The 115,343-nt window shown below is 40.5% G+C and carries 100 protein-coding genes (2 of these 100 only partly in view); 50 read left to right on the forward strand and 50 right to left on the reverse strand.

Annotated features, from left to right (window positions below; translation table 11 throughout):
• A protein-coding gene (locus R2Q66_RS06550) for a hypothetical protein (RefSeq protein ID WP_316747207.1) crosses the window boundary here: on the reverse strand, positions 1 to 485 show its 5' portion. Its footprint begins 124 nt before the window's first position; only the first 485 of its 609 coding nucleotides appear in the window; its start codon is at positions 483 to 485; the stop codon falls past the left edge of the window.
• Positions 486 to 641: 156 nt separating this feature from the next.
• Between R2Q66_RS06550 and R2Q66_RS06555 the strand changes: the two genes are divergently transcribed.
• The 23 genes from R2Q66_RS06555 (at position 642) to R2Q66_RS06665 (ending at position 24,003) form a co-directional block, all read left to right on the forward strand.
• A complete protein-coding gene (locus R2Q66_RS06555) occupies positions 642 to 899 on the forward strand; it encodes a hypothetical protein (protein ID WP_316747208.1) in 258 nt (85 codons plus the stop codon).
• Positions 900 to 953: 54 nt separating this feature from the next.
• Entirely contained in the window at positions 954 to 1,595 is a 642-nt protein-coding gene (locus R2Q66_RS06560) for a glycosyltransferase family A protein (RefSeq protein ID WP_316747209.1), read from the forward strand.
• A gap of 28 nt (positions 1,596 to 1,623) precedes the next feature.
• Complete coding sequence (locus R2Q66_RS06565) at positions 1,624 to 2,286, forward strand: glycosyltransferase family A protein (RefSeq protein ID WP_316747211.1); 663 nt, start codon at positions 1,624 to 1,626, stop codon at positions 2,284 to 2,286.
• On the forward strand, positions 2,283 to 2,975 hold the full coding sequence (locus R2Q66_RS06570) for a glycosyltransferase family A protein (protein WP_316747212.1): 693 nt from the start codon (positions 2,283 to 2,285) through the stop codon (positions 2,973 to 2,975). Before R2Q66_RS06565 ends, R2Q66_RS06570 begins: the two co-directional genes overlap by 4 nt.
• 10 nt (positions 2,976 to 2,985) lie before the next feature.
• A complete protein-coding gene (locus R2Q66_RS06575; RefSeq protein WP_316747213.1) occupies positions 2,986 to 3,279 on the forward strand; it encodes a hypothetical protein in 294 nt (97 codons plus the stop codon).
• A 1,577-nt stretch (positions 3,280 to 4,856) separates the two neighbouring features.
• Positions 4,857 to 5,108 (forward strand): hypothetical protein, encoded by a 252-nt coding sequence (locus R2Q66_RS06580; protein ID WP_316747214.1) that lies wholly within the window; start codon positions 4,857 to 4,859, stop codon positions 5,106 to 5,108.
• 91 nt (positions 5,109 to 5,199) lie between these two features.
• The gene (locus R2Q66_RS06585) at positions 5,200 to 5,778 is read left to right on the forward strand and encodes an RNA polymerase sigma-70 factor (protein WP_316747215.1); all 579 of its coding nucleotides are present in this window, start codon (positions 5,200 to 5,202) and stop codon (positions 5,776 to 5,778) included.
• A 66-nt stretch (positions 5,779 to 5,844) separates the two neighbouring features.
• On the forward strand, positions 5,845 to 6,975 hold the full coding sequence (locus tag R2Q66_RS06590; protein WP_316747216.1) for a FecR family protein: 1,131 nt from the start codon (positions 5,845 to 5,847) through the stop codon (positions 6,973 to 6,975).
• Between the two features lie 219 nt (positions 6,976 to 7,194).
• Positions 7,195 to 10,785, forward strand: coding sequence for a SusC/RagA family TonB-linked outer membrane protein (locus R2Q66_RS06595; RefSeq protein WP_316747217.1), 3,591 nt, complete (start codon positions 7,195 to 7,197; stop codon positions 10,783 to 10,785).
• A gap of 65 nt (positions 10,786 to 10,850) precedes the next feature.
• Complete coding sequence (locus tag R2Q66_RS06600; protein ID WP_316747528.1) at positions 10,851 to 12,314, forward strand: RagB/SusD family nutrient uptake outer membrane protein; 1,464 nt, start codon at positions 10,851 to 10,853, stop codon at positions 12,312 to 12,314.
• Positions 12,315 to 12,321: 7 nt separating this feature from the next.
• Positions 12,322 to 12,900, forward strand: a complete 579-nt coding sequence (locus R2Q66_RS06605; protein ID WP_316747218.1) for a hypothetical protein — start codon at positions 12,322 to 12,324, stop codon at positions 12,898 to 12,900.
• 3 nt (positions 12,901 to 12,903) lie between these two features.
• A complete protein-coding gene (locus tag R2Q66_RS06610; RefSeq protein WP_316747219.1) occupies positions 12,904 to 14,259 on the forward strand; it encodes a DUF3738 domain-containing protein in 1,356 nt (451 codons plus the stop codon).
• Positions 14,260 to 14,284: 25 nt separating this feature from the next.
• Positions 14,285 to 15,460, forward strand: a complete 1,176-nt coding sequence (locus R2Q66_RS06615; protein ID WP_316747220.1) for a hypothetical protein — start codon at positions 14,285 to 14,287, stop codon at positions 15,458 to 15,460.
• A gap of 39 nt (positions 15,461 to 15,499) precedes the next feature.
• Positions 15,500 to 16,060: a hypothetical protein gene (locus R2Q66_RS06620; RefSeq protein WP_316747221.1), complete on the forward strand. Its 561-nt coding sequence runs from the start codon at positions 15,500 to 15,502 to the stop codon at positions 16,058 to 16,060.
• 582 nt (positions 16,061 to 16,642) lie between these two features.
• The gene (locus R2Q66_RS06625; protein WP_316747222.1) at positions 16,643 to 17,923 is read left to right on the forward strand and encodes an alpha-L-rhamnosidase C-terminal domain-containing protein; all 1,281 of its coding nucleotides are present in this window, start codon (positions 16,643 to 16,645) and stop codon (positions 17,921 to 17,923) included.
• On the forward strand, positions 17,920 to 19,176 hold the full coding sequence (locus tag R2Q66_RS06630; protein WP_316747223.1) for a glycosyltransferase family 2 protein: 1,257 nt from the start codon (positions 17,920 to 17,922) through the stop codon (positions 19,174 to 19,176). Before R2Q66_RS06625 ends, R2Q66_RS06630 begins: the two co-directional genes overlap by 4 nt.
• Positions 19,177 to 19,421: 245 nt before the next feature.
• Complete coding sequence (locus tag R2Q66_RS06635) at positions 19,422 to 19,991, forward strand: Crp/Fnr family transcriptional regulator (RefSeq protein WP_316747224.1); 570 nt, start codon at positions 19,422 to 19,424, stop codon at positions 19,989 to 19,991.
• Positions 19,992 to 20,082: 91 nt separating this feature from the next.
• Entirely contained in the window at positions 20,083 to 20,499 is a 417-nt protein-coding gene (locus R2Q66_RS06640; protein WP_316747225.1) for a MauE/DoxX family redox-associated membrane protein, read from the forward strand.
• A gap of 128 nt (positions 20,500 to 20,627) precedes the next feature.
• Positions 20,628 to 21,026 (forward strand): MerC domain-containing protein, encoded by a 399-nt coding sequence (locus tag R2Q66_RS06645; RefSeq protein ID WP_316747226.1) that lies wholly within the window; start codon positions 20,628 to 20,630, stop codon positions 21,024 to 21,026.
• 242 nt (positions 21,027 to 21,268) lie between these two features.
• A complete protein-coding gene (locus tag R2Q66_RS06650; RefSeq protein WP_316747227.1) occupies positions 21,269 to 21,898 on the forward strand; it encodes an ABC transporter ATP-binding protein in 630 nt (209 codons plus the stop codon).
• Entirely contained in the window at positions 21,895 to 23,118 is a 1,224-nt protein-coding gene (locus tag R2Q66_RS06655) for an ABC transporter permease (RefSeq protein ID WP_316747228.1), read from the forward strand. Before R2Q66_RS06650 ends, R2Q66_RS06655 begins: the two co-directional genes overlap by 4 nt.
• Positions 23,119 to 23,128: 10 nt before the next feature.
• Positions 23,129 to 23,566 (forward strand): hypothetical protein, encoded by a 438-nt coding sequence (locus R2Q66_RS06660; RefSeq protein WP_316747229.1) that lies wholly within the window; start codon positions 23,129 to 23,131, stop codon positions 23,564 to 23,566.
• 2 nt (positions 23,567 to 23,568) lie between these two features.
• Complete coding sequence (locus R2Q66_RS06665; protein ID WP_316747230.1) at positions 23,569 to 24,003, forward strand: Fur family transcriptional regulator; 435 nt, start codon at positions 23,569 to 23,571, stop codon at positions 24,001 to 24,003.
• 90 nt (positions 24,004 to 24,093) lie between these two features.
• On the opposite strand, the gene R2Q66_RS06670 is transcribed toward R2Q66_RS06665, so the two are convergent.
• The 5 genes from R2Q66_RS06670 to R2Q66_RS06690 all read right to left on the reverse strand — a co-directional run bounded on the left by R2Q66_RS06670 (position 24,094) and on the right by R2Q66_RS06690 (position 31,660).
• The gene (locus R2Q66_RS06670; RefSeq protein ID WP_316747231.1) at positions 24,094 to 25,164 is read right to left on the reverse strand and encodes a dipeptidase; all 1,071 of its coding nucleotides are present in this window, start codon (positions 25,162 to 25,164) and stop codon (positions 24,094 to 24,096) included.
• Positions 25,165 to 25,176: 12 nt separating this feature from the next.
• Positions 25,177 to 25,644, reverse strand: a complete 468-nt coding sequence (locus tag R2Q66_RS06675) for a RidA family protein (protein ID WP_316747232.1) — start codon at positions 25,642 to 25,644, stop codon at positions 25,177 to 25,179.
• Positions 25,645 to 25,678: 34 nt separating this feature from the next.
• Positions 25,679 to 27,211 carry a SusD/RagB family nutrient-binding outer membrane lipoprotein gene (locus R2Q66_RS06680; protein WP_316747233.1) on the reverse strand — a complete coding sequence of 511 codons (1,533 nt, stop codon included), beginning with the start codon at positions 27,209 to 27,211 and terminating at the stop codon, positions 25,679 to 25,681.
• 11 nt (positions 27,212 to 27,222) lie between these two features.
• Positions 27,223 to 30,393, reverse strand: coding sequence for a SusC/RagA family TonB-linked outer membrane protein (locus tag R2Q66_RS06685; RefSeq protein ID WP_316747234.1), 3,171 nt, complete (start codon positions 30,391 to 30,393; stop codon positions 27,223 to 27,225).
• 766 nt (positions 30,394 to 31,159) lie between these two features.
• Positions 31,160 to 31,660, reverse strand: coding sequence for a peptidylprolyl isomerase (locus tag R2Q66_RS06690; RefSeq protein ID WP_316747235.1), 501 nt, complete (start codon positions 31,658 to 31,660; stop codon positions 31,160 to 31,162).
• A 373-nt stretch (positions 31,661 to 32,033) separates the two neighbouring features.
• Here R2Q66_RS06690 and R2Q66_RS06695 point away from each other — a divergent pair, with 373 nt between their 5' ends.
• Complete coding sequence (locus tag R2Q66_RS06695; protein ID WP_316747236.1) at positions 32,034 to 32,216, forward strand: hypothetical protein; 183 nt, start codon at positions 32,034 to 32,036, stop codon at positions 32,214 to 32,216.
• Positions 32,217 to 32,258: 42 nt separating this feature from the next.
• On the opposite strand, the gene R2Q66_RS06700 is transcribed toward R2Q66_RS06695, so the two are convergent.
• Positions 32,259 to 33,623, reverse strand: a complete 1,365-nt coding sequence (locus tag R2Q66_RS06700) for a glycosyltransferase family A protein (protein ID WP_316747237.1) — start codon at positions 33,621 to 33,623, stop codon at positions 32,259 to 32,261.
• 88 nt (positions 33,624 to 33,711) lie between these two features.
• Here R2Q66_RS06700 and R2Q66_RS06705 point away from each other — a divergent pair, with 88 nt between their 5' ends.
• Positions 33,712 to 34,806, forward strand: coding sequence for a dipeptide epimerase (locus tag R2Q66_RS06705; protein WP_316747238.1), 1,095 nt, complete (start codon positions 33,712 to 33,714; stop codon positions 34,804 to 34,806).
• A gap of 183 nt (positions 34,807 to 34,989) precedes the next feature.
• Entirely contained in the window at positions 34,990 to 35,463 is a 474-nt protein-coding gene (locus tag R2Q66_RS06710) for a MarR family winged helix-turn-helix transcriptional regulator (RefSeq protein ID WP_316747239.1), read from the forward strand.
• A gap of 18 nt (positions 35,464 to 35,481) precedes the next feature.
• Here R2Q66_RS06710 and R2Q66_RS06715 read toward each other — a convergent pair whose 3' ends face one another.
• The 3 genes from R2Q66_RS06715 to R2Q66_RS06725 form a co-directional block, all read right to left on the reverse strand.
• Positions 35,482 to 36,402: a glycoside hydrolase family 25 protein gene (locus R2Q66_RS06715; RefSeq protein WP_316747240.1), complete on the reverse strand. Its 921-nt coding sequence runs from the start codon at positions 36,400 to 36,402 to the stop codon at positions 35,482 to 35,484.
• Between the two features lie 77 nt (positions 36,403 to 36,479).
• Positions 36,480 to 37,850, reverse strand: a complete 1,371-nt coding sequence (locus R2Q66_RS06720) for a dipeptidase (protein ID WP_316747241.1) — start codon at positions 37,848 to 37,850, stop codon at positions 36,480 to 36,482.
• A 121-nt stretch (positions 37,851 to 37,971) separates the two neighbouring features.
• Entirely contained in the window at positions 37,972 to 38,517 is a 546-nt protein-coding gene (locus R2Q66_RS06725; RefSeq protein ID WP_316747242.1) for a hypothetical protein, read from the reverse strand.
• Positions 38,518 to 38,619: 102 nt separating this feature from the next.
• Here R2Q66_RS06725 and R2Q66_RS06730 point away from each other — a divergent pair, with 102 nt between their 5' ends.
• From R2Q66_RS06730 to murA, 5 genes are all read left to right on the forward strand, one after another.
• Positions 38,620 to 39,204 carry a PH domain-containing protein gene (locus R2Q66_RS06730; RefSeq protein WP_316747243.1) on the forward strand — a complete coding sequence of 195 codons (585 nt, stop codon included), beginning with the start codon at positions 38,620 to 38,622 and terminating at the stop codon, positions 39,202 to 39,204.
• Positions 39,194 to 40,738 (forward strand): PH domain-containing protein, encoded by a 1,545-nt coding sequence (locus tag R2Q66_RS06735; protein ID WP_316747244.1) that lies wholly within the window; start codon positions 39,194 to 39,196, stop codon positions 40,736 to 40,738. The genes R2Q66_RS06730 and R2Q66_RS06735 overlap by 11 nt, the downstream gene beginning before the upstream one ends.
• 121 nt (positions 40,739 to 40,859) lie before the next feature.
• Positions 40,860 to 43,166 carry an ATP-dependent helicase gene (locus tag R2Q66_RS06740; protein WP_316747245.1) on the forward strand — a complete coding sequence of 769 codons (2,307 nt, stop codon included), beginning with the start codon at positions 40,860 to 40,862 and terminating at the stop codon, positions 43,164 to 43,166.
• 212 nt (positions 43,167 to 43,378) lie between these two features.
• Positions 43,379 to 44,083 carry a DUF4290 domain-containing protein gene (locus R2Q66_RS06745; protein WP_316747246.1) on the forward strand — a complete coding sequence of 235 codons (705 nt, stop codon included), beginning with the start codon at positions 43,379 to 43,381 and terminating at the stop codon, positions 44,081 to 44,083.
• A 39-nt stretch (positions 44,084 to 44,122) separates the two neighbouring features.
• Complete coding sequence (gene murA, locus R2Q66_RS06750) at positions 44,123 to 45,448, forward strand: UDP-N-acetylglucosamine 1-carboxyvinyltransferase (protein WP_316747247.1); 1,326 nt, start codon at positions 44,123 to 44,125, stop codon at positions 45,446 to 45,448.
• A gap of 102 nt (positions 45,449 to 45,550) precedes the next feature.
• On the opposite strand, the gene R2Q66_RS06755 is transcribed toward murA, so the two are convergent.
• From R2Q66_RS06755 to R2Q66_RS06770, 4 genes are all read right to left on the reverse strand, one after another.
• Positions 45,551 to 46,912 (reverse strand): pyridoxal-phosphate dependent enzyme, encoded by a 1,362-nt coding sequence (locus R2Q66_RS06755; protein ID WP_316747248.1) that lies wholly within the window; start codon positions 46,910 to 46,912, stop codon positions 45,551 to 45,553.
• 152 nt (positions 46,913 to 47,064) lie between these two features.
• Entirely contained in the window at positions 47,065 to 48,156 is a 1,092-nt protein-coding gene (gene dprA / locus R2Q66_RS06760) for a DNA-processing protein DprA (RefSeq protein ID WP_316747249.1), read from the reverse strand.
• A gap of 553 nt (positions 48,157 to 48,709) precedes the next feature.
• Positions 48,710 to 49,342: a 16S rRNA (guanine(527)-N(7))-methyltransferase RsmG gene (gene rsmG / locus R2Q66_RS06765; RefSeq protein WP_316747250.1), complete on the reverse strand. Its 633-nt coding sequence runs from the start codon at positions 49,340 to 49,342 to the stop codon at positions 48,710 to 48,712.
• Positions 49,333 to 50,454 carry a glycosyltransferase gene (locus tag R2Q66_RS06770; RefSeq protein WP_316747251.1) on the reverse strand — a complete coding sequence of 374 codons (1,122 nt, stop codon included), beginning with the start codon at positions 50,452 to 50,454 and terminating at the stop codon, positions 49,333 to 49,335. The genes rsmG and R2Q66_RS06770 overlap by 10 nt, the downstream gene beginning before the upstream one ends.
• 129 nt (positions 50,455 to 50,583) lie before the next feature.
• Here R2Q66_RS06770 and tgt point away from each other — a divergent pair, with 129 nt between their 5' ends.
• The 5 genes from tgt to R2Q66_RS06795 all read left to right on the forward strand — a co-directional run bounded on the left by tgt (position 50,584) and on the right by R2Q66_RS06795 (position 57,006).
• Positions 50,584 to 51,714, forward strand: coding sequence for a tRNA guanosine(34) transglycosylase Tgt (tgt, locus tag R2Q66_RS06775; protein ID WP_316747252.1), 1,131 nt, complete (start codon positions 50,584 to 50,586; stop codon positions 51,712 to 51,714).
• Complete coding sequence (locus R2Q66_RS06780) at positions 51,715 to 52,818, forward strand: LptF/LptG family permease (RefSeq protein ID WP_316747253.1); 1,104 nt, start codon at positions 51,715 to 51,717, stop codon at positions 52,816 to 52,818.
• Positions 52,819 to 53,712: a DMT family transporter gene (locus R2Q66_RS06785; RefSeq protein ID WP_316747254.1), complete on the forward strand. Its 894-nt coding sequence runs from the start codon at positions 52,819 to 52,821 to the stop codon at positions 53,710 to 53,712.
• Between the two features lie 201 nt (positions 53,713 to 53,913).
• Positions 53,914 to 56,724, forward strand: a complete 2,811-nt coding sequence (locus tag R2Q66_RS06790; RefSeq protein WP_316747255.1) for a hypothetical protein — start codon at positions 53,914 to 53,916, stop codon at positions 56,722 to 56,724.
• A 3-nt stretch (positions 56,725 to 56,727) separates the two neighbouring features.
• A complete protein-coding gene (locus tag R2Q66_RS06795) occupies positions 56,728 to 57,006 on the forward strand; it encodes a hypothetical protein (RefSeq protein WP_316747256.1) in 279 nt (92 codons plus the stop codon).
• Here R2Q66_RS06795 and R2Q66_RS06800 read toward each other — a convergent pair whose 3' ends face one another.
• The 3 genes from R2Q66_RS06800 to ispE are packed head-to-tail and all read right to left on the reverse strand — an operon-like array spanning position 57,007 to position 59,419.
• A complete protein-coding gene (locus tag R2Q66_RS06800) occupies positions 57,007 to 58,188 on the reverse strand; it encodes a trans-sulfuration enzyme family protein (RefSeq protein WP_316747257.1) in 1,182 nt (393 codons plus the stop codon).
• A 4-nt stretch (positions 58,189 to 58,192) separates the two neighbouring features.
• On the reverse strand, positions 58,193 to 58,609 hold the full coding sequence (locus R2Q66_RS06805; RefSeq protein WP_316747258.1) for an OsmC family protein: 417 nt from the start codon (positions 58,607 to 58,609) through the stop codon (positions 58,193 to 58,195).
• Positions 58,610 to 58,615: 6 nt separating this feature from the next.
• Positions 58,616 to 59,419: a 4-(cytidine 5'-diphospho)-2-C-methyl-D-erythritol kinase gene (ispE, locus tag R2Q66_RS06810; protein ID WP_316747259.1), complete on the reverse strand. Its 804-nt coding sequence runs from the start codon at positions 59,417 to 59,419 to the stop codon at positions 58,616 to 58,618.
• 223 nt (positions 59,420 to 59,642) lie between these two features.
• Here ispE and R2Q66_RS06815 point away from each other — a divergent pair, with 223 nt between their 5' ends.
• The 5 genes from R2Q66_RS06815 to R2Q66_RS06835 all read left to right on the forward strand — a co-directional run bounded on the left by R2Q66_RS06815 (position 59,643) and on the right by R2Q66_RS06835 (position 66,217).
• Complete coding sequence (locus R2Q66_RS06815; RefSeq protein ID WP_316747260.1) at positions 59,643 to 60,437, forward strand: thymidylate synthase; 795 nt, start codon at positions 59,643 to 59,645, stop codon at positions 60,435 to 60,437.
• A complete protein-coding gene (locus tag R2Q66_RS06820; protein WP_316747261.1) occupies positions 60,434 to 60,919 on the forward strand; it encodes a dihydrofolate reductase in 486 nt (161 codons plus the stop codon). Before R2Q66_RS06815 ends, R2Q66_RS06820 begins: the two co-directional genes overlap by 4 nt.
• A 113-nt stretch (positions 60,920 to 61,032) precedes the next feature.
• Positions 61,033 to 63,987: a protein translocase subunit SecDF gene (gene secDF, locus R2Q66_RS06825; RefSeq protein ID WP_316747262.1), complete on the forward strand. Its 2,955-nt coding sequence runs from the start codon at positions 61,033 to 61,035 to the stop codon at positions 63,985 to 63,987.
• An 81-nt stretch (positions 63,988 to 64,068) separates the two neighbouring features.
• Positions 64,069 to 65,373, forward strand: a complete 1,305-nt coding sequence (locus R2Q66_RS06830) for an NAD(P)/FAD-dependent oxidoreductase (protein WP_316747263.1) — start codon at positions 64,069 to 64,071, stop codon at positions 65,371 to 65,373.
• Positions 65,351 to 66,217 carry a hydroxymethylglutaryl-CoA lyase gene (locus R2Q66_RS06835; protein ID WP_316747264.1) on the forward strand — a complete coding sequence of 289 codons (867 nt, stop codon included), beginning with the start codon at positions 65,351 to 65,353 and terminating at the stop codon, positions 66,215 to 66,217. The genes R2Q66_RS06830 and R2Q66_RS06835 overlap by 23 nt, the downstream gene beginning before the upstream one ends.
• Positions 66,218 to 66,221: 4 nt before the next feature.
• On the opposite strand, the gene R2Q66_RS06840 is transcribed toward R2Q66_RS06835, so the two are convergent.
• The gene (locus R2Q66_RS06840) at positions 66,222 to 66,647 is read right to left on the reverse strand and encodes a GNAT family N-acetyltransferase (protein ID WP_316747265.1); all 426 of its coding nucleotides are present in this window, start codon (positions 66,645 to 66,647) and stop codon (positions 66,222 to 66,224) included.
• A 165-nt stretch (positions 66,648 to 66,812) separates the two neighbouring features.
• Between R2Q66_RS06840 and R2Q66_RS06845 the strand changes: the two genes are divergently transcribed.
• Positions 66,813 to 68,777 carry a gliding motility-associated C-terminal domain-containing protein gene (locus tag R2Q66_RS06845; RefSeq protein WP_316747266.1) on the forward strand — a complete coding sequence of 655 codons (1,965 nt, stop codon included), beginning with the start codon at positions 66,813 to 66,815 and terminating at the stop codon, positions 68,775 to 68,777.
• A gap of 78 nt (positions 68,778 to 68,855) precedes the next feature.
• On the opposite strand, the gene fbaA is transcribed toward R2Q66_RS06845, so the two are convergent.
• The gene (gene fbaA / locus R2Q66_RS06850; protein WP_316747267.1) at positions 68,856 to 69,935 is read right to left on the reverse strand and encodes a class II fructose-bisphosphate aldolase; all 1,080 of its coding nucleotides are present in this window, start codon (positions 69,933 to 69,935) and stop codon (positions 68,856 to 68,858) included.
• Positions 69,936 to 70,076: 141 nt separating this feature from the next.
• Between fbaA and accD the strand changes: the two genes are divergently transcribed.
• The gene (accD, locus tag R2Q66_RS06855; protein WP_316747268.1) at positions 70,077 to 70,922 is read left to right on the forward strand and encodes an acetyl-CoA carboxylase, carboxyltransferase subunit beta; all 846 of its coding nucleotides are present in this window, start codon (positions 70,077 to 70,079) and stop codon (positions 70,920 to 70,922) included.
• Between the two features lie 96 nt (positions 70,923 to 71,018).
• Here accD and R2Q66_RS06860 read toward each other — a convergent pair whose 3' ends face one another.
• From R2Q66_RS06860 to glmM, 5 genes are all read right to left on the reverse strand, one after another.
• Positions 71,019 to 73,313 (reverse strand): GH92 family glycosyl hydrolase, encoded by a 2,295-nt coding sequence (locus tag R2Q66_RS06860; RefSeq protein WP_316747530.1) that lies wholly within the window; start codon positions 73,311 to 73,313, stop codon positions 71,019 to 71,021.
• Positions 73,314 to 73,542: 229 nt separating this feature from the next.
• Complete coding sequence (locus R2Q66_RS06865; RefSeq protein ID WP_316747269.1) at positions 73,543 to 73,749, reverse strand: hypothetical protein; 207 nt, start codon at positions 73,747 to 73,749, stop codon at positions 73,543 to 73,545.
• Positions 73,750 to 73,844: 95 nt separating this feature from the next.
• Positions 73,845 to 74,378, reverse strand: a complete 534-nt coding sequence (locus tag R2Q66_RS06870) for a GNAT family N-acetyltransferase (protein WP_316747270.1) — start codon at positions 74,376 to 74,378, stop codon at positions 73,845 to 73,847.
• An 11-nt stretch (positions 74,379 to 74,389) separates the two neighbouring features.
• Positions 74,390 to 75,544 (reverse strand): cysteine desulfurase family protein, encoded by a 1,155-nt coding sequence (locus tag R2Q66_RS06875; RefSeq protein ID WP_316747271.1) that lies wholly within the window; start codon positions 75,542 to 75,544, stop codon positions 74,390 to 74,392.
• Positions 75,544 to 76,932, reverse strand: coding sequence for a phosphoglucosamine mutase (gene glmM / locus R2Q66_RS06880; protein WP_316747272.1), 1,389 nt, complete (start codon positions 76,930 to 76,932; stop codon positions 75,544 to 75,546). Before glmM ends, R2Q66_RS06875 begins: the two co-directional genes overlap by 1 nt.
• A 176-nt stretch (positions 76,933 to 77,108) precedes the next feature.
• Here glmM and R2Q66_RS06885 point away from each other — a divergent pair, with 176 nt between their 5' ends.
• The 3 genes from R2Q66_RS06885 to R2Q66_RS06895 are packed head-to-tail and all read left to right on the forward strand — an operon-like array spanning position 77,109 to position 79,131.
• Positions 77,109 to 77,843, forward strand: coding sequence for a class I SAM-dependent methyltransferase (locus tag R2Q66_RS06885; protein ID WP_316747273.1), 735 nt, complete (start codon positions 77,109 to 77,111; stop codon positions 77,841 to 77,843).
• Positions 77,837 to 78,400: a phosphatase PAP2 family protein gene (locus R2Q66_RS06890; protein WP_316747274.1), complete on the forward strand. Its 564-nt coding sequence runs from the start codon at positions 77,837 to 77,839 to the stop codon at positions 78,398 to 78,400. Before R2Q66_RS06885 ends, R2Q66_RS06890 begins: the two co-directional genes overlap by 7 nt.
• Positions 78,400 to 79,131 carry a ZIP family metal transporter gene (locus R2Q66_RS06895; protein WP_316747275.1) on the forward strand — a complete coding sequence of 244 codons (732 nt, stop codon included), beginning with the start codon at positions 78,400 to 78,402 and terminating at the stop codon, positions 79,129 to 79,131. Before R2Q66_RS06890 ends, R2Q66_RS06895 begins: the two co-directional genes overlap by 1 nt.
• A gap of 99 nt (positions 79,132 to 79,230) precedes the next feature.
• On the opposite strand, the gene R2Q66_RS06900 is transcribed toward R2Q66_RS06895, so the two are convergent.
• From R2Q66_RS06900 to R2Q66_RS06940, 9 genes are all read right to left on the reverse strand, one after another.
• Positions 79,231 to 79,710 carry a MarR family winged helix-turn-helix transcriptional regulator gene (locus tag R2Q66_RS06900; protein ID WP_316747276.1) on the reverse strand — a complete coding sequence of 160 codons (480 nt, stop codon included), beginning with the start codon at positions 79,708 to 79,710 and terminating at the stop codon, positions 79,231 to 79,233.
• Entirely contained in the window at positions 79,694 to 79,855 is a 162-nt protein-coding gene (locus R2Q66_RS06905) for a DUF5522 domain-containing protein (protein ID WP_316747277.1), read from the reverse strand. The genes R2Q66_RS06900 and R2Q66_RS06905 overlap by 17 nt, the downstream gene beginning before the upstream one ends.
• Positions 79,856 to 80,797, reverse strand: a complete 942-nt coding sequence (locus R2Q66_RS06910) for an MBL fold metallo-hydrolase RNA specificity domain-containing protein (RefSeq protein ID WP_316747279.1) — start codon at positions 80,795 to 80,797, stop codon at positions 79,856 to 79,858.
• Positions 80,797 to 81,393, reverse strand: coding sequence for a dephospho-CoA kinase (coaE, locus tag R2Q66_RS06915; RefSeq protein ID WP_316747280.1), 597 nt, complete (start codon positions 81,391 to 81,393; stop codon positions 80,797 to 80,799). The genes R2Q66_RS06910 and coaE overlap by 1 nt, the downstream gene beginning before the upstream one ends.
• Positions 81,393 to 82,340 carry a YbbR-like domain-containing protein gene (locus R2Q66_RS06920; protein ID WP_316747281.1) on the reverse strand — a complete coding sequence of 316 codons (948 nt, stop codon included), beginning with the start codon at positions 82,338 to 82,340 and terminating at the stop codon, positions 81,393 to 81,395. The genes coaE and R2Q66_RS06920 overlap by 1 nt, the downstream gene beginning before the upstream one ends.
• 81 nt (positions 82,341 to 82,421) lie before the next feature.
• Positions 82,422 to 82,766, reverse strand: coding sequence for a preprotein translocase subunit YajC (gene yajC / locus R2Q66_RS06925; RefSeq protein ID WP_265841822.1), 345 nt, complete (start codon positions 82,764 to 82,766; stop codon positions 82,422 to 82,424).
• 29 nt (positions 82,767 to 82,795) lie between these two features.
• Positions 82,796 to 83,248, reverse strand: coding sequence for a DUF1573 domain-containing protein (locus tag R2Q66_RS06930; protein WP_316747282.1), 453 nt, complete (start codon positions 83,246 to 83,248; stop codon positions 82,796 to 82,798).
• A gap of 8 nt (positions 83,249 to 83,256) precedes the next feature.
• On the reverse strand, positions 83,257 to 84,204 hold the full coding sequence (gene nusB, locus R2Q66_RS06935) for a transcription antitermination factor NusB (RefSeq protein WP_316747283.1): 948 nt from the start codon (positions 84,202 to 84,204) through the stop codon (positions 83,257 to 83,259).
• A 55-nt stretch (positions 84,205 to 84,259) separates the two neighbouring features.
• Positions 84,260 to 85,348, reverse strand: coding sequence for a Glu/Leu/Phe/Val dehydrogenase (locus tag R2Q66_RS06940; protein WP_316747284.1), 1,089 nt, complete (start codon positions 85,346 to 85,348; stop codon positions 84,260 to 84,262).
• A 113-nt stretch (positions 85,349 to 85,461) separates the two neighbouring features.
• On the opposite strand from R2Q66_RS06940, the gene R2Q66_RS06945 reads away from it, so the two are divergent.
• Both R2Q66_RS06945 and R2Q66_RS06950 read left to right on the forward strand, forming a co-directional pair.
• Positions 85,462 to 87,261: an ABC transporter ATP-binding protein gene (locus R2Q66_RS06945; protein ID WP_316747285.1), complete on the forward strand. Its 1,800-nt coding sequence runs from the start codon at positions 85,462 to 85,464 to the stop codon at positions 87,259 to 87,261.
• Positions 87,262 to 87,389: 128 nt separating this feature from the next.
• Positions 87,390 to 87,716, forward strand: coding sequence for a DUF3276 family protein (locus R2Q66_RS06950; RefSeq protein WP_316747286.1), 327 nt, complete (start codon positions 87,390 to 87,392; stop codon positions 87,714 to 87,716).
• Between the two features lie 390 nt (positions 87,717 to 88,106).
• Here the strand turns inward: R2Q66_RS06950 and R2Q66_RS06955 are convergent, their stop codons facing one another.
• The 12 genes from R2Q66_RS06955 to R2Q66_RS07010 form a co-directional block, all read right to left on the reverse strand.
• Entirely contained in the window at positions 88,107 to 89,234 is a 1,128-nt protein-coding gene (locus tag R2Q66_RS06955; protein ID WP_316747287.1) for a TlpA disulfide reductase family protein, read from the reverse strand.
• Between the two features lie 31 nt (positions 89,235 to 89,265).
• Positions 89,266 to 90,486 (reverse strand): thioredoxin family protein, encoded by a 1,221-nt coding sequence (locus R2Q66_RS06960; protein ID WP_316747288.1) that lies wholly within the window; start codon positions 90,484 to 90,486, stop codon positions 89,266 to 89,268.
• A 37-nt stretch (positions 90,487 to 90,523) separates the two neighbouring features.
• Positions 90,524 to 91,969, reverse strand: coding sequence for a RagB/SusD family nutrient uptake outer membrane protein (locus tag R2Q66_RS06965; protein ID WP_316747289.1), 1,446 nt, complete (start codon positions 91,967 to 91,969; stop codon positions 90,524 to 90,526).
• 18 nt (positions 91,970 to 91,987) lie between these two features.
• Positions 91,988 to 95,638, reverse strand: coding sequence for a SusC/RagA family TonB-linked outer membrane protein (locus R2Q66_RS06970; RefSeq protein WP_316747290.1), 3,651 nt, complete (start codon positions 95,636 to 95,638; stop codon positions 91,988 to 91,990).
• 247 nt (positions 95,639 to 95,885) lie between these two features.
• Positions 95,886 to 97,085 (reverse strand): FecR family protein, encoded by a 1,200-nt coding sequence (locus R2Q66_RS06975; protein WP_316747291.1) that lies wholly within the window; start codon positions 97,083 to 97,085, stop codon positions 95,886 to 95,888.
• Between the two features lie 87 nt (positions 97,086 to 97,172).
• Positions 97,173 to 97,748: an RNA polymerase sigma-70 factor gene (locus tag R2Q66_RS06980; protein WP_316747292.1), complete on the reverse strand. Its 576-nt coding sequence runs from the start codon at positions 97,746 to 97,748 to the stop codon at positions 97,173 to 97,175.
• A gap of 37 nt (positions 97,749 to 97,785) precedes the next feature.
• Positions 97,786 to 98,040: a hypothetical protein gene (locus tag R2Q66_RS06985; RefSeq protein ID WP_316747293.1), complete on the reverse strand. Its 255-nt coding sequence runs from the start codon at positions 98,038 to 98,040 to the stop codon at positions 97,786 to 97,788.
• Between the two features lie 89 nt (positions 98,041 to 98,129).
• The gene (locus R2Q66_RS06990) at positions 98,130 to 101,051 is read right to left on the reverse strand and encodes a beta-sandwich domain-containing protein (protein ID WP_316747294.1); all 2,922 of its coding nucleotides are present in this window, start codon (positions 101,049 to 101,051) and stop codon (positions 98,130 to 98,132) included.
• 72 nt (positions 101,052 to 101,123) lie between these two features.
• Positions 101,124 to 102,014: a hypothetical protein gene (locus R2Q66_RS06995; protein WP_316747295.1), complete on the reverse strand. Its 891-nt coding sequence runs from the start codon at positions 102,012 to 102,014 to the stop codon at positions 101,124 to 101,126.
• A 311-nt stretch (positions 102,015 to 102,325) separates the two neighbouring features.
• Positions 102,326 to 102,730, reverse strand: coding sequence for a hypothetical protein (locus tag R2Q66_RS07000; RefSeq protein WP_316747296.1), 405 nt, complete (start codon positions 102,728 to 102,730; stop codon positions 102,326 to 102,328).
• A 250-nt stretch (positions 102,731 to 102,980) separates the two neighbouring features.
• Positions 102,981 to 104,000 (reverse strand): cytochrome d ubiquinol oxidase subunit II, encoded by a 1,020-nt coding sequence (locus tag R2Q66_RS07005; protein ID WP_316747297.1) that lies wholly within the window; start codon positions 103,998 to 104,000, stop codon positions 102,981 to 102,983.
• A gap of 4 nt (positions 104,001 to 104,004) precedes the next feature.
• Complete coding sequence (locus R2Q66_RS07010; RefSeq protein WP_316747298.1) at positions 104,005 to 105,333, reverse strand: cytochrome ubiquinol oxidase subunit I; 1,329 nt, start codon at positions 105,331 to 105,333, stop codon at positions 104,005 to 104,007.
• Between the two features lie 320 nt (positions 105,334 to 105,653).
• On the opposite strand from R2Q66_RS07010, the gene R2Q66_RS07015 reads away from it, so the two are divergent.
• The gene (locus R2Q66_RS07015) at positions 105,654 to 106,511 is read left to right on the forward strand and encodes a hypothetical protein (protein ID WP_316747299.1); all 858 of its coding nucleotides are present in this window, start codon (positions 105,654 to 105,656) and stop codon (positions 106,509 to 106,511) included.
• Positions 106,512 to 106,514: 3 nt separating this feature from the next.
• Here the strand turns inward: R2Q66_RS07015 and R2Q66_RS07020 are convergent, their stop codons facing one another.
• Entirely contained in the window at positions 106,515 to 109,196 is a 2,682-nt protein-coding gene (locus R2Q66_RS07020) for a M1 family aminopeptidase (RefSeq protein ID WP_316747300.1), read from the reverse strand.
• A gap of 124 nt (positions 109,197 to 109,320) precedes the next feature.
• Here R2Q66_RS07020 and R2Q66_RS07025 point away from each other — a divergent pair, with 124 nt between their 5' ends.
• Positions 109,321 to 110,169 carry a DUF2911 domain-containing protein gene (locus R2Q66_RS07025; protein WP_316747301.1) on the forward strand — a complete coding sequence of 283 codons (849 nt, stop codon included), beginning with the start codon at positions 109,321 to 109,323 and terminating at the stop codon, positions 110,167 to 110,169.
• Between the two features lie 133 nt (positions 110,170 to 110,302).
• Here the strand turns inward: R2Q66_RS07025 and R2Q66_RS07030 are convergent, their stop codons facing one another.
• The 4 genes from R2Q66_RS07030 to R2Q66_RS07045 all read right to left on the reverse strand — a co-directional run.
• Complete coding sequence (locus R2Q66_RS07030; protein ID WP_316747302.1) at positions 110,303 to 112,012, reverse strand: sodium:solute symporter; 1,710 nt, start codon at positions 112,010 to 112,012, stop codon at positions 110,303 to 110,305.
• A gap of 88 nt (positions 112,013 to 112,100) precedes the next feature.
• Complete coding sequence (locus tag R2Q66_RS07035) at positions 112,101 to 114,539, reverse strand: PIG-L family deacetylase (protein ID WP_316747303.1); 2,439 nt, start codon at positions 114,537 to 114,539, stop codon at positions 112,101 to 112,103.
• A gap of 95 nt (positions 114,540 to 114,634) precedes the next feature.
• Entirely contained in the window at positions 114,635 to 115,228 is a 594-nt protein-coding gene (locus R2Q66_RS07040) for a hypothetical protein (protein ID WP_316747304.1), read from the reverse strand.
• Between the two features lie 88 nt (positions 115,229 to 115,316).
• A protein-coding gene (locus R2Q66_RS07045; protein WP_316747305.1) for a DoxX family protein crosses the window boundary here: on the reverse strand, positions 115,317 to 115,343 show its 3' end. It continues 405 nt past the right edge of the window; 27 of the gene's 432 nt are visible here — the last part of the coding sequence; its start codon lies beyond the right edge, outside the window; the stop codon is at positions 115,317 to 115,319.

Raw genomic sequence — 115,343 nt, forward strand, 5'->3', positions numbered from 1 at the left:
CTTCCGTTCCCATCTACAATAGTAAAAGGTCCCTCAATACCAGAGGCCAAAAGAGTTATCCCCAACCATTGTATTTTATTGCTTCCTGCTTTCAAAGCTTGTTTAATGCCATCAATACGAAGATCCATGCCTCGATTCCTTTGAAGCGTTTTTGCAGCATCAGCAACGAGATAACTGTCATTTGTCATTCTGGCAAAGCCTTCTACCCCTATCGTTTGTAGCTTATTAAACTCTTCCAATTTAACTTCTAAATCTGCCATGTACCAGGAAACGTCTGTTGGCAAACAATCCATTAATGATAGATGATGTGGTTTCAAGGATCTGATGATTCCTTCTTTTTCCAAATCAGTATCATTTGAATGCAGTAATTGTAACATATCCTGAGGAATGGTTTCATCTATGGAGTCTAAATGCTCCACATAAACTTCCGCAATCGCCCAGCGGCGCAACATTTCATGATGATTGATTTTTTTGATTAATCTCATAGGCCATTATTTTGAGTCAGGTTGAATTTTCAATTCCATAGCCTCAATTTATCAAAAAGCAGAATGACTGTAATAAATAACAGAATTTTGGGTCATTTGACCCTATTTCGAAATAGATGTTTACCTAATTTTAGTCTACACAAAATCTAAAATACAATGGCAAAATCATGGTATGTTTTTATGGGCTTTGGAGATCCTTGCCTTTTTTCCAATTATAGAAGATTGACCGTTCAACATTCTTGTCTATGTGGAAATCAAATCTGTGCGATATATGCAGAGGGGGAAGAAACTCATCCAGAAGCACCACTTTCGCCCCATATTCAGAACTATATAAAAAAAGCAATGGTTACTGGTCAACTACAGCCAGACTACCCATTTGATGCTAAAAAGTATGTGTATTTAAAATATAAATAACCTTAACTGTATTTGATTATGATACCATCGTATCCATTAATTTCCTGTATTTGTATGACAGATGATAGGCCCGAACTACTTCAGAAAGCAATTAACTGTTTCAAGTCACAAAACTATTTAAATATAGAGCTTGTGATTTCTTTTCCTAAAAAAGACCGTTCCAGTAGAAAAATTATTGCGGACAGGCAAAATTCCATGCTCAACATCTTAGCTGTGGAAAGAGAAAAAGATAGTTCCTTAGTAGATGCAAAAAATCAAGCGATAAAAAAATCAAACGGGGAATATATTTGTACCTGGGATGATAGTGATTGGCATCATCCAAGCAGAATTTCCTATCAATACAACAGCATTCAAAATAAAGGTGAAGGATATCAAGCTAGTATTTTAAGCCATATCCTACTATATGATGTAATTAAAAACAAAGCTTATTCTTCTTTCAACAATACATGGGAGGGTACTGTATTGTGTAGTAAAGATATTCTTACACAAAAGAATAATAACATAAAGAGCTCTCCTATAATCGAGTTATTGCAATCCAGAAAACAATTATTGTTGTTGGATCAAGCTCCCTTTCTATATGTCTATATACATCATGGAGAAGAGACATGGAACGATCAAGATCTTGAATTCCTGATGTCCCACAGCCAACATTTAGAGGAGAAAGAAAAAGAAAACCTTCTCCAACACATGAATTAACCACTTAAAACAACCTAAAGAAAATATTATGATTTTACCATTAGTCAGCTGCATCATGCCAACGGCCAACAGGCAAAAATTCATTCCACTAGCCATTAGTTATTTTAAAGCCCAGAATTATGCTAATTCAGAGCTCGTAATTATTGATGATGGAAAAGAACCCGCTTCACAATTAATCCCTGATGATCCCAGAATAAGGTATTTCTATACTGAGCCCTTAGGTACTATAGGAGTAAAACGAAATTATGCGTGTGAAAAAGCAAATGGCGAAATCATCATGCACTGGGACGACGATGACTGGTATGCCCCTGACTGGATCACCAGGCAAGTTATTGCATTAAACACCTCTGCAGCGGACATAACCGGATTAAATCAGGTCATCTTCTATTCTCCATCTGTAGATAAACGATGGATCTACGAAGATAAGGATTTAGAAAAACCCTGGATCTGTGGTGCAACCATGGCTTATCATAAATCTTTTTGGCAAGAACACCCCTTTATAGACATCCAGGTGGGAGAAGACTATGATTTCGTTTGGAATACAGGAGCAAGAACTTATGCATTGGAATATACTCAAGGTTTCGTTGCAATTCTTCATGCACACAATACGAGTATTAAGCCGGTAGAAGAGATTCGACATAAGAAAAATGGAACAACATGGAAAGATCCAAATAAAACGAATCTACCATGAGCACGCCTTATGTTTCCTGTATCATGCCAACGGCAAATAGAGCAAAGTTTATTCCTTTGGCTATTGATAATTTTCTAAATCAGGATTATCGTAATGCGGAGCTGATTATCATTGATGATGGGAAAGAATCTGTCTGGGACATCATTCCAAAACACCGTCGGATCAGATACTTTTATAAAGAAACAGTCAGTACCATTGGCATGAAGCGCAATTTTGCTTGTGAAGAAGCAAAAGGAGAAATTATCATGCACTGGGATGACGACGATTGGTATGCGGGAGACTGGATCAGCAGACAACTAACAGCAATTGAATCCTCTGGAGCAGACATTTGTGGATTGAATGATATTCTATTCTTTTCTCCGGTGGTTGGGAAATTCTGGAAAGTCGTTGATAAACAAACAGAACATCCCTGGCTAGCTGGTGCTACAATGGTATACAAAAAAAAATTCTGGCAACAGCATCCTTTTAAGGATATACAAATTGGAGAAGATTATGATTATATCTGGAATACAGGAGCAACAATATTTGCCCATGATTATGTAGATGGATTTGTTGCTACACTCCATGCTCACAATACGACTTTAAAACCGTTTGAAGATTCAAGGCATAAAAAACATGCTATAAGATCAATGAATGTTAAATATGAGGGGAAAGCTGAAAACCCTGGAGAGAGTAAGCCTTATCACTAAAAAAGAAATTATGCCTTGGTATCAACTGATAAACAACGACATGGACATTTGTAATCCAGAGAGCTACAAAATATTAACAGCGGCACCTGAAACTGTTGACGGCCCTTATTTATCGGCAATTTTCGCCGATGAAATCCCTAATGACCCGGATAGAAAACCTGATCTGGAAGGTACTCCCGGCTTATTATTTTATATCATCAGGGCCCTAGCTAAAGGAAAAGGACAACCTGTTTCCCTATTCCCACCCGTTCCTTTAGAAGTACGCATGTCTATGCAACCCGCATCCGGAACAATTGAGGAATAACTATTTCATCTTTGGGTCATTTGACCCTATTAGTGAAAGAAACAACTCGTAAATTAGTATAAGAGAAAGGGAAATCCGAAAACCCTAAACAGAATAGGATAAAATAAAGTTTTTATTGCTTTTTGATTTACAAAAGCATTCTAAATTATGGCTAATTGGTATGCGTATAATGGTTTTGGAGATCCACTTCTAGCTAGTAGTTACAGGCTAATGCCTGTAAAACCTTTATGTGTTAATGGATGTCATATGTGTGCTATTTTACTAGATGAAAGCGCGCCTATCCCCTCAGACCTTTCTAGTGTTCTAGGTTACATCTATAATGCACTGGCTACATGCATGGCACAACCTGCCCCCCCTTCTAAAGCTTATGTCTATATGATCGAACTTTAAGGCTGATCTAATTCTAAACAACTTTATCTTAAAAAGAACAGAGATAGTCTGTTAATTAACGAACAAAAAGGAAGATCCGAAAATCCTGAATAGAGTAGGACAAAATAAAGTTTTTATTGCTTTTTGATTTATAAAAGCATTCTATATTATGGCCTATCATTGGTTTGGATATAATCGAACTGGAGATCCAACTCTTCCTTCAAGCTATTACAGAGTGTATGCTACACCCACCTGTACTAGTGGCTGCGAGATTTGTGCTATTTATCTAGATGATGACAGCGTGGGTAACCCTGGTCCTATTCCGGCAGAAGTGAAAAATTATATTAATGATTCACTCGTAACACAAGTACCTCAACCATCAGGAGGATCTAATAAACGGTTTGTCTATCTCAAAAGCTGTTGACAACTATTCACATTGATTCCTTAGATCCTATATAAATTATAAATCGATGTGAATTATACACTCAAAGATATTTACTATAAGATCCGGAACATAGTAAATCATCAATGCCCATTTTAAATATTTCTATTTGACTGTAGCAAATCGATTTAGATTTAAAGAGCAAAGATTACTTGCAAAATAACCGGAAAAAACTGGGAGATCCGAAAACCCTGAACAGAGTAGGCAAAATAAAAGTTTTTATTGCTTTTTGATTTATAAAAGCATTCTATAATATGGCTAAAAATTGGTTTGCATATGATGGAAGGGGAAATCCAAACCTTCCTGCAAGTTATGCCAGAGCAAATGTTGAACCCAACTGTACAGGTGGCTGCAACATTTGTGCTATTTATCTAAATGACGAAAGCCTCGGGAACCCTGGTAGCCTTGCGGAGGTACAAGACTACATTAGTAATGCTTTGATAACTCAAGTACCTCAACCGACAGGAGGACAACCATTTGTCACATTAAGAAACTGCTGATAATTATTCACATCGATTTCTAAGATCTTACATAAATCGATGTGAATTATACCCTCAAAGACATTTACTATAAAATCCGGATTATAGTAAATCATCAATGTTCATTTTAAATATTTCTCTTTGTCTGCAGCAAATTGATTTATATTTAAAGAGCAGAGATAGCTTGTAAAATACCAGGCGAAAAAGGAAGAAGCCGAAAATCCTGAACAGAGTAGGTAAAAATGAAAGTTTTTATTGCTTTTTGATTTATAAAAGCATTCTATGTTATGGCTAAGAATTGGTTTGCGTATGATGGCGTTGGAAATCCAAACCTTCCTGCAAGTTACACCCGTATGACTTTAGCACCGAATTGTACTTCTGGAGTTAATATCTGTGCAATTTATCTAAATGATGAAAGCCTAGGTAACCCTGGTAGCCTTGCGGATGTGCAAGACTACATTAGTAATGCATTGGCTACTTTGATTCCACAACCTCAAGATGGTGCAACTAAGCGTTTTGTTTACCTTAAAAGTGTATAACAAATAGCTAAGTATCTTTGTTAAATCGAACTCCCGGGAAATTACCTTTCCCGGGTTTATTGTTTTTGCGAAAAAATATATAATTTTACTCATGACCTCATATCATTCATTTACAGATTTTGAGTTAACTACCTTATTAAAAAAGGGGGATCTTGCGGCTTACAGTGAAATTTACACGCGATTTCAAGGTGTATTATATGTCTATGCCTGCAAAATTACTAAAGACGAAGATGATGCAGAAGACATTGTACAGGAAGTCTTTGTGTATCTCTGGGAAAAACGATTCAGTATTACCATTAATAGTTCTATTTCCGTATATCTGTATCAAGCAGTCAAATACAAATTTATGAACCTGCTCGATCATAAAAAAGTAAGAGCCGATTATATCGATTCCTTCAATCAATTTCTAGACCAGAGCAATTACATTACAGATCACTTTATCAGGCACAAAGAGTTCAATAAAATAATTGAACAGGAGATCGCAGCTTTACCCGATAAAATGAGGGAAGTATTTGAGCTGAGCCGAAAAACTGACTTATCAAGAAAAGAGATTGCAGAAAAACTTGGTTTATCCGAAAAAACAGTCAAGAACCAAATCAGCAATGCCTTAAAAATACTGAGAAGCAGATTAACTCTTTTCGCTTTCTTAATGTTATTATTAAATAAATAATTTTTTTCATTCCCATCTAGGCCTTTATCCCTCTTTAACTTACTTAATGGTATAAAAGAGATTTTAATGAAAAAATATAAGCCAGAAGACCTTATCCATAACTATGCAAATGATACCGCTTCGGAAGAAGAAAGGATCATCGTGGAAAGCTGGCACATATACGAGCTAAAGGAAAGCAAGTATAGACCCTCTCAGGAGCACATTACTATTGTCCACAATAGAACTTGGGAGAAGTTAAGCCTCCATATGCACCATCGGGAAAACACTTTAGTTAATAAAAAGTTATGGGTAGGAGTTGCAGCTGCCGCAGCAATATTACTAATCAGCTCTATAATTACTTATAGCTACCTCAAACCTGCGTCTCTATCTTCTCCAGTCCTCATGACTCAAAATGATGTAATGGCAGCTGAAAACAAAGCAACGCTTACCTTAAATAATGGTGAAAGAATTTCGCTCAACCAAAGCAATAAAGATTTGGTCGCCATTCAAGGTGGTATAAACATCCGGAAATCAAATGGCTTACTCATTTACGAGCAACAAAAGAGCACTACAGCAACTATAGCCCTAAATAAGTTGGAAACACCTAGAGGAGGAAAGTATCAAGTCCTTTTACCAGATGGAACCAAAGTATGGTTGAACTCCGCTTCCATTTTAACCTATCCAAATACATTCATAGGCAAAGATCGTATAGTAAGTCTTCTTGGGGAGGCTTATTTTGAAGTGGCAAAACATAAAGAGAAGGTATTTAAAGTAGTAAGTGGAACACAAACTATCGAAGTACTCGGTACCCACTTCAATGTCAAATCTTATACAGACGAGAATGAAACCCAAACTACTTTAGCAGAGGGCAAAGTTAAAATTTCAAAAGGCTTAAAACATATAATTTTAAAACCTGGTCAGGCTGCATTTACATCAGAAAATTCCAAAAGCATTAAAATTAAAAAAACTGATCTGGAAAAAGACCTCGCTTGGAAAAACAATGAATTCATTTTCAGAGGTGATGATATTATGAGCATCATGCGGGAGGTTGCCAGATGGTATAATGTGGAAGTAACTTATGAAGGTAACTTTAATAAAGATGGTTATATGGGTACAATATCCCGTTCAAAAAACATATCTGAAGTATTAAAAATGTTGCAATTAACAGGAAAGATCAATTATAAAATAGAAGGAAGGAGAATTACGCTTATGAAATAACTTATACCTCATCATAAAGCACAAAAAAGCCGGAGGCCTTTAGAACCCCCGGCAAAGTCTGGCTTTAATCAAGAAAATCAACTTAACAACCTGCCTGGTACCCGTCGGTTCATGGACAATAACTGTACCTGGCATAAAACCAAACATACCAAATGTATGAATTTTAATTCAAAAATATCATACAGGCAATCTGCCTGTGCGACTAAATTTCTGTTCGTTATGAAACTGATTATTGTTTTAATGACCACAGTTTTTCTTCAGATCGGCCTTGCATCAGAAGCTCAGAGAGTGACCCTATCTGAAAAAAATGCACCTCTGGAAAGTATTCTCAAAAAAATCAGGATACAAACCGGATACGATTTTTTTGGCGATGTTAATTTACTAAAAACAGCCGAAAAAGTTAACATCAAGGTGACCAATTTGCCCCTTGAGGAGGTTTTAGCCCTATGTCTTAAAAATCAAGACTTAACTTATGTGATCAGTAATAAGATTATTGTAATTAGAAGGCCGGTACAAAGCCTGAGCAATCAAAAAATAGAATTGGCACAAGAGATTATCATACATGGAAAGGTTTTAGATGAAGAGAACCAGCCTTTAGCTGGAGCCACATTGACGGTAAAAAGGACAAAGAAATCTACTAAAACCGATAAAGATGGTGAATTTAACCTAAGTGTTGCCCCAGAAGACATCATCATAGTTTCTTATATTGGCTATGTAACGAGAGAAATTAAAGCTAGTTATGCAAAACCAAAAGATCCATTATCAATTGTACTCCAGTTGAGTAATTCAAATCTCAAACAGGTAGAAGTGGTAAATACAGGTTATCAATCCTTACCAAAAGAACGTGCAACAGGATCTTTCCAAATCATTACCGCTAAACAACTGGAGCATAGTACCAGTCCTGATCTCCTAAAGAGATTAGAAGGCATCACCACTGGTTTGGATTTTAATAATCAATTGATACAAAACCCCACCAATTCGGCTAAGTTCCAGAGTAAAACCCCTATTTTAAATACATTAACCATCCGCGGAAAGAACAGTTTAACGACCTCAGCAAGTCCTGACCCAAACTTTACCAGTGGACAGCCTTTAGTCGTGATTGATGGAATAGCCAGTCCGTATTCAATAGAAAAGTTAAATCCAAATGACGTAGAAAGCATTAATATCCTCCAGGATGCTGCTTCAGCCTCCATCTGGGGGTCAAAGGCTGCAAACGGAGTAATTGTCATCACCACAAAAAAGGGGAAATTTGACACACCAACGTCTATTTCCTTCGATGGAAATCTGAATGTATCAGATAAAATGGATTTATTTTACCGAAAAGTGATGAGCACCTCCGATTATATTGATGCACAACTCGCACAACTTAATTATAAAGGACAAACGGTTGGTGATCCGGTAATTCCAGACCCACCAAGCTTCATTATTGGTCAGGCCAAAATTTCCCCAGTAGCTGAAATATGGAATTTGTGGAAAAAAAGTAGAATTACTGATGTAGAATATAAAAATCGGATCGATGCCTTACGTAAAAACGATATCAGAAAGGACTACACAAAGTATCTTTTACAAAATTCCGTTAACCAAAATTATAACCTAAGTGCTTCCGGAGGGATAAAAAACTATGCTTATCGTTTATCTGGAAGCTATAGTAAAACCTTAAACAATACAAAAGAATCTGATGCGAATCGAATGTCAATCGCGTATAATGCTAGCGTTAAACCCGTGAAAAATTTGAATTTAAGTACAAATATCACTTATAATCAACAAAATCGTCATGAGCAGGGAGGTACAACAATCACAGGAGAGGAATTCTACCCTTATACAAGATTAGTAGATGATGCTGGTGACCCAACTGTGGTACCAACAACATATCGCCAAGCATTTCTGGAAGCTTTATCCAGTAAATACGGAGACAAGCTTTTAGATATGTCCTTTAAACCATTGGATGAAATTAAGCACAGTTATCTGAAATCTAAAAATCAACTCTTAAACTTGAATTTAACTGCGGCTTATACATTTAGCCCACTATTTTCTGCTTCCATCATTTACAACAATGCTTGGGGACTTAATGAGCAAACCCAACTAAGAGGTCAAAATTCTTTTTTCATGAGGGATTTGATTAATAAGCTCACGAATAGAACCAGTTTTGCGAGAGTAGTTCCCCTTGGAGGTTTACTCATTCCCACAAACGGAAAATCCAACAACCAAACGGTACGGGCTCAGGTAAGCGCCAATAAAAACTGGGGGGAGAAACATGAACTAAATGCTATTGCTGGAATCGAAGGCGGACAAGATTATAACAATACTACCATCAACTATTTATACGGATACAATGAACAAAATAAAACGGTGAACAATGCACTTCCTTTTGGAGTATTAACACCCGTATTTTTCGTTGACCCAAGTGTTGGAGTAGCATCTATGGCAATACCATATCAATCATCATACACGGATTATAGGGTAAGAACATTTAGCCTATATTCTAATGCGGCTTATACTTACGACAAACGCTATACACTATCAGCTAGCATCAGGGATGATTACTCCAGTGTTTTTGGTGAGGGGACAAACGACCATGGCGCAATCTACTTTTCAACAGGTGGAAAATGGAACATCAACAAGGAAAAATTCTATCATATAACCTGGCTGCCCACTTTGGGACTGAAGGCTACCTTTGGTTTTAACGGGAATGTGAATGCCAGTGTAAGTCCCCAACCATTGATTAGTTATGCCCCAAGCTCAGGCGTAGGGTATTTCTTACCATTTGCCAATACGGCAGCTGGATCCAATAGAGATTTACGGCCGGAAAAAGCAGCAATGTTTAACCTTGCACTTAATTTTGGAACCAAAAACAACCGAATAACCGGTAACATTGAGTATTATATCCGAAAAACAAAAGACCTCATTGCTAATGCTTCATTAGATCCAACAACGGGCTTTTCAATTTTACCATACAATGCAGCGAATTTAAGAGGCAGTGGAGTAGATTTCAGCCTAAATTCACTAAATCTCGAGCTTCATAAATTTAGCTGGAGCACTACTTTCCTTTTCAGCTATAACCGCGTAAAAGTAACTGAGTTATTTAGTACAAAAGCAAATACCATAGGACAGCAAATCAATAATAATCCTCCCTATAATAAAGGAGCGGATCTTTCGAGACTTTATGCTTATCGTTGGGCAGGATTAGATCCAGCTACAGGAGATCCAATGGGCTATGTAGATAGTAAACCAGTAAGAGTTACTGGTGATTTGGCTGTTTATAACCAAATTACCAATGCACCATTAGAAACCGGCCGCTATTTTGGTTCTGCAGTACCAGTTTATTATGGCTCTTTCCGCAATACCTTTAAATACGGAAATTTTGCAGCATCCCTAAATTTCCTGTACAAACTAGGCTACTATTTCAGGAGGTCACCATATAGTGTGGTAAGGTATGCTCAACTTTTTTCTAATAACCAGATGACACAAGGCGAGGAATACGCTAACCGTTGGCAAAAACCTGGAGATGAGGCATTCACAAATGTTCCTTCAGTTGTTTTCCCTATTGTAGATGGAGCTACAGATAATCGTGATAATTTCTATTACAATTCCGAGATCAATGTACAGAAAGCAGATCATGTCAGGCTTCAGGAAATTAATTTCTCCTATACTTTAGCAAAGGGTATATGGGCTATAAAGAGTGCCCGTATATATGCCAATGTAAATAACCTTGGTATTGTATGGCGGGCCAACAAACTAGGAATCGATCCGGATATTTATGATTTTCCCAATCCCCGTACTTATAGCATTGGTTTAAGCGCAAGTTTCTAAACAAAACACCTAAAAAAATGAAAGCCTTTAAAATATCATTGCCCCTATTGTTACTCAGCCTGGGCATGGCCTCCTGTCAAAAATTTTTAGACATAAAAAAGAGTAATACTCAGTTCTTCCTTACAACGGCTAATGATTGTCAGCTATTGCTAGATAATTACGCAAACATGAATACTGGATACCCTGTCGACGCAGAGATCTCTGCGGATGATTATTTCCTGAGTTCCGCAAGTAGTTTGTCGCCAAATATTACTCAAGAAGAAAGAGATTTATATTCATGGAATCCCAATGCACAGCGAATTTCCGCTGCGCCCAACTGGATTAATCCTTATAATATCGTATACAATTCGAATCTTGTGTTGCAGACTTTGGATAAACTAAAGGGAGGGAACGACAACCCCGCGGTATTAAACACATTAAGAGGTAGCGCCTTATTCTATCGGGCTTATTGTTTTTGGACTATTGCTCAAATGTATGCAAAACCATATGTAGCAGGTACTACAAATCAAGATCCCGGAATCCCAATAAAACTTGATCCAGATATCAATATTAAATCTACTAGAGGCACGATTCAAGATACCTATAACCGCATCGTACAGGACCTACAGGAAGCACTTAGCTTACTCCCAAGAACTTCGGATTATACAACCCGACCGAATAAAATTGCTGCGTATGCCATGCTGGCCAGAACTTATTTATCTATGTCAGATTATTCAAATGCATTAATTAATGCCAATGCAGCATTAGAAATAAAAAAAGATCTAATGGATTTTAACACCATCAGTCAGACTTCCTCAATTCCTTTTAGTCCTCGTTTTAACAAAGAAGTTATTTTTTATTCCCTCAGCAGGTATAGCGCTAGTAATCCTTTGGTAGCCACAATTTTAGTTCCAGGGTCTAGTTCAGACAATAGCTGTGTAGCAAGAATAAATCCTGATTTAGCGGCTTCTTATGCTACAGATGATTTGAGAAGATCCATATTTCTAAAAGCCAATACAATCAGTGTGAATTTACCAAATCCAAATCCTCCTGGAGGAACATCAGCGACCTCCTCTCTTCAGGATGGCACCTTTCGTTTCTCAGGCAACTATGAACCTGCCGCTTTTCCTACTTTCTTTACCGGTCTGGCAGTGGATGAAATCCTTTTGATTCGCGCAGAATGTTATGCAAGAGCCGGAAACATCGGATTAGCTGCACAGGATTTGAATTTCTTATTAAAAACACGATGGAAAATCAATTCCTATACTGACATGAGTGCTCAGACAGCCCCGGACGTAGCATTAAACACGATACTCAACGAAAGAAGAAAAGAGCTACTGATGAGGGGATTAAGGTGGACTGACTTGCGGAGACTTCAAAAACCAGCAGTCAGAACTATTAAGGATGTCACCTTTACCGGAACCAAAGATAACCCAGTAAAAGTGGAGAACATAAGCATCGTAACTCTACCTGCAAATGACCCAAGGTTCACTTTATTGCTTCCTAAAGAAGTAATAGACAATAGTAGTTTAGCACAGAATACCAGATAAAAATACTATGACAAATTACAAATGGTCGATACTTAACGGTTTAATCTTATTAGCATTATCAGGCTATGCACAAGATAAGAAGACAGTACCCTTTGAGAAACCTTTAACTCAATTTAATGATCAAAACCCGGTTTTTAAATTAAAAGCTGAGCAAGTAGAGAATAAACACCGACATCTTCATTTTTATGCTCTCACAGGATATCGTGAAGGTGTTAAACCGATTGTTTCACAATTCAACGTGAATTTTTTAGCACAAAAAGATGAGGAACATGGAACCCATCGTATAAAAATGTATAACCTTTCCATTACAGATATGCTGACTTACGGCTTAATAAAATCAAATGAGGTCATATTAGAGGTAAGAGACTCTTCGAAATACCGATATAACCCCAGATATGGCTCGAAACAAAGGTGGCTCCGCAAAAATGCCTATTGCTACGAACTTTTACTACCAGAAAACACCCTCAAAAGTGCAAATGTAGTAAGAAACCATCTATGTAGTTTATTCAAGGTAAAATGCGGATATCAAAAACGCCTGATCAAAAATGTGGAGAAAAATATTTTTGTCATAACAGAAATCAACTAAAACATGAAAAGATATTTTATATTAATCATTCCATCCCTAATTGCTCTAAAACTAGACGCACAATCAAGCTTGAAGATTGGAGATTCCTTACCTACATTTTCCATTCGAAAATTGATAAATCCGGATAGGAAGAACATCAGCACAGCCGATTATAAAAATCAATTGCTCCTTGTTGATTTTTGGTCTATTTACTGTAGTGGTTGCGTTGCTGGTTTACCAAAAATGGAACAGCTACAACAAGAATTTGGTGATAAAATAGCCATCCTACCTGTTACAAACGAAGCGGAAAAATTAGTGAAACCTTTTTGGGAAAAGAACAAAAATACTAAAAATCTAAAACTACCTTCAGTAATTGAGGATACTTTATTTCATCAATATTTTAAACATATAGCAGTACCCCATGAAGTTTGGATCTATAAAAATAGGGTAATCGCAATTACTGATCCGGAGTATGTAGATGCAGCCAATATAAGAAAAGTGTTAGATGGAGAAGAAATCAATTGGCCTGTAAAATTTGATTTCGATCAATTTGATGGAACAAAAAATCAACTGTTTGAAGTTGATGAAAATCAAATTAATATAAAAACAACTGTAATGCAGTACGCTGCCATTAGTGATTACAATGACCGTATAAACAGTATGAATACATTGGGTGGCGGATCAGGAATAATAAGAGACCCGAAAAAAGGAAATGTAAGAGCCTTCTATTTAAATTATCCAATATACTCCTTGTACATCTTAAATCTGAGCAAAGTAGGTATTCAAGGGGCATTAAACAAACCCAGCGAATTCGGAATTGGTCCCAATGAAATACATTGGGAGGTAAAAGATCCAGATAAATACAAATATGAACCTGGTGTAATTTACAAAGCAGATTGGATAAGAAAAAATGGGATCTGCTTCGAATCTAGTTATCCAAATACCAATCAAACCGATAAAGACATCGCCAAATCCATTCTTAATGATTTAGATCATTTACTAGGATTACAGGTCAGATGGGAAAAAAGAAAAGAAAGCGTATATGTCCTCCGTCGGACTGACAACAGCAAAATGATCAAAACTAAAACTCCCATAACAGCATCTAATCCTCAGGAGAATACTACAGGAGATCTCCATGAATTTCGTAACACACCATTGTCAACCTTAATTTACAGACTAAATCAAGAGGTGAAAAATCCATATATATTTGATCAATCTGGATACAAAGAAAAAATAGACATGATACTTCGATTTTCCTCCTGGACAGATATACCAAGCATTAGAAAATCACTTCAGGCCTATGGGCTCGATTTACAAGAAGAAAGTCAAATGGTAGACAAACTTGTTTTCAGAGAAATCAACGGAGGTCTGCTCTATTAAAAATCAACCATAAAACCATAAAACCATGAAAAAAAACAAATTAGTCTACGCATTCGCGATAATTTTGGCATTCGGTAGTTGTAAAAAGACTATGAATGTAGCTCCTCTAGTAGAACAAGAAATGTATGCTAGTCCTTTTGCGGGATCAAATGTAGCCGCATTTATTGAGGGAACAGGTACTAAAGCTGCATTCGACAGACCTTATTCAATGGTAGTTGATGATTCAGGGAATCTCTTTGTTGCAGACGGAAATACTAATGGGGGAAATTCAAGGATCAGAAAAGTGACTCCAGAAGGCGTGACCACTACATTTGCAGGGGGAGTAATTGGTTCACTTGATGGGACAGGAACATCAGCGCAGTTTGGCGATGGAGGGAATGTTCTCACTATTGATGCACAAAACAACCTTTACCTCGCAGATCAACAAAATTCGTGTATTAGGAAAATCACCCCTAGCGGAGTGGTCAGCACAGTAGCGGGGGCTCCGGGTAGAGCAAACATTGACGGCCCGGTTGCAACAGCAGGTATCAAATTTTTATCTCCAGCTGACATTACAATTGACCCTGCTAATAACATTTACTTTTTAGACATAAAAGGCATCAGAAAAGTGAGCTCAACTGGAATTGTAAGTACTCCTTTTCCTATAGCCTCATCGAATACTTTTGGTCCAATTGCAACCGCAACTATTGCTAATCCAACTGGTATCACATCTGATAAAGCAGGAAACATCTACGTAGCAACAAGACCTGTAAATCAAAGTGTCGTGGTTAAAATAGGTATTGATGGTATAGTCAGCCTATATGCCGGTGGCCCCATGGATTACAATGTTAATGTTCAAGGCCCTGCGGCGAGGTTCGGACAACTAAGAACCTTGAGCACAGACAAGTCAGGAAACATTTACCTCGTGGACGCGGTTTATCGCACTTATTTAAAAATTGCAGCAGATAGATTTCTTTCTCCTCTAGCCGGAGTTCCAAGTAAACCTCTTCCTTCAGTACTTTTTGGCCAGGGAGGACCAGCTTTTGATGTATATTTTCTTGACGTACAAGATATAGCTATTGCTCCAGATGGTACTATTTATGTAATGGAAAACATACCTAGCTCAATCCGAAAAATCAAACTAGTTGATAAAGCAACCACCCCTCCTACTCAAGCCGAAATAGACAAAGCCACCTGGAACAAGCCTGGCACCTGGAAATAACGAAACTCAAACCAACCACCATTACATAAACTCAACAAAATGAAAAAAACACTACTCACCATATTTGCTTGCGCTGTCTTCGCTATATCAACAAGCGCGCAAACCAATACCAATGCAACAAAAACCGCTCCGGCCAAAAAAGATACCATTGCCTACCAAAAGAAAAACGAATTCAGAATCAGTGTAGGTATTGATGAAGGAATACCAACAGCTTTTGTTTCCAAAGTATCCTCCTTTGTTATGGGAGCATCCCTACAAGGAGAATACATGGTACTCAAAGAGCTTGGTGTAACCCTAAGTGCCAACTACCTCTACTACTTACCGAAAGATGGAGAAGATGGTTTATCCATGCTCCCTGCCCTTGCAGGTGTAAACTACTACATCACGCCAAAAATCTTTCTTTCCGGACAACTAGGTGCATCCTGGTATCTAGGTAAAAATGGCGACAACAGCACTTATTTCACCTATGCACAGGGCATTGGTTTCCAACCTTCCAGACGCGTCAGTATTCTGGCTAAGTACGAAGGCATTAATGTAGGTCCATCAAAGACCTACTCTTTTGCCGGACTACGTGTAGCCTATAAATTTTATAAAAGATAGTAAGATAAAAGCATGAGTACATTTTTGATTTTTTATTGGAAAGTGCTTTATACCGGGGCAAAGCTATATCCTACGTACCGAGCTCCGGTATTTTAAAAAATTGGTTCTGTAATTGGCAATTTTTAAAGGGGAAGTACTTAAAAACTGGTACAAAATGGAGTTGCCACTACATGAACCATAATGAATATAAAAGATCGTTTTCCTAGAGTCAAACCGGGGCGGAGCCTCCCTCAGGGTCGAGCCCCGGTAACTCTAAAAAAGCACTAAAATTACTTAACAACAAAACTGATGGTAATAACTAAACAATTGATAGTAACAGCAAAACAACTGATGGTAATAACAAATACCACTTAAACAAGAACTTGGTTCTGCAGTATGCGGCGATATTCCCCTGGACTCCGCGTGAAGAATAAATTCTTTACACCAGGTCAGAATACGTTGTCAAATGAACCAAATCCAGAAGAGATTAAGGTATCTTCTAGAGTAAAACCGGGGCGGAGTTGCGTGTGGGAAGGGCCGAGCTCCGGTAACTCTAAAACACCTTAAATAATTAAACAGGAATAAACAGCCATACGAAAGAAAATGAATCATCAACCCTTAATAGTCAACGCAACGTTCAAATGCGATGACCCCAGCCTAAAACGGATCTGGATTAGCGGATACAAGCGCATTCAGGAATTAGCTTCTAAAATCTGCTACGACACCGCCTACTACGACCAATTCAATTATAGCGGAGATACCAGAGTGCAGGCACTTCAAGCCCTATATCTATCCGGCGACGATAAGCTGCTAAAAAAGTCCATCATGGACTTCTTCAATTCAAAAACACCGGAATACATGCCAAATTCCCGCGTATTAGGTGCCCGGTTAAAAATCATCCCTGGCTTTTCTCTTTACTGGATTCACATGATCTACGATTATTGGATGCACAGAAAAGACGATGGATTTATCAAACCATTGCTACCTACTGTTCAGGGAATATTAGACTGGTACGACCGACAACTCACCGGAGACCAGGAAATGCGGGGCGCCATCACCTGGTGGAGCTTTCTCGACTGGGATAAATTTAACGGCTGGGGAGTTGCACCGGATCCGCTAAATGAACAATCCTCCATCATGTCTTTCCAATATGCTTACACTTTAAAACTAGCGGCGAAATTATTTAAGGCCTATGGCGATCCGGATTGCGCTAAAAACTACACTGAGCTTGCCGAACAAATCGGCAGTAGCACCCTCGAATCATGCTACAATTATGAAAAAGGCTTGGTTGCCGACAATCCTTCCCAAACTTCTTTCAGTCAATACGCAAACATATGGGCCATATTAAGTGGTGCAGTAGAAGATAAAAAAGCGGATGAAATTATGTTTCGCCTCCTATTCGACCGGCGAATCACTCAAATGTCCACTTTCTACAAGTTTTACCTCAGCCTCGCTTTAAAAATGGTGAACAAGACGGATAAATACCTGGATCAGGTAGCCATATGGCATCGAATTCGAAATGCGGAAATAAGCAATGGCAACTCTCAGGCGAACGCGCTTCCGGAAGAACGGAACAGCTGGAGTCAGTTTCCGAATTACGATTTGCTGGCTACCATTTGTGGCATCACCTCAGATTCACCGGGCTTCAAAAAAGTCATCATCAGACCTGCTATTGGTCATTTAAAAGAGTTAGACGCCACGATGCCCCATCCAAATGGCACCATTAGCTTCCACTTTAGACGATTGGATAAAGAAAGCATGAGTGTATGTATCGAACTTCCTCCAAAAACCGAAGGACTATTTATATGGAACAACAATGTACACCCGCTGAAAAGTGGGAAACATAGTATTGAAACAGTGATTTTTAATAACATCTGGCTATGATAGACGGCTTTCGGCCAATGGTCTCCTGTATCATGATCGCAGGAAATAACCTGCAAATGATCAGGAATAGCATTAGCTATTTTATGGATCAAAATTACCCCTATAAACAATTGATCATCATTGATGATGGCGATAAAAGTTTAAAAGACCAGATCCAGACCGCTCCAAACCTATGCTATTTCCACCTTGATGATCCGGTTTCTAATGCCTCAAAAAGAAATTTCGGCATAGCGCAATCCAGGGGGGAGATCATCATGCACTGGGACGACCAGGATTGGTACGCCCCTGACTGGCTAAGTCGCCAAACCTATACCCTACTCTTCTCTCAAATTCATATTATCGGATTACAAATCAGAACCAACAGACAGGCTGAAACACAGATTTATGCCATGGCCCCTGCTACCTTATGCTACCTCAGGTCATTTTGGGATAAATATCCGATCAAAGATATTGAGACTATGGAAGATGCCCATTTCGTCAAAAATTCAGGAGGCCTCATCTATTGCCACACTTATTCCGCAGGATACCTGGAAGGATTTCATGAAGCCGACAAAAACATTTCCTTCGAAAACCGGGAAGAAAGAATAAAAATGATCAACCGGAGAAGAGAAACCCCACAACCTTATCAAAAAACAGCAATCAAAGTTCGCAATGAATATGCATGGGTGATCCCTGTCACCTGCATCTTATGTACCCAGGACGGACAAACACATCTGCCCCTGGCCATGGAAAATCTATTGCGCCAGGATTATCCGGATATGGAGCTGCTCATCCTACAAACCGGTCCGAATTGCGGTACCAACCCAATTCCCTACCACAAGAAATTTGGCTATGTCCACTACATCCCTTCAATTACCATTGGAGAATTAAAAAACAGGGCCTGCGAAAAGGCTAACGGAGAAATTATCCTGCATTGGGACGAGCAGAACACCTATGCGCAGGATTGGATTACCCAGCAGGTTTCCTCCCTGGTTAGCCGCGGGGCTGATGCTTCAGGACTCGATAAATATACCGTTCAAAATAGGAACGGTAAAAAAACATTAATGGTCAAAGACCCGATCAATAACAAAGGCTGGGCCTACGGTGCAACACTCGTCTACTGGAAACGACTCTGGAAAAGATACAAATTCCGCGCTTTGGATATGGGTGAGGATGACGATTTCCTCCACAGATCCAAAGCTTTTGTCGCGCCACACGACTATACCGAAGGCTTCATCGCAAATATAGGCCAGAGCAGCCAAACTCATTTGTAACGCTCAATTTTCTCTCTCTAAAGCTGCAGCTTCTGCAGCTTTTCTTTTTCCCCGCTATCCCTCCTGTTAACATTGAACAATAAACTGTCAAACGAAAGGCAACAATCCTGTAACCTCAGTACAATCGACCTTCAGCACCTGTTTAGCCGTATTTGTTTTACTAATTTAGTGTTGTAATCCATTGCGGATTTCGAGTTTTTAATTTTTCTGAAGCCGTATTTTTAATCAGCCCCAATGATAATCACATGGAAAATGAACGTTTTTTCAAAGCGCTGTCCCGCCAGCGAAACCCCACACATGAACTCAAAACACAATTCAACAGAATGGTCAAAAGAGAGGTTTACCGTAGCCATGCAATGCTCATGGATGAAGAAGCGGTCTGTAATAAGATGTGGTTCATCGTAAAGGGTTCCGCCATGGCTTATGTTGTCAACAATGGCAAAAAAGTACCTTACTGGTTCTGGAATGAAGGTGAAATCATGGTCCCGATTCATAGTTTTTTTAAACAGGTTCCCCTCGGTGGCTATATACAAGTAATGGAGAGATGTACCATGCTCAGTATCACTTACCAGGCCGTTAGAACCCTCATTGAAAAGTTCCCTGATTTCAATTTTCTCCTCATGGACCTGATGGAAGATTCCCACCATTCTGCGGAGCAACGGATCTGCAGTTTAACGGCTCATGAACCCTGCGAACGCTACGAATTGCTCCTGAAAGAATCTACGTTTATCGCCAGAAAAGCACCCGTAGAAGCCATTGCTTTCTACATTGGAGTGTCCAGAAAAACGTTAAACAGGATCAGGATGAAAAGATAAGGAGTTGATTTTGGGTCATTTGACCCACCTTCCTAAGCCTTAGCCCGGGTAACTTTAATACAGCTTTTAATTATAAAAACAAAGGAACTATATGAACACTTATCCATTTATCATCATCATCAGCATTATACTCATCATCATGTGGGCCTATGCTGCCATTTCCAAACTCATAGAACTGGAAAAATTTAAGCAGGCACTGGCTACACAGGTCTTTCCGGTATGGATGGGAAAGATTTTAGTCTGGTTATTGCCGGTTATAGAACTGGGAATCGTGGCGCTGTTGCTATTTAAAAACACCCAAATTATGGGCATGTATGCTTCATTTGTCATGATGCTGCTCTTTACCTTATATGTAGGTGGTGCAGTTTACAATATTTACGAACGTCATCCTTGTGCTTGTGGCGGACTATTCGCCAAACTGGGATGGAAAAAACACTTCCAGGTAAACGTATTTTTCACCCTATTATCCATGGTTGGACTGGTTCTGCTGGAGAATATTGTCATGTAACCTGCTGCCCTATCCCAGGCCTAAACCAGGTATAATTAGATATTATTGCAATACAGTTGCAATAATATCTAATTATACTACAAATGCAACCAAATTGCTTTTATATTTGTAAGCTCAATACTTACATCATGATAAAAGCCAGTAACAAAAAAACACTATTAAAATCAGGTCGCTTAGACCAGTTTGGAATCAGCGCTTCTGTAGCCTGTGCCATTCATTGTGCCGCACTACCCTTCCTCATCACTTTATTACCGCTATGGGGATTAGGTTTCCTCGCTAAACCCTGGGTAGAATTCAGTATGATCGGCTTATCCTTACTCATCGGAACCTGGTCTTTAGCCCGTTCCTATCCAAAACACAAAAGAATCATCCCTATTTTAGTATTGATTACCGGATTTCTGCTGATCGGTACCGGCCATTACGGCTTTCATTTTTTAGAAGCGGTTTTGATCCCTTTAGGTGGATTCACCATCGCCTTCGCACACCTGATCAATTGGAAATATGCCCGAAATTGCGCCCATCATTAGACCCAAATTAACGCAGTAGCAAATACTTTACAACGAAAGCACTTGCAATCTTATGGCATTCAATACCTTTGTAATCTCAATAAAATGAACAACAAACTGATATTCGGTGTATTTTTACTTTTTGTAAGCATGGTTAAACCGGGTTGCACACACCAGCACCAGCAAAAGCAACAACAGCATCCGGATGGAAAACAGCTTTACCTGAAATATTTAAAAAGCCGCGTAATAAATACCAAACTGATATGATCTCTTTAAAATCTGTAGCTCATCGATATGACCAGCAGCAAAACATCCGTTTTGAGGACTGGCAAATTGATGCCGGATCACAATGGCTACTACTTGGCGCCTCAGGAAGTGGAAAATCAACTTTACTCCACATCCTCACAGGCATACTAAAACCCGCAGAAGGAGCGGTTACCATCAAAGGAACAGCTATTTACGACCTATCTTCCAAAGAACTGGATCAGTTTAGAGGCCGCAACATCGGAATCGTTTTCCAACGCCCACACCTGATTAAAAGCCTGAGTATTTCAGAAAACTTAGTTATTGCACAAAGTTTTGCCAAATTACCCACAGATCTGAAACGAGTGAAGGAGGTATTGGACGCTTTAGGCATTGCCGATAAACAACATGCCTATCCGGATCAATTGAGCCAGGGACAATTGCAACGCGTATCCATCGCCCGCGCGGTGATCAATAAACCAGCCTTACTGATTGCTGATGAACCAACGTCCAGTCTGGACGATAACAATGCAGCCATTGTACTGGATTTATTGATGCAACAATCGGGTGCCAACCAGGCCACATTAGTGGTAGCTACCCACGATAAAAGAGTAAAAGACGCCTTTAAACATACTTACGAACTATCATGAGCCCTATAAAGATCAGCTGGAAGAGCTTATGGTCTAAGCCCCTTTCTTCCGCATTAAACATGATGCTCATCGCCTTTGGCACCGGCATATTGACGATACTAATATTAGCTTCCAACCAGATTTCTCAAAAACTAGACAATAACTCCAAAGATATTGACCTGGTGGTTGGCGCGAAAGGCAGTCCGCTGCAACTGATTCTGAGCAGCATTTATTATATAGATTTTCCTACCGGAAACATCCCTTTAAAAGCCGCTAAAGAATTATCCCGCAGCCCATTGGTAAAAAGAGCAGTCCCACTCGCTTTAGGCGACAATTACAATGGAACCCGCATTGTTGGAACAGACAGTAATTTTGTAGCCTTGTATCAATTGAAACTAGAAAACGGAAAGTTCTGGTCCAAAGATTTTGAAGCTACGATTGGGGCCGGCGTGGCACAGAGTCAAAAGCTAAAAGTTGGCGATACCTTTTATGGCGCCCATGGATTGAGCAGCAGCAGCGATGTACATAAAAGTCACCCCTATACCGTATCCGGGATTTTGGAATCGCAGGGAAATGTGACCGACAACCTGATTTTAACGAATATCGCCAGTGTATGGAAAATGCATGATGATCATGAAGATGATCATCAACATGATAAAAATGAAAAGCACAACGATCATCATCAAGAAAGCGATGAGGGTAAAGAACTGACTTCTTTACTGATTCAATACCGTTCTCCGATGTCCGTTGCGATATTCCCTAGAATGGTCAATGAGACTACAAACATGCAAGCTGCTTCTCCTGCACAGGAAAGCACCAGACTGTTCTCTTTAATCGGTGTAGGGGTAGAAACCCTGCAATGGTTTGCGGTATTAATTATGCTGATCGCAGCAATCAGCGTATTTGTAAACCTTTACAATTCCTTAAAAGAACGTAAATACGACCTGGCCATCATGCGTACATTGGGTGCTTCACGGACTAAACTCTTCGGGATTGTCATCATTGAAGGCATCATCCTTACCTTTGCAGGAACCATTATTGGCGTAGCATTAGGCCATTTTGCCTTGCAATTTATTGGCCATTATCAGGAAAGTAATCAGGCACGTCTTACCGGAATGATCTTCCTGCAAGAGGAAATATATTTATTTGTTGCTGGCCTGGCTATTGGTATATTTGCGGCTATCATTCCTGCAATACAGGCTTACAGGTCCAATATTTCTAAAATATTGTCAAAAAACTAATTCAAAAGATATGAAACGATTCCTCCTTGCTATTTTACTCTTTACCGGATTCGCGGTAAAAGCCCAGCACAATCCTGATGATCAGATCCTATCCGACAACTGGGACGTGGTAGGTGGTGTTGACTTTAAAATTGTTAAAGACTCAGAAATGTATGCCGTTTATACGCCTGAAATTAAGAAACATGCCAACAAATCATTTGAACTGGAAGGATACATCGTTCCAATCAAAGATGGTATGAAACAAACCAAGTTTATGCTGTCTACTTTACCTATCAACCAATGTTTTTACTGCGGAAAAAATGGCGTTCCCATCATGGTATTGGTAGAAATGACAGAACCGATTAAATTCACTTACAAAACAATTGTCGTAAAAGGCACGTTGAAATTAAACACTGGAAATGCCATGGATAACCCACCAATTTCCATCGTCAACGCAAAATCAATATAATTATGAAACTAGATCCTGTAACTATTTTAAAAGAACACGACCTTAAACACACCAAACAAAGGGTCCGCGTACTGGAAGAAATTGCTTTGGATACGGTAGCGATCTCACAACCGGAGCTGGAAAAAAAGCTGGGTAAAGAGATCGATCGCGTCACACTATACAGAATCCTGAATACTTACGAAGAAAAAGGAATTGTTCACCGAATTATGGACCTGAATGGCACGGCAAACTACGCATTATGCTCGGCTGCCTGCTCTGAAGACCACCACCATGATGAACACGTACATTTTAACTGCACCACCTGTGGTAAAATCTACTGCCTGGAAGTAACCGTACCAAAAATTAAAATGCCGGCCGGATTTACCGCTAAAACCGTCAATACAACGGCTTATGGTACTTGCGAAAAATGTAACGCATCGCTACCGCTTTCCGTATAGTTACTTATTTACATAAAAAACCGGCTCACTATTTAACAATAGCGAGCCGTTTTTTTATGTATTATATGTTTGTCCTCTATAAGGACAATATTAAGCCCAGGCCTTATATAAGAAGTTAAGCCAGTTCTTATGAAAAATAAGCTCAAGCTCTGCTGCTGTATACCCTTTCGCAGTAAACATGCCCAGCATCTTTTGCAAATCAGAAATCGTATCTAAATCAAATGGCGACTGCTCTGTTCCAAAAGCACCATCCAAATCGGAGCCTATCCCAATATGTCTTGCATTACCTGCCAACTGGCAGATATGATCTGCATGATCTACTACCTTTTGTAATCCGCAGCCCTTTCCTTGTGGGGTAGACACCCCTCTTTGCCAGTCGGGAACCAACATCCAGTTGTCTAAAGCGCCACCAATTACTGCACCTCTACTGATTAAGGCTAATATCTGATCATCGCTATACTGCCTGTTGTGATTTACTAAAGTCCGGCAGTTGTTGTGACTTGCCCAAACCGGACCAGAAAAATGATCCAGAGCCTGCCAAAAAGCATCGTCGCAAAGGTGTGTGGCATCCAGAATAAAGTTCAGCCGCTCCATTTCTTTCAGTAACTCCAGGCCTTGAGCGCCCATCTTTCCGGTAGCATCGGTGCCATTTGCATATCGGCCAGGGCCATAATGCGCCGGACCAATTGCCCGCAATCCATATTGATGCGCGCGTTCCAGATAGGAAACATCTACAATAGAATCGGCACCTTCCAGACTCAGGATATACCCGATTGGTTTCTTCTCATTTGAAAACCCATCGTTCCACAAGTCAAAATGACTTTTCAATTGAGCAGCATTGGTGATTTGAAACAGTTCTCCTGCCTCTTCCATGGCTTTATACCAGGCCAGCTGGCCCTGAGTTTGTGCCCAGGCTTGCTCCGGCGAATTCCAGCCTGGAATCCCACTATCCGGTTTCACATAGCGGGCAATTTGTGTAGCCACTACGATCCCGATATTTCCTTTCCGCAATTCCGGAAAAGAAACGGTAGACTTCTCGCGGTCGGGCTTGTCCGTCATGCCCTTTTCCAGGCTTCTGATCGTACTTACCGGCAACCTCAAATCCCTGTTCCATTCCATGGCATTCATGCTTAGGTCTAGGTGTGCATCGATTATAAACATAAATTCTTAGGGTTAATATAACTCAAAAACTGCTTCTACTTCTACCGGAATATTGTCCGGCAAAGAGCCCATACCTACCGCACTTCTTACGCCAATACCATTCTCCTGGCCCCATACCGCGGCAAACAACTCGCTACAACCGTTAATGATGTAAGGGTGTTTTTCAAAATCCGGGGAACAGTTTACCATTCCTAAAACTTTGATCACCCTTTTTACCACATCTAAACTACCAAAATTGGTCACAATGGTAGACAACATGGTTAAGCCAACTTGTCTGGCGGCAAGCTTCCCTGCTTCCGGATCCATATCCGCACCAATTCTTCCTATAATCAGCGACTGGTCTGGCTGTACCGGCCCATGTCCCGATAAATATAAATATTTACCATCTACTAAAAACGGTTTATAAATTCCAAGTGGTTTTGGAGCTGGTGGTAATACTAAATCTAATTTCAAAAATGCTTCCTGCGCTGATAAATTCATGGTAATTATGCTAAAATTGTGTGTTAAAATGTTCTTATTTGTCCCACCATACACGGGTGGTTAATGTATTTGCACCCTGACGGGCAATCGCTTCCTGCACATGTGCGGTATTACTTGCCCCTTCTGCATTCGGGTAAATCAATCTTCTCGGAATCGTTCCTCCGGTTACATTTCCAGGGTAATTTACAGGCACCAATACCGGGTAACCTGTTCTTCTCCAATTGGCAAAAACTTCATATTCATCCAGGTATAAAGCCACCCAGATCTGCGTATTGATTTGTTCAAGTTGTTTATCAAATGAAACACTGCCTTGATAAGGATGAGCAAGCCAATACTGATTTCTCTTTTCCGGAGCAATGCTATAATTCGAGCCATAAATACCTGCCTGATCAAATGATCCATTCAAACCTTTTTCATAGAACTCCGCAGCGGTCCCGAGGTTATTCCAGCCACGAACAGCTGCTTCCGCCAGGTATAAATTAGTCTCCGCATTCCCCAATACCATCAATGGCGCATCTAATCTGAAGACCGTGCTTTGATTTGGTTCAGAATAAGTACCCAATTCAACCGGAGAAGGTGCTACGCCTACTCCATTTGGAAATCCTTTTTGAATCGCAGGATTTGGATCCTGGGTAGTCCCTACCCATACACCAGCATAAACGCTTAGTCGTGGATCATTGTTGTTCTTCAGGTAGTTGATAAATGTGGCGCTTAATTTTCCACCTTCAATATTATTCTTACCAAAAGAATTCGGAGAAAAGTCTCTGCTTCTGGATTCTCTGGCCGTAGGATTACGGTTCAGGTCTTGCGGACCATCGCTATATTTCATGGTCGCATTGTCTTCTTTATTCAGGATCACCCCACCAGCAATTGCTTTTTTAACCCAACTTTCTGAAAGTGTCACATCTTTTTTGCTCATTCTTAATCCAAGTCTAAGCATCATCGAATACGCAAACTTCTTCCATTTCAACACATCACCATTGTAAATAAAGTCGTTACCGCCATAAGAAGGCTTTGCCGCGTCCAAACCTTTTGCTGATTCTTCCAGTTCTTTCAGCAAATCTTTATAAATCGATTCCTGCGTATCATATTTAGGATTGAAATTCAAATCTGTGAGCCCTTTTCCCGCTTCACTATAGGGAATATCTCCATATAAATCCGTGATTCTATGGTAAATATAGACCCTCCAGATGCGTGCAATATTCAATTTATTGACCTCCGCAGGATTTGTTTTGACCACCCGGATGACCTCTTCAATCTCATTGACTGCAATCGGATAACCATCTGTAAAATAAGGTGCCTGATAGAAATCATTGGCAAAATACTTATCGCCAATTCCGGAAACCTCTTTATAAGTGGCATAATGCTGGATAAATCCACCCAGATTCAATACTGCGGTCAGGTAATAATTATTACTCATCGCGCTCAGTTGAGATTTAGAAAACAAGAAAGCGGCGGTTGGTTTTGATAAAGAGTTTGGGTTCTCATTCAGATCGCCAAAATCCTTAGTACATCCCGAAATCGTTAGGATCAGCAGGGTACTTATATAGTATATATATCTTTTCATTGGTTGAAGGTTTAAAATTTAACACTTAAATTCAGTCCGTAGCTTCTGGTGCGTGGCACCCCAAACTGCTCAATTCCCTGTGCATTTCCTGCGCTAAACACCGATTCAGGATCTACATTTGGTGTTTTTTTGTACAGGATAAAGAGGTTCCGGCCCACCAGCGAAAGTGTGGCAGAACTCAGTTTCGACAACATCTTTACTTTACTGACTGGCAACTGATAGCTCAGAACCACCTGGCGCAGTTTGATAAAACTAGCATCGTATACAAACAGCGAAGAGATATTTCTAAAACCATCGCCATAATATTTTTCCAGCAAAGAAGGATCGATGACCATATTTACCGGATTTCCGGCCACATCAACACCATTAATTGGTACACCAGTATCACGACCAGCCAGGGTCATTTTAGTTAAGCCCATCCGCGTACCATACAAATCAGTACCGGAGTACAGACTTCCGCCAAATTTCCCGTCGATCAGGATGTTTAAACTGAATTTCTTATACCTGAAATCATTTGAAAAACCCACAGCCCAGGGATGTACCCCTTGTCCGAGTTGCTCTAAAGGCCCCGGAACTGGTGTAGCTACTCCTCCTGAAACATTATACACAGTTTTTCCGTTCGCATCTTTTTGTTCTCTTCTCCCCATAATCACACTGTAGGGACTGCCTACTTTACTATAGATATAGGCATAACCGTTAACCGCTGAGGCCATCACAATAGAATTCAGGTTTTCTGCTAATTGCAGGACTTCGTTTTTGTTGTAAGCGGTATTTACACTGGTACTCCAAGAGAAATCAGACTTATCAAGAATTTTTCCGGTGACTAACAATTCTACTCCTTTATTGCTAATCTCCCCAACGTTTAGCAAAGCTGTTCTATAACCTGAACCGGTAGAAACCGTAGTTTCCACGATGTCTTTAGTGGTACTTCTATCATACCAGGCAAAGTCGATTCCTAAGCGATTCTGAAACAAAGAGGCTTCAAAACCGGCTTCAAAAGTGGTAGAGGTTAAAGGGCTCAGGTTAGGATTAGGAATCCGCGTACTGGTTACCTGTTGCAACTGTTGTCCGAGGTGACCGTTTTGAATCATAGAATAAGAAGGATTCAAGGCATAAGGATCTGGCGTTGCGCCACCTACCTGTGCCCAGGAAGAGCGCAGTTTTGCAAATTGAACCCAGGAAGGCATTTTCAAGATTGAAGAAAGAATGATACTCGTTCCAATGGAAGGGTAAAAAATGGTGTTATTTTTTGGTGCAAGGGTAGAAAACCAGTCCTGGCGACCTGTGAAGGTCAGGAACACTAAGTTTTTATAGTCCAGATCTACCGCACCAAATAAAGAAGAAGTTTTGGTTTTTCCATAAGGATAAGTGGTAGTCACTGTGCCAAGATTGGAGATCGAATAGAAGTTTGGCGTGATAAAGTCTTTTCCCTGAATCAGTACCTCATCTCTGCTGGAAGAACGGTTATTGACACCAAATAAAGCATTTAAGGAGAAATCTTTGATCAGATTTTGCTTGTTATAATTGATGGTCACTTCAGAATTGATGGTAATTAGGTTAGATCTTTCTTCTTTAGCACCACCCAGTGGCGTATATAAAGAGCCCGTTGGCACGATACCCAGGTATTTAAAGTCATTATAATCCTGTCCGATCCTCGCATTGAAAAATAATTCCGGCAACAGGTTCAGTTTCAGGTTTACCATAGATAAGAACCGGTTCCTGGTGTCGTTCTTTTTAAACTTGTTGACCACAAAATAAGGGTTACTGGCAATTGGAACCGGATTCCAGGCAATTTCATCGCCATTGGCATCATATCCAGGTGCCAGATTACGGATATCAACCGTATTGGCAATCATATAGGTTCCCCAGTTTGGATTACCATACGCATCGTTGACTACCGTTCTGTTTTTTGCATTTTCCAGGTTATATTGCATCACGGCATCAATTCTCAGCCATTTGGAAAGCACGAGTTCTCCGGCGAGATTGAAAGTCTTTCTGTTGAAATTTGTATTGGGAACGATGCTCCTGTTATTCATATCAGATAGTGAAAAACGCCCGTTTGCCGATTCATTGCCTCCCGAAAGTGCCAGTGTATTGGTGGTGGTAGTTCCCGTTTGATAGAAATTCTGAATGTTATTTTTCTGCGGACTATAAGGTCTTTTAACCCCATCAAACTGGATCACATCCGAACCATCCATTTTAGCACCCCAGGAAGAACGTCCCGCAGCAATTGCATCAGCTTGTGTCAATGGTTTCGCCCCATTTTTACCAGAGCCATATTCATATTGCCAATCCGGAATAACTACCGGTGATTCCATCGTAAAACCGGAATTGAAATCTATACCCAACCCTTTTTGTGCTCCACCTCTTTTGGTTTTGATCAAAATCACCCCGTTAGAGGCCAAGGAACCATATAAAGCTGCTGCGGTTCCTCCTTTTAAAATGGTGATACTTTGAATATCGTCTGGGTTGATTCCGGCAATTCCATCTCCTCTGTCTATGTTTAAGCCATTGGCGATACCATCAGCCGTAAAACCCTCTGTTAAGGGTAAACCGAGCAGGGTATTGTCGATGGGCATATCGTTAACAACATATAAAGGCTGATTGTTCCCGTTTAAGGAACCATTTCCCCTGATGATTACCCTACTTGATCCGCTTGGGCCAGTTGCAGTACTTGTGGCGTTTACTCCGGCAACTTTACCTACCAGCGCATTCGCCAGATTGGTTTCTCTGGCTTGTGTAAATTCTGTTCCTTTTACTTCTGTAAGTGCGTAAGCCAGGGCTTTACGCTCTTTCTTGATCCCCATTGCCGTAACCACCACCTGATTCAAGGTATTTTCATCCGATGGAGAAAGCTGTACTTCGATCTGTGTTTCCTGCTGAACCTGTACTTCTTTTCTTTTGTAGCCAATATAGCTGAATACCAATGTTTGCGGTCCATCCGGGATGCTCAGTACAAAGTTTCCTTTTTCATCAGTTTTTGTTCCTTTTTTAGGATCTGATTTCAAGAAAACAGAGACCCCTGGAATAGAAAGCTGGTCGTCGGAAGCGGTAACACGTCCCTTAATTTCCCGCAAATTAAGTTCAACATAGGATGAAGGAAGGCTTATTGCAAAAACTTCGGTTAAGGGCACCGCTATTGGCCCCAGCAACAGGAGAAGTAATGGTAGTTTTCGAATCATGGTCTTTTGGTTTTTGGTTAGGTTGTTATTGACTGGCTTTGGTTAATCAGCCGGCTTAGGAAATCAAATATAGAATTGTTTTGGAATAATTGCATATTATTTGCAATTATTTTTTGCAGAACAATAAAAATGAGATGCGAGGGTCAGCTTAAAGTCTTGCGCTTTCATAAAGAAAGCAAAACAGACACAAAAGCACCAAAAAACAGAAATTGAGAAGAGCTATCAGGTCAGACATTTTAAACAAGTAAAGCCATATAGGAGAAAAAAACACACTTACTGATTTACATTTTGCAAAAATTATGCAATAAAAATAGCTCAAAATAGAAGCGCAGATTTTTTAAAGCCAGCCTTAAAATAAAATCATTAGCTTTAAACATCAGGTCTCCATATGAAAGGACCGGTAAACCCAGGCTGGTAAAGGGGGTGTTTATCACAAGCTTTCGGGGTGAAAGCGTATTTTGGTTTGGGACAAATGGTATACAGCTCGTATAGTAGTGCTGGTTAATGAGGGGTTTCCGGAGGCTCGGCGAGGAGTTGACGAAGGGAAATCCTACGGCAACCGTTAGCAACCCCTCGACAACCCTTCAGCATCTCTCCAGCAACCAGCACCAGTATAGCACTGCTATAGCCATTTTATGGCAGTAGTAACTAAGCACAATCATTAGTTATAACTTCTAAAAACTGACCTCACAAAAAATAAAAACAGCAAAAAAAATAGGGTGTGTCATAAATGACACACCCTATTTTCAATATCAGTTAAGATCTACTAGTGACCTTGGTGACCATCAGCACCATGTGCATGACCGTGGCTTAATTCTTCTTCAGTAGCTTCACGTACAGAAAGGATTTTACCAGCAAAAATCAGGTTTTTTCCAGCCATTGGGTGATTTAAATCTACAGAAACAGTAGTTTCGTGGATTGCAGTAACACCAGCTCTGAAATGGTTACCTTGGTTATCTTGCAAAGGAATTACATCACCTACAGCAGGTAATCCAGCGTCTTTGAACATATCGATAGGCAAGTCAGCGAAAGCTCCCGGATCTAATTCTCCGTAACCGTCAGCAGCAGTAAGCTCGAAGCTATACTCATCACCAACATTTAATCCTGCTAAATGCTCTTCGAACTTAGGTAACATCATTCCTGTACCATATAAAAACACAAGCGCATTTTGCTCATCTGCTTTCTCTACAAAAACTTGTTGTCCTTCTTCATTAGTCGTATGCAATTCGTACGTTAATGATACTACTGTGTTGGGTTTAATACTCATTATGATGTTATTTTAGTTATCAATTTAAATGCTTCCTCAACAGTTTTACTGACGACTGGCACAATTATTTTCGGCAAATATAGATTTTTGTTTCAATCCTTTCCGTATCTTTTAACAAAGGTTCTGTTGAATTTGTTCCAGCGGAGGTGATTTTCTTACTTCCATTCCCCTGACCAGGCACGCTTAACCGAAACTTAATCCGGAATATGCCTGTTTTAGCCGCTTACATAATTTGATGCAGAGATTACATTCCCGGGGATTTCCAACTGTCCTTGATTTTGTGTTTTTTTGGCGATCAGACATTTATTATGCTACAAAATGACAGAATAAGCAATAGATGCTCCTATCTTTAACCGCAGATAAAGCAATACAAATGATCAGATTAAATAAGGATACCCCCTCAGAAGTACTTCAGGAAGTTAAAAAAGGAGATTTAGTGACTGATACGTTTAGTAAAACCGGTCTGGTAGAAGAGATTGAAACTTCTGATGATGGCCTGTACAGAATCTATAATTTTCATTTGGTAACCGGCAGAACCATTACGATTAAAAAGTAAAGGCTTTCTATTTAAATAGAAAAAACTGCCATTTTATTAGATTTACACAGACGAGTTGCTGCTTTTTTCTCCAGGGCTTTCAAAAAACTTAGTGCTGGTATTGTGCGGATGTAAGGTACCCAGAAAGCCCTGATAGTAGTTATGCGCATGAACTTTGGCTCCATTATTCCTGATAAAATCATCGTCTTCGCCAATTTGCAAATCTTTAAAAGGATGCTGTTCCCAAAATGATTTTTTATAAATCAGATTCGCCCCATTGAGCCATGGTCTCTTAGAATTAGAATTTTTAGTCATCCAGTACTTATTCTTTGAAGGAGAAAAAAACTGAATCTGATTAATACCGGATATATCCGCACCAGAACTCAACAAGGCCTCTACCTGGTGGCTCATCCAATCTGAAGCATACCAATCATCATCATCCCAATGCATAATTAATGTACCATTAGTTAAAGCATTGGCCATATTCCGTTTTGTCCCCAAAGCACCCGCATATAAGGGATCTATGTAAAAATAATTAATATCCAGCTGGTCTGGGACTAAATCTCTTATTGTATCTGTTCCATTGTCCAGAATGATCAATTCCTTATTCTGGTAATCCTGCTTTTGAAAATACCGAATCGCGGTAGCTACAAAGTCACGCCTGTTTGCCGTAGGCATAATACAGGAGACCATCGGTAAATCCGAAGCCTCCAACTGCTGAATACCGGTTGTTTCCCTATCCTGTATTTCCCCCTTTTGCAGCAGATGTGCCGGACCTTCAATCACTTTGATCCATTTTTCCAGTTGTAACTTTTCTCTGGGATTTTCAAAAGGTTTCATGATCAGATTATCATGGTGCAATATTCCGAGATAGCCATCACTATAATCGTGTGCAAAAACTTTAGCCCCTGAGTTCAATACAAAGTCATTGTCTTCACCCGTCTGAAAACATCCAAACGGATGCTTTTCCCAAAAGGATTTATGATAAGCCATTGTTGCGCCATACACCCATGGAGCCCCATTCTCCTCATCGATATAAGTTTCTCTTTTTCTTAATGCCGTAGCGTAAAAATTCACCCGGTTTAATCCGCAGATATCTGCTCCGGAATCCTGAAGCGCAGCAGCCTGTTTTGTTACCCAGTCGCTGGCATACCAGTCATCATCATCCCAATGGACAATAATCTCTCCCTTTGCGTACTGACAGGCCTTATTCCTCAACAAACCAATTGTATGCGAGGGTTCAATCTTGAAATACTTGATCCGGTTTCTATTGAGTAAATCTTTGTCGATCCCGATCTCTCCATCATCAATAATGACCAACTCCAGATTTCTATAATTCTGATTCAGAAAATAATCAATCGCATACTTCACAAAATGAGGACGATTGGCGGTAGGCATAATGCAGGAGACCATGGGTAAGTTCATCATTTTCTTTTTCCTAAAAATAACCAGAAAGAAATAGACGAAATAGGGACAAATGACACAAAATCAGTATGTTTAAGGAAACCAGCTCAGAATGAAGATCACACATACAGAAATATACCGCTTTAGCATTCCGATGATTCCTTTTGTAATCGCCACGGGAACGATGGATTTCGCGCAAAATGTGCTGATTAGAATTCATACTGATTCCGGAATTTATGGTGTTGGAGAATGCTCTGCCTTCCCGATGATTGTTGGGGAAAGTCAGGAAACCTGTCTCGCGATGGCCAAAGTATTTGCGAAAATACTGATTGGAAAAGATCCTTTAGATATTCCGGAAAGGATGAACGATTTGATGGGCTATGCGCACAATGGAACCATTAAAAGTGCTTTCGACATGGCTTTATTTGACATCTCCGCTAAAGATGCAAACCAACCTTTGTATCAATTTCTCGGCGGACAAAAGAGAATCGTGGAAACCGATATGACCATTGGCATTGGCGATCCGGAAATCATGGCACTGGCGGCAATTAAATACCAGCAACAAGGTTGCAATATTCTGAAAGTCAAGCTTGGCAAAAACGTTAAACAAGATATTGAGCGCATTAAACAAATCCGGGAGGCTGTAGGAGACGCTATGAAAATCCGCCTGGATGCCAATCAGGGCTGGAGGTTTGACGACGCGCTTTTTGGACTGGGCAAACTTGCCGAATATAACATAGAATTCTGTGAACAACCGATGCGTACCTGGTACGACGATTATTTACCGGAATTAAACCTCAACTCCCCGGTTAAAATCATGGCCGATGAAAGCTGCTATAACCACCATGATGCGCGTAAACTGATCAACAGTAAATCCTGTGAATACCTGAATATCAAATTTGCCAAATCAGGTGGCATCCTGGAAGCACAAAAGATCCATGAAATCGCCCTTCAAACCGGCACAAAATGCATGATTGGCAGTATGCTGGAAAGCAGAATTGCCACTACTGCAAACCTACATTTCGCTTTATCCTGCCCGAATGTAATCTTCTTTGACCTGGATACCTGTTTACTTGGACACCTGGTTGATCCTGTAATTGGTGGATTAACCTATGACGGCTATTTTCTGGAAGTTCCGGAAACTCCGGGTATTGGTGCAGATGCAGATCCGGAATTCTTAAAAACCTGTGAACGTTTTTTGATCTAATAAAAATAACGCTTACCATGCTATCACACTTACAAACAGCAGCATACCAGCGCAATCATTTCTTTTTCCTTAAACGCGCTCTTTTTCTAAGAGAAAAACCAGCAATTCCCGTATAAACACCCCTTGACAATTTTAATCTATTTCATTAATTTGGTAAACTTAGTTTACAAAACCACCACATTAATGATAGACTACCATAAACAAGCTGTTTTATTTCAACAGTTATATATCCTCAAAAAACTAACAGACGACTGGGGCGAAAAGAACATATGCCACCTGCATCAGCCGCATTTCAACATGGCTTTTATGCCGTTTTTCATGGCTGTTGGATTAGATGGAAAATCCAGCAGTACCATTGCAGCAACGCTTAAAGTCAGCAGACAAGCAACAGGAAAGATCATGAAAGAACTGGAGCAAAGCGGACTTATTAAAGTAGAAAAGAGCACCACAGACGCCCGTTCTAACCTGCTTCAATTAACAGAAGAAGGGCGTAATTTCTACCTGAAAGTAGCCGAACAAGCCAGCCTGCTTACCCGGAAATACGAGAAACTGATCGGAAAAAAACAACTGGAAATGATGACGGAAACCATGGAAAAGATGATTCATTTCCATGAGAAACTACATCAATGTCACCTGATGGGTGGCACACATGGTTAAAACCGAACAAACAAATACTTAGTAACTGAGGATTTTAGGAATCCTCAGTCGCTCAAAAGCAGTACTATCGCCATTAAACGCGTTAAAATCCACCACATGATTGATCCCGGTAATCCGGGCTTTATCAGAATGCTGCCAGAAAAACCAATTCGTGTCCCCGCTAACCTTCAATTTTGCCTGATGATAATGTGCAATCCATAACGGATATTCATCGAAATGCCCTTTCAGGTAATCTTTATAAAAAGTAAGTCCGGAATAGATAATCGGTTTTACTTTAGTCTTTTTCTCGACATAGCTGATAAATTCCTGTAGTTCCTTGCGCATACTGGCTGGATCTACCCCATTCAACTGCTCTATATCCACTACCGGAGGTAAATCCCCTTCTTCAAATTTCACAGTTTGCAGAAAGAACTTTGCCTGCCACTCTCCGGATTTCTGAGGTCTGAAAAAGTGATAAGCACCGCAAACAATCCCAGCTTTGGCTGCTTCCCTCCAATTGCGTTGAAAATACGGGTCTACGCTTAAAATCCCTTCTGTAGCCTTGATAAAAGCAAATTTCACCGATACCTCGTCCTCTTTCATCGCTTTCACCTTACGCCAGTCGATCTTTCCCTGATAATAGGAAACATCAATACCATGAATCGAATGCTTTTTCGGAATACGGATATCAAAACTACTGTAAGTACGGTAATTTGGATCTTGCCCCCATTCTTTCACCCAGCGCCAGGTAGAACTAAACCCTTTAATGATATAACCGTAATAAAATGGCGACAATAAAATCAGCATTAATCCTACGATGGCGAACTTCCACTCCAGAGCCAGTGGCTTTTTCTTCTTTACGACTTTACGCTTTACCGCAGGCTTTTTTCTTGCGACAGCCGGCTTTCTTGCGACAGGTGTTTTTTTAAGTAAAGGAGAATCTGGCGGTACTAAAGGCATGGTGTAAAAATACAAAAGGGCAGCCGATTTGGCCACCCTTTTTTGAATAAGTATTTATTCTATTTAGAATCAAGTCCTTATTTGCTCAACTCCGCAAAATACTTGTGGAATAATGGCAAGGTTTCGATTCCTTTATAATAATTAAAGATGTCATATTTCTCATTTGGCGAGTGTAGGGCATCACTATCTAATCCGAATCCTAACAATACAGATTTAATACCTAAAGCACTTTCAAACAAAGCAACAATTGGAATACTACCACCACCTCTTGTAGGGATCGGTTTTTTACCAAATGAATCTAAAATCGCCTGTTCTGCAGCACGGTAAGCGATGCTATCCGTTGGCGTTACTACCGGCTCACCACCATGATGTGCCGTTACTTTTACCTTCACGTAATCAGGAGCAATACTTTCAAAATGTTTCGCGAAGATTTCAGAGATCTCTTCAGAAGTTTGATTTGGAACCAAACGCATAGAGATTTTAGCATTCGCTTTAGAAGGTAATACCGTTTTAGCACCTTCGCCAATATAACCGCTCCAGATACCGTTTACCTCTAAAGTTGGTCTTGTTCCGGTACGTTCCAAGGTAGAATAACCTTTCTCGCCCCATTCTGCATTGATTTCCAGGTCTTCTTTATATTCATTCAGATCAAATGGTGCTGAATTTAAAGCCGCTTTTTCAGCGTCAGTCAATTCTATAACCTTATCATAGAATGCAGGAATCGTAATGTGGTTATTTTCATCATGCAATGAAGCAATCAGTTTACATAAGATGGTTGCAGGGTTAGCCACGGCGCCACCATATACACCAGAGTGTAAATCACGGTTCGGACCAACAACTTCCACTTCCATATAAGCCAAACCACGAAGTCCGGTTTCAATAGAAGGGTTTTCCATGCTGATCATAGAAGTATCAGAAATCAAGACCACATCTGCTTTTAAACGCTCGGTATTTGCTTTCACAAACACACCAAGGTTTGCAGAACCTACTTCTTCCTCCCCTTCGATCATGAACTTCACGTTACAAGCCAGGGTATTGGTTTTCATCATCAGTTCAAATGCCTTTACGTGCATATAAAACTGACCTTTATCATCACAGGCACCACGTGCATAGATTTTACCGTCACGAATGGTTGGTTCAAAAGGAGGTGTTTTCCAAAGCTCCAAAGGATCTGCTGGTTGCACATCATAATGACCATAAATTAAAACGGTAGGCAATGTTGCATCGATGATTTTCTCCCCATATACAATTGGATAGCCTGCTGTTTCACAGATCTCCACATTATCCGCACCAGCTTCTTTCAGTTTCTGAGCTACAAAGTCAGCTGTTTTCAATACATCACCTTTATATTTAGGATCTGCACTTACCGAAGGAAAACGTAACAGTTCAAACAACTCGTCTAAAAAACGTTGTTTGTTGTCTTCTACATATTTTTTAATCTCTTGCATAACAAATGGTTATTTAACGCCTCTAATTTGAGTCGATAAAACTAGAAAAATTTATGCTGAAAAGCGCATAAAAAAACCCTTATTAATATCATTAATAAGGGTTCGGTAAAGGTGATTAACCTTATAAACTCTTTTGCAAGCCAATCAAATCAGTTACTAATTGATCTCTAAGCGCAATAAAATCATAGTTTACGAAATCACAAGAGTATTTTCTGAAGGCCATTTTATAACCGATCGTAAATTCTCCCATTTCATAAGTAGTATCTTTAATTGCTGTATCCAGCTCACCGTCGTTTTCTGCAATACGCAAACCTTCGATCAGTTCATTGAAGATAAATTTCTTATCTTCTCTATGCGCATCAGTACTATATATAAAAGTGAATAAAGCTTCTGAGTAAACTCTGATGGATTCCATCACATTGATGTGATCAGAAATCGCTTTTTTCAATCCTTTATTAACTTTCTCTTTTATTTCTGTTTCCGGTCCGGCAACTGCTTCCGCATCTTCCTTCATCAATTCTGACTTGTATTCTTTCAGGGAATCGATACCAAGAAATGTCAATTTAACACCACCATCCACACTATCAATAAAAGCAGGTGCTACTATCTTTCCCTCAAAATCAGTCAAATGAACACCTATAACATCTACTTCAATTTCTAACTTCATAAAATATTTTTTATAAAAATATGAAAATAAACACAAAACCCCTTGACGCCTGGCATAAGAATAATTTATTAACTTCGTTTCGAACGCTATTTTAAGAACAAAATGCAAGATTTTACAAACGAAAATATAGACCTCAGTCTGCTTCCAAAATATGAGACCGTAGCCCTTAATGCGCTAAATAAGAAGTACTGGAAGGTGATTTTGATGAATATAGCGGTTTTTATGCTCATTTTCGGGCTAGCCACTTACCTCCTTTTTACCCTGCTTAAAACCGTTAAACCGGAACCCTATATTTTTATTGTCGGATATCTCCTTGTTGGCTTGCTATTGGTTGTCCTTTATGCCATGAGTATCAAAAAAAGAGGTTTCGCCATCCGGGAAAAAGACCTGATTTATAAAAGTGGGATCATTTCTATCAGCACCTCCGTCATTCCTTTCAGCAGAATTCAACACATCACCCTCAATGAAGGCGTGTTCTCCAGAATGTTCAATCTGGCAGCCCTACATATTTATACTGCCGGAGGAATTTCCGGAAACATTGTGATCCCCGGATTGGATATCGAACTGGCCAGAACCATTAAAGAGGAACTGACTAAACAAGTTAGCAAGCAGGAATCGAAGGAAGAAGAGACTCAAAATACGAGAGAAAACACTAATGAATTAACCAGGGATACTGATGGAAACTAATTTCTCTGAACCCAAAAGACAGTCTGCCGTAGGTGTTATTGTGATGTTCTTCAGCCATCTACAAGGGAGCATCCGCGTATTGATATTTCCAATTATCCTACTCGTTGTACGCTCTAAGAGTATTACTACGGGCTATCTGCTGTCGGGGATTGTGATTTTCCTCGTTATTCTTGCCATTTACTCCTACCTGAGTTACCTTAAATTCACCTTTTTTCTAGATGAGGAAAAGCAGGAGTTTGTGATTCAAAAAGGCATCCTCAGCAGAGAAAACCTGATCATCAGACTGGATAAAATCCAACAGGTAAACATCAACCAATCCCTGATCCAAAGAATCGTTGGGGTGTATAGCCTGGAAATTGATACCGCCGGAAGCGATAAAAAAGAAGCCAATATCAAGGCGATTGACCATGAGGCGGCTACGATCCTTCGGGAGAAACTGTTGAGCAGAACCTTTCAAAGCGCAGCCCCCTCCTCAGATACCGCAAAAAGTGATACTGCCGGAACGGATGCAAGAGAATCAGCTAATAGCCCACAAAATAGAAGCCTTTTACTCAAACTAAGTGCCTCTACCCTCTTTAAAGTAGGGTTAACTTCCAATTACGGGGCAAGTATCGCGCTGTTAGCCGGTTTTATCGTTGCCATTATTGAGGCAATGAAAAACTATACCGAAGCCTTTCAACTGGAACAGAATCCAATCAGTCAGCTCAGTACAAAAGGATTAGGATTAATTTCTCTTTGTGTATTCCTCGTTTTTGCCTTACTGATTGTGCTGGGCACCAACCTGATCAGAACATTCCTGAAATATTTCAACTTTGAAATCAGGAGAGAAAACACCTTTCTTTCTATTCATTCCGGACTATTCGACAAGAAACATACCTTACTGAAACCTGCCCGGGTACAAATCAGCAGCTACAGTCAGAATTACTTCCAGAAAAAACTAAACCTCATCAATTTAAGGTTCAAACAGGCCTCTTTTAGTACCGCTGCAGAGACTGATAAAGACGACAAAAAGCACGACATAGAAATTCCGGGTTGCGACGAAAGAGAAAGAAATGAGATTCTTAAACTGATCTACAACAGGCTTCCCGCCCGGGGAACGGCTTTTATTCCGAACTACCGGTTTTTGTTACTCACCGTGATGCTGCGCATTATGATTCCTGCGCTTATTTTTTCAGGTCTGACCATGGCCCTACCCGCTTTAAAACCTTACTTATGGCTGATCATTCCTTACGCGATTTTAGTAGGAACGGCCCTGTATTTTGAGTACGCCCACCATAGGTTATATGTATCTGAAGATTTCATCATCAAGAAAAGCGGTATCTGGGACATTGAGTATCAAACGCTGGAGCCTCATAAAATTCAAAAGATTACCACCACACAATATTTCTGGCATAAGAAAGCAGATATCGGACATTTGATCCTACATACTGCTGCCGGAACCTTACATTTTAAGTATGGAAAGTATGCCGATATTCATCGTATGGTAAACTATTGGTTATATAAAGTAGAGTCGGGCAAAAAAGATTGGATGTAACTCCAATAAGAGACATAGTTTTCTTATTTTTGTCCGAATGTAGTGGGCCGTACCTTATGGGGAAGCCAAGAGCAATACATGGTTTAAACAATACCTTTAAAAAGCAGAACAGGATAGCATTTTGGATTATTTAGCAGGATTAAACCCCCAACAACGCGCAGCAGTAGAAAACACCCAGGGACCAGCAATGATTGTCGCAGGTGCCGGCTCCGGAAAAACACGTGTCATTACTTATAGAGTAGCTCACCTGATTGAAAAAGGAGTTGATCCATTCAATATTCTGGTGCTTACTTTTACGAATAAAGCCTCTAAAGATATGCGCGAGCGAATCATGAAAGTGATTGGTGCAGAAGCAAAAAATATCTGGATGGGAACTTTTCACTCCGTATTTGCGAAGATTTTACGGGTAGAGGCAGAAAAAATCGGCTATCCTTCCAGTTTCACCATCTATGATACAGACGATAGTAAAAGTCTGATCAGGGCGATCCTACGCGAGATGCAGCTGGACGACAAGCTTTACAATGCGAATTTCGTTTACAACAGAATCTCTTCTGCGAAGAACAACCTGGTTTCCTATTCGGAATACATGGAAAACGCAGAAATTCAGGCGGAAGACATCAGCAATAAACGCCCCCTAATCGGTGCGATCTATGAAACTTATACCAAACGTTGTTTCAAATCAGGTGCAATGGACTTTGACGATTTATTGTTTAAGACCAATGTATTGTTGAAAAACCACCCTGATGTACTCAACAAATACCAGCAGAAATTTAAATACCTGATGGTGGATGAGTACCAGGATACCAACTTTTCCCAATATACCATTGTGAAAAAACTGGCAGCAGCTTACCAGAACATCTGTGTGGTAGGTGATGATGCGCAAAGTATCTATGCCTTCAGGGGTGCAAATATTCAGAATATCCTGAACTTTGAACGTGATTATCCAGATCTGAAAGTTTATAAATTAGAGCAGAATTACCGCTCTACTCAAAATATTGTAGAAGTTGCAAACAGCATCATCGCCAACAATAAAAACCAATTGGAAAAGAATGTATTCTCTGACAATGAGGCTGGCGATAGGATCAGGGTTCAGCGTGCATTTACGGACAATGAGGAAGGTAAAATTGTAGCGGAAGCCATCATTCAGGAACGCAGTTCTAAAGGCTATAACTACAATGATTTTGCCATCTTATACCGTACCAATGCGCAATCCAGAGCAATGGAGGAAGGTTTAAGAAAACTTAATGTTCCTTATAAAATCTATGGCGGTCTGTCTTTCTACCAACGTAAAGAGATCAAGGATTTAATCGCTTATTTCCGCTTAACCTTCAATCCTAGTGATGAAGAAGCCATTAAAAGGGTGATTAATTACCCAAAAAGAGGGCTTGGAGATACTACTGTAGAGAAATTATTGGTTGCCGCAGACGAACACAACATCACCATGTGGGAAGTAGTTTGTAACCCACAACAATATATTGCCGGAAGAATTGCCAATCAATTGAATGATTTCGCCATGATGATCAAGAGTTTCACCGTGGAAGCGAAGAAACTGGATGCTTATGAAGCGGCATTATACATTGCACAACACTCCGGAATTCTTAAAGAATTACATTCCGACATGACTGATGAAGGTCGTGGAAGACATGAAAACATACAGGAATTATTAAACGGTATCAAGGAATTTGGAGAACGTGAAGATATCGAAGACCGTAGTCTGGAAGTATTTATGCAGGATATCGCCTTGTTAACGAATGATGATAAATCAAATGACAAGAATGTAGACACGGTATCTTTAATGACCATTCACTCTTCTAAAGGTCTGGAATTTAAAAATGTGTTTGTAGTTGGCTTAGAGGAAAACCTTTTCCCTTCTCAGATGTCTTTAAATTCGAGATCTGATCTGGAAGAAGAACGCAGGTTATTTTATGTGGCGGTTACCCGTGCAGAAAAGAAACTTACACTGACCTATTCCACTTCGAGATACAGATGGGGCACGCTGACGAACTGTGAGCCGAGTCGTTTTATCGAAGAGATCAATCCACGTTACCTGGAGATTGAAGTACCAAAATCTGCTAAACCTGTTACCGGCGACGATAGCTTTTCTTCGGAACGCAGAAGCTGGACGCAGCAAAGAGATAGTTTCAGCAAGCCTAAACCTGCTGCTTCGGGTACCACAACCGGCACCTCTACAGCAACAAGGCCTAAAACATCAGTATTGCCTAAAGCGCACATTCCTACACCCGGTTTCGCTCCTGATGCCGCCAACCTGTTTCAGAATGGAATGGAAGTGGAACATGAGAAGTTCGGTTTCGGTAAAATTGTGAGTCTGGAAGGTAGTTTACCTGATGTAAAAGCAACGGTATTTTTTCAAGGTCTGGGTAATAAGCAGTTATTATTAAAATTTGCTAAATTGCGAATTGTTAAATAAAATATATCTTTACAGAATCCGGATGTGTTTATAGCATCGGGATTACTGTTATTTTAATAACGATTATACAAAATATGGCTTTATCCCGTTATCACCTGATACGACCGGCATTTAGCAAATTTAACCTACTCAAGAAGATTTAATACGCCCAAAAGGGCCGGCCGGTTCGCAAAACCGGTCGCACATAAAAATAATAACGTATAATTATACAGATGAATTTCGATTATAATACCACAAGAAACGAGTTAATCCTCGCCGAATACGGCCGTAATGTACAGAACATGGTGAAGTACATTATTGAATTACCCGACCTTGAAGAACGTAATAAATACGCTCAGGCGGTGATAGATCTTATGGGATTCTTAAACCCCCATTTACGTGATGTTGCCGATTTTAAGCACAAGCTATGGGATCACTTACACATTATCTCAGGTTATAAAATCGATGTAGACTGCCCATACCCTAAGCCTACACCGGAAGATGCCCTGGTGAAACCGAAACATATCGGCTATCCTCAGCAAAAAATCACCTATAAACATTACGGTAAAACTGTGGAGACGATGATCGAAAAAGCCAAAGCGGTTGACGATCCGGAACGCAGAGCTGCAATGGTTCAAGGTATCGCGAATTTCATGAAAATGGCTTACGTAACCTGGAACAAAGACAGTGTAGCGGATGAAACTATCTTGAAAAACTTACGCGAATTATCAGGCGGACAACTACAATTAGACGAAAATGTAAACCTTGCTAAGGTTGAATTTAAGCCTGTAGTAGCCAGACCTGCGAACAACAATAACCGCGGCAGACAAAACAACAACAATAATAACAACAACGGTAAAGGCAGACAAAGCAGCACTGGCAATAGTAGCAGCAACCGCCCTCAGCGCAACAATAATAATCCAAAACCACGTCACTAGTTCTTACCAATTTACAATACTATACAAGCTTATTACAACATGAATGCATTCGAAATAATTGGTGGACAAAAGTTAAAAGGTGAAATCACACCTCAGGGCGCTAAGAATGAAGCCCTACAAATTATCTCAGCAGTTTTATTAACTGAAGAAAAAATTACCATCAGCAATATCCCTGATATTAAAGATGTGAACAAACTAATTGAACTTTTAGGAGACCTTGGTGTAACCGTAGAACGTTTATCAAAAGACACTTATACTTTTGAAGCCAAGAACATCAACCTGGAATTCTTCCAAAGTGATGTATTTAAAGCTAAAGGCGGTAGTTTAAGAGGATCTATTATGATCGTCGGTCCACTATTGGCCCGTTTTGGTAAGGCAGCAATTCCTAAACCAGGTGGCGATAAAATCGGCCGCAGAAGACTGGATACGCATTTCTTAGGTTTTGAAAAACTAGGTGCGAAATTCGTTTATGACGCCAAAAAAGAATTCTTTAACGTAGATGCAACTGCCCTTAAAGGTGCTTATATCCTGATGGATGAAGCTTCTGTAACCGGTACTGCAAATATTGTGATGACGGCTGTTATGGCCGAAGGAATCACAACGATTTACAATGCAGCCTGTGAGCCTTACTTACAGCAACTTTGTAAAATGTTGAACCGCATGGGCGCAAAAATCACTGGTGTAGGTTCTAACTTACTAACCATTGAAGGTGTAACCAAATTAGGTGGTACAGAACACCGTATGCTACCTGACATGATCGAAATCGGCTCTTTCATCGGGCTTGCCGCAATGACTGAATCAGAAATTACCATCAAAGACGTATGCTATTCTGAACTGGGTATTATTCCTGAAGTCTTCAGAAAACTAGGTATCAAATTTGAACTTAGAGGTGATGATATTTTCATTCCTTCTCAGAAACATTATGTAATCGAATCATTTATTGACGGTTCCATGTTAACCATCTCAGATTCTCCATGGCCAGGATTCACTCCCGACTTATTGAGTATCGTATTGGTTGTGGCTACTCAGGCTAAAGGTTCGGTATTGATTCACCAGAAAATGTTTGAAAGCCGTCTGTTCTTTGTAGATAAACTGATCGATATGGGTGCGCAAATCATCCTTTGTGATCCACACAGAGCTACAGTAAACGGAATCAACAAGCAATATAAATTAAGAGGTATCAGCATGACTTCTCCGGATATCCGTGCAGGTGTTTCTTTATTGATCGCTGCTTTATCTGCTGAAGGAAAATCAACAATCTTCAATATTGAGCAGATTGAACGTGGGTATCAAGACATTGACACTCGTCTACGTGCCCTTGGTGCGCAGATTAAACGTGTTGACGCTTCGGCACCAAGTCATTAGTATTAAAATACAGGCTTGTAATTGTTGAGCCTCAAAAATAACAAGACATAAAAAAACTCCCTGAATTTCAGGGAGTTTTTTTATGCTTAATGAATATGTAGCTTATGCTGAAATCGCATTGATGATATCATACTGCGTGATAATTTCAATCTTACCTTGCTCGTCTTCTACCAATACCGCAGAATTTTCTTTATTGATCAATCCAGAGATCTTATCAATTGAAGTATTCATATCTACAAAAGGGAAAGTAGCCGACATGATTTCTTTTACCGGAGCTGATTTCAAAGAAGGATTCTCTAAAAGTGCTTTAAGGATATCACTTTCTGCCACTTTACCTACTACCATCCCCTGTTGAGTAACCGGAATCTGAGAAATATTTAAGGTATTCATGTTGTTGATGGCCTCTAAAATGCTTTTCTCACAATCAATAGTCACGATTTCTGCCGATTCTTTCTTCGCAAGAATTGACCTTGCAGTCAGTTTTTCATCTTTAAGGAAACCGCGTTCTCTCAACCAATCTTCATTGTACATTTTACCCATATAACGACTTCCATGGTCATGGAAGATCACTACCACCACATCTTCTGGTTTCAGTTTATCTTTCAACTGCAATAGTCCGGCAATAGCCGACCCTGCTGAATTACCTACAAAGATGCCTTCTTTACGTGCAATATCACGTGTCATCAGCGCTGCATCTTTATCTGTCACTTTCTCAAAAAGATCAATGACGTCAAAATCTACATTCTTTGGTAAAAAGTCTTCCCCAATCCCCTCAGTAATGTAAGGATAGATCTCATTTTTATCTAAAATTCCTGTTTCTTTATATTTCTTAAATACAGAGCCATAAGTATCAATTCCCCATACTTTAATATCAGGATTCTGCTCTTTCAAGTATTTTCCTGTACCGGAAATTGTACCACCTGTACCTACTCCTACCACTAAATGCGTGATCTTACCTTCAGTTTGTGCCCAGATTTCTGGTCCGGTCTGCTCGTAATGTGCCTGAGAATTGGCCAGGTTATCATATTGATTTGGCTTCCATGAATTCGGAACTTCACGCTCTAAACGCGAAGAAACGGAATAATAAGACCTTGGATCTTCAGGTTCTACGTTCGTCGGACAAACGATAACTTCCGCACCAAAAGCACGTAAAGCATCAACTTTCTCCTTAGACTGCTTATCTGTAGTTGTGAAAATACATTTATAGCCCTTAATAATTGCCGCCATAGCCAGTCCCATTCCGGTATTTCCAGATGTTCCTTCGATGATGGTTCCACCCGGTTTAAGCTTACCGCTCTTCTCCGCGTCTTCAATCATTTTAAGTGCCATACGGTCTTTAATCGAATTCCCAGGGTTAGTGGTTTCGATTTTTGCCAATACCGTAGCCGGAATTTCCTTTGTAATTGTATTCAATCTTACCAATGGCGTATTGCCAATGGTTTCCAAAATATTATTGTACCACATGTTACAAAAATACAAATTGGTCCTTAGAATTCTATTTATAAATCATAATTCACTATTTAATATTGCAATCTCAATACAAACAAAATAATATTTTAATCTACTAGTCCAATAGACTTATTTACCATCTATTATATAGGTAAGGAAAGAATATCTTAACACCGTTGATAGCGCTTACCCGGTAAAGAAATCAATAAGCCTTCGATTTCCAGGTTCAATAAATGCAAAGACAGCTTCCCTGGTGGAAGTTCTAATTTCCGCGCCAGCTCATCAATCTCCAGATCTGAAACCTTTAGTAACTTTAAAATCTTCAATTCCACCGCATCAAGTGCTAAGGGTTCCTCTTCCAGGATAGCGACCGATTTTTTTACAGGTTCTTCCCAGCCCAGAAAGTAAGGAAGGTCCTTTGCGTGACTGATCAGTCCGGCTCTATTGGTTTTAATCAGGAAATTACAACCTTCCGAATAAAGGTCTGTAGTCCTGCCGGGAAAGGCATAAACATCCCTATGGTAAGAATTTGCCAGATCAGCAGTAATAAGCGCCCCTCCTTTAGATGCTGCCTCTACTACAATCGTCACATCAGAAATCCCCGCTATAATGCGGTTGCGCTTAGGGAAATTCTCCTTATCAGGATTGGTAAGGGAAGGGAATTCTGTGAGCAGTCCACCGTTTAACAGCATTTTTTTAGCTATAGGGCCATGTACCTGAGGATACATCCGGTCCAGGCCATGTGCCAAAACGCCCACCGTTGCAATGCCCTGGTTTAAACTCTCCTGATGCGCGTTCACATCGATGCCGTAGGCCAGTCCACTCACAATCAACACCTCATAAGGTGCCAGCACTTCTGCCAGTTGCTTACAGAGCTGCTTACCGTAGCTGGTAGCCATACGGGTGCCAACTATACTAATGATACGTGGGTGATTCAGGTCGGCAGTTCCTCTATAATACAACAAGATCGGTGCATCCTCACAGTTCTTTAACCGATAAGGGTAATTATCATCGGTATAAAACAATACCTGTACCTGGTATCTCTCGATAAATTTCAGCTGTTCTTTGGCTTTAAGCAAGGCTTCCTTGCCTAAAATGTGTTGCGCAGTGATCGCGCCTACACCAGGAACCTGCATTAAGGCTGCTTTGCTAGCTTTAAAAATCGCTTCGGGCGTGATGAAATGGGTTAACAGGTGCTTTGCAGTGATGTGACCCACGTTCTGGATCATGCTTAGGGCAACTTTATAAATTAAGTTCATCAGCTAACTTATGTGTTATCTGTTGGATTATCACTATGCCTGTTGAAATTCTGATCTTCCTTGTCGTAAAAAGAGGTTTCGGCAACATCGACGGGAATCTTTTGCGCTGAAGAAGCGCAAAACTTCCTATGTCGATTTTTGCAAAACCTCTTTTTACTTACGGATACTACATAATTTGAAGGGCCTGTTAATCACACCAGATTTGGGGGGTCAATGACAAATTGGGAGGTGAAAGGGAAGAATTGATGGGCAATGACAAACCGGGAGGTGAAATAGAGAATCGAGCGGCAAGGGAAAATCCGGAGCTAAAGTAAATGAAGGTAATAACTAAAGAATTGTTTTAACGCCAATCATTTAAATCAGCGATTTACTTTAACCTGTCAATTAACCCGCCTGAACTGAATTCCGTTTTTCCCGCGATGAACCGCATGTAGCCGCAGGGTAAAAAAAAAGCAGAAGCTCTTTAAAGACATTCGAAGATTTGCCCTTCAGCAAATATTCGGGGATGAAAAGAGTCACTGCTTTTTTTCTTACCTCTTACAAAGAGAAGATACTATTGCGGAATATACACGACAAACTTCGTTTCAAAGAAGTCTTCTTTAAAGTAATCTGCAAGCGGATAAAGTTCTGCTTTCAATCTTGATTCTTTAATTTCTTCTGCTAAATCCCCACCTTTCAGGTAAAGAATCCCGTTTGCAATTGCATTTTTGGAATCTTTATTGAACTTACCTTGTACCCATGGATAGAAGTCAATCAGGCGCGTCACAGCTCTTGACACTACGAAATCGTATTTATCAGTAACCTGTTCTGCTCTAAGGTGACTTGCTTTCACATTCTTCAGGCCCAGACCAGCAGCAACTTCTGTTACTACTTTGATCTTTTTACCAATAGAATCTACCAGGTGAAACTCTGTTTCAGGGAATAGAATAGCCAGCGGAATTCCAGGAAAACCACCACCAGTACCCACATCAAGCACCTTTGTACCAGGCTTGAATGTACAGAATTTAGCAATTCCCAAAGAATGAAGGATATGGCGAACATATAACTCTTCAATATCTTTTCTGGAGATCACATTGATCTGGGCATTCCAGAAACTGTATAAATCATATAACTGATCGAATTGAGCAATTTGCTCTTCAGTCAGATCTTTAAAATATTCTTGTATTAGCGTTGATCTTATTTCCACTTTACCTTTTTTACAAATATAGACAGAATGCCATTAAACACGAGGAAAATGAATAAGAGAATGTCCAGAATCGGGAAGCACCACCTTAAATCACTATAATTAAGCCGCTTTAAAATGCGGGGATAGATAAAACAACGGATTAAAATACTGAAGCCCAGGATACCCAATGCAGGGTATAAAGTGGCTTTAAAGAACAGTAATGCCGTAAAGAAAGCATAAAACAGAAACTGAAAGATAATCTGACAGGAAAGAATGAACTTATGTTTGCCCTTATAAAACTTTCCGGCACCGAAGTGACGCTTTTTTTGTCGCAGGTAAGCCCCGAAACTCGTATTTGGCTCCGACCATACCTGAGCATCCTTATTGATCCGGATTTCTGTGTTGGCGGCTGTAGCATTTGCATTCACGAACAAATCATCATCCCCGGAAGGAATGTGCATGTGTGCTGCGAAACCTTTATTCTTAAAGAAAAGCGTCTTTTTATAAGCCATATTCCTGCCGACACCCATATAAGGCATCCCTTTAATGGCGTACGACAAGTAATTTACTGCAGTAAAAAAGGTTTCAAAACGAATTAATGCGTTCAAAATCCCTCTTCTTCTCAGGTATGGGGAATACCCTAAAACGATGTCTATTTCAGGATTTTCACTTTGTTGCATGCCCATTAACCAGTTTTCTGAAGCAGGCAAACAATCTGCATCGGTAAATACCAACCAGTCGTTGGAAGCCGCTTTGATGCCCATGGTTACCGCAAATTTCTTTCCGGCAATGAACTTCTCCCCTTCTCCAATGGTGACGATTTTCAGTCGTCTATGTTGTTTTGCAAAGTTTTCTAAAAGCTGTCTTGTGCCATCCCAGGAGCGGTCGTTCACTACAATCACCTCAAAATCAGGGTAGTTTTGCGATAGTACAGAAGGCAGGTAAGCAGTAAGATTTTCGACTTCATTGCGGGCACAGATGACCACGCTTAAAGGTTTTTTTGCCGTTTCAGGGATAGGTTCTACGGGATAAAATGCAAGTTTCAGATGAACAAACAGGCTAAAGTATAGTTGTATTAGGAAACAGAAGATGAATGCGCCCAGCAGGCAGGTCTCTAGTAAGGTTAATTCCACGTTATAATTTTGTACCCTCCAAATTTCAGGTTTTTAATCTGTAAATTCCTTTATGTGGATAAAAATTTAGGGCCATTTATAGCGTTATTTTTGCTATTTTTGGCAGATTTTAGTGGAGCATACAGATTTATGAAATTTACCTTACAGGCAAAAGATACACATTCAAAGGCAAGAGCAGGAACAGTAACAACAGATCATGGGGAGATACAAACTCCTATTTTCATGCCTGTAGGCACGGCCGGGACTGTTAAAGCAGTTCATCAACGAGAACTTAAAGAGGATATTGACGCCAAGATTATTCTTGGGAATACCTATCACCTATACCTGAGACCAGGTTTAGACATTATTGAAAGAAGCGGTGGATTGCATAAATTCATTGGCTGGGACCGCCCGATTTTAACAGATAGCGGAGGTTACCAGGTCTATTCTTTGAGTAAAGTAAATAAGATTAGAGAGGAAGGTGTAACTTTCCGTTCTCATATCGATGGTTCGAAACACCTATTTACACCGGAATATGCGATGGACATCCAACGTACTATCGGTGCAGATATCATCATGGCATTTGACGAATGTACGCCATACCCATGTGATTATAAATATGCGGCGAACTCGATCAATATGACGCACCGTTGGTTGAAACGCTGTTGCAAGCGTTTTGATTCTACAGAACCTAAGTACGGTTTCAGTCAGACTTTATTTCCTATTGTACAGGGTTCTGTATATAAGGATTTAAGAAAGAAATCAGCGGAATTTATTGCCAGTATGGACCGTGAGGGAAATGCAATTGGTGGTTTATCTGTTGGAGAACCTGCGGAAGAGATGTATGGCATGACAGAGGTAGTCTGCGACATCCTACCGTATGAAAAACCCCGTTACTTAATGGGTGTAGGTACGCCGATCAACATTTTAGAAAACATCGCTTTAGGTGTAGATATGTTTGATTGCGTAATGCCAACCAGAAATGCAAGAAACGGCATGTTGTTTACCAGAAACGGTATCATCAATATCGGCAACAAGAAATGGGCAGATGATTTCTCTCCTATTGATGCGGAAAGTGATTTATATGCGGATCAGGTATATTCTAAGGCTTATTTAAGACACTTAATGCACTCGAAAGAGATGTTAGGTGCACAAATTGCAACCTTACACAACCTTCATTTCTACCTGTGGCTAGTGAATACTGCCAGAGAGAAAATCATCAGTGGCGAGTTTTATGCCTGGAAAAACAAAATGGTGACCATATTAGGTAATAAACTATAAATGAACTTTTTAAAAGGCAGGATTAAAATCATCGACTGGTATATTATCAGTAAGTATCTGGGTACATTCCTTTATACCCTGACGCTTTTTGTCGTCATCATTGTCATCTTTGATCTTTCAGAGAAACTGGACGACTTCCTTGGTAATAACCTGACCTTCTGGCAAGTGGTTTCCCTCTATTATGCAGGGTCTATCCCATTTTATGTCAATATGCTTTCTCCGCTGATCAACTTTATTGCCGTGATCTTTTTTACGGCAAAGATGGCCGATCAGACGGAAATTGTACCTATTTTAAGTGGAGGAGTAAGCTTTAACCGCTTTCTCCTTCCCTATTTTGTCTCCGCATTCATCATTTTCGCGTTTAACCTGGGTTCCAACCTGTATATCCTTCCCTATACCAACCAGATTAAAAACAACTTCGAAAACACTTTTATTAAGAAGAATGACCCAAGTAGTAAAGCAGACATCCACATGAAACTGGATGCGAAGACTTATATCTACATGAAGAACTTCGACAATAAGACTAAAACCGGAACACAGTTTTCTTTAGACAACTTCAAAGGTGATGTGATGACGAAGAAAATCGTAGCAGATGAGATCAAATGGGATTCTTTGAAACGCTCCTGGAAGCTAACCAACTATTCCATCAGGAATATTGACGGCTTAAAGGAAACCATGGTTAATGGCAGCAACAAAACCAAGGATACGGTGCTGGATATGCGTCCGGATGATTTCTCAGCCTATGATAATATCTATGAAAACCTGTCTAACAAAGACCTTTCTGAAAAGATTAAAAAGGAAGAAATCAGGGGCTCAGGCATCATGAACGACCTTTTATTTGAACGTTACAAACGATACTTACAACCTTTATCCGCATTCGTACTGACCCTGATCGGGGTTGCACTGTCTTCCAGAAAGGTACGTGGAGGAGTAGGATTACCTTTAGGAATAGGTATTATTTTAAGTTTCGGTTATATTGTACTGAACCAGTTTGCGAAGATGTTCTCCCTGAAAGGCGGAATTTCTCCCTTGTTGGCCGTCATGGTACCGACTATCTTTTTCGGTTTACTGGGCTATTATTTACTCCGAAAAGCACCAAAATAAGTGGCAGCTACGGTTCAGAATTCTCCAAAAAGAAACCTGTTAATTTTACATGCAACCGTTTTTATCTGGGGCTTTACAGGCATTTTAGGCGCTGTAATCTCTGTGAATGCCGTGCAATTGGTCTGGTATCGGGTTTTGATCGCCACTCTCAGCTTGCTTATTTATTTTCTATGTACCAAAACCAGTCTGAAGGTATCCAGGAAACAGTTTATGCAGTTCTTCTTTACCGGAAGTATTGTTGCCCTGCATTGGATCCTGTTTTTCTACGCCATTAAGGTTTCCACCGTCTCTGTGACCCTGGTTTGCCTCTCCTCTTTCACGCTGTTTACTGCGATTCTGGAACCTTTGATTAAGAAAAAGCCGATTCTGATTCCTGATGTGGTTATCGGACTGATCATTATCCTCGGGATTTATATGATCTTTAAATTCGAGTCCGGCTATACGCTTGGCATTACGATGGGTTTATTGTCGGCACTATGTTCCAGTTTATTTTCTACCATTAATTCTACTTTAGTACAGAAAAGCGACCCAAAGATCATCGGTTTTTATGAAATGGCAGGTGCGCTGTGCTGGATCACGCTTTACCGTTTATTTGATCAATCATTACTTACTGAACAATTTGACCTGAGTATTTCTGACTGGTCTTACCTCCTGTTATTGGGTACCATTTGTACTGCCCTGGCTTATGTAGCGGGCGTTTCTGTGATGCGGACCCTATCTGCCTTTCGTGTGGCACTCATCACCAACCTGGAACCTGTTTACGGGATTATTCTGGCTTTCCTTTTCTTTGGAACAAAAGAAACCATGTCGGTTGGCTTTTATGCCGGTGCCATCCTGATTATAGGTGCGGTCTTCCTATATCCGGTTTACCAAAAACGCCGGAGCCTGAATTAGTTAAAACCGCGTATTTCTCCCCCTCAAAACACCCCTTTTCATCTACAAAAAAATACCTATATTTCGGGCATAATCCCTGACCTCCAAAGGTGTAAACCCGGGGCATAAACTTCCGGCATTTCCGATAAAAAGGGAGCACAGGAGTATTCAACGATGAAAAGAATTGAAAGCTAAAAAACCAAACCATCCTTAAAGCAAATAATGAAGAAATACCCCTTAAATAAGCCGTTAATCCTCAGCATTACCGCTTCATTATTGCTTAGTTTAACCGGACCGGCCAGCTTTGCCCAGATTTTCAACTCAGAACAGAACCCCTTAAGTGTAAAATGGAGACAAATTAATGCTTCAGGGTTCCGGATTATCTACCCGATAGAGTTGGAGAAAGAAGCGCAGCGAATGTCGAATACGATTAAGACCATTTATCCCTATGTAGGGGCAAGTCTGGGCGAAAAAAAGGCCAGTATTCCTATTCTGCTTCAAAATCGTGGGGTTATTGCAAATGGCTTTGTGCAGCTGGCACCTAAAAAATCAGAATTCTATACCACCCCCCCACAGCAATTCGACAGTCAGGATTGGCTAAATAACCTTGCGGTACATGAGCTTCGCCATGTGGCCCAATTTGATAAACTTACCGGTGGAAAAGCACATCCATTTCCGGAAACGGTTTACTTCGCCTGGCTTGGCGTAAGTATCCCGCTATGGTATTTCGAGGGAGATGCGGTGAGTACGGAAACCTCGCTGACGAATGCCGGTCGCGGAAGGATTCCTTCCTGGATCATGCCATACAGGACACAACTGCTGGAAGGAAAAAACTATTCCTATACCAAATCTAATTTCGATTCAGAAAAAGACCTGACTCCCGGGTATTACCAACTCGGTTATACGCTGGCCTCCCGCATTCGGGAAAACGCAGGGAAACTCGTGTTCGACAGTGTCCTTACCGACATCAAACAGCATCCTGTCCGCCTTTATCCCTTTTCTAAAAGCCTGAAGAAATTCAGCGGCAGAGGGACTACGGACTGGTTTAAAGAAAATACGAAAAAACTGAGGGAAGAATGGACCGCACAGGCAGCGCAAACGCCTTCAAAAGCTTACCCTTCACTCAATGAGAAAGCAAACTACGCGACCAGCTATTTTTTGCCGTTCAAAATCAATGATCAGGAGATCCTGACGCTGAAACAAAGTAAGGGCGAAACTCCTCATTTTGTGATCCTTAATCAGGATAAAAAAGAAAGAAAACTACTTTACATCGGGCTACAGGAACAGCCTTGGTTTAGCTATGTAAATGGGATTTTAGTTTGGGATGAGATCAGATATGACCCCAGATACAAACAACGCAGTTACAGTGTAATCAACAGCTATAACTTAGAAAGCGGCAAGGTTCATAAACTCAGCTCCCGAAGCAGGCTCTTCTCCCCTTCTTTATCTGCGGATGGGAAAAAAGTAATTGCGGTGAGGTACGACCTGAGTAATCAGGCCAATCTGGTAGAACTGGATGCCAAAACGGGCGCAATCCTGCATACTTATCCGAACCCGGAAAACCTGATTCTGCAAACCCCGTCTTTCAGCCCGGATGGCACAGCAGTGGCCTTTATTTCCGTAACAGAGCAAGGAAAGGAATTACGTCAGCAGGATCACAATGGAAAAACGGAGATATTGATTCCTTCTACGCAACAGCAACTGAGCAGACCGGTTTACTTTTCTAAAGGGATCGCCTTTAACGCGCACTATAACGGAATTGACAACATTTACTATATTGAGTCCGGTACAAAAAAGATAAGCGCGTTAAGCGCCGCCAAATACGGGGCTTTTAATCCGGCTTTTTCTGCTGATGAAAAATCTATGGTTTTTAACAACTATGGAATTGCGGGCTATGAAGTTGCAGAAAGTAACATTGAACCGGAATCCCCGGGGAAAAACCACTTTGTTTTTCTGGGGGAAGCGGCGGCAAAACAGGAAAACACGGGCAATGTGTTTGCACATATTCCCGACAGCAGCTATACTTCTAAACCTTATGGCGGCTTAAAAAGCCTGTTCCAGGTGCACAGTATCAACCCGGTTATTGAAGATGAGTACCGTGGCGGACTACAAATCAACTCCGACAATCTACTGAATACGATGAATGTTTTTGCGGGCGTCAATTACTTCCGTGACCTTGGCCGATTTGAATACAATGCTGGTTTTACCTACAAAGGGTTTTACCCGATATTGGGAGCTACCTACCGAAACAGACCCAGAAGGGCATTTTACAACAGTTCAAAGGGAGTGCAGCAGGGCGATTGGCGGGAAAATGATATTCAGTTAGCCGCAACTTTACCCCTCAGCATCAACGCCTTAAACCACAATTACAACTTCTCCTTTACTACGGCAACTGGCTATACCAAAAGGTATGCCCCCGAAAACATGCCGAATAATTACATCAGGACCCTGAAATTCCCGATGGAATACAGCTTTAGCTTTACCCATACCATCAGGCAATCGGAAAGAGATGTTGCTCCTAAGTGGGCCCAGGTACTGAGGTTTACTTATTTGCATCAGCCTTTTGACCAGCAATTAGCTGGTGATCTTTTTGCCGCAGAAAGTTTTCTTTATTTTCCGGGTTTCGCCAGAAATCATTCTTTTCTGGCCAATTTCAGTATTCAACGCAGTTCAGGCATCAGAAAATTCGACCAGCAAATCAATACGGTTTACGGTTACAACAACATTCCGGCAGTCAATATTCTTAAAAACACTTTACTGCTGAACTATCGTTTCCCCATTGCTTTTCCGGATGCGGAACTGGGCGCATTGGCCTATGTCAGAGACCTTCGCGGCGGATTATTTTGTCATTATGAAAACCTTGGAGAAGATACAAATCTGGGTCAGCCTAAAACTTTTGGCTTCGAATTGCGTAGTAGTATGAACTTACTTCGCTACCAACCGGTGGTGGATGTAGGGGCCAGAGTGGTTTTTGTAAACAAAATGTATCACCAAAATCCTATCTTAGAACTAATTTTAAATTATAGCTTTTAACACATGCGTGCCAAAACCATTTTCATCATCATCTTTACCGTCCTTATCACTGTCTTTTTAATGATCAACACGGATAAAGTCCAGTTCGATTTCATCTTTGGAGCAGCAGAAGTTTCTAAGCTGTTGGTGATTGGGGTTTGTACTTTTATCGGCTTTATACTGGGTTATATGGCCGGGCGACCGAAAGTTACCATCAGTACTTATGATAAAGAAGGTCCCCTGGAAACTCCAGAGGAACCTAAAAAATCGATCAGCGATGAAGATCGCGATTATATTAACTAATTATGAGTTTAGCGCCTGTTTGATGTCCCCAAGGATATCATTAATGTGCTCTAATCCAATTGACAAACGAACAGATCCTTGTTCAATACCAACCTCCAGCCTTTGCTCTTCCGTTAATTTCGAATGAGTACTGGTTGCAGGATGTGTAGCAATAGACCTGGTATCACCAAGGTTTGCAGAAATCGAGAACATTTTCAGGTTATCCATGAATTTACCGGCTGCTGCTGCGCCACCTTCAATCACTAAGGTAACAATACCACCACCTTGTTTCATTTGCTTTTTAGCAATGTCATACTGAGGGTGAGATGGTAAGAACGGGTATCTCACTTTTTTAATGCGTGGATGACTTTCTAAAAATTCAGCTACTTTCAAAGCATTTTCGCAGTGTCTGTCCATACGAACAGCTAAAGTTTCTAAACTTTTCGACAATAACCAGGCATTGAACGGTGACATTGCAGGCCCACTATGTCTGGCAAAAGCTTCGATTTCCAGGATCAGTTTGTTTGAACCTAAAATCACGCCACCTAGTGTACGACCTTGTCCGTCGATAAACTTAGTTGCCGAGTGGATGGAAATATCTGCACCCAATTTAATAGGCTGTTGCAGGTATGGTGTTGCAAAACAGTTGTCAACCACCAATAATACCCCATGTTTTTTTGCCAGTTTCGCCAACCATTCCAGGTCGATAATATCGATTCCAGGGTTAGAAGGTGTTTCTACAAAAATGATTTTGGTATTTGGCTGAATCCCTTGCTCCATTTGTTCTGGTTTATCCAGATCCGCATAGGTATAGGTAATCCCCCATTTTGGGAAAATATTATTTAGTAACTGGTGCGTAGATCCAAAAACAGATCTGCTGGCCAGTACGTGATCGCCGGATTGTAAGAAAGCAGCGAATGTGGTAAAAATAGCAGCCATACCGGTTGCCGTTACCCATCCTGATTCTGCGCCTTCTAAAACGGCCATTTTATCAATTAATTCAGAAGTATTCGGATTGGCATAACGGCTGTAAACGTTGCCTTCCTTCTCATTTGCAAACAAAGCGCGCATTTCCTCTGAATCGTCAAACTTATAGCTTGAAGTCAGGTACAAGGGCACAGAATGCTCTTTAAAATGGGTTCTCTCGGCTTGTAAGCGTATGGCCAGGGTTTCGAAATTATCTTCTTGGTTCTCTTCTTGCATTTTGTTATTGATGAATAGTATATGTAAAGTTGATCGTTGCCGAGCGTCCTAAAATATTGGATACTGAGCAGTATTTATCGAAAGTAAGGGCTAATGCACGTTCTACCTTTAGCGCATTTAAATCCCCATACATATCGAAATGAATGTTGACTACGTCAAATATCGGAGGCATTTCGTCCGTTTTTCTGGTTGCCGTGATTTTGATTTTCACATCATCCAGTGGTTCTTTTTGTTTAGTAAGGACATTCACCATGTCGATTCCGCTGCATCCGCCAAGGCCGATCAACAGCATCTCCATTGGGCGAAAACCCTTTCCTTCCCCACCGATCTCCGGTTTTGCATCCATTTCTACCTTGAAACCGCTAGGATTTTCTGCTTCAAAATTAAATTTATCGTTTTTTCTTATCAGGTTGATTTCCATAATTCACTAAACGTTATAAAATACTTTATTGGTTCTTTCGAGTTCAAGAAGTTGCACTGCTGCTTCAAATATGGCATATACTGCCGATCCGCTGCCACTCATGGCCGCGTAGATTGCTCCCTGCTGATAAAGATGCGCTTTGACCGCTTCAATTTCGGGGTACTTCAAAAATACTGAAGCCTCGAAATCATTTTTCAGATTCGCTTTCCATTCCCTCAATGGCAAATGTATTAAATCTTTTACCGATGTAGCAGGGTCTGTAACCTTTATTCCTGCATAAGCTTCGGCTGTAGAAACATGGAGATCAGGTTTCACCAGGACCACAAAATAAGCGGAAAGGTCTACCTCAATCTCTGTAAACTCATCGCCTTTTCCTTCGGCATACCGGGGTTCATTCCTGATAAAAAAGGCGCAATCTGCACCCAGTTTTCTGGCGTAATCCTCCATTTGAGGAATGGTAAGTCCGAGTTTAAACTTATCATTCAGGAGTTTAATGATAAAAGCGCCATCCGCTGAACCGCCACCCAATCCTGCCCCTACCGGGATGTTTTTCAACAAACAAAGGTGTTGTGGAGGAAGGTCAAAATCTTGTTTTAACAGCTGGTAAGCTTTCAGACAAATATTGTCTGCTACTGCTCCCGGAACGTCGATTCCTTCAACGGTACAGCTTAAAACCTCCGCATCCAGGGTCTCGACTACGTCGTATAGCCTCACCGGATAAAAAACGGTTTCAATATTATGGTATCCATCCGCACGTTTTCCGGTTATCTGTAAACCAAGGTTAATTTTAGCGTTAGCAAAGGCAAGCATCCATTTTGATTTTGTGACACAAACTTACAAAATCAAATTCCTCATGTTATATATTAATTAAAAATTCAGGAAAGCAGCTAAAATTTTATTTACTTACTTACTTTTGCGCGGGCTAGGTACACCCTATAGGATAGAATTCAAATTCTTTCCTAAAAAAAATACTATTTTTAAAAAATAAAATCTTGCAAACATCTGGTTGCAGGCCAAAGAATACTGCCAATACATGAAACAATATTTAGATTTAATGCAGCATGTGCTGGATCATGGCGCACAGAAACATGATCGCACCGGAACCGGAACCATCAGCGTTTTTGGTTATCAGATGAGGTTTAACCTACAGGAAGGCTTTCCAATGGTGACTACCAAGAAATTACACCTGAAATCTATCATCCACGAACTGATTTGGTTTTTAAGCGGAGACACCAATATAAAATATCTGAAAGATAATGGTGTTAAGATTTGGGATGAATGGGCGGATGCTGATGGCAACCTCGGACCTGTTTATGGCTCACAATGGCGCTCATGGCCAACACCTGACGGACGTAAAATCGATCAGATCAGCCAGATCATCCAAACCATCAAGAGCAATCCGGATTCCAGAAGGATTATTGTATCTGCCTGGAATGTGGCCGATATCGAAGAAATGGCCTTACCGCCATGCCATGCCTTTTTCCAGTTTTACGTTGCAGATGGTAAACTAAGCTGTCAATTGTACCAAAGAAGTGCAGATATCTTTTTGGGAGTTCCGTTTAATATCGCATCTTACGCCTTATTAACCATGATGGTTGCCCAGGTATGCGGACTCGAATGCGGAGATTTCGTTCATACGCTTGGTGATGCCCACTTGTACAATAACCATATAGACCAGGCCAGACTGCAATTGAGCAGGGAGCCAAAAAAATTACCGCTCATGAAGATTAACCCGGAGGTCAAAGACCTGATGGATTTTAAATTTGAAGATTTTAACCTGGAGGGATACGAACCACACCCCCACATTAAAGGAGCTGTTGCCATATGATCGTTTCCATTGTAGTCGCCATTGCCGAAGATAATGCCATCGGTAAAGACAACCAATTGTTATGGCATCTGCCAGCAGACTTAAAACATTTCAAGGACATTACCAGTGGTCACACCATCATCATGGGTAGAAAAACCTATGATTCTATCGGCAGACCGCTTCCCAACAGACGTAATATTGTGATTACCAGAAATACGGAGCTGGAGCTTCCGGGAACAGAAATCACCAATAGTCTGGACGAGGCACTAGCCCTATGCGAAGGTACAGAGGAGGTTTTTATCATCGGCGGTGCCGAACTCTACAACCACGCTTTAGCGCTCACAAACCGGATTTACCTGACCAGAGTACACCAAACCTATGAAGCAGATACTTTCTTTCCCGAAATTGATCTGGAAGAATGGGATGAGGTTAGTACAGAAAATCACCTTCCGGATGAGAAAAACAAGGTAGCTTATACGTTTTCAACGCTTGAACGCAAATAGTTAAGCTCCGGCAATAAAAAATTGAGAAGGTGGTCTATTATTTAAAAAAATAATTAGATTTGCCGACTTGTTAAAAAAATATATAGCTTATATAGACTAATAATTACAAACAAATGCAGGGTAAAGGTTTTATTAAATTTATGGCAATACTACTAGGTATTGTCTGTGTGTATTCTCTCTCATTCAACTTTGTCACTTCGAAAGTTGAAAAAGACGCAAAGGCTTATGCCAAAGGTGACTTAAATAAGGAAAAAGCTTATTTAGATTCCATGGCCACAGTGCCGGTTTATCCTGTTTTTGGATTTAACTACCAGTTCTGTAAAGGTAAAGAAATTAACCTTGGGCTAGACCTTAAAGGTGGGATGAACGTGACGATGGAAATTTCGTTAGCGGAACTGGTTAAGTCATTAGCTGGTAATCCTGATGATGCTAATTTCAACAAAGCACTATCAATTGCTCAGGAGAAACTAAATGCAGGTGGAAAAGATTTCATCGCTATTTTCGTGAATGAGTTTGAGAAACTTTCTCCGGATGTTAAACTGGCTGATTACTTTTCAAATCAGGACAACGCTAAATTGCTTAAAGCTAACGCCAGCAATTCAGAAGTTAAAAACTATTTGTCTAAAGAAGCAACAAGCGCAATCGACCGTTCCTTCACGATCATCAGAAGCCGTATCGATGGTTTCGGTGTAGTGAGTCCTAACATGCAGAAACTTGAAGGTACTAACCGTATCCTGATTGAGATGCCAGGTGTTCAGGATAAAGAAAGGGTTCACAAATTATTGCAGGGATCTGCAGAATTACAATTCTGGCAGGTGTACAACAATGAGGAAGTGTATCCGGTATTAGAAAACATCAACAAGACACTAGCTTCAACGATTAAAACTACTGAAGTAGCTACAACAGGTACAGATACTGCTGCGAAATCAGAAAGTAAACTTGCTGGTCTTGCTAAAAATAAAGACACTAAAGATTCTGCAGCTTTGAAAAACAAAGACCTTGCAAAATCTAACCCATTATTCTCTGTATTAAACGTACCTACTTACCAGGGCGAAAACGGACAGACTTCCTTACGTCCGGGTCCGGTTGTTGGTTGGGTAGCTCAAAAAGATACTGCTAAAGTAAATTCTTACTTTAAAAGACCAGAAGTAGCTTCGATCATTCCTCAGAGCTTCAAGTTCATGTGGAGTGTTAAACCAATGGACGTTACAACGACTGGTGGTGCTAAGATTTTCGAATTGTACGCAATCAAAGCAACTTCAATGGATGGCAAACCAGATTTAGGTGGTGATGCGATCAGCGATGCCCGTCATGATTACGATCAGAAAGGCAGACCAGAAGTAACCATGTACATGACTGGTGATGGTGCTACAAAATGGAAAAAAATCACTGCGGAAGCAGCTGCTGATCCAAACAACAAAAAATCTATTGCAATCGTATTAGACAACACGGTATACTCTGCACCAACTGTACAGAACGAAATTCCTAACGGTATCTCTTCTATCACTGGTAACTTCACCGTAAATGATACACAAGATTTAGCCAACATCTTAAAAGCAGGTAAGCTTCCAGCTCCGGCAAGAATCGTTGGTGAATTCGTGGTTGGTCCTTCTCTAGGTGAAGTGGCGATCCATGATGGTCTGATCTCTTTTGTACTTGCCTTTATCGTGATCTTAGTATTCATGGCTTTATATTACAATAAAGCAGGATGGGTAGCTAACCTTGCGTTGGTGATCAACTTATTCTTTATCATGGGTATCCTGGTCTCACTGGGTGCTGTACTGACCTTGCCAGGTATCGCAGGTATCGTATTGGTAATCGGTTTATCCGTAGATGCGAACATCCTGATCTTCGAACGTGTAAGAGAAGAGCTGAACTTAGGTAAACCAACTCCGGTTGCAATTAAAGAAGGTTTCAAACATGCGATGTCTTCAATCATTGACTCAAACGTTACTGTATTTGTATTAGGTGCTATCCTTTACATCTTCGGTTCTGGTCCGGTTCAAGGTTTTGCAACGACACTTTGTATTGGTATTCTTTCTTCATTATTCTGTGCAGTATTGATCTCACGTTTAGTGTTCGACTGGTTATTAGAGAAAAAAGCAAACATTACTTTCGGTAATAAATACACCATCCATGCGTTCAAAAACATCGCGTTTAACTTCGTAGGACATAGAAAAATTTATTACAGCATTTCTACAGCGATCATCGTATTAGGTTTCATCTTCTACTTCAAAAATGGTGGATTGAACTTAGGTATCGACTTTAAAGGTGGTAGAACGTATATCGTTCACTTCGATAAAGGAATGGAAACGGAAGATGTAAAAGCGAAATTAGCCGCAGTATTCCCTGAGTCGGAAACTGTAGTGAAAACTGCTGGTGCAAACAACGAATTAAAAATCACCACTACTTACCATATCACCGATCAGGATAATGGTGCGGATAAATTAGTAGAAACGGCCCTTAATGAAGGTCTGGCTAAAACTGGTGTTCCTTATAAAATTGAAAGTAATGAAAAGGTAGGTCCGATCATTGCAAGTGATATCGTTTACGGAGCTTACGGAGCAATCTTGTTCTCTTGTCTAGTGATGTTTATCTATATCGTAGTGAGGTTTAAGAAACTGAATTATGGTTTAGGTGCGGTAATCGCGTTATTCCATGATGTGTTATTAGTACTATCATTCTACACGATCTTAGACGGTGTGCTTCCTTTCTCACTAGAGATTGGTCAGGATTTCATCGCCGCGATCTTAACGGTAATGGGTTACACTATGACGGAAACTGTAGTTGTGTTTGACCGTATCCGTGAGAAATTAGCGGAAACAGGAAAAGAAGACTTACATGGTGAAGAACGTAATCAACTGATCAACTTTGCCCTAAACAGCACGTTGAGTCGTACTATTTTGACTTCATTAACCGTATTCTTCGTATTACTTGTGATCTTCATCTTCGGTGGCGCAAGTATCCGCGGATTTATCTTCGCACTATTGATCGGTCGTATCATCGGTACGTACTCTTCATTGTGTATCTCTACCCCTATCGTTATCGATTTAGGTAAGAACAAATAAGAAATCTTAATATTAGATAATTAAAGGCACCCTTTTTGGGTGCCTTTTTTGTTATAGATATAATTTAAGAAAACAATAATTATGGAGCAACACTTCCCGAAAGGCAGCAAAACCAGAATAGTCATTGTAGGTGGCGGATTTGGTGGGATAGAATTAACGAAGAAACTAAGAGATCAAGACATCGAAGTAATCATGGTAGATAAACACAACTACCATACTTTTCAACCCCTGCTCTATCAGGTAGCTACCGGCGGACTGGAAGCTGATTCCATCGCCTTTCCCCTCCGCAAGATTTTTAAAGGACAAAAAAACCTGACTTTCCGTGTAGCGGAGGTGAGTGGAGTAACCCCTTTAAACAATTGCATACAGACCAGTATTGGTACGATGGATTACGACCATTTGGTGATTGCAACCGGTTCGACCAGCAATTTCTTCGGTCAGGACCAGATTCAGGAAAATGCCATGCCGATGAAATCCATCCCTGAGGCTTTAAACCTGAGAAGCCTGATTCTTCAGAATTTAGAAGCGGCACAAATTGCTCCCGATCCTGTAGTAGCCAATGAACTGCTCACTTTTGTGGTGGTTGGTGGCGGTCCTACCGGCGTAGAAACCGCAGGTGCCATTGCCGAGCTTAAAAAACATGTGTTAAAAAGTGACTATCCGGAGTTGGATATCGATAAGGTGTCGATTTACCTGATTGAAGGTTCACCTGAATTACTAGGCGCCATGTCTCCTCAGGCCTCTGCCAAAGCCCGCTTGTTCTTAACAGAATTAGGAGTCAAAATCATGACCGAATCCCGGGTACAGTCCTTTGATGGTAAAATGCTTTCCCTGGCGGATGGACAGCAGATCGGCTCTTCAAATGTGATCTGGTCTGCCGGTGTGAAAGGGGTCGTATTGGACGGTATGAATCCAGAGGTTATTGTGCGCGGCAACCGCTTAAAGGTCAACGAAATCAACAAGGTAGATGGCTATGAGAATATTTATGCCATAGGCGATGTAGCTGCCATGATTACGGAGGAGTTCCCTAACGGACATCCCGGCGTTGCCCCTGCCGCCATACAACAGGGCCGTCAACTGGCTGATAACTTATTGAACATCATAGCACACAAGCCCACGGCTTCTTTTAAATATAAAGATAAAGGCGCAATGGCTACGGTAGGCCGAAACCGGGCGGTTGTGGATTTACATAACATCAGATTTCAAGGGGTATTCGCGTGGTTTACCTGGATGTTTGTACATTTGATGACACTCGTTGGCTTTAGGAATAAACTCGTGGTTTTTGTGAACTGGGTTTGGAGTTATTTCAGTTACGATCGTGGAACAAGATTGATCATCAGACCTTACTATAAGAAAGTTAAGCATGAACCAGCAAAAGTCGATTAAACTCATAGAATGCCCAAGGGATGCCATGCAGGGGATCCATCATTTCATCGATACAGACCTTAAAGCCGCTTATATCAACCTGCTGCTGCAGGTAGGTTTTGATACCATCGATTTTGGCAGTTTTGTGAGTCCGAAAGCCATTCCTCAGCTTAAAGATACCGCAGAAGTATTGGCGAAACTGGATTTGAGTCTTAGTAAATCTAAATTACTAGCCATTGTAGCTAATTTAAGGGGCGTAGAGGCCGCAGTACAACATCCGGAGATCGATTTACTGGGTTTTCCTTTCTCTATCTCTGAGACCTTCCAGATGCGTAATACCAATTCTACCATTTCAGACTCTTTAGCCACTGTAAAGCAAATGCTGGAACTTTGTGACCGTCATAATAAAACGGCGGTCGTCTATTTGTCTATGGGATTCGGAAATCCTTATGGCGACCCATGGAATGAAGAGATTGTTTTAAGCTGGGCAGATACGCTGGCCGGTATGGGTGTCAAAATACTCTCTTTATCGGATACCATCGGGGTATCCTCTCCGGAAAGAATAAACGCTATTTTACCAGGGATGATCAAAACTTTTGATCAGATAGAGATTGGTGTTCATTTACACAGCACTCCGGAGACGCGTATTGAAAAAATGCAAGCTGCTTATGATATTGGATGCCGTCGTTTCGATAGTGCCTTAAAAGGCTTTGGAGGATGCCCTATGGCAACAGACGACTTAACTGGTAATTTAGCAACTGAAGACCTGATCTGGTTTCTGGAAAGTAAAGGAGAAACTTTAGGTCTGGATATGGATAAATGGAAAGCTGCAGTACAGCTCTCCAGTCAGATATTTTTAACTTAATTTTTTATGCTTTTTTAACCATTTTAAAGTGTTGAAATCCTGCTTCTTCAAACTGCGGTCCTTCAGCTACAAAGCCGAATTTCGCGTATAAAGGCATGGCAGCAAGCTGTGCGTTCAGGTAAATATAATGCGCATCCCCCGGTAAATCTGATAAAGCTGCGGCTACTAAAGCCTGCCCTATTCGTTTCCCTCTAAATGCCTTTAATACAGCAAAACGCTCCAGTTTATAGCCTTGATCTGTCTTTCTCCACCTACAGGCACCACATGGCTGATTATCCATCATGGCCAGGAAATGAGTCGACTCTTCTTCATGTTCCCATTCCAGTTCAGGTGGACAATTCTGCTCCTCCACAAAAACTATCCTACGGATCTCATGTACCTGATCCAATGTTTCTTTTCCAATTACCTTATTTACAAATAGTGTTTCCATGGCTTACTGATATTTCTACAAATATGGTAAAAATAGCAGTTTTAATTCACCTGATTTTGATGTTATTTGAATTATTATGACGGTATTGATTTTATTGAAAAACAACTGTCAAATCATTGTAAGGCAAATATTTGGCTACACCGATAGCGCTACTTAAATTCGTAGATGACGCCAGAAAAAACCGTATTCATAAAAATGAATGTGAAGAGTAAATTCGTTGTAATACTGATGATTGGCCTGCTGTCTTCTTTGACAAGACAAGTCCAGGCGCAATTGTGTAATGGTAGTCTTGGTGATCCGGTGGTATGGATTGATTTTGGCAGGGGGGATGAATTTTATGGCCCTCCATTGGGAAATAAAACGACTCTGGTTTATACTAAGGATTTTGTGGCTATTCAACCTGCAGGCCGGGGCTATTATCAGATGATGAAAAATGTCCGCGTTCCGGAGGATAGTGGTAGAACAGTCTCTAACCATACCCCAGGCGACCCCGAGGGCTACTTTATGTACCTCATAGCCAGCAACGTTCCAGGTTTTGTCTACCAAACGGATGTCCCCGCAGACCTTTGCGCCAATAAAACTTACGAATTTGCCTGCTGGCTCAACAAATTGTATCGCTCTCCAAATAATAAGCCCAGCCTCACCTTTCAGGTATTAGAGATGGATGATCGCATTATTGCAACTTTTGATGCGGGAGATATTTCTCAGGGCGATGAGCCCATCTGGAAACAATATGGATTTTTATTTACTACACCTCCCGGTGTAACCAGAGTAAAAATCAAGATCATGAACAATACGCCTGGTCGTGGTAATGAATTCGGCCTTGATGACATTACCTTCCGGCCATGCGGCACCACTATAAATACCGCGATAAACGGAGTCGCCAACCAGACAGAAAAAATAGCCTGCGACAATGCACCCGATATCATTAACATCAATGCTACCGTTGCAGGATCTACCACTTTACATTATCAATGGCAGAAAAAAAATGGAACAGCCTGGGACGACCTTGGCGGCGAAATCAATCCACAGATCAACATCAATCCGGTTACTTTACCATTGGGAGTTCATCAATACCGCGTTATGGTAGCGGGATCCAGCGAATTCAGTCTGGCAACCTGTAGAACAGCCTCCAACCCAATTACCATTAGGGCAAACGCCAGTCCGAAGATCACGTTGCCCCCATATTACCCCGTTTGTGTAGGCCAAAACCTGCAAATGGACGTATCCGGCGATGTAGGAACTTACCTTTGGAGCGGCCCAAACAACTTCAGCTCTACGCTAAAATCTCCAATCCTCAGCAATGCGACTTTAAATGATGCCGGGACATATCAGGTTGCGGTCTTCGCAAACGGTTGTACCACCATCGCTCAAACTAAGGTTACCGTAAATACCTTGCCCCTGGCTGCCATAGCCAATCCCGAGCGCTACATTTGTTATGGAACACCAACAATGCTTGAGGCCTCGGGTGGTACCAGCTACAAATGGAGCCCTGTTACCGATTTATCGGATCCTAATATTGCCAATCCCATTGCTTCCCCAACCAGTACCACCACTTACGAGGTTACGGTATCCAATGGGCTCTGCGAAAATAAAGCCCAGGCTATTGTCAACGTTTACAGAAAAACAGTAGCCAATGCAGGAAACAACAAAGTGATTATGGAAGGGGAATCTACCACCCTTGATGGCAGTATTTCCGGTGATAGCCTGCAATATTTATGGTCGCCCTCCACTAACCTGGATGATCCCCGTAAATTAAACCCGACAGCTACCCCAGTGGCCACCACCACTTATACGCTTAACGTCACTTCCCTCCTCAATTGTAAGGGAGCTACTTCCAGTATGATCGTTAAGGTTTTCAAAAAGGTGATCGTTCCCAATACTTTTACACCGAATGACGATGGGGTCAATGATGTATGGAACATTGAGGCCCTCCAGGCTTACCCCAACGCAGAGATCCGCGTAGTGAACCGTTACGGGGAAAAAGTATTTAGTGTGAAAGGGAGCTTTCAAAACTGGGATGGCCGGTACAAAGGAAAACCTTTACCCGCCGGGACTTATTTTTACTGGATTGACCTCCATGAAGCGGGGCAAAAGCCAATAGTCGGTCCGATTAATATTTTGAGATAAAATAACAGCGCCTGTCCCATATGATGGAGCAGGCGCTGTTATTTTAAAGCCTTAAAGGCTTAGATCTTAAACGAAAAACTATAGTTTATCGCTTGCGTCTCTACAGTTAAGGTCCTCGAAAGCCTGAGTTAAACGTTTAACAAAAGCTTCTTCACCTTTACGTAACCAAACGCGAGGATCATAATATTTCTTATTTGGTTTATCATCGCCATCAGGGTTACCGATTTGCGCCTGAAGATAAGCTTCATTTGCTTTGTAGTAATCCAAAACACCTTCCCATAATGCCCATTGCATATCAGTATCGATGTTCATTTTGATTGCTCCGTAAGAGATAGCTTCTCTGATTTCTTCCTGAGTAGAACCAGAACCACCGTGGAATACAAAGTTGATAGGTTTTTCAGCAGTGATACCGAATTTTTCTTTGATGAAGTCCTGAGAATTCTTAAGAATTACCGGTTGTAACTTCACATTACCTGGTTTGTACACACCGTGAACATTACCGAAAGCTGCTGCGATCGTAAATTTATCACTCACTTTGCTCAGTTCTTCGTAAGCATAAGCTACTTCTGAAGGTTGAGTATATAGTTTCGAGCTATCTACATCACTGTTATCTACACCATCTTCTTCTCCACCAGTTACACCTAGTTCGATTTCGATAGTCATACCCATTTTAGCCATACGCTCAAGGTATTTAGCAGAAATCTCGATGTTTTCTTCGATAGATTCTTCTGATAAATCTAACATATGTGAAGAGAACAATGGTTTACCATGCTCTGCGAAGAATTTCTCGCCATGATCCAATAAACCGTCGATCCATGGTAATAGTTTCTTTGCTGCGTGGTCAGTATGCAAAACTACTGCAACACCGTAATGCTCAGCTAATAAATGAACATGTTTAGCTGCAGAAACTGCGCCTAATACACAAGCATTCAAATTGTCATTATTCAATGTTTTTCCAGCGTAAAATTGGGCACCGCCATTGGAAAGCTGAATCATAACAGGTGAATTAACTGCCTTAGCTGTTTCCATTACCGCATTAACTGTGTTGGTACCGGTAACATTAACTGCAGGTAATGCAAACTGATGTTTTTTAGCCTGCTCAAATAATTCTTGAACGGCATCTCCGTAAATTACGCCTTTATAGCCTTTTAAACTCATTTTTTATAATTTTATATATGCCGAAGTTAGGAAAAATATCCCTCCGGCCAAATCTAAGGGCTATTATTTTTAACTAAAAACTACCTTAAACTGTTCTAATTTTTTTTTGTTTCTTTGTACTCGCATTTTTCAACAAATAACATGGCTTGGTTTAAGAGAGAAAAAAAAGGTATCAGTACAAGAACAGAAGAAAAAAAAGAAGCGCCAGACGGTTTATGGAACAAGTGTCCAAATTGTAAGAAAGCACTCCACAGTGCCGATCTGGTTGAAAATAAATACGTTTGCCAATATTGCGACTACCATTTAAGGGTAGGTTCAAAGGAATATTTTCAGGTATTATTTGACAACAATGAGTTCACAGAGTTATTTGCAAATCTAACTTCAGGTGACCCATTGAACTTCACAGATAGCAAACCTTATGTAGATCGTTTGGTAGAAAGTCAGGCTAAAACCGGCTTAAAAGACGCAATCAGAGCAGGTGTAGGTAAAATTGAAGGTCAGGATTTAGTAATTGCCTGTATGGATTTCAACTTTATCGGTGGATCTATGGGATCAGTAGTAGGTGAAAAAATCGCCCGCTCTATTGACTATAGTATCAAACACAAAATTCCATTCCTGATGATTTCTAAATCTGGTGGTGCCAGAATGATGGAAGCAGCGTTCTCGCTGATGCAAATGGCAAAAACATCGGCTAAATTAGCCTTGTTGAGTCAGGCAAAGATCCCGTATATCTCTTTATTGACCGATCCTACTACAGGTGGAGTAACCGCATCGTACGCGATGTTAGGTGATATCAATATCGCAGAACCAGGTGCTTTAATCGGTTTCGCTGGTCCGAGGGTAATTAAGGAAACGATTAAAAAAGATCTTCCTAAAGGATTTCAAACGGCAGAATTTGTTCAGGAACATGGTTTCCTTGACTTTATCGTAGACCGCAGAGCGATGAAAGCTAAAATTGCAGCTTTCCTTAGAATGGTAGCAAAATAAAATTGACTGGACTAAAAAAATTCAGTTTAAACATAAAAAAAAGTGGGAGTTTTAAAACTCCCACTTTTTTTATGCCTCAAATAATCGGTTCTAAGCCTATTTATTAGGATCAGTAGAGAATGAGTAAGGGAAATCCGTTTCTTTCGTCCCACGCTGCTTATTTGGCGTTGCAGACATATTGAAATCAAGTGTTGCACCCTTAGTCAGCTCAGCATGGCTCAACCAGTTCTTAGGATAAACAGCACCGTTGTATTTCAAACCTTGCACATACCTGTTGTCATCGCTGTTATTAGCCGCATTGATTACTACTTTTTTACCGTTTTCCAGGTTTAAAGTCACCTTTTTAAATAAAGGCGCACCTAAAACATATTGGTCTGTGGCCGGTGTTACCGGATAAAAGCCCATTGCCGAGAAAACATACCAGGCAGAAGTCTGACCGTTATCTTCATCGCCGCAATAGCCATCCGGAGTTGGTTTATACATACGGTTCATCGTTTCACGTACCCAATATTGAGTTTTCCATGGCGCACCTGCATAGTTATACAAGTAAATCATGTGCTGAATCGGCTGATTACCATGCGCATATTGTCCCATATTGGCAACCTGCATCTCACGAATCTCATGAATTACGCTGCCATAATAGCTGTCGTCAAAGATTGGAGGCAAAGTAAATACAGAATCTAACTTGGTCACAAACTTTTCTTTACCACCCATTAATTTAGCAAGACCGTCAATATCCTGGAATACTGACCAGGAATAATGCCAGCTGTTACCTTCTGTAAAAGCATCACCCCATTTAAAGGGGTTAAATGGCGACTGGAAATTACCATCTTTATTCTTGCCTCTCATCAATCCACTGGAAGGATCGAAAAGATTTTTATAATTCATACTACGTTTTGCGTAGATATCCGTTTCAGATTTAGGTTTTTTCAAAGCCTTACCCAATTGATAAATCGTAAAATCATCATAGGCATACTCTAAAGTACGCGCTGCATTTTCATTGATTTTCACATCGTAAGGCACATAACCAAGTTCATTATAGTACTTCACTCCTGCCCTTCCTACAGCATCTAATGGTCCTTCATTATTTGCACCATGAATCAATGCTTCATACAAAGTATTGATGTCATAACCGCGAAGTCCTTTGATGTAAGCATCTGCAACCACCGAAGCAGAATTGTTACCTACCATCACATTCGCATAACCCGGACTAGACCATTCCGGCAACCAGCCACCTTCTTTGTAATCGTTGATCAAGCCTTCCTGCATTTCTTTATTAATCGATGGATAAACCAGGTTTAAGAAAGGATATAAAGCTCTGAACGTATCCCAGAAACCTGTTCCGGCAAACATATAACCAGGTAATACTTTACCATTGTATGGGCTCCAGTGAACGATTTTGTTGCTGGCATCCAATTCATACAACTTATTCGGGAAGAATAAAGTGCGGTAAAAACTAGAGTAAAAAGTGCGGGTTTGATCAACCGTACCACCTTCTACCGCTACTCTGCTCAGGGTTTTATTCCAAACATCTTTAGCTTTTGTTTTTGTGGCATCAAAAGTATCATTGGCCAGTTCTCTTTTTAAATTAAGTTCTGCCTGCTCAAAACTAATGAAAGAGGAAGCGACTTTCATCCCTACCTGTTCCCCTTTTTTCGTTTTAAAACCTACAATTGCACCAGAATGATCCGCTTTTATTTCCAGCTCATCTTTCAGCAACTCCTTACCTTTCCAGGCATTGGCAGATACGAAATCTTTGTCAAAATAAGCTACAAAGTAGTTTTTAAAGTTTTCAGGTGTCATCTTATGACTGTGTCTGGTGGTATAACCGATCACTTTTCTTTCTTTCGGGAAGATCTTAATGTAAGACCCTTTATCGAAAGCATCAATCACTACAAAAGAGCTGTCAGATTTAGGAAAAGTGAATCGGAACTGCGCAGCACGCTCTGTAGGCGTAATTTCTGTCGTCACATCAGCATCCGCCAGGTAAACACTATAATAATAAGGTTTCACAACTTCCGCTTTATGAGAATACCAGCTGGCGCGCTCATCCTGATCGATACGTTTTTTACCGGTCACCGGCATGATCGAAAACTGTCCGTAATCGTTCATCCATGGCGATGGCTGGTGCGTTTGCTTGAAGCCACGAATTTTATCTGCATCGTAAGTATAAGCCCATCCATCTCCCATTTTACCGGTTTGTGGCGTCCAGAAGTTCATGCCCCAGGGCAAGGCAATTGTTGGATAAGTATTTCCGTTAGACATTGAGGGCTTGCTCGCCGTTCCCATCAAAGGGTTGATCCATTCTACCGGATCGCTCAGTTCCCCAACGGTCTGCGCAAAAGCTGCGGAAGAACCGGCAATCAGTAATGCGGTTAAGTATCGCTTCATCATCATGATATTGGATAAATTATAATATTTGGTTTAAAATCCAGCTTCAAATGCAGTATTTGACCATTTCTACAAACAGCTTCTACATTTTAGCGCTAAAAACGTTTTAGCACAGTCCTAAAGTAATAGATTTTTATCAATTATTTAAATAAAAAAGGCGCTATATCTAAATATGGCGCCTTCATTAGCAATGTAGCTGTAAATGTTACTTTAGATCGGATGTTGCGGCTTACCTTCCGGGAAAGGTACCTGGCTCATGACTGGAGCCCATAGGTTTATTGGTCCTGTGTGGTCTCTTTATAAAAACTGTCCGACTAAAATCTCCGGCAGAAGAGGTTTCGCCAGTATCTGGCTTATTATTTCCAAAATCTTCTGTTTCTTTGTACACCGTTTTCCGATGACTGTGTCTCTCGTTGTTGTTTTCCGGCTTTTTCATAACAAATATAATTTATTGATGTATACCGTAGCTTATTACGTAAACAACGCAAAAACAGTTATGTTTGATATAAAAAAAGAAAAAAATAAACAGGCTTAACCAGCCTTAGGCGCGTATATTTTTTCCTTAATTAACTTAGCCAACACCGTCAATTCGCTTTCTTCAAAAACGGAAGTTGCCATCAGCAACATCGGATAAGAATCCAGCGGATCGGTATAAGAAGGTTGTCTATAAGTAAAATCCAACACCTGAAATCCCAGACGCTCATAAAAACCGATTCTACGGATGGAATATTCATCTTCGGGTGGCTCTACTTCGAGTAAAATCCTGCCGGGAAGCAGTGATTTATAATAATTGAGTACGGAGGCGCCATAATTTTTGCCTCTCAATTCGGCATCAATAGCAAAATGTTCTACGAAATAGCTGCCTGAAATCTCCCACCAGATGATAAAACCAATATGTCCGTCGTCGGTATGGATCAGATCAAGGTGCATTTCCTGATCTGTAGAGATCCGTTGTAGTAAGGAATCCCAATCCCTCCGCTCGTGCGGAGGGAAGGCATCCTCATATAATTTTTTAATAAAGGTCAGCGAGGGATCGCTGGCCGTTGTAATCCGGTGAAACTTCATAAAGAAAATCTTTATGCTGTAACGTTCTGACTTACGATTTGTTTGACTTTATCAACTACAATATCCAGCTCTTCTTTCGTGTTGTATTTACTGAAAGAGAACCTTACAGAAGGTCTGTTCGGATCTGCATGAATACCAGTCAACACATGAGAACCGATGTTAGATCCGGAAGAACAAGCACTACCACCAGAGGCAGAAATGCCGTTAATATCCAGGTTAAACAACAACATATCAGACATATCCATTGCCGGGAAAGAAACATTCAATACCGTATATAAACTCTTATCTGCGTCAGTTTCACCGTTAAAGCTGATGTCAGCAATTTCAGTACTCAATCTGTTTTTCAGGTAATCTTTCAATCCCTGAATATGATTCTGGTGACTTTCCATCTCTGTATAAGCCATTTCAAGGGCTTTCGACAAGCCGATAATTCCATATACATTTTCTGTACCGCCACGCATATTGCGTTCCTGAGCACCACCATAAATCATTGGAGCGATTTTCACATTGTGATTTACAAAAAGAAAACCTACACCCTTAGGACCATGCAATTTATGCGCTGAACACACAATGAAATGTGCTTTCAGTTTTCTCACATCATGCTTGTAATGACCCATTGTCTGAACCGTATCGCAGTGATAAATGGCATCATATTGCTCACAGATCTCACCTACACGCTCAATATCAGTCAGGGTCCCCAACTCATTATTGGCATGCATTAAAGACACAAAAGAACGACCGTTTTCTTTCAATAACTGCTCTAAATGGTCATAATCAATATTACCTTTAGTATCAATATTCACAAAGCTCAACTTGTCAATTACCCCTTGTTTCAACAACATATCTAAAGTATGTTCTACCGCATGGTGTTCAATTTTCGAAGTAATGGCATGTTTGATATTGAAAGCAGCAATGCCACAACGAATGGCAGTATTGTCGGCTTCAGTACCTCCAGAGGTAAAAAAGACCTCCGCAGGAGTCGCATTTAAGAGACCGGCAACAGTTTTTCTTGCTTTTTCAACCAGCGTTCTTACCTCTCTACCCTGAGCATGAATTGCAGATGGATTTCCGTAAAAATTAGTCATCACATTCACCATTTCCGAAATTACTTCCGGATCTAAAGGTGTAGTTGCCGCATTGTCTAAATAGATCCTGTTTACCTTCATTAGTTCAATTTTAAAATTTCTTTAATATCTGAAATGATCTTAGAAGCCAGGTTCTCCGCAACAGTTTCGCTCCCCGCTTCACTATAGATACGAATGATTGGCTCAGTATTAGATCTGCGCAAATGCACCCATTCCTTATCAAATTCAATTTTCAACCCATCGATCGTACTGGTAGGCTGGTTTTTATATTTCTCCTGAACTTTTAGCAATAAAGCATCGATATCCATTTCAGGTGTTAATGTAATTTTATTTTTAGAGATATAATAAGCAGGATAGCTACTTCTCAAAAGAGAAATCGACTTACCAAACTTCGCTAAATGCGTTAAGAATAAACCAATACCAACTAAAGCATCACGACCGTAATGAGATTCAGGATAGATGATACCACCATTACCTTCGCCACCGATCACCGCGTTATTGGCTTTCATTTGATTTACAACATTTACCTCACCAACAGCTGAAGCATGGTATTCCATACCTGCTTTTTCCGTCACATCTCTCAATGCTCTGGTCGAAGAAAGGTTAGAAACCGTGTTACCAGGTGTATTTTGAAGTACGTAATCCGCAACAGCAACTAACGTATACTCTTCGCCGAACATAGCACCATCTTCACAAACAAAACATAAACGATCAACATCAGGATCTACTACGATACCTAAATCAGCGTTTTTAGCTTTTACCACCTTAGCGATTTCCGTTAAGTTTTCCGGAAGCGGCTCTGGATTGTGTGGAAAATGACCGTCAGGAGTACAATACAATTCATAAACTGTTTCTACGCCTAAAGCTTTCAGTAATGCCGGAACAAATATCCCTCCTGTAGAGTTCACACAGTCGATAGCAATCTTGAAGTTTGCAGCTTTAATTGCGGCAACATCTACTAAAGGTAAAGCAAGAACGGCATCAATATGCTTTTGCAGATAGGTGTCGTTTTTAGTTACTGTACCTAAATCATCTACATCTGCGAAGCTAAATTCTGCTTTCTCAGCGATCTCTAAAAGTTCTTTTCCATCAGCATCGCTGATAAATTCTCCCTTTTCATTCAATAATTTCAAGGCATTCCATTGTTTTGGGTTATGACTTGCGGTTAAGATGATACCGCCACCAGCATTTTCAAGTGGCACAGCGATTTCTACTGTTGGGGTAGTGGATAAACCAAGGTCGATTACCTCAATGCCTAAGCCTTGAAGGGTTCCAATCACCAGGTTGTTCACCATTTCACCAGAAATTCTGGCGTCACGTCCAACAACAATTTTCTTAATATTCGTTTTATTGATAATCCATGAGCCGTAAGCTGCTGTAAATTTAACGATATCAATAGGAGTTAAACCATTACCGGCAATTCCTCCGATGGTTCCTCTTATTCCAGAGATAGATTTTATTAGTGTCAAGTTATTCGGTTTTTTTTTCAAAAATAGCAAAAAAACAACATAAAGACTGATTTATACCGCTTCGAATCGTAAAATTAACATCATTAAAATCGGGAAGGAAGCTCAAATAATCCTCAATGTTGCATTTGAAAATACTATATTTGTGTTTTTCTTAAACATCAACAAAAACGGGCTTTATGCAGCGCAAGTGGTTTCAATATTGGTTCAACTCTCCCTATTATCATATTTTATATAGTCAACGTAATGATGCTGAGGCAGAATTCTTAATTGATAATCTGTCGGCACACCTAAAGCCTGCTGCGGATTCCAAAATTATGGATATCGCCTGTGGTCGCGGAAGACATTCTATTTACCTGAATAAAAAAGGTTACGATGTAACCGGTGTTGACCTTTCCGAACAAAGTATCAAATATGCGCAGCAGTTTGAGCAGAAGAACCTGCACTTCTTTGTGCATGACATGCGTAAACTGTCTTTCATCAATTATTTTGATCTTGCTTTAAACCTGTTCACTAGTTTCGGTTATTTTGAAACAGAAAAAGAACATGTGAGTGCCCTAACCTCGTTCAGAAAAAGCTTAAAGCCTGATGGAACCCTGGTTATCGATTATTTCAATACTCAAAAGATTATTAAAAATCTGACACAGCAGGAAACAAAAACGATGGATGGTATTGAATTCCACCTTCATAAATTTGTTGCTGATGGTAAGATCATCAAACATATCAATTTCGAACACCGCAATAAATCTTTTGCTTTTGAAGAGCGCGTACAAGCCTTCCAAAAAGATGATTTCGAAAGAATGTTGTTAAAAAGCGGACTAGAAATTAAAGAAACCTTTGGTAACTATGCTTTAGAGCCATTCGATGAGACTAAATCTGACCGTTTGATCTTAATCTGCAAAAAAATATGCTAGAAAGCCTGCATCAATTTGACGTAGAACTATTTCTGAAAGTGAACCGCGATATGGGCAATCCATTTTTCGACTGGCTCCTTCCTTTGATGCGCAACCGTTATTTCTGGGTGCCATTGTATCTGTTTATCATCATCTTTTGCATTAAAGAATACAAGAAAAGAGGATGGTACATCATTGGGATGCTTATTTTCACAGTAGCCATGGGCGATTTAATCGCTTCCAGAGTCATCAAACCATTGGTAGGACGTATCAGGCCTTGCAACGACATTGATCTGGTTGGCGAACTGATCCGACGTGTCCCTTGTGGCAGCGGCTATAGCTTTCCTTCTGCGCATGCCACCAATCATTTTGCCATGGCTGTTTTCCTGATTTTCGTATTCTACGATAAATGGAAGCCGATTTTACCGATTGGACTGGCCTGGGCATTTATCATTTCTTTCTCACAAATTTACGTCGGGGTACACTACCCTATTGACACCATGGTGGGCGCCCTACTCGGCAGTCTGATTGGTTTCACGACTTCAATCATCTATAAAAAAATACAACCACAAGTATAATGGAAATATGGAAGTTGCTTATCTTATTCTTTAGTGCCTTTCTGGGAGGCTCTGCCATCTTTATGGTGAAGAGCGATAAATCTCAGTTGCTAAAGCTAATCCTTTCCTTTAGTGGAGCTTATTTATTCGCGATAACGGTATTACACCTGATTCCGGAAGCTTACAGCGGACCTGATCATGCCTCCATCGGCATTTTCATCCTGATTGGTTTCCTGTTCCAGATCCTGCTAGAGCAGTTTTCGGAAGGCGTAGAACACGGTCATATTCATAAACACGGAGATTCTAAAGCATTTCCTTACGGCATCATGATCAGTCTTTGTCTGCATGCTTTCCTCGAAGGAATGCCATTGGCTAAAGATCAGCACAATGCCTTGATTTTCGGGATTTCCTTACACCATATCCCTGCTGCTTTTGCCCTGGCAAGTATCCTGATGCAAAGTAAGTTCAACAGAAACAGCGTACTATTTTACATTAGTATCTTCGCAATCATGGCCCCATTAGGCTTTTACGTGAGCTACGGATTGAGTACAGGCGCTATTGGCGGTGTAGAAGACTATTTCAATAAGATTATGGGTATCGTGATTGGTATCTTTTTACACATCTCTACCACGATTCTATTCGAATCCAGTGTAGACCATAAAGTGAGTAAAAGAAAAATGATTGCGGTATTGTGTGGTGTGGGTATTGCCCTGATCGGTTATTTCATGACCGGACAGACGCATCAGCACTAAAAAAATTCTGCTAAAAAATCCGGCAGGGTGAAGCAAGCTACAGCATTGCTAAAGAAAGATCCAATCGCATTAAAATATTAAGAGGTTAATCCACACGGATTAACCTCTCATTTTTTCCAGCAAATCGTTCAGTAACCGCGCATCGGCTTCCGATAAGTTTCTTGCGGCAAGTTCAGAAAGATCTACCTCTACATCCATTTTCAGGAGCAGGTTTAATCCCTTATCAGTGATCAAAATGTCTACTGCCCGTTTATCATGAGCATTTACCCCTTTGGCCACCAGTTTCTTTTGCACCAGACGTTCGGTGATGCGGGAAGCATCACACATCTTATCGAGCATCCTTGATTTCAACAGGTTAATCGTAGAAGGTTTTGGGTATTGCCCTCTTAAAATCCTTAAAATATTGAATTGCTGAGGAGTAATCTCGTAGGGAGCAGTGACCTGTTTATAATAATCATTGCACCAGCTATTGGTAAATACCAGATTAGCAATTGCCAGCTGGTATATATCTTTAAATTTTGTCGCTTTTATTTCTTTCTCCAACTGCATCTCAGTCATTCCATTATTTCTGATCCCCATTTTTGGGTACGGTCTTTTTCTTACCGAATCCCCAAGGGCAATGTTTACATTTATTCTTACAGCAATAGCCCCTTTTAAGATGGTAGGCTTCGGTGAAAACCATCAGCCCATCCTCGTTCAAATAATAGTCTATCCCTTCGATCATTTATGTAAGCAATTTAACGACCAAACTATTCGCAAAATGTTCCTTCAACTGCTTTCCATCGCCATGATTGGTCCAAACCTGGGTAGGTTTCACCTGATCGATGGTATAAATGATGTCATTCCAATCCGCATGATCGGAAACATACAACTGAATTTCGCTGTTACTTTGTAAGTGCTTCCAGCCCGTAGCGAACACTCTAATCACGTTAATCGCTCTGGAATAACTTCTGAACACCATTGGTGGAACCATATAAATCATGTTAGTCGCCGTGTTTTTCATCACTTTACGATCGTACATTTCATATTTTCCCATATTTATGCCATTCTCCTCATAAATTTTCACAAAAGGCATCATACTATGATGAACCAGTATCCTTTTTTCCGGACAATGGTCATTCATCAGACTAATCAGTCGCTGACATTTACCCAGGGCATAAGCACCCAGCATGATGTTACTTTGCGTTCCGTTTAGTTTCAAAATCTCTTCTTCTGCCACAGGGTGACGGGTGTTCGGATCTGCAAAAGTAGTCTCGGTAATCAGCACATCTGCTTGTACAAATTCTATCGGCTCGCAGGTTTTATCCGGCTGCAATTTATAATCTCCGGTGTACAGGTATTTTACGCCCTGGTACTCCATTAAAATCATGGCAGAACCCAAAATATGTCCGGCAGGGATAAACCTGATTTTAACGCCATTTAAGGTGAAATCCTCCTGAAAACCTTTCAAATGAAACTCGCCGGCGGCAAATTTCTTATAACGGTGTTTCATAAACAAGGAAGTCGTTTTAGTACAGTACACATTTTGGTTTCCACCGATGGCATGGTCTCCATGGGCATGGGAAATCACTACGTCTTTGGCGATCTCCTTTGAATCCAGATAAAAGTCACCATATCTACAAAATAAACCAGTTTTTGTAGCAACTATAAAATCATCTAATATCATTAAGGGTTGGTATTTAAGAATTGATGGTGTAAAGCCATCACTTGTGTAATTAAAGAATCTGTTTCATTGTTATGGACCAGCATATCCGCCATTTTGGCCTTTTCTTCGTCGGAGAGCTGTTTATCCATGCGTGCCCTCACTTGCTCCTCCGTTACCCCATCGCGTTGCATAACGCGTTGCAATTTAGTTTCCAAAGGTGCAATGACCAGCACGTTACGGTCGCAAAGCTGATACGAACCGCTTTCAAAAAGCAAGGCTGCTTCTTTCAAAATATAAGGGACATTTGGAGAAACCTGCGTTGCCCAATGTTCAAAAGCACGAAATACTGCCGGATGCACCAATTGGTTTAACTTTTCCAGTTCGGCTACCTGATTAAAGACAATTCCAGCAATGTGTTTATTGTTTAGTATACCTTCGGACGTATAACTTTCGACACCGAAAGCATCTTTTACTCCTTGTATCAGGATGGGATCCGTCACCATAATCTGTTTAGCTACCGTATCGGCGTAAAACACCGGAATACCTAACGTTTCAAAAACGCGGCATACGGTGGTTTTCCCGGAGCCAATCCCCCCTGTTATTCCTATTTTCAACATTATTTTTCTATGATAAAATCAACTTTAGCAGGTTTAATCTGCACCAGTCTGCAATATTCCGGAAAGCGGGTTAAGCGCACAGTTAACTGATTGTGCTGAAAAACTTTCCACTCATTCATATCAACTACCGCCACAATAAACTCCTCGTTTACCTGCGTAAACTTCGATAAAGCCACCATCAACGTGATTTTCACCTTTTTGGGATACAGCTTTATATTGTAATATTCTTTATTGTTGATCACCTTTAAAGGCACTTCAATCACTTTTTCTGTAAACTCATCTACCGGCAATTTCACGTCTACACTGGTTGGAAAAATATTGACGTTTTTCATCTTATTCTGCACCATTGCCACTCTGGCGACCGTAGAACTTTGAATATCTTCCAATTTCAGGGTATCGGTATTCCATTCTTTAATTTTCACAATATCCTCTTCCGGACCAGAGATCGTGACATAATCCGGGTTCACCTTAATTGTATTGGAAATTCCGTATTGCGGGGCAAAGCTGAGGTTGGAAATCAGTTTCACAGGTACTCTTTTTACTCTCCTTTCGGAAAAGTCAAAATAAAGGGTATCCGGTTTTACAGAAATGATCTTTTGAGAAGATTCCAGCTGACGATTGACATTGAAAAGCTGTTCGGAAAACAACACATAGTTTCTGTTGTTCAGTTTCTCCAGATTAATAGAGATCGATTGCGGTTTAATCCTTAGACGTGCAAACAAAAGTTGCCATCCCGTTCCTTCCACCTGTAAATCTACCGTATCTGATTGCAGCGGATGAAAGGCTTTTTTCTGAGGGAAGTTCTTATAGTCGAGGACCGTCTTGGCCGTATAAACATATTTATTGTTTAATGCCATGAACAACCATGCCGCAACAGCCAGGAACAGACAGGTGACCAGCGCCAGAAAACGCTTTTGCTCTACTTTTGTGAGTTTGATGATGGGCATATAGACAAAGTAATCAAATATACTGAAATGCAAAAGCCGCACCAAACAAGGATGCGGCTTTTACCAGTATAGCTGTTAAACCTATGCTTTTGGAGCGTCAGTTTTAGCAAGATCAACTTTAGGAGCTGCAGCTTTCGTTGCATCTAAAGAGACCGAAGTTTTATCAAAACGGATTTTAGTACCACTTTCTACTTCAATTACGAAAGTAGTATCGTTCATGTCCACAATTTTACCGTGAATACCGGCAGTAGTAACAATTTTATCTCCTTTTTTCAAGTCTTCAACCAATTTTTTATGATCCTTAGCTTTTTTAACCTGCGGTCTGATCATGAAAAAATAAAATACCACCATGATTAAAACCATTGGTACCAGGGTACCTAGCATGCTGCTACCACCTGTTGCTTGTAAGATTACTGTTGACATCATATGATTAATATATAAGATTTTATTCGTATTTACTTTTCTTTAATTTCTCCTGTTAAGTGTAATTCTGCAACTGTTGGGTTTGCATTAGAAGTGACCGTAACCACTTTATCCTGCATTCCAAATTTGCCATTGCTATCGAACACGACTTTAATACTACCTGTTGCTCCCGGAAGAATTGGCTCTTTAGGAATCTCAGGAACCGTACAACCACAGGTTGCGGTGGCATTACTAATGATTAAAGGGCTTTTTCCAGTGTTCTTAAAATTATAACTGTAATGCACTTTTTCTCCCGGAGCTATTTTTCCGAAATTATAGTTTTCATTGTCAAAAGCCATCACTGCGGCATCAGCAGCAGCAACCGGGTCAGTACCTTCGGCAAGAGAAGTTGTCCCCGCTTCTGTATTTACGCCAGCTGTTTTTGTGGTATTCTGGCAGGAAGCAAATGTTATTGCTGCAATTGCAACTAACAGGATTCGTTTCATAGTATTGATTATTCGATTAGTCCGCGACCCAATTTATGGATGCTATCCGTTCTTTTCAGGTCACCTAAAATTTTGTCCAAGATACCGTTAATAAACGAATTACTTTTCGGAGTACTGTAATCTTTTGATAGATCAAGGTACTCGTTAATCGTTACTTTAACCGGAATAGAAGGGAAATTTAACAATTCACAGATCGCCATTTTCATCAAAATAGTATCCATTAATGCAATCCTTTCCGACTCCCAGTTTTTGGTACGTTCGGCAATAAGTTCCTGGTATTCTTTGTTGTTTTTCAGTGTGTAAACGAAAAGATCTTCTACGAATTTCTTATCCTCTTCCCAATCCTGACTAATTGGCGTCAGTTTGTTTTTACGTGGATCTTCAGATGTAAAGTTCTTTAAAGTTTTCGCAACCATACCCTGCATCACTTCTTTATCTACAGACCAGTTGATAAATTTATCCTCAAAAGCCTGAATGATGTTGTGGCTTTTCAAAATAATCTTTCTAAAGATAAATTTGATAATAACTTTTGATTCCTCTAAACTATTGTCTTCATCTGCAAGATAAGCGATATATTCAGGGGTAGTTTTTAAGGCATTGAAGATACCTTTTACAAATTCAGGATCAGACATCCAGTTGATCTGATATTTATTGACATTGTCCTTAAAGTCAGGGTTCTCTTTCAGAGTTACCGCAAACTTATTGTGGAGCAGTTTCATGTTAGGATTTAAATCCTCTGGAGTAGGCAAATGTTTATTTGACCTTTCAATAGCATCAATGCTAGTGTATTCTGTGACCTCAACAAGGAGTGATAGCATCCAGATGTACATTTCGTACACGCTGTCAATACTTTCCATTAGCGATTTCTTTGAGGAAGCTAAATCTCTCTTGTCTGTCATCTGCCATGCAAAAATATTTTGCAAAGCTTTAATTCTTAAGTGCCTTCTGTTTAACATGAATGTGTAAGAACGAGTGGTAAATTACCGGGTTATTTAATTTGTGATTTGTGTACTAAAATGATGATTTTATTTTCTTGATATCGATTATTCTTTGTTCAGCGATGTGATTAGCAGCCAGGATGGTTGGAATATTGTCTTTCTTAGACATCCTGATCACGTCGCGCGTGGCATTGTATATGTTCTCTGTTAATTGAATGGTACGTTTTTTTCCGTAACCCGTCAATTCAGAATAACAACTGATCAAACCACCGGCATTGATCAGATAATCCGGAGCAAATAATATGCCCTTATCTAATAATAGCTTACCATGTACCAGCTCATCTGCCAACTGATTGTTTGCAGAACCCGCGATAATGGCGAATTTCATTTTAGGGATGGTTTTATCATTTACCGTAGCTCCTAAGGCACATGGCGCATAAATATCGGCGTCTATTCCAAATATTTTGTCCGCAGCAATAGGCTTGGCTTTATAAGTACGTGCAACATGTTGCAAACGTTCCTCATTGATATCACTGATGTATACTTCTACATTCTCTGCTCTCAACAGCTCTACCAGGTGTTCTCCTACATTCCCAATCCCTTGCACTACTACTGAACGCCCTGCCAGCATATCTGTACCAAACACCTCTTTAACGCAGGCTTTGATGCCTAAGAATACGCCTTTCGCCGTATGTGGTGCCGGGTCTCCTGCTCCACCTAAAGATTCCGGAACGCCGGTCACATGCTCGGTTTCCATACGGATATACTCCATATCTTTAGTGGTGGTACCCAAATCCTCTGCTGTGATGAATTCTCCATTCATGTTTCTGATAAATCTGCCGTAGCTGCGCATCATGGCTTCCGATTTTCCTTTTCTGGAATCCCCGATAATTACTGCTTTACCACCGCCAATATTTAAGCCCGTGATGGCTGCTTTATAGGTCATTCCTCTGGATAATCTCAGTACATCCTCCAATGCTTCCGCCTCTGAAACGTAACTCCACATCCTTGTTCCGCCTAAAGCCGGACCTAATGTAGTGTCATGAACAGCAATAATGGCTTTTAAACCAGTATCCGGATCATTGCAAAAAACGACCTTTTTATGCCCTGCGGCGCTTAACTGATCTAAAACTGAATTCACAAGAGAACTATTATCAGGCATATAATTTTGTTTATCAGATATGTCGCAAAACTAGCATAAAAAAAACATTAATTACACAGTTTTAACCAAACTCTTCAAAAAAATTACCTTCATTTGGCTAACTTTGACAATTCATGAAGCACCTCAGATTCTTAAACAAATACTTCTATAAATATAAATGGTGGATTATTCCGGGGGTGTTTTTTGTGGTCATCTCCAATATCTTCGCAGTAATACCTGCACAGGTGATCGGCCATGCCTTTAATTTAATCACAGAAAACATACAGATCTACGGCCTGTTCGAAGGTTTTGAACGCCGCAGCATCATCTATGATATTTTTAGTCAGAGTCTTTTCTATTTCGGACTATTGGTGCTGGTACTCTATCTATTGAGGGGAATATTTTTATTTTTCATGCGTCAAACCATTATCCTGATGTCCAGGCATATTGAGTACGACATGAAGAATGAGATATACGCACATTATCAAGAACTCAGCCTCGGTTTTTACCGGAGAAACAATACCGGTGATTTAATGAACCGCGCTACCGAAGATGTAAACCGGGTGCGGATGTATGTTGGGCCTGCAATTATGTATACCATCAATACCGCCGTATTATTTATACTGATCATTTATGCGATGTTCCAGGTGAATAGCACCCTGGCCATTTTCTCTTTACTACCCCTACCCGTGCTGGTGGTGATCATTTATTTTGTAAACACCATCATTAATAAAAGAAGCGAGCAGATCCAGGAGCAACTTTCCCGGTTGAGCAGTTTTGTACAGGAAAGATTTTCCGGCATCCGCGTGATCAAATCTTATGTGCGCGAAGACCATACCAAAGCCGTTTTTGCGGAAGAAAGTCAGGGCTATAAAAATAACGCCATGGGTCTGGTCAAGGTTCAGGCCTTGTTTTACCCTACCATGTTATTACTTGTTGGCTTAAGCACCATTTTAACCGTTTACATCGGCGGAAAACAGGTGATTGAGGGGGCCATCACGCCCGGTAACATTGCCGAATTTATTGTCTATGTGAACCAGCTGACTTTTCCGGTATCGATGCTAGGTTGGGTAACCACCCTGATTCAACGTGCTTCTGCTTCTCAAAAAAGGATCAATGAGTTTCTTCATCTGAAGCCGGAGATTGTTTCCGGATCTGCAGAAATCCTACCGGTTAATGGCAATATCAGGTTTGAGAACGTGAGTTTCACTTATCCGGACACCGGAATTGAGGCTTTAAAAAATATCAGTTTTGAGATTGAGCAGGGTCAGTTTGTCGCCATCATTGGTCGTACAGGCTCCGGAAAATCGACGCTCGCCAACCTGATGATGCGCATGTATGATGTAGATGCGGGAAAAATCACCATGGATGGAAAGCCGATCAATACGCTCAACTTACAACATTATAGAAGTCAGTTTGGCTTTGTGCCGCAGGAGGTCTTTTTATTCTCCGATACGATCCAAAACAACATCGCCTTTGGCTTAGACGAGGTCAACGAAGAAGCGGTGATCCAGGCTTCTAAAGATGCTGCTGTTTATCAGAACATTATCCATTTCGAACATCAGTTTGACACCATGCTTGGTGAGCGGGGAATTACCCTTTCCGGCGGACAAAAACAGCGGGTATCCATTGCGCGTGCTTTAATTAAGGAACCTAAAGTATTGATTTTTGACGATTGCCTATCTGCAGTAGATACCCGTACAGAAGAAGAGATTTTGAACAATCTGGGGCGTGTGATGAAAGGGAAAACCAGTATCCTGATTGCTCACCGGATTTCCACGATAAAAAACGCGAATAAAATCCTGGTATTAGATGGTGGAAACATCATTGAACAGGGTACACATGCCGAATTACTTCAATTAAACGGGAGTTATGCAGAAATGTATCAAAATCAATTACTGGAAGAGGAAACCAACAGCGGTTCTATGTTATAACAGTTGTTAATCGTTGCTTTACTATCCAATTTAAGTAAAACAAAGTTCTTTTGTGCAATTTTCTATTTTGAAGTTTAATAATTATTGCTTTATATTTACCCGAACCAAAAACCAAGATTAATACCAACATGGGAGAATTTGACAACAAAGAGAGAGAAGAGGTTTTTTCGAAGAAAGTAAGGGCCGGTAAGAGAACGTACTTTTTCGACGTAAAAGCGACAAGATCAGGTGACTATTACCTTACTTTAACAGAAAGCAAGAAAAGACTAGAAGACGGTGTGTTTGTAAAGCATAAAATCTTCCTGTATAAAGAAGATTTTGAGAAATTTGCAGAAGGATTAAATGAAACTGTTGATTATATTAAAAACCACCAGGATGTGGTTGAGAAACGTTACGAATACTCCGAGAACCACGAAGGCGTAGCTGTTAAAAGTAACGACGAATTTCCTTACTAATATCATACCGAAGAAATTTAAAGTCCCTCATCAACCAGGGGCTTTTTTTATGCTTAAAATTCAGGTTATATTTCCTTAACCATCTACAAAGTATTAGATTCCTCCTGCTTGTCCTCCAATATGGCTCAGTATTGAGCCCTGCTTACCAGATCCATCGCCGGGCAGTTGCAGGCATCCGGGCCCTACAAGGCCCTGCCAACACCGGCGCAAGACAGGGTCAAGGCTCCCTAAACTAAAACCAGTAGCCGAACAGTAAACCCAAAATTTTAAGAATTTTTTAAGGAATATTCCAGGCGGTATCTCCAATCAAAAAAGGCTTGTTAAACTAAAGTTCAACAAGCCTTTCCGCTGTTATATCAAATATACGTTTATTCTGAATGCAATGAAGGTTTATTTCATCAATTCAGCAAGCTTATCATGAAGCGCTTTACCTCTAAGGTCTTTTGCTACGATAATCCCTTTAGCATCCACTAAAACAGAATGAGGGATTCCTCTAACTGCATATAGTTTCACCATTGGGCTTTGCCAGTACTGAAGATCAGAAATCTGGTACCAGTTTAATTTATCATCAGCAATGGCTTTCTTCCATGCCGCAGCAGCAGTTGGCTTATCCAGAGATACACCCAATACATTTAAACCTTTATCATGGAACTTTTCATAAGCAGCTACAAGATTTGGATTTTCCTGTCTGCATGGACCACACCAGGAAGCCCAGAAATCAATTAATGTGTATTTTCCTTTGGCCACCACTTCATCTAAAGAAAGGGTTGTTCCTTCCGGAGTCTGCGCGCTGAAGTTTGGTGCTTTAACACCTATGGCTACTTTCGCTAAAGCATCTAAACGGTCTTTCAATTGTAGTCCATAAGTACTCTTTTTTACGGATGCCGATAAGGCATTGTAAAGTGGTAAAGTAGTACTTGGTTCTACATCACCTTTAACAATCAGGTATGGCGTATAATAAGAATCTGGATTGTTTTTAATAAAGTTTGCGGTCAGTTTTGACTGTTCGCCTTCCAGCTCATCAAACTGCTGACTAATCGTCACCAATTTATCTGTCTGACCAGCTTTTTTAGCATCGCTATATTCCTTGTTCAATGCCCTCATCGTGGTAGACAAAGGATTCATCGCCGCAGAATATTTCAAATGTTCTTCATGTGAAACTGATCCCGTAATTACCGATTCTGTAAAATCATTCGCATTCGCTTTTAAGGTCATGTTGGAATTATCTAAAAACGCATTGTATCTCAAACGCTTATCTTCCATCCTGATGCTAAAAAACTCAGCGCCATTTTTAATCACTCCTTTTAATACAAACTTCCCTCCTTTTATGGTTTGAGAAAGTGTATCTGAAGTATTCTGAGCGGTGCTACGGATGAATAAAATTTTATCTCCGTCTTTTACGCCGGTCAGTTCTCCTTTTATGGTAAAACCTTTAGCTTGTTGCGCGTTTACGCCTGCTATGTTCAACAAGGTCACTAAACCAAGTGACAAGGTCGAAATCTTTAATGTATTGTTCATATTGTGTGTTTACCTAATGTTTGATTTTTGATTACAATAATTCGATTTCATCCAGCAGGTTTTGCGCCAGCTTTTGAATCTTAGAGGTTTCTGCATCGGCAAGTGCTCTGGTTTTTTTAGCAGCAATCAACCCTTCTTCCTTCTTTTTAAGGCTTAGACATACATGAGCAAAAGTGCTTTGGATGGAATATTCTTCCGGATCCAGCAGGGTTGCCTGTTTTGCCATTTTGTAAGCTTGTTTCAGAATTTTAGGATTTGCAACCCCTTTAGTCTTTGACGCTCCTTTAGGACTTCCTGAACCTTTAGTATCTGCCCTTCTAGCCAAAAAGCTAAGTTTTTCTGCATCATCTTTCAGGTCGCCTTTTAAAGCTGAATTGGTGATTTTAATATACTCTGCATTCCTGTTGTTGTCCAGGTAGAAATCTGCTTCCAGCATAATACCTTGCTTTCTACGGGCTAAGTTATCTGAGTTTTTGAAATAAGAAAGACGATCCATGAAAGCTTTTTCATCTTTAGCATACAGGTAACCATACATCGTACTCGTGATCAAACGGTCTTTCAGTTGTTCTCTTTCCGCTTCCGTTGCATAGCTGGCGTAAGCTGCCTGGTTTGCCATGAAATGCGCGCCTAAACGATCGCTTTCTGTTCTCGCTAAAGCTTTAATTGCTTTCCATCCTAAGGCAGAATTCAATTCCGCAAGGCTGATTCTCTCCGAAATATCTTTTCCGATAGGATCACCAATAGTACGGTTTGTTTTCTGCAATACCAGGAAGTAATCCAGTACAAAAGGAATATCCCTTTGTCCGGATTCATACTTACTGGTCAGGAAGGAAAGGTTTCTTTTTGGATCTGCGGCAATCTTTCCTTCTTCAAGAAATTCGGCAACAGTCATTTTGGAAGCCGTTCTGTGGATCACTTCTCCTTTGTCATTTACAAATAGAAAAGTTGGGAACGACTGCACATTATATTTTTTACGGAGCTCGATTCCTTCTCCTTTTTCCATATCAATTTTAGCATTGATAAAGTGGGTGTTGAAAAAATCAGCTACTGCAGGATCAACAAATACATTTTTATCCATCCATTTACAGGGTGCACACCAGGAAGTATAACAATCGACAAAGATCAGTTTGCCTTCTTCAGCAGATTTAGCGGTCGTGGCTGCCCAGGTCGTTGTCTGGTTAAATTTAATTCCTTCCTGCGCTTTGATGCCAGTGGCGATCAGCAACAGTAGAAATAAGTTTAGGTATTTCATATATGCTATTTATAAGGGTAATTAAAGGTTAATTTATTTAGCGATCCAATACTGGAAGCGAAGGATTTATGGCCAGTACTTTTGGAGGAATTGGCAATACATAGCGCGGATCATTGGCCGGTAATGTAACTGTTTGTGTTCCGAAAGTATGACTCACTGCTTTCGCAAAATCAGGATCTTTATTCAAGCGTTTCAAATCTACCAGACGGTTAATTCCCTGAAAAGGCATTTCTCTTCTTCTTTCTTCCAACACCATAATCAGTGCAGCATGTTTCGTTGCAGCTGCCAATGGAGTCGCACCTACAATACGTGATTTTCTCAGGACATCCAGGTGTTTCAAAGCGATGGATGCATCACCAACTCTGGCTTCGGCTTCCGCAGCGATCAACATCAATTCAGCGGTACTTATCGCCATGTTAAATTCAACATAAGGCCCCCAGATGGTTCTTCCCGGAAATTTTGCCACGTTACCACCAAACTGAGCGAAATCCTTGCAAAAGAAAAGGCTTAAACGCTTATCTACAGCACCAGCAGGAAGATCATTTGCATAAGTATTTAACAAATCCGGACTGGCATATACTTCTGCAAATACATGACCATTACTTGTGGCGGTTTGACGACCCCAAATCGTTTCTATGTTCTTATCCAGGGTAGGAAAGGCAGTTTTATTGCTTTCCAGAAAGACTCTACCATAGGTAACGCCCATTTTGCTCGCATAATCCCCGTAATTCATCAAGGCTTTATTGACAAGTAATGATTCATTCGCATTTTGCAAAGCCTCCGGATAGTTACCCATATACAGGTAAACTTTACTTAGCAAAGCATCAACCGCAGATTTTGTAGGACGAAAACGATCACCACCCTTGGTTGCCAAATTCGGCTGTGCTTCTCTCAAATCCTTTAAAATAAAAGCATACACTTCTGCAACCGTATTTCTGATGTACTTTTTATTGATGTCTTCTACCAAAACCAGCGGAACACCTAAATCTGTAGCTGCCGTTGCTGCATCATAATGCACCGCATATCCGTTTACCAGATTAAGGTACTCAAATGCTCTACCTACCATGGCCTCTGCTTTCAACTGTTTTTTCAGTGCTGGTACGCCATCCGTAACATTTTCAACGTTATTAATGACCGTATTGTAAGTGAAAATCCGCGAATATGCCGATTCATAAAATGTGTCCACATTACCACTTTCTAAGATTGCCCCATGTGCAAAACTATATAGGTTGCGTTTTAATATAGAAAACAAGGTATAATCGGTCGCACTGCTTTCATCCTTTTCAATTCCGGCCTGTACATCATCCGTCAGGTAATTCGGGTAAGCCGAGGAAGAGTTGTTTAAAGCATTGTCATTTAACAGTTTTTGATAATCTTCAAAAAGCGCAGGAATAGTGTATCCTTTAGGCTTAATATCCAGATAATCTTTACATCCGGTAAAGACTCCTGTAGTCAGCAATAAAGCAAAAAATATCTTTTTCATTTGTATCTATTTAATGGATTAAAAATTAACAGCCAGTCCGAACGTATAGCTTGCCGGAATAAAATTCCCTCTTGTAGTGATTCTGCTGTTCACATTTGCATCGGTCGGCATGGTGGTATACCAGGCTTCAGGATCCAGGTTCTGCTTATTTGCTGCCCATCTCCAGGCATTTTGTACCTGGAAACTCAGGCGTAATTTCTGCACATGGTTTCTTTTCAAAAACTCATTGGTCAGAGAATAGCTTAGTGTCACATCTCTTAACTTGATATAATCACCTCTTTGAACACCATGATCTCCTGCCGACCATAATTGAGTAATTCCGGCCGCAGCAACATTGTAAAAACCAGGTGCCATTCCAGGAATTAACTCATCACCAGGTTTTCTCCAGTAATTTAAAGCTGTTCTATCCATGTTATTGGTATAATTCAACTCCGGTAATTTCGTCAGGTATGGGCTAATTACGTCGCGCAATTTATTGCCACCATAATAAATGAACATGAAGAATAAGTCAAAATTCTTATAACTTACCGTGTTCATTAAAGAGGCAGAAAATGGCGGCGTAATGGTTCCTTCATAAACCAGATCATCAACCGTTAATTCGGAAGTATTTTTCACTTCTCTGCCATCTTTAGTAAGGCCGATTGGTCTGCCTAAAGCATCTAATCCTTTGTAACGGATGCTGTATAGTGAATTCATTGGCTTACCTACCCTGTTATTTACCTTATCCACATAACTGTAAATGGTATTGTCTGTGTTTTCTACTTTGGTGATTACGTTTTTATTGTAATTAAAGTTCATCGTAGTACTCCATTTGAAATCTGCGGTAGCCATGTTATTGCTCGTCAATGAAACATCTACACCACGGTTGCGCATACTTGCAAAATTCATATTTACAGAACTCCATCCCAGGGTTGGATCCGTATTCATCGGGCCTAACAGATCGGTAGTATTCTTATTGTAAAAATCAATGCTTCCGGAAAACTTAGCCTTTAGCAAGCTAAAGTCCAGACCAAAATTGGTCACTTTGGTTTTCTCCCAGCGCAATCCAGAGTTTGGTGGCGTTTTAATTCTTGCCTGTGCCATATTGTTAATCGGATTCGCGCTGGCATAATCCGTCATGATCAGGTATGGACCACCCTTTTTCGAAATGTTTCCATTGATACCATAAGTTGCACGAATGGCTAAACGATCCAACCAGTCATTGTCGTTTTCTGAAACTACATATAACAAGCCGGTCGACCAAAGTGGTTTATATTGATATTTAGGATCTGAACCGAATAAGTTCGATTGGTCCATACGGATACTCGCCGTTGCCGTCAGCTTACGATCAAAAGTATATGATCCATTACCATAAAATGAAACATAGCGATCTTCTGTATTGGTAAAATACTCGTCCTTCTTTTTATAGAAGAAACTACCACCAACAGATTCCATACCGGTTTGTTGTTTAAATAACGACACCTCGTCAATTGATCCAAAAGATAAGCTGTTGTCATTGTACCCATACCTGAATAATCTGGTGTCTGTGGCAACGATGCGACGTTGTTCTGAACCTGCAATAATATCAATACGGTGCTTATCCCCGAACAGTTTATTGTAATTAACCTGCGCACGTAGCGTATGTGAATTGATATCCGCTCTGGTCTCATCTATTTGTCCACCATTAGGGATCAGGAATTCCTTGCTCCCATCAGGTTTAATTCTCGTTGCATCATTGATCAGGGTCTTCACCTCATACGCATTTTTACTCAGGTACTGTTTCGTATAATTTTCTGTTCTTTCTTTCTGATAAAGCAGGTTCAATGATAATCCTTCAGCCAGTTTAATGTTTGCATTAAAGTTCAGGTTCAGGTAGTCACTGTTGTTGTTATAATGTTTACTGCCCATCTCATTTACAGGCGCATAATATTCATTCTGTAAACCCAATGCATTTAAACGGTCAATCTCCAACGGAGATTTTGAATTTGGCCAGTTCACCGGATTTCCATTCTTATCTCTTAACATGAAATAAGAAGATTTACCAGTATTTAACATACCAACACCACTCACACCGTTGTCGTAATCTTCTTTAAATGAACTACTCAGGATGCCCACATTTACCTTTAACCATTTGGTGAAATTAAAGCTATTGTTCAGGTTAAAGCCAACGCGTGTGTTGCTTTGCTCGCGCTCATAAGGATTATTGTTCATGTAATTTCCACTCAGGTTATAAGTATAGAAATCTGAACCACCCGACATCGATAAATTATGTTGTTGTACGATGGCTGTTTTACGAATAAATTCGTCTACTACCTGATCATATCTATCGTTGTTTCTATAAAAATCCAGTGCCGTTTGTAATTGAGCTTCATCAGCATCATTCCATACTTTAGTCACATCAGCTTTGTTCTTTGCATCATACAGCAGTCTAAAAACATCATTCAAAGACTTACGGGGATCTATTCCTGCATAAGAAAGAGATTTAAGATTGAACATCTCTCTTTGGAAATCTACCAACTCCGAGCTGCTCATTTTATTTGCATAATCACGGTTAGGTAGCGGGGTAAGTTTCGCCGTTCCATTGTAATTAATCCTTACCGGGCCTTTTTTCCCTTTGCGCATGTTGATCACAATCACGCCATTTGCAGAGCGCGCTCCATAAATAGAAGCGGCTGTTGCATCTTTAAGAATGTTAACAGATTCCACATCTGATGGATTGATGGATTGGATATCACCTTCAAAAGGGGCACCATCCACTACAATAAGCGGTTTTACTTCTGCATTCAAGGAAGAAACACCACGAATCTGATATTGTGTTTTACCTTCTGAGCTATAACTCGTCAAACCAGCAGACAATCCTTCGATTCTATCCAGAATATTGGTTTGCATTTTACCTTTCAGGTCTTTATCCGCGTTGATCGTAACGATAGAACCCGCTGCACGTTCTTTAGGGATATTCTGGTAACCGGTCGAGACAATCGATATCTCTGACAACTGTCCCGTATTAACCTCTAAAGTAATATTGAAGGGGCTGCCCTGACTTACCGGAACTTCTTTAGGTTTATAGCCGATAAAAGATACAATCAACGTCCCTTTCTCATCAACAGCAGGAAGCTCAAACGCTCCGTTACCATTGGTAATCACAGTTTTCTTTGTGTCTTTTACCTGTACCGTTGCTCCTGGTAAAGGCAGACCTTTTTCGTCCATCACTTTTCCTGTCACTGTCACAAACTTGAAAGTACTTTTCAGCTGATCGATTACAGTGAAGTCCTTCTTCTTAATAACCACCGTATTTTCGATGATCTTAAAGCTCAGGTCCTGGCCTTGAAAACAAGCGTCTAATGCTTGTTCCAACATCACATTCTCCAGGTTCAGACTTACTTTCTTAGCAGACCTCACCAGGTCGCTGTTGTAAAGGAAGGTATAATTCGTTTGTTTCTTGATGGATAAGAGTACTTGTTGTAAACTGGCATTCTTTTCGCGCAGTGTTACTCTCTGACCAAAGGTGCTCGCCGCAGCCTGTACCAAGGATATAGTGATCATTAAAGTGATCAAATTAATCCGCATCATAATTTGTCTTCTGGTTAAGGTATTTATGCCGGAAATCCTTGCATAAACAGCCTGAAATGGTTTAAAATATGGCACAAGGCGAGCCCTGTCCATACCTTTTGAAGTATTAAATAAATACATACATTTGTAAGGTTGGGTTAAAAATAGTAAGGTCTATTGCTACGTTTTTTTCGTCCCGATCTGTATCGGGACAAGCAGCGAAAAATGGGTTAACCGGACACTGATCCCGAGTATTAGTCAGGATCTTCGACCGGGGAAGTGCTTCAACACTTTCCCGGTTATTTGTGGGTTAAGCTCTCGCTGCGCCTATTCTTTGGGTAGTAAATGTTTCTTCATTTTTTTTGGTTTATGGTTTATGATTCGTTGACTAAAGCGATACCACAATTCTATTGCGGGTATTGGTTTGCTTTTCTATTTTAAATTTGATATTCAGGTACCTCAGCATTTCCAGAAATGCATTCGCGTCGACCTGCCGGCTCACTTCCCCGGTAAATAAAACCGGAGGAATATTACCTTCATATACAACATCCACATCGTACCAGCGCGAAGCCTGACGCATGATGGCCTTTAAATCTGTATTGTTGAAGCGGAAATAACCGCTTTTCCAGCTGATCACTTCTTCGGTATCTACCTTTGATAAAGACAAATGATCCTGCCCGCCGGTAGCCTGCTCCCCTGGTTTAAGCAACAGTGTGTTTTTCTGACCAGCTACTTTGACGCTTCCTTCCATCAGCGTAGTTTTAACTACTAGCTCATCTTTATAAGCATTGATATTGAAATGGGTACCCAGTACTTCTACACGTTGTTTTTCGGTTAGCACGATAAATGGCACTCTTTCGCCTTGCTTGTTTTTCAACTGTTTGGCTACTTCAAAATATGCTTCTCCTTTGAGCTCCACCTTTCGTTCTCTCAGGTGATCAAAAGTTAAAGGAAACCTTAATGAAGATGCTGCATTGAGCCATACTTTAGTGCCATCTGGCAGCACCACCTGATATTGTCCACCTTTTGGGGTACTAATGGTATTGTAGGTATTTGGTTTATTTACGTCAGAAAGGTGGTAAACCAGTTGTCCTTCTTTAGTTTTAGAAATACTAATCCCGGATTCTGTAACCAGTGTTCCTTTTTTAGCATCCGACAAAGAGATTTGCGTTCCGTCATCAAGGGTGAGTACGGCATTGTTTCCTCCGGCAGGTATCGGTTGTTGGTTTTGCGTTTGTGTCAACAGGGCTTTTTCTTCCCTGGCGGATTGAGTGGTATAGAATAAGATTCCGGCGGTTAAAGCGATTGCAATCCCAGCAGCTGCAGCAATAGAAGGCCATAGAATACGGCGGGATTTTGCTACTTCGAGCTTTGGTTTGTCCTCATCCAGTTCTAATCTCGACCAGATTTCGCCTAAATCATCGATACGTTCCTGTTCGGTTAAGTCTGTTAAATCAAAAGCCGCCATTTGGTTGTCCCTATCCGCGGTACTGTTCAAGTGCCATTGCGCCAATAGCGCCTGCTCTTCTTCCGTACATTTGCCGGAAAGATATTTGACCAATAACTCTTTTGCGTCTAGTTTCGCCATAGTGTGAAGGACTGCTGTTTATCCTTATCAAAAGAACAGACAGGCAACCCGGGCCTATGGGGTAAATAAAAATGAAGAAATATAAAATCAGTGTGAGATCAGGAATAAAAAAACCACAAGCCCCAGTTTCACTCTCAGAATTTTCAGTGCATGCTGTACATGTTTTCTCACGGTTTGCTCAGAAAGCGTAAGTTGTGTTGCAATTTCTTTATGACTCAACTGCTCTTTCCTGCTCAATTCAAAAACTTCCCTCATCTTAACAGGCAAGGCGGCAATTTCTTTTTCAATCAATAAGTTCATTTGTTTTTCCCGAACCAGGTGATCCGTGGCAACCTGTTCCTCATCGATAAAAGCTTGCAGAGAATTCAAATACTGAGACGCTACTTTTTGGTGAGAAATGACATTAAAGATGCGGTTACGAACCGCCGTATACAAATAGGCCGACAAATTATCCGGAAAAGACAGACTTTCCCGCTTCGTCCATAACGTAGCAAAAAGCTCATGAACAATATCTTTCGCTTCCTCCCGATCCTGCATCCATTTAAATGCATGGCTATGCAACAACCACTTGTACCTGTTGTAAATTTCTGTGAATGCTCCCCTATCCCCAGACCTCAACAATTCGGCAAGTTCGTTGTCCGATATTGTTTCATAATTAAGCATTTCATTGTATCCCCCAGGCGAATATAAGAATTATCGGTTAAATACCGCCCCCTAACCCTAATGAGAGACCGCTAAGGCTCGAAAACAACAAAGCCCTGTTACAAGCCGGAATTAATTCCAAACGGGTAACAGGGCTTTCTAAATATGCATATACTTCGTTTTCTCTTTCTTCTCGTTTCCCTTTCTCTTTCTTCTCGTTTCCCTTTCTCTTACTTTCCCTTTCTCTTCCTTTCCCTCTTCCCTTTCTCTTCCTTTCTCTTACTTTTCCCTTTTTAATTTTCTTGCCCCCCAAACAAAATTCTTTGAGTCTGAGAAAAGGCATAGGAACGTTTGCCCTCTTCCGGGCAAATTTTCCAGCCTTCGAACAGATTCAAAATTTTGTTACATGAAACTTCCATCACCCCTTCTCATAATTCCTCTTCCACCTTTCCCTTGCGCACCGGACCATTTCTGCAACCTCATCGTCAACCTCACCATAAAATACCTGCTCAGTGCATTCGATTTTGTATCGATTACATCCGTCCCTGAAATCTCCTGGGTCACAAAATTATTCTGGTTTAGTATATCGAACGCTTGTAAAGTAACCTTCCCTCTACGGTCAAAAAATTCCTTCTCCACATACATATTGACTACAAAAGGGTTGGCTGTCACGTTGGCGCTCAATCCTCTCACATAATTCTTACTTGCGCTATAGCCGAACAAATAACTCTCCCATAAATAAACCCGACCATCTACGTTCAATGCCAGCGTATTGTAATTGCTGTTGGCGGCTGTTACCAGACTATTTGTAGAGCGTGTATTGGTATAAGAAACATTCGGGTTAATTTCGAACCATTCCGTTGGGTTTATCCTTGGACCAAAACGTTCCATTGTGGTCATCACGTTAGTTGTATTTTTCAAGCCATTGGTCATAGATATACGGTGATCATAGTTAAATGAACCACTCAAAGCGAGATTATATTTTCTATCGCTCAATTGTTTATTGATGGAATAATTGGCGTTAACATTATAGACCCCGTTGGTGTTTAAAAATCTGGTTTCATTGATTACGTTAAACGCACCACTTGGAAGCACCGTTCTGATCTGCTGCACATTCCTGATTACCGCATTATCCGTCATTGTACCCCTAACATTCAGGGAATAATTTAATCTGGAATTGGCGATATAATTATTGTAATTGGCATTCAGCGTATGGGTAAATGAAGCTAACAGATTCGGATTACCAATCACCGGACTTTGTGGATTCGTTACATCTCTAACCGGCTGGATCTGATCAAATGTTGGCTCTACTGCATTTCCTGCATAGTTGATCTGCATTTTATGTTGTCTCGACCACATGTATTCAAACCGCGCGATTGGGATGATATTGAAACTATTTCTATGCGTCGTAGTTCCTAAACTCGCTTTAGTTCCCGATAAAACAGCAGGCACAGCGGTTAATCCGACAGAGAACCTTACTTTAGACATTCTATCCAGGCCATAGCGATAGTTCATTGCGATACGTCCCTGAGTAAAGGAATAATCGTAAATATTGCTCAGGGAATCGATGACAGCCAGATAGCCGTCAGCGCCAATATTTCTGGTCGTCGCGTTATTATCGTAACCATTGTAATTTACCTGGGCATTAAATTCCAGTTGAGTATTGAGTGATAAAGGTTCCACATAGGTCAGACTCCCCCTATAATTGCTCTGTAAATTCTTACGGGCAATGATACGGTTCACTAAGGAGTCGGTACGTTGAGTTTCGGCAACATCCCCATAAAAAATATATTTTGCATCCTGAATCTGCTCAATCTCCTGATCATTACTATTCAGGTCTACCTGCATGGAAACATTTCTTCTTGGTTTTTTGAAAATATGCTGATAGAATACCGATGCACCTAATTGAGGCGCCGTATTCTTACTGAAATTCCTGCTAAATTCATCCCTGTGGTTGTAACCATCCTGAAAAACAGTATCCAAACGGTTACTTGTCGTAGAGTTGGTCCGGATCGTAGGGATGACTCTTAAAAAATTACTGCTATCCAGCTCTACTTCTACTTCCAGTCTAACATTATGGCCTTGAGTCTTGTTATCACTCATCCTTTTCGCCACTTCATAGGTGACATTATCTATCGGTCCTTTTTGTTTATTAGTATCAATTACAGCATATCTTTTTGCCGTACTTTCTGTAAGAGAATTCACATCCCTGGAGTTAAAACCATAGTTTAAATTCACAGAAACCTTCTTACTGACTTTATCACGGTAACTTAATGAACCATTCCCTACCTGGGTTGTTCCGCCACTACCACTACTTCCGCCGCCGGAGTTGTTGTTTCCACCTCTTCCGCCACCGCCACTATTTCCACCATTATCTCCGCTGGAAGCAACACCATTAATGGTATTATTGAAGCTTCCGTTTACCCCGATAATCTGGTTTCCGTTAATTCTGGTGCCGAAAACGCCACTTTCAAATCTTTTATTATTTCCTGCGGCCACATTGACATTCAGCATATTCCCCACCGACTTATCCGTCCGTGTAGTGATATTTAAAATCTTTTCCGGGTCGCCATCTTTTACACCGGTTCTTGCAGCCTGGTCTCCATAATCATCTACCATCTGTATTTTATCGACAATCTCTGCGGGAAGGTTCTTAATCGCATTGGCGATATCTCCGCCAAGGTATTCCTTACCATTCAACTTGGCCTTAGTCACCGCTGTTCCCTGGTGAACTAATGTCCCATCGGTTCCAACTTCCATTCCTTCCATTTTCTTCAGCAATTCATCTACCGTAGCATTCTTCCTCACGATATAATCGCTGGCCCTATACTCCACAGTATCTGTTTTATAAGTAATGGAAGGTGTTCCATTGATCACCACCTCATTCAGCTGGTTTTTCTCTTCCTTCAGCGTAATCGGATCCATCACAATTCTAGGGATCGCATCGTTCTGTTTATAACGAACAGGCTTAGTAGGATTATACCCGATACTCTGAACCATCAGGGTATACGTTGCCGACTTTACATTTTTGAAGATAAAAATTCCATCCGCATTGGTACTGGTTTTCAAGGTATCCTTATCCGAAGTAAGACTTACCGTAGCTCCAATTACCCCAAGATCAGTAGAGTCTTTTACAATACCACTGATTTCCCGTGTTGGAAGTGGTGGTGGTGGCGTTTGTTTACCTGGATTCTGAGCAAAGCCGTATGCTGAACTTAAAATCAAGCCGAATAAAAGGAGTGTTTTTTTTAATGCCCGGGCAGAATATCGGATACGCGGGACTTGCTGCAGCCGGAGGGCTGTAACCTTGAAGAAATGGTTCATGAGACTGTTATTGGTTCGTTTGTGTGTGTCTTTGTGTGAAGCTGAAAGCGGGTACGGGTTCCTCTTTAGCCTTTATTTTTTTACCAGGGTATATTTACCCCAGAAATCTGTAGGACTGATCAGAGCCTGAAAGTCGAAGTTACCTCCGCCGCCACCGCCACGTGGACCAAAGCCACCACCTCCGCCGCCTCTCATCGTCATGCCGCCACCACCGCCGCCGCCATCAAATCCTTGCATCTGTAAACCATTCAGCTTAATGTTATAGGCAAATTCGGTACTGCTGTCTTTAGAAAGGCCCAATGCGGTTAATGGAATAGCAATCTCGTAGAATAAAGAGTTGTCTTTAGCGATATTAGCTACCGCTTTAATCCCATATTCATTATATATAGATATCAAGGTATCTGTAGTGTTTTTGAAACCACTGATCTTAATCTCCTTTACCTGTGCCAATTGCTTTTTCTGCATTTCGGCCATCATCGAATCTCTTTGTAATTTACTGGCTTGCTGTGCCCCGCCTGACGCGCTGATTGTAGTGGTTACGGTAACCGCACCACCCATCATCGACGCTCTACGGCCTCCACCCTGTCCACCACCAGGTCTCATTGCTCTGTTTACAATAGGATAGGTTAAAGTAATACTCTCTTTTTCTTTTTTCTTACCATCAGGGTTGATGGAAAGTGTAATCCCACCCGCCAGTATCTTCGTGTTATTGGCCGGGTCGGTAGATTTAATGGCGACATACAAGTTATTGTCGTCGTTTGCCATTGTATAATAGATATTTGTTCTCTTGTTCAGGGCCTGAAAACTATCATTCCATTCCGTATTTTTTCCGTCTGCTCTAATTCCTGTCGGTGCATATACACCACTCGATTGTACATCTGGTAATTTCTGAGCATATCCAGCGGAACTAAATGCCAGAAATAATAAGGAAGAAAGACTTAGTTTGGAGAGTTTCATTTTCATAATGGTTCAAATTAAAGAGGTCGTATATTCAGTTGATATGTTTGAGACTTTGGAAAATGGTTTAGGTTTAATCTATCTGCTAAATTTCCCTACTTGCCCATTTCCCCCTTGAATCACATCATTTTAGGTATCCCGTTGTGTTACACACCTGATTTTATTAAATCTACAACTTTTCGGTGTACAAAAAGCAACGCGAATTAAACATAAAATACATCCTGTATAGAATACTTCTCTTAATTTGTTACATACAAAATCCTGACTAAAAAACTAAGCCTGGCATTTTTCGAAGTTAATCTTCGTCTTTTTGAATGCTAGCCTTCACATTTTTTAATCGTGAGACTACCTATTTCCAGCCAGTCTTCTACTCCTAAACCATCCACACCAAGCAATACTTTAGCTTCAGCACCCACATGCTTTTCTATTTCTCCAATCATTTCCTGACTGATTGCTTTATTACTGATCCGAACCGGCTCATCTAAAACAGTGGTACAAATCTCCAGATCATAAATCCCATGTACCATAGTTTTACATATCAATAGCTCAATCCCTTCCTCCTGAACCATTCCTTTTAATTCAGAAAAAACATGGCCAACCTGAGTCAGACGGTCCTCATTAAAGCCCATAAGCAGCGCGCTGGTATACCCGGCACGATTATCCTTTGTTAAATTAAAGCCGTTTACATCTGCTAATACGGACTCCATAATTAATCTATCCATAATTTCTATTTTAAAGAATCTTCCTCTTTAAAAGCTAATGAAGAGCCAAATTGTTTGATGAATTCTAAAAACAGCCGTTTTAGCAGTTTTATTTTATACCTTAAAAAAAATTGAAACCATGAACATACAAGGAGTAAAAGTAGGAATGTCAGAAATCATGATTATGTTGATGGGATTGATCATCATTTTTTTAATCATCAGGGCATTTATTGTAAAACCAAAAGGCTAAAAAATAGTATTTCCTTCTTCATTAATGATCCGGATCTACCTCTTTTTTCTTTTGGAAGATGTAAATCAGATACACTAAAGCCGGTAAGATAAAAATACTGCCAATCAATAAAGCATAGCCTAAGGAATCTATGGTTTTTGCTTGTCCCTGGTGCGTTAGCAAAGAGAGATTCTCTCCATTTTTCATTAAAAGAATATCAGGAAAATGGCTGTAAGTAGCAGCAAACAAAATCATCGTCACCTGAAAACCTGCCAGTAGCCTGACCAGAACAGTCTTATCTTTGTCTAATATAAAGAACATGACCACTAAAGAAATACTGGCGGCAATGATGGCGATTAACCCCGGCGTATCCCCAAAGATCCAGCTAAACAAAGGTATTTTCTCAAAATAAGCGGCAAGGAAGACCAATGCACCACAAAACATTACGACAAAAATGGTGCTTTTTGCTTTTCTGATAAAATGAAGTCTATCGTTTTCTACCCTAGTCTGACCGATGATAAAGATGGTTGCTAAAAAACCGCAAATGCTGACCGTGAAAATACCAACGGCAACCGAAAACCAGTTCAACCAGCTAAAAACATAGGCAGAAAGAAAATCATTTGCCTGTGGGTCTATCCTTCCAGACACCGCACTCGCTGCAATTATCCCCAGAAAAAATGGAGTGATCAGACTGGAATACACAAAAATCGGCGTATACACTTTCTGCATATCATCCTCTACGGCATCGTAGTTTCTGAATACAAAAGCTGTACCTCTGGCAATAATCCCCAGTAGCATCCCTACCAGCGGGATATGAAGATATATAGATACCGTGGTATATATTTTAGGAAAGCCTACAAAAAGAATCACCACTGCAATAATCAGCCACATGTGATTCGCTTCCCAGATAGGGCCAATCGCTTCATACATGGTTTTCCGGGTTCTATCCTTATTCTTTTCCGAAGTAAACAACTCAATAATACCTGCTCCAAAATCAGCACCGCCTAATAAAATGTAAAGCAGAATAGCGGTCCATAGAAAAGTAATCACAACGTATATCATAATATTAGCTTTTAGGAACTTTGGATGAGGAATCGTAAATTTTACCAACCATGGTAATCTGGCGATACAGCAACAAGATCACAATAACTGCCAGAGAAATATATACCCCTGTAAAGAGGTAAAAAGAATAGGCAATTCCAGGCATCGGGGTAACGGCATCAGCAGTACGCATCACACCATGGATGATCCAGGGTTGTCGGCCAACTTCCGTCACCGTCCAGCCGGCTTCCAAAGCTATAAAGCCCATCGGTGTGGCCAATACAAATAACTTGAGCAACCAATTACTTTTGAGCCAGTTTGTCTTCTTCCATAAAGCAAGAAAATACAACAATGCCAGTCCAACCATAGCCATGCCCAAACCTACCATAATCTGAAAAGCATAATGCGTTACCGCAACCGGAGGCTGGTCTTCCTTAGGAATGCTATCCAGACCTTTCACTTCTCCATTAAAATCACCAGTAGTCATAAAACTAAGCAAACCGGGTATCCTGATGGCATAATCTACTGTTTTCCTCGCCGTATCCGGGATACCTCCAATAATCAGCGGCGCATTTCTTTCGGTATGAAAATGAGCCTCCATAGCAGCCAGTTTTGCCGGCTGACGCTTCGCTACATCTTTTGCGGAGATATCTCCGCTTAAAGGCTGTAAACAGGCTGCAACAGTAGCAAATATAGCGGCGATTTTAAATGCCGTACTGTGGAAAGCGATATTCTTCCCTTTCAGAATCATGAGGGCATGAATACCTGCAACCGCAAATCCGGTAGATACAAATGCAGCTACCGTCATATGTAGGGCCTGAGAAAACCAGGCATCATTAAACATTGCTTTAACCGGGTCTATATTCAGGTATTGCCCGTCTATAAAATCAAATCCAGCCGGGCTGTTCATCCAGGCATTTGCTGCCACCACCAGAATTCCGGATAACAATCCACTAATCCCGACCACTACCCCTGTTGCCCAGTGAAACCAGGGGTTCAGTTTATTCCAACCGTAGAGGTAAAAACCAAGCGCAATTGCTTCAATAAAAAATGCCGTTCCCTCTAAAGAGAAAGGCATTCCAAATATTGGTCCTGCGTGTTCCATAAATTTTGGCCAGAGCAAGCCAAGCTCAAATGACAATACGGTTCCCGAAACAGCCCCTGTAGCAAAGAAAATTGCGACTCCTGCACTCCAGGCTTTTGTGACGTCCCGGTAAACAGTTTTCCCGGTTTTGAGCCAGTAAAAATGTGCCAGCGACATGAAAAATGGCATCACCATGCCTATACAGGCGAAAACAATATGAAAGCCTAAGGAGAAGGCCATCTGAAGGCGGGCAGCTAAAAAATCGTCCATATTAATTTATTAATAAACGGTAATGGATAAAAGGAATCTATGCTTGCTAAGTTAAGCATATTGAGTGTAGAACATACCTTTAACGGATTAATTAAACATACCAGTGTAAAAAACTAACCTGCAAAATCTCCATAGGTTCCAGGCCTTGTTTCACCTCAGCACAACAATAACAAGATTAAACAATAATTAAACAAACACCGCTATATTCTATAATAAAAACCTAAAAACAAAATAATATAATTTTTATTTAATTATTAATTACAATTATCACCATTGTAAGATAATTAAACCTAAGTTAGACTTTCATCAATCCAAATTATATGAACAGAAAGACTACTTCCTTTCCTCGCACACGCCTGCAACCACTTTACCTGGTTGTGCTATGCCTGGTTTTACTCAGCAATGGCTGTCAGAAAAACAAACAGACGCCGGCAAATCCGGCAAAAGACAAAGAAAATGTTAAGGATCCGGAAAAACCTGTTCCGACACCAAAAGTCATGATGGTTCCTTCCCGAATCAGTTCTGCTGAGCTAAATATTGAATTCAAATATGAAGGAGAAACTACGCGGCTTACCGAAATCATTCAATCCGATGGTAACCAGACAAAATTCCTTTACCATCCCGATGGTACTCCTGCAAAATATGAACAGTACAAGAACAACAACATTCAACAGATTATCGATTACAAAACCAATATAGAAGGGCAGATTCACAAGATATTTCTGTTTGATCATAAATACAATACCCAGGGATCACGGACCATTGGTTACGATGAGAAAAAACGGATTAACCAGCTAAAAAAATACGACATCTACAATAAGTTTTCCGAAGAAGAAAGTATCAGCTATGATGACTTAGGAAATGTCATTAGTACTACTGTGACCAATAATAACAAAACAACTACGATGAGCGCTGTTTACGACACAAAAGCAGGAATTTACCAGCACATACCCCATGTTCAATTGTTATTCCTGACACATTTACCACTACAACATCCCAGAATCTTTTTTCCTAAAACTAACCCCTTGCGCATTGATTATCTACCCCTCAATACAAGCGGAAGCACTTATACTTACGAATACAACAGCAATAACTATCCGTCAAGCCTGGTAGTGAAACAAGGAAGCAGTATAAAAACAATGAAAATTACCTACAAAACGATTAAGCCGATTGATTAATTCTCATCGTTTCTTAGGGTTTTTATACTGGCTCCTTACTGGCATATGCCATTTCGTAGGGTCGTTTATACTATTTTCCTGAGTTTCGCTGCCATTTCTTAAGCGCGATGCCCGGAACAGATAATCTGTAGCCTGAAGTATTTTCGCTTTAAGTTTAGGATTATAATCCGGGTGTGCGTTTAAAAAGTCAGTAACTATTTTGGTTGCCTCCTCACTTTGGTAATAGCTAAACGTGGACTGCAACCAGCTTTGAGGGAAAAAGATATCACCGGTAGTTTGGATTTCAGCAAGCATATCCAGGCTCTTAGGCAGGTACGCAACAGAAGTAGCTTGTCTGAGTGGATGATGCAGGTAATACAAAGCAACACCAACGTTGGCTTCTTTTTCCCTGTTGGCTTTTAATTCCAGACTTTTGAAAAAAGCATTACGATCAGCAAGCTCAGAAGAAACCGCTTGCTTAATGAATTCAAAACGTTTCCTGCGGTCTGTATTCTTAATTCTTGCTAATTGTGATTGAAGCAGACTGGAATTATCATCTATTCTTAATGCCAAAGCAAAAGTAAGTGCGGTATAATCGTCTTCTGATAGTATTAAGCCTTTTGGCGCTTGTTGACTCTTCCAGATCAGGACTAACTGATCAGTTGCTGTCTTTGATAAGAAAACATCCTGATAAGCTTTGAAAAGCATTTTCTTATGGTTGGCAAGTGGCTGGTTGAGCATGGCGTTCCATAATAAACTTTCCAGCTTGCTATGGATGGCTAACCTTTCCTCGCTGTTGCTAAACTCCCAGAAAATAGTGCTGATGTAACCAGTCATCAGTTTCAGGTTAAGTTCTTCCTTTTCCTGACCTAGTCTGCTCATTAGGAAATCCAGCAATGCGGTTGGCTTGACCGACCTGCCATTCAACATATTTTCATAAAGAGAGATATAGGCCGAAGCACGATTCAATGGCTGCTCCATTTGATCAAATGCGGAAAACATTGCAGTATCTACAGGCCAGACGCCATAACCTTGTCCTGAAGAATTAAATTGAACAAACAATGGGGCATCCATTCCGATGGCTTCCTTTACTTCCACATCTTTTGCATTCAGATTTACCGTCAATTCTTTAACACTTCCCGGGTAGTACAAACTAACTTCAAAAAGCTGAGGCCAGATTTTGTTGTTTCCGGCTCCTTTTTCCGTTCCTGTCTTCTTGCTATATTCCGGTTTTTGCTGAATGCTAAAACCAGTAATTTTTCCATCCTTTTTTTCCAGCTGGTAATCTATCACCGGTCTACCGCTATCATTTACCCATACTTTATTCCATTGTTGTAAATCTGCCGCTGCATATTTATCCAGGATAGCAATTAAATCAGGCCAGGAAGCGTTACCATTGGCAAACTTCTTAAGGTATTCCCGAACGCCTTGTTGAAACTGCTCTTTTCCCATCATGCGTTCCAGCTGGCGCATCATGATTGGTGCTTTATGATAAATAATATTACCGTAAAGTGTTCCGGCATCTTTTAAATTATCCAGATCCTGACGAATTGGGTTGGCTCCAATACTACGGTCAACGCCATAAGCTGCAGGGAAATGATCTACGAGGAACTTCAAATCAAAGTCGGCCTTACCGGTTATTCCCTCTGTACTTTTATCCGCCATAAAATTGGCAAATACCTCTTTCATCCAGACATCAGTAAACCAATTCATCGTAACGAGATCTCCGAACCAGATATGTGCAGTTTCATGGGCAATCAGATTACTTCTGGAGTTCAACTGATCTTTTGTAGCCCCACCATCTAAAAACAAGGAAGATTCTTTATACTGAATCGCACCTACATGCTCCATTCCGCCGAACTGGAAATCAGGAATCGAAACGAAATCAAATTTCTGAAATGGGTAAGGGATTCCAGTCCAGTTCTCCAGGAACTTTAAGGAATTACCATGAATTTTAAATATTTCATTCAAGCTATGATTTAGCTTCGCCGTATCTGTCTCACGGTAAAGGAAATTTGCATTTAAATGATCCATCTGCGCGTTCATCTTATCAAACTTCCCTGCTGCAAAAGAAAAAAGATAAGTGCTAATGGTATCCGAGGTTTTAAAGCGATAAGTTTTACGGGTATTTGTCAGGCTGGAATCACTCAATTCTGCGTTTGCAATGGCCTTCCAGTCCTGAGGAACTTTTAAAGTCAGCGTATAAACTGCTTTCATATCCGGTTGATCAAAACAAGGAAAAACCGTTCTTGCACGATCCGGAACAAACAGGGTATATAAATAATCGGCATTGCGATTCAGTGCGCCATCACCGGCCTGAAACTCCAGTTTAACCACATTCTTCCCTGATTTCAAATATTGCTGATTGATCAGTAAATGTTCCTTTTCCAGCTGTATTTGAACTGGTACGCCATTAACCGAAAGTCTCTGAATGCGGCTTTGATCTTCTTTAAAATCAAGCTGCAAAGGATATTTTGTAGATTTAAGCTGGAAAGATATCGCTGCTTTTGCTCCGATTCGTTTACCTTTTTCTGCGGGAATATCCAATTCCATCTGGTAATGAACATCCGAAATATTTGCCTTTCTATAATTGGCCAGACTGCGGGAAACCCCGGTCTCCAGCCCTGGATCAGGAACTGATTTTAGACTGGTACAAGATAGAAAAACGGAAGCAACTACAGGAAAAAGGTAACGTACATTAAGCATTTGGCTAATTTAGGAATGATTCTCTAATTTCTTCGTCATAATTTCCTCCGCGCTCCTGACTGATACTTAATTAATAGAAAATAATCATTCTTTAGTGTAAATTAGAAACAAAAAACTTAATCAAATGAAGACAACATTAAAGACCCTGATGATCCTCGCCCTTGCGGTTTCATTAAACACAGAACTTCAGGCTCAAGGTATAAAAATACCACAAGCGAGTTCTGCTCAAACCATCACGCAGAGTTTTGGATTGGGTAAAGTCAGCGTTTCTTATTCCCGTCCAAACCTAAAAGGACGTAAAGTTTTTGGCGAAATGGAACCATTCGACAAAGTTTGGCGTACAGGAGCAAATTCAGCAACCTCAATTACCTTTAGCGATCCGGTAAAAGTTGGTGGAGTAGATCTTCCGGCAGGTACTTACGGCTTATTTACCATTCCTGGTAAAACTGAATGGACCGTGATTTTCAATAAAGACTCGAAACAATGGGGTGCTTATGAATACAAGGAAACGGAAGATGTACTGCGCATCAAAGTGAAACCTGTTAAACTAAAAGAGAAAGTAGAAACCTTTACCATCCAATTTGCTAATGTATACCCTACTACCGCTCAATTGCAATTGTCATGGGAAAACACAGGATTAAACATCGACCTGACCACAGAAGTGGATGCTCAGGTAATGGCCAGCATTGAAGAAGCCATGAAAGGTGATAAAAAACCTTATTTCGCAGCAGCACAATACTACTTCGAAAATGGAAAAGACCTGAAAAAAGCATTAGAATGGGTTAATGCTGCGGAAGCTGCAGATCCAAAAGCACCATGGGTAAGGTTATGGAAAGGCCGTATTCAATTGAAAATGGGCGATAAAGCCGGAGCAATCGCCTCTGCTGAAGCAGGAATCAAACTAGCTACTGAAGCAAAAGTTGATGAATATGTAAGACTAAACAGCGCATTGCTTGCGGAAGCAAAAAAATAATAATCGGTTCGTCAGAACAGACTAAATAAAAGAACTTTTGCACCTTAATGGAAAAGCTTTTTAAATAGAAACAGGCTGATCATCAATTTATGATCAGCCTGTTTCTATTTGTACCTGTTTTATTCCTATGCCGTTACAGGGCTACTTTCTCCGGTAGTTTTTTATCCTTAATAAACTGCTGAATGATAATGGCCAAAACCACAACCAGCATACAGCCAATCACATTGAGCCACAAATAAGCTACCCATTTTTGTTGCCCAATAAATACCACCGCCGTTTCAGCCATCACTGCAGCGAGAAATACGGCTTTTCCATTGACATGTTTGATGTAAAAAGCCACCAGGAACACCCCTAAAATAGTTCCATAAATGTAAGAACCCAGGATATTAACTGCTTCCAGTAAATTCCCGATTTTACTTGCATACAGGGCCATAATGATACAAATCACGCCCCAGAACACTGTTGCCCATCTGGAAGCCTGCAAATATTCATGATCTGATCCATCTTTACGAATCAGGCGTTTATAGATATCTATCACTGTTGTGGAGGCTAAAGAATTTAATGCACTTGCTGTAGATCCCATAGAAGCTAAAAATATGATGGCGATCAGCAACCCAATCAAGCCCTTCGGCAGGTACTTCGTCACAAAACTCAGGAAAATATAATTGTTATCATTCACATCTGCCTTTGCGTCATTCTTAGTCATTAAGGTCGTTACTTCCTTCCTGATCGACTTCCCTTTTTCATCCGCACGCTGTAATTCAGCCCTGTAAAGGTCTATTTTCGCTTTATTATCCTGATCTAAAGCCTGGTTCATCTGATCCACCACTTTTTGTTTCTCTACAAATGCCTGATCATAGTCAGCTTTCAACTTGTTCAGCTCCGGTACATATTTACTGTTCTCAAGCTTATTCAATTCAAAGCTGTTAAAGAAAATAGGTGGCCTGTTGTACTGGTAAAAAGTAAACACAAGCACACCGATTAAAAGAATCAGAAACTGCATCGGGATTTTCACAAGACCATTCATCAACAAGCCAAGGCGACTTTGGTTAACAGATGCTCCTGATAAATACCGTCCCACCTGACTCTGATCCGTTCCAAAATAGGAAAGCTGCAAAAAGAATCCGCCAATCAAACCGGACCAAACCGTATAAGGATTGTTAAAGTCGAACGTAAAATCAATGGCATTGGTTCTTCCCATTTTCCCGGCAATGCTGAGGGCTTTCCCAAAACCAATATCTCCTGGTAGTAAATGAACCACCATGATTCCTGCGGCAAATAGCCCACAAAAGATAATGCTCATTTGTAACATCTGAGTATAAGATACGGCCTTTGTACCTCCATAAACCGTATAAAACACCACCAGACTCCCGATAAATAAAGTAGTATAGGTGGTATTGATATCCAAAATGGTGGAAAGAATAATTGATGGTGCATAAATGGTAATTCCAGTAGATAAACCCCGCTGAATCAGGAATAAAAAGGCAGTCAAGGCCCTGGTATTTAAGTCAAATCGCTGTTCCAGATACTCATAGGCGGTATAAACCTTTAACCTGTGGTAAATTGGCACAAAGGTGATACACAAGACAATCATCGCCAATGGCAGTCCAAAATAAAACTGTACGAAGCTCATTCCAGAGGAATAGGCCAGTCCCGGAGCCGATAAAAAGGTAATGGCACTGGCTTGCGTGGCCATTACAGAAAGACAAACCTGGTACCAGGGTAAACTCTGGTTGCCCAACAAGTATCCATCAATATTTTTTGTCCCCCGGCTTTTGTAAATGCCATAGACCACAATCACAACCAGGGTAACAATTAATACGGCCCAATCTACTTTACTCATTGGAAATATTTAGTAAACGCATAAAATATTAAGATTAAAAAGATGAGCCAGCCGATGAGGAACCTATAAAATACCCGGTAGTTATCCATTATTTTTTGTTTGAAAGCAAGTTTATAAATAGTCGGTATGCCCCGGTTACACCCGCAGGCAATTGCCTGAAAAACGATAAGGAAGTGTAAACAAATTTCCCCTTACCATAGTCTGCCACCAACAGGGAACCCTTTTTCTCTGTATCGCCAGTATCATGCATCCCTAGTATAGGCGTATATTTTGGGTCAACATCTACCGCAAAGTACAACCCTCTTTCCTGCACCCAGCCTTCAAAATCTTTCTGACTGATCTTATTCGGATAGTTTAATGCCGGATGATTTGGTGCCAGCAACTGAACCGCAGCATCCTCCTCTGTTACCCGCTCATTTGCTAAACGGAAAGGATAAGGCCCGATATTGGTCAGTTTTAAAGGTGCATTTACGTTGTATTGCAATAACAAAACACCACCATTTTCTACATACTTCATCAGCTTAGGCTGCATCGCAGTGATCTGGTTGCTGATATTATACAAACGAACACCGGTTACAATGGCATCAAAGCCAGAAAGGTCCATATTTAAAACCTGTTGTTCCGAAAGCGATGTGACCTCAAAGCCAATCTGTTTTAATGATTCCGGGATCAGATCACCAGCACCTGGAATGTAAGCGATTTTTTTACCGGCAAACTTAAAATCTGACTGGTCAACCTTTGCTGAAGCCAGTGGAAATAAAGTCTGCACAGGAATATGGTCATAATTCAGAACCCGCAAGCCCTGATGAAAAGTTTTACCGTTTACATTGACATTCAAAACCATATCACCTGGTTTCGCATTAGCGCCCGGACTCAATTTGAAAGTCAGTATTTCCTGAGATCCCTTTTTACTGAGTTTAAAATCCAGTTGCTGCGGACTCATCAGCCATCCTGATGGTAAATCTGCTGTCAATGTTCCAGAAACCTCGTCCCGAAAACTTTTCAGGGCCACCGTAATCGTTTTACTTTCCTTACCATTGAAAAGAAAAGCATTTTCCTGGAAAGTTGCGGTAACCGGAGGAGCTATCACCAAAGGTTGATATACCTCTCCCCTTACCGGATCTGTGGATTTATAAACGATAGGAATCTTTCTCACGATCACCTGATCACCGATTTTAATATGAAACACCCCATTTACTAATGCTGGATTTTCCGGAAGTCCGATTAAGGATAAATCTTCTACCGTATAACTTCCCGAGTCATGTTTCTTTTCCAGCCAGTAGGGCTGTGTAATCCGGGAATCAGAGCCAAATACCTTACGATCCAACATGACCATTTGATTTGGCAATAAGGAAACACTGGTTCCGGTACTTTCTTCTTCTACTAAAATGGGATAAGGGAAATCATTTCCAGCTCTGGCAATGGCCTGAATTTTAACCGGAATAGAATCATTAATTGCATACGAAGGGCTCTGTGCGGCTACTTCCAGCCATATTCCGGAGCAGGCAAGAATCAGCTGATCCAGTAAATCATGCTTAAAATCTTTGTCCTTCACCATTTGTCTTAATTTCAACAGATCCGGAACGGAAGCTGCTGGATTGGAGACCTGGTAGCCGCTGTTAATGGCAGCAAGTAATTTTTGAATTTCTTTAGTTCCAGGGGTTCTGTTGAGTGTAAAATCCAATCCTTCGAACAGGTCAGATTTTGCAGGTTCACCGGCAACAGCAGTAAAATATTCTAAGGAAGCACCGCGTTGTTTAGCGGAGCCAAAGCCCTGACTTTTATGGTTAGACCTGCTATCCGCAGCAATTTCGCCATAACTTTTACCCAATAGCGCGTTATATAAACCGACGTCTATTTTCAATTGATCTTCGGCCGTGGTGTTCAGTCCGCCAAAATTATAGGTATTCCAAACAATCCTTTTGGCTTTCCATGGTTTCACAAAAGCCAGTTGTTCTGGAAATTGTTTCGGATCTGCAGCAGCCACAAATGCCTCCCTGGCAAGGATTGCGGAGCCAGAATGATGCCCATGTCCGGCACGTCCATCTTCCGGAAACCGGGTAATGATCACATCAGGTTGAAACTTTCGGATCACCCAGACTACATCAGCAAGAATTTTTGTTTTATCCCAGATCTTGAAACTTTCTTCCGGGGTTTTAGAGAAGCCAAAATCATTGGCTCTGGTAAAGAACTGTTCTGCACCATCCATTCTTCTGGCGGCCAGCAGTTCCTGTGTACGAATCAGGCCAAGAAGCTCGCCCTGTTCATTACCAATCAGGTTTTGTCCGCCATCTCCTCTGGTTAAAGAAAGATATCCGGTTCTCACTTTCTTTTCTTTTGCCAGATAAGCCAGTAAGCGTGTATTTTCATCATCCGGATGTGCTGCAATGTATAAAACACTACCAGTCACATTTAGTCCTTCCAGACCTTGCTTAATTTCTGCAGCATTGAGCTGCGGAGCAGATTGAGCTTTTAAATAAAATGGAAGAACAAATGGTATTAAAAACAAATATTGACGAAGGTTCATAAACAGATCTTAATATCCGAATGTAAATAAAACATCCCCAATCTGAAACTTAATTTCGTCAATATTTGTAACAACGTTGTAAAAGAAAAGGGATCTTATAGCAAGATTTTGCTACTCACCTCTTTATCGATGGTGATAAAACCAGGATACTTAACCAGTTGACCGGCAACTTTAAAACTCGGTCTGATCTTTAAAGTAAGTATTCCCTTTTTCTCCCCACCGTTTTTATTTCCTTTAATAAATTCGGTAATCTCACCCATCACTTTGCTATTCGTTACAAAAGGATAAATGTTCGCCACCATGTCTACCGGTACAATCGTCGATTTACCACCTTCTACCCTTACTTCCTGATTGACAAAACCGGAAGCTATTTCTGCTTTGTTAATTAAGATTTTGTATTCAAATTCATTAATCGCCGCAGTATTGGACGTAGGGTTGCTGATTTCAAGATTTAATCGTGCTTTTAAAGGAACATCCTTTCTTAGTAATCCAAGTGCTAAACCCGGCAAACTACCTAAATTAAGGTCCTGGCCATTCATCAGTCGCTTCACATCCGTACCTCCAAGGGAGATCTGATCAGCAGAAACTACTTTATAAGTGCATTTCTCCAATGCCTTTATTTGCTGTTTGCTGACACTACAGCTTTGGATAATAATCGCCGTTAGGCAAAGGATAAGGATCTTTTTCATGGTATATTCTTTTTCTATCTGTGTGATCTGACTATAACGGATTATTCTGCCGATTGATATACGGAGCCTTGATACAAAAATAATGCCCTTAACGTCTTCTCTTAGTCAGGTTACG

Origin of the sequence: Pedobacter gandavensis, assembly GCF_032677645.1 — a bacterium.
Classification (GTDB): Bacteria; Bacteroidota; Bacteroidia; order Sphingobacteriales; family Sphingobacteriaceae; genus Pedobacter; species Pedobacter gandavensis_A.

Excerpts from the sequence above, each read along its gene's own strand:
- R2Q66_RS06840 (WP_316747265.1), bottom strand. The coding sequence starts at position 66,647 with ATGGAAACACTATTTGTAAATAAGGTAATTGGAAAAGAAACATTGGAT.
- R2Q66_RS07005 (WP_316747297.1), bottom strand. The coding sequence starts at position 104,000 with ATGATATACGTTGTGATTACTTTTCTATGGACCGCTATTCTGCTTTAC.
- nusB (WP_316747283.1), bottom strand. The coding sequence starts at position 84,204 with ATGTTAAACAGAAGGCACTTAAGAATTAAAGCTTTGCAAAATATTTTT.
- R2Q66_RS06945 (WP_316747285.1), top strand. The coding sequence starts at position 85,462 with ATGAAGCACCTCAGATTCTTAAACAAATACTTCTATAAATATAAATGG.
- R2Q66_RS06885 (WP_316747273.1), top strand. The coding sequence starts at position 77,109 with ATGCAGCGCAAGTGGTTTCAATATTGGTTCAACTCTCCCTATTATCAT.
- R2Q66_RS06940 (WP_316747284.1), bottom strand. The coding sequence starts at position 85,348 with ATGCCTGATAATAGTTCTCTTGTGAATTCAGTTTTAGATCAGTTAAGC.
- R2Q66_RS06975 (WP_316747291.1), bottom strand. The coding sequence starts at position 97,085 with ATGGCGAAACTAGACGCAAAAGAGTTATTGGTCAAATATCTTTCCGGC.
- R2Q66_RS07000 (WP_316747296.1), bottom strand. The coding sequence starts at position 102,730 with ATGGATAGATTAATTATGGAGTCCGTATTAGCAGATGTAAACGGCTTT.
- R2Q66_RS06670 (WP_316747231.1), bottom strand. The coding sequence starts at position 25,164 with ATGTTTATAATCGATGCACACCTAGACCTAAGCATGAATGCCATGGAA.
- R2Q66_RS06660 (WP_316747229.1), top strand. The coding sequence starts at position 23,129 with ATGAAACGATTCCTCCTTGCTATTTTACTCTTTACCGGATTCGCGGTA.
- R2Q66_RS06755 (WP_316747248.1), bottom strand. The coding sequence starts at position 46,912 with ATGTGGTACAATAATATTTTGGAAACCATTGGCAATACGCCATTGGTA.
- accD (WP_316747268.1), top strand. The coding sequence starts at position 70,077 with ATGGCTTGGTTTAAGAGAGAAAAAAAAGGTATCAGTACAAGAACAGAA.
- R2Q66_RS06745 (WP_316747246.1), top strand. The coding sequence starts at position 43,379 with ATGAATTTCGATTATAATACCACAAGAAACGAGTTAATCCTCGCCGAA.
- R2Q66_RS07010 (WP_316747298.1), bottom strand. The coding sequence starts at position 105,333 with ATGGACGATTTTTTAGCTGCCCGCCTTCAGATGGCCTTCTCCTTAGGC.
- tgt (WP_316747252.1), top strand. The coding sequence starts at position 50,584 with ATGAAATTTACCTTACAGGCAAAAGATACACATTCAAAGGCAAGAGCA.
- R2Q66_RS06795 (WP_316747256.1), top strand. The coding sequence starts at position 56,728 with ATGCGTGCCAAAACCATTTTCATCATCATCTTTACCGTCCTTATCACT.
- R2Q66_RS06595 (WP_316747217.1), top strand. The coding sequence starts at position 7,195 with ATGAAACTGATTATTGTTTTAATGACCACAGTTTTTCTTCAGATCGGC.
- R2Q66_RS06560 (WP_316747209.1), top strand. The coding sequence starts at position 954 with ATGACAGATGATAGGCCCGAACTACTTCAGAAAGCAATTAACTGTTTC.
- R2Q66_RS07025 (WP_316747301.1), top strand. The coding sequence starts at position 109,321 with ATGAAGACAACATTAAAGACCCTGATGATCCTCGCCCTTGCGGTTTCA.
- R2Q66_RS06875 (WP_316747271.1), bottom strand. The coding sequence starts at position 75,544 with ATGAAGGTAAACAGGATCTATTTAGACAATGCGGCAACTACACCTTTA.
- R2Q66_RS06815 (WP_316747260.1), top strand. The coding sequence starts at position 59,643 with ATGAAACAATATTTAGATTTAATGCAGCATGTGCTGGATCATGGCGCA.
- ispE (WP_316747259.1), bottom strand. The coding sequence starts at position 59,419 with ATGCTTGCCTTTGCTAACGCTAAAATTAACCTTGGTTTACAGATAACC.
- R2Q66_RS06960 (WP_316747288.1), bottom strand. The coding sequence starts at position 90,486 with ATGAAATACCTAAACTTATTTCTACTGTTGCTGATCGCCACTGGCATC.
- R2Q66_RS06720 (WP_316747241.1), bottom strand. The coding sequence starts at position 37,850 with ATGCAAGAGATTAAAAAATATGTAGAAGACAACAAACAACGTTTTTTA.
- R2Q66_RS06635 (WP_316747224.1), top strand. The coding sequence starts at position 19,422 with ATGGAAAATGAACGTTTTTTCAAAGCGCTGTCCCGCCAGCGAAACCCC.
- R2Q66_RS06930 (WP_316747282.1), bottom strand. The coding sequence starts at position 83,248 with ATGAAACGAATCCTGTTAGTTGCAATTGCAGCAATAACATTTGCTTCC.
- R2Q66_RS06830 (WP_316747263.1), top strand. The coding sequence starts at position 64,069 with ATGGAGCAACACTTCCCGAAAGGCAGCAAAACCAGAATAGTCATTGTA.
- R2Q66_RS06920 (WP_316747281.1), bottom strand. The coding sequence starts at position 82,340 with ATGCCCATCATCAAACTCACAAAAGTAGAGCAAAAGCGTTTTCTGGCG.
- R2Q66_RS07040 (WP_316747304.1), bottom strand. The coding sequence starts at position 115,228 with ATGAAAAAGATCCTTATCCTTTGCCTAACGGCGATTATTATCCAAAGC.
- R2Q66_RS06965 (WP_316747289.1), bottom strand. The coding sequence starts at position 91,969 with ATGAAAAAGATATTTTTTGCTTTATTGCTGACTACAGGAGTCTTTACC.
- R2Q66_RS06695 (WP_316747236.1), top strand. The coding sequence starts at position 32,034 with ATGATCAGATTAAATAAGGATACCCCCTCAGAAGTACTTCAGGAAGTT.
- R2Q66_RS06835 (WP_316747264.1), top strand. The coding sequence starts at position 65,351 with ATGAACCAGCAAAAGTCGATTAAACTCATAGAATGCCCAAGGGATGCC.
- R2Q66_RS07015 (WP_316747299.1), top strand. The coding sequence starts at position 105,654 with ATGAACAGAAAGACTACTTCCTTTCCTCGCACACGCCTGCAACCACTT.
- R2Q66_RS06995 (WP_316747295.1), bottom strand. The coding sequence starts at position 102,014 with ATGAAAATGAAACTCTCCAAACTAAGTCTTTCTTCCTTATTATTTCTG.
- R2Q66_RS06970 (WP_316747290.1), bottom strand. The coding sequence starts at position 95,638 with ATGTATTTATTTAATACTTCAAAAGGTATGGACAGGGCTCGCCTTGTG.
- R2Q66_RS07030 (WP_316747302.1), bottom strand. The coding sequence starts at position 112,012 with ATGAGTAAAGTAGATTGGGCCGTATTAATTGTTACCCTGGTTGTGATT.
- R2Q66_RS06620 (WP_316747221.1), top strand. The coding sequence starts at position 15,500 with ATGAAAAAAACACTACTCACCATATTTGCTTGCGCTGTCTTCGCTATA.
- R2Q66_RS06555 (WP_316747208.1), top strand. The coding sequence starts at position 642 with ATGGCAAAATCATGGTATGTTTTTATGGGCTTTGGAGATCCTTGCCTT.
- R2Q66_RS06710 (WP_316747239.1), top strand. The coding sequence starts at position 34,990 with ATGATAGACTACCATAAACAAGCTGTTTTATTTCAACAGTTATATATC.
- R2Q66_RS06900 (WP_316747276.1), bottom strand. The coding sequence starts at position 79,710 with ATGGGGATCAGAAATAATGGAATGACTGAGATGCAGTTGGAGAAAGAA.
- R2Q66_RS06580 (WP_316747214.1), top strand. The coding sequence starts at position 4,857 with ATGGCTAAGAATTGGTTTGCGTATGATGGCGTTGGAAATCCAAACCTT.
- R2Q66_RS06865 (WP_316747269.1), bottom strand. The coding sequence starts at position 73,749 with ATGAAAAAGCCGGAAAACAACAACGAGAGACACAGTCATCGGAAAACG.
- R2Q66_RS06730 (WP_316747243.1), top strand. The coding sequence starts at position 38,620 with ATGCAAGATTTTACAAACGAAAATATAGACCTCAGTCTGCTTCCAAAA.
- R2Q66_RS06700 (WP_316747237.1), bottom strand. The coding sequence starts at position 33,623 with ATGATGAACTTACCCATGGTCTCCTGCATTATGCCTACCGCCAATCGT.
- R2Q66_RS06650 (WP_316747227.1), top strand. The coding sequence starts at position 21,269 with ATGATCTCTTTAAAATCTGTAGCTCATCGATATGACCAGCAGCAAAAC.
- R2Q66_RS06575 (WP_316747213.1), top strand. The coding sequence starts at position 2,986 with ATGCCTTGGTATCAACTGATAAACAACGACATGGACATTTGTAATCCA.
- coaE (WP_316747280.1), bottom strand. The coding sequence starts at position 81,393 with ATGTTGAAAATAGGAATAACAGGGGGGATTGGCTCCGGGAAAACCACC.
- fbaA (WP_316747267.1), bottom strand. The coding sequence starts at position 69,935 with ATGAGTTTAAAAGGCTATAAAGGCGTAATTTACGGAGATGCCGTTCAA.
- R2Q66_RS06780 (WP_316747253.1), top strand. The coding sequence starts at position 51,715 with ATGAACTTTTTAAAAGGCAGGATTAAAATCATCGACTGGTATATTATC.
- R2Q66_RS06630 (WP_316747223.1), top strand. The coding sequence starts at position 17,920 with ATGATAGACGGCTTTCGGCCAATGGTCTCCTGTATCATGATCGCAGGA.
- R2Q66_RS06645 (WP_316747226.1), top strand. The coding sequence starts at position 20,628 with ATGATAAAAGCCAGTAACAAAAAAACACTATTAAAATCAGGTCGCTTA.
- R2Q66_RS06980 (WP_316747292.1), bottom strand. The coding sequence starts at position 97,748 with ATGCTTAATTATGAAACAATATCGGACAACGAACTTGCCGAATTGTTG.
- R2Q66_RS06790 (WP_316747255.1), top strand. The coding sequence starts at position 53,914 with ATGAAGAAATACCCCTTAAATAAGCCGTTAATCCTCAGCATTACCGCT.
- R2Q66_RS06800 (WP_316747257.1), bottom strand. The coding sequence starts at position 58,188 with ATGCAAGAAGAGAACCAAGAAGATAATTTCGAAACCCTGGCCATACGC.
- R2Q66_RS06565 (WP_316747211.1), top strand. The coding sequence starts at position 1,624 with ATGATTTTACCATTAGTCAGCTGCATCATGCCAACGGCCAACAGGCAA.
- R2Q66_RS06625 (WP_316747222.1), top strand. The coding sequence starts at position 16,643 with ATGAATCATCAACCCTTAATAGTCAACGCAACGTTCAAATGCGATGAC.
- R2Q66_RS06870 (WP_316747270.1), bottom strand. The coding sequence starts at position 74,378 with ATGAAGTTTCACCGGATTACAACGGCCAGCGATCCCTCGCTGACCTTT.
- R2Q66_RS06605 (WP_316747218.1), top strand. The coding sequence starts at position 12,322 with ATGACAAATTACAAATGGTCGATACTTAACGGTTTAATCTTATTAGCA.
- R2Q66_RS06610 (WP_316747219.1), top strand. The coding sequence starts at position 12,904 with ATGAAAAGATATTTTATATTAATCATTCCATCCCTAATTGCTCTAAAA.
- yajC (WP_265841822.1), bottom strand. The coding sequence starts at position 82,766 with ATGATGTCAACAGTAATCTTACAAGCAACAGGTGGTAGCAGCATGCTA.
- R2Q66_RS06820 (WP_316747261.1), top strand. The coding sequence starts at position 60,434 with ATGATCGTTTCCATTGTAGTCGCCATTGCCGAAGATAATGCCATCGGT.
- R2Q66_RS06685 (WP_316747234.1), bottom strand. The coding sequence starts at position 30,393 with ATGATTCGAAAACTACCATTACTTCTCCTGTTGCTGGGGCCAATAGCG.
- R2Q66_RS06600 (WP_316747528.1), top strand. The coding sequence starts at position 10,851 with ATGGCCTCCTGTCAAAAATTTTTAGACATAAAAAAGAGTAATACTCAG.
- R2Q66_RS06590 (WP_316747216.1), top strand. The coding sequence starts at position 5,845 with ATGAAAAAATATAAGCCAGAAGACCTTATCCATAACTATGCAAATGAT.
- R2Q66_RS06910 (WP_316747279.1), bottom strand. The coding sequence starts at position 80,797 with ATGATATTAGATGATTTTATAGTTGCTACAAAAACTGGTTTATTTTGT.
- R2Q66_RS06950 (WP_316747286.1), top strand. The coding sequence starts at position 87,390 with ATGGGAGAATTTGACAACAAAGAGAGAGAAGAGGTTTTTTCGAAGAAA.
- R2Q66_RS07035 (WP_316747303.1), bottom strand. The coding sequence starts at position 114,539 with ATGAACCTTCGTCAATATTTGTTTTTAATACCATTTGTTCTTCCATTT.
- R2Q66_RS06585 (WP_316747215.1), top strand. The coding sequence starts at position 5,200 with ATGACCTCATATCATTCATTTACAGATTTTGAGTTAACTACCTTATTA.
- R2Q66_RS06990 (WP_316747294.1), bottom strand. The coding sequence starts at position 101,051 with ATGAACCATTTCTTCAAGGTTACAGCCCTCCGGCTGCAGCAAGTCCCG.
- R2Q66_RS06735 (WP_316747244.1), top strand. The coding sequence starts at position 39,194 with ATGGAAACTAATTTCTCTGAACCCAAAAGACAGTCTGCCGTAGGTGTT.
- R2Q66_RS06680 (WP_316747233.1), bottom strand. The coding sequence starts at position 27,211 with ATGAAAAGATATATATACTATATAAGTACCCTGCTGATCCTAACGATT.
- R2Q66_RS06665 (WP_316747230.1), top strand. The coding sequence starts at position 23,569 with ATGAAACTAGATCCTGTAACTATTTTAAAAGAACACGACCTTAAACAC.
- R2Q66_RS06845 (WP_316747266.1), top strand. The coding sequence starts at position 66,813 with ATGACGCCAGAAAAAACCGTATTCATAAAAATGAATGTGAAGAGTAAA.
- R2Q66_RS06860 (WP_316747530.1), bottom strand. The coding sequence starts at position 73,313 with ATGAAGCGATACTTAACCGCATTACTGATTGCCGGTTCTTCCGCAGCT.
- dprA (WP_316747249.1), bottom strand. The coding sequence starts at position 48,156 with ATGAACTTAATTTATAAAGTTGCCCTAAGCATGATCCAGAACGTGGGT.
- R2Q66_RS06895 (WP_316747275.1), top strand. The coding sequence starts at position 78,400 with ATGGAAATATGGAAGTTGCTTATCTTATTCTTTAGTGCCTTTCTGGGA.
- R2Q66_RS06725 (WP_316747242.1), bottom strand. The coding sequence starts at position 38,517 with ATGAAGTTAGAAATTGAAGTAGATGTTATAGGTGTTCATTTGACTGAT.
- R2Q66_RS06640 (WP_316747225.1), top strand. The coding sequence starts at position 20,083 with ATGAACACTTATCCATTTATCATCATCATCAGCATTATACTCATCATC.
- R2Q66_RS06705 (WP_316747238.1), top strand. The coding sequence starts at position 33,712 with ATGAAGATCACACATACAGAAATATACCGCTTTAGCATTCCGATGATT.
- R2Q66_RS06675 (WP_316747232.1), bottom strand. The coding sequence starts at position 25,644 with ATGAATTTATCAGCGCAGGAAGCATTTTTGAAATTAGATTTAGTATTA.
- R2Q66_RS06955 (WP_316747287.1), bottom strand. The coding sequence starts at position 89,234 with ATGAACAATACATTAAAGATTTCGACCTTGTCACTTGGTTTAGTGACC.
- R2Q66_RS06690 (WP_316747235.1), bottom strand. The coding sequence starts at position 31,660 with ATGAGTATTAAACCCAACACAGTAGTATCATTAACGTACGAATTGCAT.
- R2Q66_RS06570 (WP_316747212.1), top strand. The coding sequence starts at position 2,283 with ATGAGCACGCCTTATGTTTCCTGTATCATGCCAACGGCAAATAGAGCA.
- R2Q66_RS06655 (WP_316747228.1), top strand. The coding sequence starts at position 21,895 with ATGAGCCCTATAAAGATCAGCTGGAAGAGCTTATGGTCTAAGCCCCTT.
- R2Q66_RS07020 (WP_316747300.1), bottom strand. The coding sequence starts at position 109,196 with ATGCTTAATGTACGTTACCTTTTTCCTGTAGTTGCTTCCGTTTTTCTA.
- R2Q66_RS06805 (WP_316747258.1), bottom strand. The coding sequence starts at position 58,609 with ATGGAAATCAACCTGATAAGAAAAAACGATAAATTTAATTTTGAAGCA.
- R2Q66_RS06715 (WP_316747240.1), bottom strand. The coding sequence starts at position 36,402 with ATGCCTTTAGTACCGCCAGATTCTCCTTTACTTAAAAAAACACCTGTC.
- murA (WP_316747247.1), top strand. The coding sequence starts at position 44,123 with ATGAATGCATTCGAAATAATTGGTGGACAAAAGTTAAAAGGTGAAATC.
- R2Q66_RS06890 (WP_316747274.1), top strand. The coding sequence starts at position 77,837 with ATGCTAGAAAGCCTGCATCAATTTGACGTAGAACTATTTCTGAAAGTG.
- secDF (WP_316747262.1), top strand. The coding sequence starts at position 61,033 with ATGCAGGGTAAAGGTTTTATTAAATTTATGGCAATACTACTAGGTATT.
- R2Q66_RS06905 (WP_316747277.1), bottom strand. The coding sequence starts at position 79,855 with ATGATCGAAGGGATAGACTATTATTTGAACGAGGATGGGCTGATGGTT.
- R2Q66_RS06615 (WP_316747220.1), top strand. The coding sequence starts at position 14,285 with ATGAAAAAAAACAAATTAGTCTACGCATTCGCGATAATTTTGGCATTC.